Below are 99,319 nucleotides of genomic sequence, written 5' to 3' on the forward strand. Positions count from 1 at the left end.
GCCCTGTACACGGACGGGCTGGTGGAGGATCCGGCGGTGCCGATCGACCAGGGGCTTGAGCGGCTGCGGACCGTGCTCGGACGCCCCGGAGGGGAGGGGCTGGAGGGGCTCGCGGACCGGGTGCTGCGGGAGGTCGGCTCCACGCACCGGGTGGACGACGTCGCGCTGCTGCTCACCGAGTTCCGCGGGGTCGCCGAACGGTGAGGCGCGGGCGGCGACTTTCGTCGGGAGGCGGCGCTACGAAGGGTGACGGCGGCGGGCCCCTCGGTCCGGTTAGCCTCGGACGGGTGAACGCGATTGCACGGGCCTGCACGAAGGCGGTACGGACGGCGCTGCCCGGTCCCTGGGGTCCCTGGGCGGTGGTGCGCGAGGTGCTGTCCGTCCTGCTGCTGGGCGGGTTCGCCGTCCTGCTGGAGGTCGTCGGCAGCACCGGCTTCGCGGTGCCGGTCGGGATCGGGACCGTTCTGCTGTTCCTGTTGCGGCGGGCCTTCCCGGCGAGCGTCCTGCTGGTGACGGCGGCCGTGGCCGGCTGGGCCCCCGGACCGCTCCCGCTGCTCGTCGTGGCGGGCTGGGCGGCCGGCGCTCGGGTGCGCCGGGTCGGCGTGCTGGTCGCGACCTTCGTCGCGAGCTGGGTGCTGTTCACCGTGACCGGCGTGCTGAAGGACGCCGGCTCGATGTCGCCGAAGGCGATCATCGCGATCTCGCTGGGCGGCTTCCTGATCACGGCGGTGCTGCCCGCCCTGTGGGGGCGCTACCGGGCGCAGCGCCGCGCGCTCCTGGACGCGCTGCGGGAGCGCAACGACCAGCTGGTGCGCGAGCGCGTCATGGTGGTGCACCAGGCGCGGCTGCGCGAGCGGCACCGGATCGCCCAGGACATGCACGACAGCCTCGGCCACCAGCTCGCGCTGATCTCGGTGCACTCCGGCGCGCTGGAGGTGGACCGCACGCTCACCGACCGGCAGCGCGAGGCGGTCGGCGTGCTGCGGCAGGCGGCGGTGGCCGCGATGCGGGAGCTGCGCGAGGTGGTGGGCGTGCTGCACGACGAGTCGACGGCGGTGCCGCCGGCGCCGACGTCGGCGGGTGCGTCCGGCGGCCGGGGCGGGGTGGACGGGATCGAGGGTCTCGTCGAGTCCTCGCGCGCCGCCGGGGCGGAGGTGTCCTTCCGCAAGGAGGGGGAGCGGCGTGCGCTGCCCGCCGCCGTCGACCACGCGGCGTACCGGATCGTGCAGGAGGCGCTCACCAACGCGCACAAACACGCCCCCGGTGCGCCGATCGCGGTCGCGCTCCGGTACGAGCCGGACGCGCTCGTGGTCGAGGTCACCAATCCGCGTGCGCCGGAGCTCGTGGGCGCGCGTGCCGGGGTCGGGCAGGCGGTCAGCGGCGGGCAGGGCCTGACCGGCCTGCGGGAGCGCGCCCGGCTGGTCGGCGGCATGGTGCACGCGGGGGCGACGCCCGACCAGGGCTTCCGGCTGGCGGGGATGCTCCCGTACGAAGGGGCCGCGGACGGCGGGGGCGACGGCGGCGAGGCCGGCCCCGGGATCGAGGACTGGGTGCTGGAGGGCCTGCCCGCCGTCGAGGACGGCGGCCGGCGGCGCAGTCCGGCGCTGGGGTGCGCGGTGGGGGTGGTGGGCGTCGGGCTCACCGTGCTGGGACTGCTCGTGTGGGGCCTGTGGGCCTTCGTCCAGGCCAGCGACAGCGCGACCGTGAAGAAGGACGCCTATGACGGGGTCCGGGTCGGGCAGTCGGAGTCGGACGTGCTCGGCCGGCTGCCGCGCGGGGCCTCCTGGCTGACCGACGGCTTCGACAAGGGCGGGCCGCCGGTGCCGGAGGGCGCGCACTGCGTGTACTTCCAGGCCGAGGACTCGAAGGAGAAGTTCGGCGAGGACAACGCGGTGCGCTTCTGCTTCAAGGACGGCGTCCTGGTGGACAAGGAGCACTACCGGGTCAAGGAGTGACCGGGCCGGTCGAGGTCCGGCCGCGTCCGGATGTGAGGATGGTGGCGTCGCCCATCCAGCACCGTTCGAGGAGATGTCCAGCGTGATCCGAGTCCTCGTCGCCGACGACGAGCCGCTCATCCGGGCCGGGATCAGGATGATCCTCGCCTCCGCCGACGACATCGAGGTGGTCGCGGAGGCCGCCGACGGACGGCGCGCGCTGGAGCTCGCGCGGGCGCACCGGGTGGACGTCGTGCTGCTGGACATCCAGATGCCGGTGATGGACGGGCTGACGGCACTCGGGGAGCTCTCGAAGGCCGCACCCGGCGCGCGGGCCTTGATCCTCACCACCTTCGGCGAGCGCGAGAACGTCCTGCGCGCCGTGACCGAGGGGGGCGCGGGCTTCCTCCTCAAGGACACGGCACCGGCCGAGCTGATCCAGGCGGTGCGCGCGGCGGCCAGCGGCAACGCCTTCCTGTCACCCGCCGCGACCAGGCACATCGTCGATTCGCTGGCCTCCGGGCGCAGCGGCTCGGCGGCCGCCCGCAGCGCGGAGGCGCGGCGCCGGCTGGAGGTGCTCACCGGCCGTGAGCTGGAGGTTCTCGCGCTGCTCGGCGAGGGGCTGTCCAATGCGGACGCCGGCGCGCGGATCCACATGAGCGAGGCGACGGTGAAGACCTACGTGAGTCGGATCCTGGCCAAGTTGGGCTGCGAGAACCGGGTCCAGGCGGCGCTGCTGGCACGGGACGCGGAGCTGGACGGGCGCGGCTGAGCGTGTTCCCGTGACGACGGAGCGTGGCGGGTGTGACGCAGGTCACTCAACTGACGCGCGGAGGCGGGAACTTCGGTTATTTCGATGACGGTCCGTCAGTGATCCGTGACGGTCCGTCGATAGTGCGCGTGGTCTGATGAATGGACAGGTGTGACCGAGCGCACGGGAATTGAACATCTGATCTTGAAAATCCGATCAAATGCGGTCCAACTGGACGTCGCTTCTTGATCGATACCGCCGGTAACAGTCAACTGACCTGCGTACCCGAAGAATTGCTTGCCGTGCCGACCAAACCGCCCCTAGCTTCATTGGCGGCGCAACGAGCGCTACCCGGGTTCACCCCGACGCACGGCCCGCCGACTGACCCCCGGCGCGAGGGCCGTACCGCCGACGCGACCGGCCGTACCCAGGCCGTCGGCGAGCGGAGGTGCCGGGACGGCACGGCACGTCCGACACGTGCCCCGCCGTCCATCGAGTGAGGCGAACGGATTCGACCGGCCCCGTCCAGGGCCTGGTTCCGTCTGCCTGCCCGGGGCTTGTCGAGAGGATCTCCATGAATCCCCGTCACGAGACCGCCACTGCCACCGACTCCACGACCTCCACCCCCGCCTCCGCCAAGCGCAACCGCCTGCGGATCGGGATCGTCGCGGGTGCCGCCGTCGCGGCCCTGCCGGTTGCCGGCCTCGTCACGGCCACCTCGGCCTCCGCCGCGCCCACCTCGGCCTGGGACGCCGTCGCCCAGTGCGAGAGCGGCGGCAACTGGAGCATCAGCACCGGAAACGGGTTCTACGGCGGGCTGCAGTTCGCCTCCGGCACCTGGGCCGCGTACGGCGGGACCGCGTACGCCTCCCAGGCCAACCACGCGACCAAGGCGCAGCAGATCGCGGTCGCCGAGAAGGTCCTCGCCTCCCAGGGCCCGGGCGCGTGGCCCGTGTGCTCGCACAAGGCGGGCCTGAGCAAGGGCGGAGCCCCGGCGGAGGTCGCGGATTCCGTGAACGACGCCCCGGCCAAGCCCGCACAGCCGGCGGCCAAGCCGGCCGCGAAGCCGTCGAAGCCGGCGGCGAAGCAGGGCGCCAGGCAGGGCGCCAAGCAGGACACCGGGCAGGACGCCGGGCAGGAAATCAACCAGGCGGCCAAGCCCGCGACCAGGTCGACGCCGCGGACGCAGCCGCAGCAGGCACCGGCCCAGCCGGCCAAGCCCGCTCCGTCGACCCCGAAGAGCAGCGCGAACGGCGGCTACACCGTGCAGAGCGGTGACACGCTGAGCGAGATCGCGGTCAGGTTCGGCACCGACACCGACACGCTGTACGGCAAGAACCTCCGCACCATCGGCGACGACCCGGACCTGATCTTCCCGGGGCAGGACCTGACCGTCTGACGCATCGTCGCCACCGTTCGACCGCACACCGAGCGGCCATCCCGAGACCCGGGGATGGCCGCTCCGCGCGTTGTGGGGGCGGGGCCGGGGTCCCGGCTCCTCGGCAGGGCCGCGCGGCGCCCCAGGGGGCCCTGTGCGGCCCTTCGGCGTGTCGGGCCCGTGCCGGCGGTCCGCGGGCGGGGCATCGTGCCTGGTCGGACCGCGTGTCGATAGGGTCGCCCGATGGTGCGACTGATACCCGACGGCGAGCTCGTGGGCTCGTCCGTGGTGGCCAACAACACGATGAACCGCGAGCGCGGCCTCAGCGGGGTGAACAGCTATGCGCGGGAGCTGGGGTTCGACCCGGCCGAGTGGCTGCTCGGGCGCGGCGGGGCCGCGCCGGCCTGGCTGGATCTGTGCAGCGGCGAGGGGCGCGCGATGGTCGAGGCGGCGCGTCGGCTTCCGGCGGGGGCGGTTCTGACGGGCGTGGATCTCGTCGGTCCGCTCGCGCCGCCACCTGATGCCGATTCACTACCGGGACTGCGGTTGGTCAGGGCGGCGCTCGCGGACTGGACCCCACGCCGGTCGTACGACCTGATCACGTGTGTCCACGGCCTGCACTATCTGGGCGACCGGCTGGGCGTCATCGCCAGGGCCGCCGCGTGGCTCGCGCCGGACGGGCGGTTCGCCGCGCACTTCGACCCGGAGTCGGTGCGGTGGGCGGATGGGGCGAGCGCCGGCCGGGCGGTGGTCGCGGCGTTGCGCGAGGCCGGGTTCGAGTACCGGGCGCGGCGGCACCTGCTGGTACTGGAGGGCGGGCGGAGCGTTCACCTGCCGTTCGCGTACGCCGGGGCGGACGCGGATGCCGGGCCGAACTACACGGGGCAGCCGGCGGTGGCGTCGCACTACCGCGCACACTGTTGAACCTTCAACGCAACGTCCGAATACCGCCGGAGGTTTGCGCCGCCGCCGTCGAGGATCGAGTCGTGCCCGACAACGGGCTTTCAGTACTCGCGACTTGGGAGACGACGATGAACGGTGCGATGGGGCTCGACGGCAAGGTGGCCCTGGTGACCGGCGGGAGCCGGGGGATCGGGGAGGCGATCGCGCTGCGGCTGGCCGAGGACGGCGCGGATGTCGTCCTCACCTACCAGGGGAGCGCCGAGCGGGCCGAGGCCGTCGCGGCGAAGATCACCGCGGCTGGGCGGCGCGGCTGGGCGGTCCGGGCGGACTGCGCCGACCCGCAGGAGGTCCGGGCCGTGGTGGCCGCGGCCGTCGAGCGGTTCGGGCGGCTCGACGTCCTGGTGAACAACGCCGGCGTCGGGGCCATGGGGCCGATCGGCGACATGACGGCGGCGGACGTCGACCGCGTGCTGGAGGTGAACGTCCGGGCGCCGTACCTGTTCGCCCAGGCGGCCGCGCCGCTGCTGTCCGAGGGCGGGCGGATCGTCACGATCGGCAGCTGCATCGCCAAGCGGGTCGCCTTCGGCGGCGCCGTGCTGTACGCGACCAGCAAGGCCGCGACGATCGGGCTGACCAAGGCGCTGGCCCGCGAGCTGGGGCCGCGCGGGATCACGGTGAACGTGGTCCACCCCGGGCCGATCGACACCGACATGAACCCGGCGGACGGCGAGTCGGCCGCGTTCCAGGCCGGGCTGACCTCGCTCGGGCGCTACGGCACGGGGGCGGACGTCGCGGCGGCCGTCGCGTACCTGGTGGGCGAGGACGGCCGGTACGTCACGGGCGCCGAGCTCGCGGTGGACGGCGGCTTCGCGGCCTGACGGACGCGCCGGGCTCCCCGGCCCCGGCTCCGGCCCCGGCTCCGGCCCCGGCGTGGCGCCGGAGCCGGGGGCCGGGCGATGGTTCGTGGTCGCGGTTAGCATCACGGGGACCGATCACCTGCCGTCCCAGGAGGGCCGTGCCATGACCGCGACCGACGACCCGATCGACCTGCTCGCCCGGGCGCTCGCCCAGACCGCCGGCCTGATCGACGGCACCGGCGTCGAGCTGGCCGGCCACCCGACGCCCTGCCGCTCGTGGGACGTCGGCACGCTGATCAGTCATCTCCTGTTCGACCTGCGGCAGTTCACCGTCCAGGCGCGCGGCGGCCGGCCGGACTGGTCGCAGTCCTTCGAGCGGGTGGAGGCGGACTGGCTGCACGCCTTCGAGGCCGGCGCCGAGGAGCTGGTCGACGCCTGGCGGGAGGCCGGGGAGCTCACCGGCACGCTGGAGGTGCCCGGGGTGGGGTCGTTCCCGGCCCGCTTCCCGGTGGACCAGGAGGTCGCGGAACTGGCCGTCCATGCCTGGGATTTGGCCAAATCCACCGGGCAGTCCACGGACGGGCTGGACCACGAGGTGGCACTCGCCGCGCTCGCGTGGGCGCGCGGAGCGCTCAAGCCGGGGTACCGGGGCGCGGACGAGGCCTCCTTCGCGTTCGGCCCCGAGGTCGCCGTGCCGGAGGACGCGCCGCCGTACGACCGGCTGGCGGGGTTCTTCGGGCGCGACCCCAAGGCGGTCGTCCCGGGGGCGTGAACCGGCGGGGCGGGGGCGTGCGGAGCGCGCGCAGGCAACGGAGTGCGCCGCGCGCCCCGTTGCACGTGCGCGGCCCGCCTTTCTAACGTCCGGTCATGACCATTTCCACGGAGCCCATCGGCAGCATCCCGCGCTCGTCCGCGCTGCTCGCCGCCATCGCCGAGCACGCCGAAGGGCGGCTCTCCGACGCCGACTTGAAGAAGCTGCAGGACGAGGCCACCGCCGAGACCCTCGCCCGGCTGGAGGAACTCGGCTGCCCCGTCCTGGTGGACGGCGAGCAGGCCAAGCCGAGCTTCGCGACGTACCCCCTGACGGGTCTGAAAACCCTCGACGGGGGCGGCGCCGTCATCCCGTTCGCCGACGGGCACACCCGGCAGCTGCCGAGCCTGACCGCCGGGCCGTTCCGGTACCAGGTGCGCGCCGACACCTACCTGCGGGACGCGCTGCGCCACACGTCGAAGCCCGTCAAGCAGGCCGTCATCGCGCCGTCCGCGCTCAGCCTCCTCTATCCGGCCGGCGGCATCGACGGGTATGCGCGGGAGGTGTTCCTGGAGGACCTGGTCGACGAGGCCGAGGCGGACATCCGGGGCTGCCTGGACGCGGGCGCCCACACCGTCCAACTCGACTTCACCGAGGGGAGGTTGTCGCTCAAGCTGGACCCGTCCGGCGGCCTCCTGGACGACTTCGTGGCCCTCAACAACCGGGTGCTCGAACGCTTCTCCGCGGAGGAGCGGGCGCGCATCGGTGTGCACACCTGCCCGGGTGGGGACCTCGACTCCACCCACAGCCTGGACGTCGACTACGCCGGGCTGCTGCCGAAGCTCTTCCAGCTGAAGGCCGGCAAGTTCTACGTGCAGCTGGCGAGCGAGGCCGACCCTGACCGCGTCCTGGCCGTCATCGCGGACCACCTCCCCTCGGACGCCAAGGTGTTCATCGGGGTGACCGACCCGATCGACCCCCGGGTGGAGACCGCGGAGGAGGTGCGCGACCGCGTGCTGGCGGCGGCCCGGCACATCCCGGTCGACCGGCTGGGCACCACCGACGACTGCGGGTTCTCGCCGTTCGCCGACGACACCTCCACCTCGCGCGAGACCGCGTTCGCCAAGATCGCGGCGCGGGTGCAGGGCACGGCGCTGGCGGCGAAGGAGCTCGGCGTGTGAGCCGGGTGTGAATCGGCCCCGGCGGGATTCGGCCTCCGCCGGGGCCGTCCGCTCCGCCTACGACGCCGGCCGGGTGGCGGCCGCGGCCTGCTTGATCGCCTCGCGGATGCGGGGGTAGGTGCCGCAGCGGCAGATGTTCTGGATCTGGTCGATGTCGGCGTCCGTCGGGGCGGGGGTGCGGCGCAGCAGGGCGGCGGCGGTCATGATCTGGCCGGGCTGGCAGAAGCCGCACTGGGCGACGTCGCAGGCGAGCCAGGCCTCCTGGACGGGGTGCAGGGTGTCGCCGTCGGCGAGGCCCTCGATCGTGGTGACGGCGCGGCCCGCGCAGTCCTTGACCGCCATCGTGCAGGGCTGGAACTCCCGGCCGTCCAGGTGGCTGGTGCAGGCGCGGCAGACGCCCACGCCGCAGCCGTACTTGGGGCCGGTGACGCCGAGCTTGTCGCGCAGCACCCAGAGCAGCGGCATGTCGTCCGGCGCGTCGACGGTGACCGGCTGTCCGTTGAGGACGAAGGTGTGGCTGGGCATGGGGAGGCGGGGTCCTTCGGCGGGAACGTGGGTGGGAGGGTCAGAAGTTGATCGGGAACGAGCGCGGGCTCGTGCCGGTCGCTCGGGCGTAGGCGTTGGCCACCGCGGCGGAGGCGGCGGGGACGCCCAACTCGCCCGCGCCGCCGGGCGGTCCGCTCGGCGGCATGAGGTGGATCTCGACGGCGGGCGGGGAGTGCCGCTGCCGCGCGTAGTGGAAGTCGCCGTAACTTCCCTCGCGGAAGGCGCCGTTGTCGAGGTGGTTGCCGGCCTGGAGGATCACCGAGATGCCGTCCATCAGCGCGCCGGTCAACTGGGCTTCCAGGCCGCGGGGGTTGACCACCTGGCCGACGTCGGCGGCGATCACGGCCTTGGTGACGCGCGGGTTCTTCGGGTCGGTGGCGTCGATTTCGACGAGGTAGGCGGCGCGCCCGCCGTTCTCGTCGTGGTAGCCGACGCCCTGGGCCTGGCCGGGCGGCATCGGGCGGCCCCAGTTCCCGGCCGTGGCCGCGGCGTCCAGGACGGCCCGGCCGGCGGCGTCGCGCAGCCGGGCGCGGCGGAAGGCGACCTCGTCCTGGCCCATCCGGCGGGCGAGTTCGTCCATCATGATCTCGTCGGCGACCCGGACGGTGCCGGAGTAGACCGAGCGCCAGCTGCCGGTGTGCACGTCCAGGGGTACTTCGGTGAGCAGCTGGGTCGGGAGTCCGACGTTGTAGGGGTTCTTTTCGGCGAGGAGGAAGAAGGCCTGGTTGAGGCTGATCCCGGCGAGCGAGAGGTTGAACCCGGCGGCGGTCAGGGCCTCGCCGAGGCCGTGCCGCATGTCGGTCTTGACGGTGGCGGCGCGGTGTTCGTAGCTGAGCACCTGGCCGAGGGCGTGGGTGGCCCGGACGCGGTGGTGGCTCGCGGGGCGCATGCGGCCGTGGCGCATGTCGTCGTTGCGCGTCCACATGAGCTTGACCGGGCGGCCGGCCGCCCTGGAGATCTGCGCGGCCTCCAGCGCGGCGTCGAAGAACAGCCGCCGCCCGAACGAGCCGCCGCCGCGCACCACGTGGACCGTCACGGCGTCCTGGGGGAGGCCGAGTTCGGCGGCGATGGTCTGCTGGGCGACGATCGGGGTCTGCGCGGCGAACCAGAGTTCGGCCCGGCCCGGCCGCACGTCCGCGATCGCCGTCAGGACCTCCATCGGGGCGTGGTTGACGAAGGCGAAGTCGAACTCGCCGTCCACGTGGGCGGTGAGCAGCGGCGGGACGAGGAACGGCGCGTGGGCGGCGCGGAGCCGGTCGCGGACGTCGGCGTCGGACAGGCCGGCGGCCGGGCCCGGGTGCCAGGTGGTGACGAGCGCGTCGCGGGCCTTCAGCGCCTGGTCGAAGGTCTCGGCGAGGACGGCGACGCCGCTCGGGATCCGTACGACGCCGAGCACGCCGGGCATGGCGCGGGCGGCGGTGGCGTCCAGGGAGTCGAGCGTGCCGTTGACGGTGGTCGGGCGGGCGACGACGGTCGGCACGGCGCCCGGGACGGCCAGGTCCCCGGTGTACTTGGCGCGGCCGGTGACGATGTCGCGGGCGTCGATGCGGCCGGTGGGCCTGCCGACGAGGCGCAGCCGGTCCGCCGTCTTGGGGGCCGAGGACACGGCCGGGACGGTGATCGCCGCGGCGTCGGCGGCGAGTTCGCCGTAGCCGGCGCGGCGGCCGTCCGGGGCGAGGACGGCGGAGTCGGCGGTGCGCAGGGTGCCGGCGGGGAGGTTCCAGCGGCGCGCGGCGGCGGTCACCAGGCGGGCGCGCGCGGCGGCAGCGGCGGCGCGCACCGGGTCGTACAGCGAGCGTACCGAGTTGGAGGCGCCGGTGAGCTGGTTGAACAGCAGCTCGGGGCGGCCGTCGGAGAGCGGCACGTCGACGTCGGCGAGGCGGGCGTCGAGTTCGTCGGCGACGAGCATCGCGACGGCGGTGGTGAGGCCCTGGCCGACTTCCAGGCGGGGCAGGTGCAGGACGGCGCGCCCGGCGGCGGTGAGCTCCAGGACGAGCAGGTGGGAGGTCGGCAGGCCGGCCAGGATGAGGGCGTCGCCGAGGTCCAGGACGTCCGGGATGCCCGGCAGGCCGATCAACTGCGGCGGTGCGGAGCTGGTTTGAGCATTCGCGGCGGCGTTGACGGCGGCGCGCGCGGTGGCCGGGGCGGCGGCGTCCAGGCCGAGCCGGGCGGCGACGGTGAGGGTGGGCGCGGCGAGGAGGTAGGTGAGGAAGCGGCGGCGACCGGGTTCGGCGTCGGGTGCGTCGGCCGCGTCGGGCGCGCCGGAGGCGCCGCCCGAGGGGGCGGTGGAGGTGGTGATGGGAGGAGCCCTTCGAGCCGGTGACGGCGCCGGTACGGTCGGTGCCGGGTCGCGAACGCCGTTGAGCATAGGAGGGCGTTACTGACGGGTCAACACCGGCAAATTTGTTCCGGCGGGCGGGTCGCTTGCGGGCGAACGGATGACGCCGTCGCACGGTGGTTCAGCCGTCGCGTGCCGGTGCGGGTACCGATGGACAAGTGGCCCAGGAAAGAGCTTGATCATTGGCTCTTCCGGATGGGCCACTGGCTCCCTAGGCTGGCGTGCGAACCGTTGTGAACCGTTGCGAACGGGCGGCCCGCGCGCCGTCCACCGACCTGTCAGGAGCGAAGTGCCGACTCGTCTCGTCCCGCCCGCCGGGCCCCAGCGGACGCTCGCCGCCGCCCAGTTGGCGAGCGCCGTCGGGGACGGTGCCTACTACACCTGCTCCGCGCTCTACTTCACGCACGTCGTCGGGATGTCCGCGGCCCGCCTCGGTATCGGCCTCGCCGTCGCGTGGGCGCTCGGCTCGCTCGCGGGCGTGCCGCTGGGCCAGCTCGCCGACCAGCGGGGCCCGCGCCGCACGGCGGTGGGGCTCGCGCTGGCGACGGCGGCGGTCGTCGCGCTGTTCCTGGTGATCCGCTCCTACCCGCTGTTCCTGGCCGCCATCTGCCTCTACGCGACCACCCAGTCCGGGCTCACCGCCGCGCGCCAGGCGCTCGTCGGCGGGCTGGTGTCGCCCGCGGAGCGCACCGGCCTGCTGGCCCACCTGCAGTCGACGCTCAACGGCGGACTGGCGGTCGGCGCCGCGATCGGCGGCATCGCGCTGACCGTCGGCACCCGCGAGGCGTACCTCGGGGCGTTCGTCGTGACCTCGCTCGGGTTCGTCGTCGGCGGGCTGGTCCTGCTGCGGCTGCCCGAAGTCCCTTCGACGGCGGGCCAGTCGAGGCCGGGGCCGCGCTTCGAGGTGCTGACGGACCGCCGGTACGCCGTCGTCGCGCTCGTCAACACCGTTCTGCTGCTGCGGATGCCGTTGCTGAGCCTCGTGATCCCGCTCTGGCTCGCGCAGCGGGCGTCGGGCCTCGGCTGGCTCGGGTCGGTGCTGTTCGTCCTCAACACCGTGGGTGTGATGGCGTTCCAGGTGCGGGTGGCGCGCGACGTCAGCGACCCCGCGTCGGGTTCGCGCGCGGTGCGCTCGGCCGGTGTGCTGCTGCTCGGCTCGTGCGCGGTGTTCGGCCTCTCGGCGCTGGACGTGCCCGAGTGGGCGTTCGCGGCGCTGCTGCTGGGCGGCTCGGTCTTCCTGCTGGTGGGGGAGATGCGGCAGTCGGCCGGGTCGTGGCAGATCAGCTTCGACCTCGCGCCCGCCGACCGGATCGGGCAGTACCAGGGCTTCTTCGGGACGGGCGTCGCCGTCGCGCGCACCCTCGGGCCGCTCGTCCTCACGACGCTGCTGCTCGACGGCGGACTGCCCGGCTGGCTCGTGCTCGGCGCGGTGTTCCTGGCGGCCGGCTACGCGATGGGCCCGGCCGTCCGGTGGGCCGAGCGCGACCGGCGTCACCCGTCGTCGGGCTCCTCGGCGCCGCTCACCGCCGCGTCCGACGCGCTGACGTCCGCGGCCCCGACGCCGGCCACCGCCGCCGAGGCGCCGTAGAGGTCGTCGTCGCCGCCGTAGGGCTGCTCCTCGCCCTTCCGGCGGGGCCCGCGCTCGTCGCGGCCGTCGAAGAGGTCGTCCGGCTCCCCGGTGTCCAGGCGGGCCAGGGGTCCCGCCGCATCGTCGTCCCGCCGGTCGCCGTGGGCCCGCCGGCCGTCGTGGGGCTGCCTGTCACCGGCCATCGCGTGCTCCCAAGGCCGCCGTTGCTCCGGATACGTCCGATCGTACTCCGGCACCGTACGGCCGGACCGGCGCCGGAAAACGGTGGCCCCGGCTCGCCGCCCGCTGGCATGCTGGCCGCGTGGACACCCCGGACAGACCGCAGATCTTCGTCGACTTCGCCCCTGAGCTGCACCTCTTCGTCGCCGGCCGGCGCCGCGAGGGCCGGTCCGAGCTGCGCACCGACGGCACCTCGACGCTCGGCCACGTCGTCGAGTCCCTCGGGGTGCCGCTCACCGAGGTCGGGGCCCTGCTCGTCGACGGCCGCCCGGTGCCCGACTCGCACGTCCCGGCCGACGCCGAACACGTCGAGGTGCGCGGGGTGGCCCGCCCGCAGCCCGCCCCGGGCCCGCTGCGCTTCCTGCTCGACGTCCACCTCGGCACCCTCGCCCGCCGCCTGCGCCTGCTCGGCGTCGACGCCGCCTACGAGAACCCGGACATCGGCGACGCCGCCCTCGCCGCCCGCTCCGCCGCCGAGCGGCGCGTCATGCTCTCGCGCGACCGCGGCCTGCTGCGCCGCCGCGAACTCTGGGCCGGCGCCTACGTCTACAGCCACCGCCCGGCCGAGCAGCTGCGCGACGTCCTCTCCCGCTTCGCCCCGCCGCTGGCTCCCTGGAGCCGCTGCACGACGTGCAACGGGACGCTGCGCACGGTGGAGAAGACGACGGTGCGCGAGCAGCTGCACGACGGCACCGAGCGCTCGTACGACGCGTTCGCGCAGTGCGCGGACTGCGGCCAGGCGTACTGGCGCGGCGCACACCACGCGCGGCTGGACGCGATCGTGGCGGACGCGGTCCGCGAGTTCGGCGGGACGGCCGTCACGGCGGGTGACTGAGCGCACTGGGTGGCGCAGGGGGTGACCCGGACGCCGGGTTCAGGGTAAAGCCAGGGACCGGTCCTCTGGCGGGCGTTCCGCAGCGCGTGATCCCATCGGCGGTGGGGGCGAGCCAGCGGTGTTCCGTCGTGGAAGACGTGCCAGAGAGGCCGGGTCCGATTCACATGCATTCGTTGAACGTGCAGCCGTTCGGGACGACAGATGTAGGCGAGGCGCCCGTCGTGGTGGCGCCGGACGGTGCGGCGGTGTTCCCGCTGCTCGACCTGGCCGGGCAGGGGAGCCTCGCGGTCTTCGAGCTCGCACCCGGGGACGTGACGCGCGCGGTGTCGCACGCCACCGTGCAGGAACTGTGGTTCGTCACCGAGGGCCGCGGCCGGCTGTGGCGCCGGCAGGGGGACCGCGAGGAGAGCGTCCCGCTCGCCCCCGGGACGGCCGCCTCGATACCGCTGGGCACCGCGTTCCAGTTCCGGGCGGACGACGACGCCGAAGGGCCGCTGCGCATCGCGGCCGTCACGATGCCGCCGTGGCCGGGGACGGACTCCGAGGCCCGCCCGGAGAAGGGTCCGTGGGAGGCGACGGTCCGATGAGCCGTGGAGGGGGGAGGCTCCGCCGCGCCTCGGCGGCGGCGGTCGCGGCACTGACCGTCCTCGGGCTGTCGACGGTCCCGGCCGCTGCCGCACCGCCGGCCGAACCGCACCTGCGGTCGCTGTACGTGCCCATGCCCGACGGCGTGCGGCTGGCCGTCGACGTCCACCTGCCCGCCGGCACCACCGCGGGCGCGAACCTGCCGACGGTCCTGGTCACCCAGCGCTACTGGCGGGCCCGCGTCCAGCAGGGCGTCCCCGACCAGGGCGAGAGCGGCGACGCGGCGGGGTGGAACGCCCGCGGCTACGCCTACGTCGTCGCCGACCTGCGCGGCACCGGCGCGTCCTTCGGCACGCTGGACGCCGAGATCGGCGAGAAGGCCGTCGCCGACAGCGGCTCCCTGAGCGACTGGATCGCCGCGCAGCCCTGGTCCGACGGCCGGGTCGGCACCACCGGCGTCTCCTACGGCGGCGACACGGCGATGCTCGCCACCGCGCTCGGCGACCACCACATCACCGCCGCCGCGCCGGTCTCCTACGACTTCGACCCGTACGAGGACCTGGTGCGCCCCGGCGGGGTGCTCATCGAACCGCGGATCGCGCCCTACGCGATGCTCCTGCGGATCCTCGACCGGTCGGCCGGCACCACCTGCGACACCAGCGCCGAGACCCGGGCGGTGTGCGACGCCACCGGCCTCACCGGCGCGATCCCGCGGCCGGTGGACGGTCCGGACGGCACCGCGCTGCTGGCCGCCGCCCGGGCCGAGCACGCGGGCAACGCCAACCTCGTCGAGATGGCCCACCAGGGCGCCTACCGCGACTACCAGGACGGCCCGAAGAGCTGGACGGTCGGCAGCGTCGGCGAGAAGACCGACGCCGTCGAGGCGGGCGGTGTGCCCGTCCTGACGGACGCCGGCTGGCTCGACGCGGGCACCGCCAACGGCGTGCTGTCCCAGTTCACCACCCTGTCGAACACCCAGGACGCGTGGATCGGCCCGTGGAGCCACGGCATGGCGTGGATCGCGGACCCGTTCCGGACCCCGCGCCACCTGACGGACGCCGAGCGCGCCCAACTCGACGACCGGACCGTCGCGTTCTTCGACCGGTACGTCAAGAACGGCGAACAGCCGGATGGCAAGCGGGAGTTGCACTACTACACCATGAACGAGGGGGTCTGGCGCACGACCGACCGCTTCCCGCTGCCCGGCACCCGCGACCGCCGCCTCTACCTCGACGGCGGAAACGCGCTCTCCTGGCAGCGCCCGGAGGAGGACGGCGGCGGCGACGGCAAGGGCAGTGGCGGTACGGGCGGGGGCAGTGACACGCTCCGCCTCGACCCGACCGCCGGGACCGGCCCGTTCGACCGCTGGAACACCAACCTCACCGGGAACAAGGTCAGTTACCCCGACCGCGCCGCCGTGGACACCCGTCTCCTCAGCTACACCGGCCCGGCCCTCGGCCGCGACACCCGGGTGACCGGCCTCGGCCGCGTGGTCCTCGACGTCACCGGGCTGGAGGGATCGGCGAACGGCGCCCTGCACGTGTACCTGGAGGACGTCACCCCGGACGGCCGCGTCACGTACCTGACGGAAGGCCAACTCGCCCTGGCCGACCGCGCAGTGGCCGACCGGGACGACAACCCCGACTGGCGGAGCCTGCGCACGCCCCGCACGTACGCCGCCGCCGACGCGACCCCGTTCCCGCAGGGCCGCCCCGAGCGGGTGACGGTGGACCTGCTCCCCACCTCGGTGCTGTTCAAGGCGGGCGACCGGATCCGCGTCACGGTCGCCGCGGCGAACCCGGACTCGTTCCAGCTGCTCCCCGCCGACGGCCGCGCCGCGTACGCGATCGGCCACGGCGGAGCCCGTCCGTCCTACCTCGAACTCCCCGTCGTGGACTGACGGGCAGGCGCTCGTCCTCCGCCCGTCACTGCGGCGGGTGGAGGGCGAGCGTCCAGGTGTGCGTGAGGTACTTGTTCGGCCGCTCGGGGTTGCGTTCGCGGACGACGGCCGTGAGGCGGTCGGCGGCCGTCCGCTCCAGCGTGGCGACGAACCGCTCGCCTTCGCCGTCGGGCACGGCCAGGAGTTCGGCGAGCACGGTGTCCGTCAGGCCGGCACGGCCCGCCGGGTCAGCAGCCAGTGGCCGATGGCGCCGGTGGAGAGCAGGCCGGCGAGCAGGACGACGAGCGGGAGCGCCGCCCCGGACGACCACGTGACGTCCCCCGCGCGCCCGGCCAGCAGGACGGCCGACGCCAGTGCCACCCCGGGGACGGAGAGCAGGGCGGGCCGCAGCCGGGCGAGGTCGTCCTCGGCGAGGGCGCCGAGCACGCCCACCCCGAGCGCGAGGCACCACACCCCGAGGCCCTGCGCGTCGGCCCGGCCGACCGCCCACGGCACGAGCCCGCCCCAGAAGCGGGGAGCGAGCACCAGGCCGGTACCGAGGCCGAGCCACCCGGAGCCGAGCACCGCGAGCAGCGGCTTCGACCACGCGGGCAGCGGGGCGGTCCGGGCCGGGGGCGCGGTGACCGGCCGCCGGTACTGCACGACGAGGCAGAGCACCGACGCGGCGGCCAGCGCGCCGAGCACGGCCACCCAGCCCAGGCTGAACATCACCAGGACGATCAACCCGCCGGTGGCGACGTGCAGTTCGCGCCCGTCGGCGACGCTGACGGCGAACAGGCCGACGAGCACGACGGCGGTCGGCAGGACGAGCGTGCGCACCTCCTCCCACACCCGCGCGCGGCCGACCACGAGCAGCCCGGGGGAGACGCCGACCATGGCCGCGCCGATCAGCCCGGGGCTGAGCGCCTCCGGCGAGTGCCACGCGCCGAAGGCGTGCCCGGTCAGGCCCGCGACGGCCATCAGTGCGCCGGTCAGGATGCTGACGACCGCGACGACGGCGGACAGCGTCGTGATGGCGGGCGACAGCTCCCGGCCACCGAGGTCCGGGTCCTGGGTGCTCATGTGTACGGTCCTCCTGCGGAGTTGGTCGTCGGCCCGGGCAGAGGTTGCTACAGCGGGAGGGCCGACGTCGGCCGCGCGACCGGCGCCTTGCTCTGACGCTTCGTCACCTCACGGGCGTACAGCACCCGCAGGCTCACCACCGCGGTGGCCGCGAAGGCGAGCATCCCGCAGCCGATGCCGACACCGGCCATGAGCGCGGTCCGCCCGTCCAGGCGCATCCCGTGCTCGAAGAGCGGTGCCGCGACGGCGGAGAACGCGGGCGCCAGGCACAGGAACGCCAGGTGCAGCCGCCACTCCTCGCGCGCCCAGCCCGTCGTCCGCCGCTGCCGCACCATGATGAAGACGTACGTCAGCAGGAGCGGGATCAGGTAGGCGAGCAGGAGCCGCCGGCCCTCCGGGCCCCAGGCCGCGAACGACCGGACCAGCCACACCACCCCGGCGGCGCCCACGAGTTGGGCGGCGGCCAGGACGGCGGGCGGGCACCACGTGCCGGTCATGCCGCGCACGGTGGTCCGCCGGTCGAGGGCCCGGGAGGCGGCCAGGGCGCCGAACGTCACGATCGACCCGAGGTGCATGATCGCCACCCGGTTGAGCTCGGCGACCGGCCGGCTCCCGAGGACGAGCGGCAGCGCGCCCCACTCCAGGCGCAGCAGCGGCGCCGTCATCAGGTAGCCGTAGCAGAGCAGCAGCCAGCGCTGGTGCAGGTCGGGGAAGCCGGTGAGGGCGGCGCCGATGCCGAGCGTCGTGCTCAGCACCGTGCCGACCAGGATGGTGGCGAGGACGACCCAGAACGCGGCCCCGCTGAACGCCTGGGCCGGCGGGGTGCGGGCCAGGTAGACGGCGGCGCCGGCCATCGACGCGTACACCGTGACGGCGAAGACGACGCCGACGGTGCGGTGCAGCCGGATCCGCCGCCGGACGGCCGACCAGAGCTGGAGCGGGCCGAGCAGCATCAGGACGCCGCCGAGGACCGTGTGCACCAGCAGCGGCACGAAGCTGCGCCGGTACGGTTCGAGGCGGTCGGCGAGCGCCTCGGCCACGTAGGCGGGCGAGACCCCGGAGTGGGCGAGCACCCACCGGCCGGGCGCGAACGCGCCGGGGTGCTCGTAGGGCCAGACGTCGGTCATGGCGATGGGCGCGTAGACGACGCAGAGCCCGGCGACCGCGAGGGCGGCCACCCGGCCCCAGCGGACCTGCCGCGGTCCTTCCGTCCGTCCGCTCCGGTCGTCCGTCGTGCCGTTCAGCCGCCGCATCGCGACCCTCCCGCCTGTGCGGTTTCCCACGGTCCTGATCAGATGGTCCAGAAAGGACTATGGGGACCGTAGGGCCGTCCGACGGTGCGGTCAATGGGTGCGGCGCGGATTGCTACCGTCAGGTAGGCGTCGGGTGGGCGCCGCGCGGGCGTCAGGAGTCGTCGCGGGACTGCACCCACTGCCAGAAGTCCACCATCATCCGCTCGTACCGGATGCCGAACTCCAGCGCCTCGCGCTCCCCCCGGCTCAGCAGCTCGCCGACCTCCTCCGCCAGGTGCTCGTACTCGCCGAGCGTGCGGCCGTGCTCCAGCACCTGCCCCGGCGCGAGGATCCGCGGGCTGCCGCCGAACCACAGCTTGAGGATGTTCCGCTCCCGCGCCTCCACCGGCTCGAAGCCCGGATCGGCCAGCCACTCGGCCAGCGCGGCCCTCCCCCCGTCGGTGAGCCGCATCAGCCGTCGGCCCCGCCCGCCCTCCTGCCGCACCTCGGACAGCAGCCCGCCCTGCAGCAGGCGGTCGCACTGCGCGTACACCTGCGCGTGCGGCACCGACCAGAACGGCGCGACCGTCCGGGCCGCCTCCACCTTGACGTCGTACGGGCTGGCCTCGCCCAGCTTGTCGATGATGCCGAGCACGAGGAACGAGGGGGTGGTCAACCGGGTTTCGGGCATGCGGTGACGGTACCGCGCGCACCCCGCGCCCCAACACGCGTCGCGGGGGGTGGGCAGCGCGGGCCCCCGCGGCGGACAATCGCCACAGGACCGGCGAGGAGGCCGCAGTGGAGGCGCAGGTGGAGTTCGAGGACCGGGGCGGGCCCGGGTCGACGTTCTTCGAGGTCATGATCGAGATCCCGCAGGGATCCCGCAACAAGTACGTGATGGACTTCGCCGCGGGCCGCATCCGCCTCGACCGGACGCTCTTCACCGCCACCCGCTACCCGGCGGACTACGGCTACGTCGAGGGCACCCTCGGCGGCGACGGCGAACCGCTGGACGCCCTCGTGCTCGGCGGCGAGCCGGCCGTGCCGGGCTGCGTGCAGACCTGCCGGGCCGTCGGCATGTGGGTCATGCGCGACGAACGCGGGCCGGACCAGAAGGTGTTGTGCGTGCCGGCCCGGGACCCGCGCTACGAGGGCCTGCGCGACATCGGAGACCTGCCGCGCTTCGACCTGCTGGAGATCACCCACTTCTTCCAGGTCTACAAGGACCTGGAGCGCGGCAAGTCCGTCGAGGGCTCGCACTGGGCGGGCCGCGCCGACGCCTACCGCGAGATCGCGGGTTCCCGGGCCCGGGCGGTGGGGACGCGCTTCGCCGGCCCGGCCTGCGCGGCCCGGGGCAGCGGAAACGGGGTCCGCCGCCGGTCGTAAGGTGATCATGTGACGTCATCCGACCTGACCGTGAAGGCCCTGATCGCCGACCCCTACGCGGGCTACGCCGCCCTGCGCGCCGCCGCCCCCGTCCACCGGGTCGTCGGACCGGACGGACTGCCCGTGTGGCTGGTGACCCGCTACGCGGACGTCCGCCAGGCCCTCGCCGACCCGCGGCTGTCCCTCGACAAGGCCCATGCGGCGCCCGGCAACTACCGCGGCTTCAGGCTGCCGCCGGCCCTCGATGCCAACCTGCTCACCATGGACCCGCCCGACCACACCCGCATCCGCCGGCTGGTCACCAAGGCGTTCACCCCGGGCCGGACCGCCGCCCTGCGCGGCCCGATCGAGCGGGTCGCCGAGCAGCTGCTCGACGCGATGGCCCCGCTCGGCCGCGCCGACCTGCTCGCCGCCTACGCCGCGCCGCTGCCCATCACGGTCATCTGCGACCTGCTCGGCGTCCCCGAGGACGACCGGCACGACTTCCGCGCCTGGACCGACGCCCTCATCACCCCCGACCCCGAGCGCCCGCAGGACGCCAAGGCCGCCGTCGGCGCGATGCTCGCCTTCTTCACCGGCCTCATCGGGCGCAAGCGCACCGCCCCCGGCGACGACCTCCTCTCCGACCTCATCGCGGTCCGCGACGCCGAGGACCGGCTCAGCGAGGACGAACTCACCTCGCTCGCCTTCCTGATCCTCTTCGCCGGCTACGAGAACACCGTCCACCTCATCGCCAACGCCGTCCTCGCCCTGCTCACCCACCCCGAGCAGCTCGCCGCCCTGCGGGCCGAACCGGCCCTGGTCGAGGGCGCGTTCGACGAGTTCGCCCGCTTCGACGGCCCGGCCCCGCTGTCCATCCGACGCTTCCCGCGCGAGGACGTCACCATCGGCGGCGTCACCGTCCCGGCCGGCGAGACCGTCCTGCTCGCCATAGCGTCCGCCAACCGCGACCCCGACCAGTTCGCGGACCCGGACCGGCTCGACCTGCGCCGCCGCGAGAGCGGCCACCTCTCCCTCGGCCACGGCATCCACTACTGCCTCGGCGCGCCGCTCGCCCGCATGGAGACCGAGATCGCGCTCGGCGCGCTGCTGCGCCGCTTCCCCGACCTGGCCCTCGACGTGCCCGTCGAGCAGCTGCGCCACCGGCCCGCGCTGCGCGCCCGCGGCCTGCTGGAGCTGCCCGTCCGGTACTGACCTGTCGGCGGGAACCGGCACGGGCTCTACAGCGTTGTCGAGGTCGGCAGTGCAAAAAGCAAGGGTGTGGAGGAGAGGAAGCGCCATGGGTGTGGCCCTGACGAAGGGCGGCAACGTCTCGCTGGGCAAGCAGGCCCCCGGGCTCGGGGCCGTGCGGGTGGGCCTCGGCTGGACGGCGGGCCCCGGATACGACCTGGACGCCAGCGCGCTGCTGTGCGGGCGCTCCGGGCAGGTCGTCTCGGACGGGCACTTCGTCTTCTTCAACAACCTGCGCAGCCCGGACGGCTCGGTCCGCCACCACGGCAGTGACCTGGGTGCCGGCGGGGACCGCGAGCGGATCGACGTCTCGCTCACCGACGTGTCCGCCGACGTCGAGCGGATCGTCTTCGCCGTCGCCATCTACGACGCGGCGCAGCGCCGGCAGTCCTTCGGTCAGGTGAGCGGCGCGTACATCCGGATCACCGACGCCGACGGGGCCACCGAGGTGGTGCGCTACGACGTCGCCGCCGAGGCGGGCAGCGAGACGGCGATGGTGTTCGGCGAGCTCTACCGCAACGGCGCGGACTGGAAGTTCCGGGCCGTGGGGCAGGGCTACGCGACCGGGCTGGCGGGCATCGCGACCGACTTCGGCGTCGCGCTGCTCCAGCCGGCCGCCCCGGCGGCGCCTGCGGCCCCGCCGGCCGTCCCCTCTGTCCCTCAGGCAGCAACGGTCCAGCAAGCAACAGGGAGTTCCGCAGTGACGTGCTTCTTCGACCCCTCGCACGGCGTCGGCTCGACCGCGGTGCAGTGGTCGCCGCAGTGGGGCGTGCCGCGCCCGATCCAGGCGTGCGCCGCCTGTGCTCAGCGCGTGCAGACCACCCCGCCGCCGTTCTACACCCCGCAGCAGGGGTACCCGCAGCCGGTCCAGCAGGGGTACCCCCAGGGCTACCAGCAGGGGTACCCGCAGGTCCCCGGCCAGGGCCACCCGGAGCAGCAGGGCGGCCGCCGCTTCGGCACCGGCGCCCTGCTGGGTGCCGGTGCCGCGGGCCTGGTCGGCGGCGCGCTGCTCAACGAGGCGCTGAGCGACGACGAGCCCCAGGTCGTCGTCAACAACTACTACGAGGGCGACGACGACAGCTTCTTCTAGGCCGTCCCGCGGCGGGTGGCGGTCCTGGTCAGTCGACGACGACCGCCATCCGGCCGTAGGTCGCGTAGCCGTTCTCGAAGTCCGTCTCCGAGACGGTCGTCCGGCCGCGCGCGGGGTCGTTGACCGACACCGTGCCGTCGCCGAACCCCGTGACGACGACGGCGTGTTCGGCCGGTCCCGCGTAGAGGACCTTGACGCCGTCGTACGCCGTGTAGGTGGTCGACCTGAGGTGGCGCCACAGGTAGTCCACCCACACGATCGCCGGGCGGCCGGCGGCCAGGCTGTCCTTCAGGGTCTGGACCGAGATGCCCGAGCCCGAATGGGCCACGGAGAGCCCGAAGGCGCGGGCGGCCTTCGCCACCGGCGGGGCGTACACGCCGAAGCCGGTGCCGTCCACCTCCGAGCCGTCCGGGTCGCCGACGAAGGCCTCGTACGGGTCACCGGAGAGTGGGCCGGAGTGCCCGAACTCGGGGTGGTCCCAGTCGACGCCGATCCGGTCCAGGACGTCCTGGTCGCTCGCCGTCACGCCGCGCGAGGCCAGGACCATGCGCAGGGCCGCCGCCTCGCAGTCGTTGGCGAGTGCCTGGTGGTAGTACGGCACCGACGCCGCCTCGATGCCGCCGACGCCCCCGCCGCCGACGCCCCCGCCGACGCCGCCGCCGGCCGTCGCGGTCCCGGTGCCGGCCGCCAGGGTCGCGCCGACGAGGGCGGCGACGCAGGCCGCGCGTGCTTTCGCAATGATCGTCATGGCCATGACGCTACGAAGGACGGCTACGGAGCGCAGCCGGTGCGCCCCGAACCGGTGACGCGGCGTCCGTTCGGTCGTACCGTGGCCGGATGAACACGAACGCGTCCTCGCGGTACGACGCCGTGATCGTCGGCGGCGGGCACAACGGACTGGTGGCGGCGACGTACCTCGCGCGGGCCGGGCGGCGGGTGCTGGTGCTCGAACGGCTGCCGCGGGTGGGCGGGGCGGCGGTGTCGGCCGAGGCCTTCCCGGGGATCGACGCGCGGCTGTCGCGCTACTCGTACCTCGTGAGCCTGCTCCCGCGCGCGATCGTGCGCGAGCTCGGCCTGCGGCTGGAGCTGCGGCGCCGCCGGATCTCCTCGTACACGCCGGTGGTGCGGGACGGGAAGCCGACCGGCCTGCTCGTCGACGCGGCCGACCCGGACCGCACGCGCGAGTCCTTCCGGGCGCTGACCGGCGGCGAGCGCGAGTGGGAGGCCTGGCGCCGCTTCTACGGCACGACCGGGCGGATCGCCGAGCGCGTCTTCCCCACGCTCACCGAACCACTTCCCTCGCGCGCCGAGCTGCGTCGCCGGATCGGGGACGACGCCGCCTGGGAGGCGCTGTTCGAGCGGCCGCTGGGCGAGGCGATCGAGCGGACCTTCGCCGACGACCTCGTGCGCGGCGTCGTGCTGACGGACGCCCTGATCGGCACGTTCACCCACGCCCACGACCGCTCGCTGCGGCAGAACCGCTGCTTCCTCTACCACGTCATCGGCAACGGAACGGGCGACTGGGACGTCCCGGTCGGCGGCATGGGCGCGGTCACCGGCGCACTCACGGAGGCGGCGCTGGCGGCGGGTGCCGAGCTGCGCACCGGATGCGAGGTCACGGCGATCGCGACGGACGGCCACGGCGATGCCGAGGTGACCTACCGTCATAAAGACCGCGAAGCCGTAGTGGTGGGTGCCAAGGTACTGGTGAACGCGGCGCCGGCGACCCTGGCGCGGCTTCTCGGTGGCGAGCCTTCGGCTGAACTTCCGCCGGAAGGCGCGCAGTTGAAGGTCAACATGGTGTTGCGCCGACTTCCCGCCCTCCGCGACTCCGCCGTCGACCCGCGGGACGCCTTCTCCGGGACGTTCCACATCGCCGAAGGCTACCGGCAGTTGGAGGCGGCGTACGGCGAGGCGGCGTCGGGCCGGCTGCCCTCGGCGCCGCCGTCCGAGATCTACTGCCACACGCTCACCGACAGCTCGATCCTCGGCCCTGGCGCGATCGGGCAGGGCCTCCACACCCTGACCCTCTTCGGGCTCCACACGCCCGCACGGCTGTTCGCGGACCCGTCGACGTACGAGGACGTCAAGGCCCGTGCGCTGGCGGCGAGTCTGGCGCAGCTGGACGAGGTGCTCGCCGAGCCGATCGCCGACTGCCTGGCGACGGATGCCGACGGGCGGCCCTGCGTGGAGGCGAAGACGCCGCTGGACCTGGAGCGCGAGCTCGGCCTGCCGGGCGGTCACATCTTCCACCGCGACCTGTCCTTCCCGTACGCGGAAGGGGATCCGGCCGGCGCCGCCGAACGCTGGGGCGTGGCGACGGCCCACCCGAACGTGCTGCTGTGCGGCGCGGGGGCGGTACGCGGTGGGGGAGTCAGCGGCATCTCCGGCCACAACGCGGCGATGGCGGTCCTGGAGGAAGCGGCCCGGTGACCCTGGTGTTCCTGGCCCCTTCGGCCGCACAACGCCCCTGCGCTGTGCGGCCGTTCGCGGTTCAGCGGCAGTACGCCCCGGCCCGGGCCGCCGCCTCGGCGGCTGCTGCGGCGCGGTCGGCGGCGGCCTCGTCCAGCGGGTCGGCCGTCGTGAGCATCCGGTAGTAGAGCGGGGCCGAGACGGCCCGCACGACCTCCGCCGGGTCGGTGCCGGCGGGCAGTTCGCCGCGCTCGACGGCCTCGGTGACGCACGGCGCCCACTCGGCGACCCGCACCTCGTAGAAGCGCCGGAGCGCCTCCGCCGCGCCCGCGTCGCCGTTCGCCGCGACGATCACCGCGCGGAACAGCGCGCCCTGGCGCGGGTCGGCGAGGGTGCGCTGGACCAGCCGGGCGTTGGCGCGCAGGTCCTCGGCGAGCGAGCCGCTGCGGGTGCGCGGCAGCGACTGCTCGGCCATGTCTGCGAGCAGGTCGGCGACCAGGGCGCTGGTGCCGCCCCAGCGCCGGTAGACGGTGGTGCGCCCGACCTCGGCGCGCTGGGCGATGTCGCCGAGGTCGAGGCCGGCGAAGCCGTGCTCGACGAGCGCGTCCTCCGCGGCGCGCAGGACGGCGGCGCGCACGCGCGCGGTGCGGCCGCCGGGGCGGACGGTGCCCGGGACGGGCTGGCTCTCGTCGACCATTAACGGGATTCCTGTTCCATTAGCTCGTCGGACTCTGCTACGGTCGAGGCATCTTAACGGAACGAACGTCCCGTTAGTCGCCTCCTGGGGGAGCAATCACCATGGAATACCGTCAGCTCGGCGCGTCCGGCCTCAAGGTCCCCGCGCTCAGCCTCGGCACCGGCACCTTCGGCGGGCGGGGCCCGCTCTTCGGCGCCTGGGGCACCACCGGCGACCAGGAGGCCCGCCGCCTCCTCGACATCGCCATCGACGCCGGCGTGACGATGTTCGACACCGCCGACGTCTACTCCGACGGCGCCTCCGAGGAGGTGCTCGGCAAGGCCGTCCACGGCCGCCGCGACCGGGTCCTCATCTCCACCAAGGCCGGCCTGCCCACCGGTGAGGGCCCCAACGACGCCGGCACCTCCCGGGCCCGCCTCACCAAGGCCGTCGACGACGCCCTGCGCCGCCTCGGCACCGACTACATCGACCTCTTCCAGCTCCACGCCTTCGACGCCGCGACCCCCGTCGAGGAGGTCCTGGCCACCTTCGACGACCTCGTCCGCGCCGGCAAGGTCCGCTACACCGGCGTGTCCAACTTCTCCGGCTGGCAGCTCATGAAGTCCCTCGCCGCCGCCGACCGCCAAGGCCGCCCCCGCTACGCCGCCCACCAGGTCTACTACTCGCTCGTCGGCCGCGACTACGAGTGGGAGCTGATGCCGCTGGCCGCCGACCAGGGCGTCGGCGCCCTCGTCTGGAGCCCGCTCGGCTGGGGCCGCCTCACCGGCAGGATCCGCCGCGGCACGCCCGTCCCGGCCGGCAGCCGTCTCCACGACACCGCCGACTACGGCCCCCCGGTCGAGGACGACCACCTCCACCGCGTCGTCGACGCCCTCGACGAGATCGCCGAGGAGACCGGCCGCACCGTCCCCCAGGTGGCGATCAACTGGCTCCTGCGCCGCCCGACCGTCTCCTCCGTCATCATCGGCGCCCGCAACGAGGACCAGCTCCGCCAGAACCTCGGCGCCGTCGGCTGGTCCCTCACCCCCGACCAGATCACCCGCCTCGACGCCGCCAGCCACCGCACCGCCCCCTACCCCTACTTCCCCTACCGCCGCCAGGAGGCCTTCGCCCGCCTCAACCCGCCCATGACCGGCTGACGGACAGTGCGGAGCGATCCCGTCTCCGCCGGTCGTGACGGTCCTCCGAACCAGGGCGGACCCGCCCCTCGCCGGATAATGGGCTTGCCGTACCGGTGCCCGGTGCGGCAAGGTCCGCACCATGCTTGAACTGCGAATCCTCTCCTCCGACGACTGGCCCGTCTTCCGCGAGCTGCGCCTCGCCGCGCTCGCCGAGGCGCCGTACGCCTTCGGCTCCACCCTGGCCGACTGGCAGGGCCCCGGCGACCACGAGGACCGCTGGCGCTCGCGCCTGGAGATCCCCGGCGCGCTCGACCTGGTCGCCGTCCTGGACGGCACGCCCGTCGCCATGGCCAGCGGCGTCCCCGCCGACGAGGACCCGACGGCCGCCGAGCTCATCTCGATGTGGGTCGCCCCGCAGGCCCGCGGCCGGGGCGCCGGCGACCTCCTGATCACCGAGATCGCCAAGTGGGCCGCCGCCCAGGGCTGCTCCACCCTGAAGCTCGCCGTCACGCCCCACAACGACGCCGCGATCGCCCTCTACCGCCGCCACGCCTTCGCCGACACCGACGAGCTCGGCGACCTCCTCGACGACGGCACCGGCCGCGAACTCGTCCTGGCCAAGCCGCTGGTGTAGGGGCCTCGCCGCCTACTCCGCCGGCACCGTCGCCGGGGCCTTCGGGCGGGCGTGGGTCGGGAGGCCGTTGGTGAGGTCCTCGACGAGGAGGCGCCAGGCGATGGCGTCGGCGGCGGTGCGCAGTCGGGGGCTGCGGGGGCGGCCGGCGTCGGCGTCGAGGCGGGCGTTGAGCCAGTCGGACCAGGCGCGGGCCAGGGCGGTGATCTGCCGGCGGCCGGCCTCGGTGGGGATCAGCTGGTCGCCGTCGCGGGTGAGGTAGCCCTCGTCGGTCATGCGGTCGAAGACCGGTTCCAGGACCTCGGGCGGGACGCGCTTGCGCGCGGCGATGAGGTCGAGGGAGGCCCGGCCGACGGCCTTGGTGTGGCCGGCGACCTCCATGAGGGCCCACGCGCCGGCGAGGTCGACGCGGGTGTCGGCGGTGGAGACGATCGAGCGGACGGCGTCGAGGTCGACCCCGCGCACGATCTTGCAGACCGAGTACTCCAGGTGCGGGTCGGCGTCGCTGGTGGTCGGCTGGGCGAAGGCCTCGCCGAGGTCGGTGGAGCCGGCCCGCGCGGTGTCGCGCAGTTTGACCTGCTTGAGGAACAGCGCGACGACGAAGCCGACCACCGCGACCGGGATGGTCCACAGGTAGACGGTGTGCAGGGCGTCGGAGTACGCCTGGACGATCGGCGCGGCCTGGTCGGCGGGCAGCGCGTGCAGGCCCTGCGGGCTCTCGGCGGCCTTGCCGAGCACGGCCGGGCTCGCGCCGGTGAGGCGGGCGGAGGAGGCGATGCCGTCGGCGAGTTCGGTCTTCAGGCTGTTGGCGTAGATGGTGCCGAAGACGGCGGTGCCGAAGGAGCTGCCGATGGTGCGGAAGAACGTGACGCCGGAGGTGGCGGTGCCGAGGTCCGCGTAGTCGACGGTGTTCTGCACCGCGATGGTGAGCACCTGCATGCTCAGCCCGATGCCGACGCCGAGGACGAACATGTACAGCGAGGCGAGTGCGGTGCCCGTCCCGGGTTTGAGCAGCGAGAGCAGGTAGAGGCCGAGGGCCATCACGAGGGTGCCGGCGATGGGGAACAGCCGGTACTGGCCGGTCTTGCTGACGACGTTGCCGCTGGCGATGGAGGCGAGCAGCAGGCCGATGACCATCGGGAGCATGCGGACGCCGGAGACGGTGGCGGAGTCGCCGTCCACGTACTGGAGGAAGGTCGGCAGGAAGGTCAGCGCGCCGAGCATGGCGAAGCCGACGATGAAGCTGAGCACCGAGCAGACCGCGAACACCGGGTTGCGGAACAGCCGCATGGGCAGCATGGGTTGGGCCGCGCGCGTCTCGACCACGCAGAACAGGCCGAGCGCCACGGCGCCGCCCGCGAACAGGCCGATGATCGTCGCCGAGCCCCACGCGTACTGGTTGCCGCCCCAACTGGTGGCCAGGATCAGGGCGCCGGCCCCGACCGCGACCAGCGCGATCCCCAGGTAGTCGATGACCGGCCGGACGGCGGCCCGCACCGAGGGGATCGTCCGGGCCGCCGCGACGACCACGAGGACGGCGATCGGCACGTTGACGTAGAACGCCCAGCGCCAGGACAGGTGGTCGGTGAACAGCCCGCCGAGCAGCGGGCCGATGACCGTCGCCACGCCGAACACCGCGCCGATCGCGCCCTGGTACTTGCCGCGCTCCCGCAGCGGGATGACGTCGGCGATCAGCGCCATCGCGGTGACCATCAGGCCGCCCGCGCCGATGCCCTGGAGGGCGCGCCAGGCGATCAGCAGCGTCATGTTCGTCGCCAGGCCGCAGAAGAACGAGCCGGTGATGAAGACGATCGCGGACACCTGGAAGAGCAGCTTGCGCCCGTACAGGTCGCCGAACTTGCCGGCCAGCACGGTGGCGACCGTCTCGGCGAGCAGGTAGGAGGTGACCACCCAGGACATGTGGGCGGCGCCGCCCAGGTCCGCGACGATGGTGGGCAGCGCGGTGCCGACGATCGTCTGGTCGAGGGCGGCCAGCAGCATGCCGAGCACGATCGTGGCGAAGACGACGTTCCGCTGCCGGACGTCCAGCACGGGCGGGGCGGACGGCGTGGTCTCGGTGTCGACGGTCATGCGCCCAGCCTCGCCGCGCCCGCGGGCCCGCCGCGCGGCGGTTCGGCCGTCCGGGTGAGCCGGGTGGCCCCCGCGGTCGGGCGGGGTGAGGATGAGGCCCCCAGGGCGATGCCGGGCGTCCGACGATGCCGGGCGTCCGGAGGTCCGGAGAAGGCTCCCCATGAACCCCGATCCCCCCAACAGCACCGCGCGCCCGCCGTCCCGGGGCGCCTCCGCCGTCGGCGGGCGGGCCGGGGCGCGGCGCTGGCGGGCGCTCGCGGTGTGCCTGGTGGCCGGGTTCATGACGCTGCTGGACGTCAGCATCGTGAACGTCGCCCTGCCGACCGTCCGCACCGGGCTGCACATGTCGGAGAGCGGCCTGCAGTGGGTGCTGAGCGGCTACGCGCTGGCCTTCGGGCTCGTGCTGGTCCCGGCCGGGCGGCTCGGGGACGCGCGCAGCCGGCGGGCGGTGTTCCTGACCGGGCTGGCGCTGTTCACGCTGGCCAGCGCGCTCGCGGGGGCGGCGCAGGACCAGACGTGGCTGGTGCTGGCCCGGCTGTTCCAGGGCGCGGCGGGCGGGGTGCTGGTGCCGCAGGTGTCCGGGTTCATCCAGACGCTGTTCCAGGGGGCCGAGCGGGGGCGGGCGTTCGGTGCGCTGGGGTCGACGATCGGGGTGTCGACGGCGGTCGGCCCGCTGCTGGGCGGGCTGCTGATCCACCTGTTCGGGCCGCAGGACGGCTGGCGGTGGGTGTTCCTGGTCAACCTGCCGATCGGGATCGCGGCGCTGCCGGTCGCCTACCACCTGCTGCCGCCGCCCCCGCCGGCGGGTGAGCGGGCGGGGCACCGGGACTTCGACCCGGTCGGGGTGGTGCTGCTCGGCGGCGGGACGGTGGCGCTGCTGCTGCCGTTCGTCCAGGAGCAGCAGTGGCACAGCCCGGCGCGGTGGCTGCTGCTGCCGGTGGCGGTGCTGCTGCTGGGGGCGTTCGTCGGGTGGGAGCGGCACTACGCGCGGCGGCGGGAGCCGCTCGTGAACATGGAGCTGTTCGCGGTGCGCCCGTACGCGGCGGGGGTGGCGCTGTCGCTGGTGTACTTCGCGGGGTTCACGGCGATCTTCTTCATCTTCACGCTGTACCTCCAGGCGGGGCTGCACTACTCGGCGCTGGCGGCGGGTCTGTCGATCACGCCGTTCGCGGTGGGTTCGGCCGTCTCGGCCGCGCTCGGCGGGCGGGTGGTGACCCGGCTGGGGCGGCGGCTGGTGGTGTTCGGGCTGGTGCTGGTGCTCGTCGGGCTCGGGGCGTCGATCCTGGCGGTCCGGCTGGGGCCCGGGACGTGGGCGGGCTGGGCGACGGCGCTGCCGCTCCTGGTGGCGGGGACGGGCAGCGGGCTGGTGATCTCGCCGAACCAGACGCTGACGCTCTCGCAGGTCCCGCTCGCCCGGGCCGGCAGTGCGGGCGGGGTGCTGCAGACCGCGCAGCGCGTCGGTTCGGCGGTGGGGATCGCGATCGTCGGCTCGGTCTTCTTCGCCCACGCCCGCGGGAGGAACCCGGACTGGGCGGTCGCCTTCGAGCTGGGGGCGACGGTCGCGGCGGGCCTGGTCCTGGCGGCGCTGGTGGTCGCGGCGGCGGACCTGGCGGCCGGGCGCACCAGGTGACGCGGGGCCCGCACCCCCGTGGCGGGCCCCGCTCGTCGTTCGGTGCGCTCGTCGTTCGCCCGCCATTCGGCGCGCCCGTCAGTGGTCCCGGCGCCGGATCGTGAGCGCGGCGATCGCGACCGCCGCGACGGACCACACCGCGAACGTGATCCAGCCGCTCGCGACCGTGGCCGGGTACGGCGACACCCGCTGGTTCGTCAGGTCCACCTGGGCCAACCGGCGCCACGCGGTGAACGGCAGGGCGTGCGCGACGTCGGCGGACCAGTGGTAGGTGTCGGTGAAGAACGACGGCACGAAGAACAGCACCAGGATCGTGCTCACGACGCTCGCCGCCGTGTGCCGGATCAGCACGCCCAGGCACAGTCCGACGAGCGCGCAGACCGGCGCGAACAGCGCGGCCGCCGCGACGAACCGGAACGCGCCCGGGTCGGTGATCGGCAGCCCGATGCCCCGGCCGCCGATGATCGCCTGTGCCACGCCGAAGGCGGTGCCCGAGACCGCGGCGCCCCAGCCGAGCATCACGCCCGTCAGCACGGCCGCCTTGGCGAGCAGCAGCGCCCGCCGGTCGGGGACGGCCGCGAGACTCGCCCGGATGAGGCCGCTGGCGTACTCGCAGACGACGACGAACGCGCCGAGCCCGCCTCCCACCAGCATGACGACGTCGGCGCCGACGGCGCTGAACGCCGAGTCGAGCGCGGCCTGGTGGTAGCCGGCCGTCGGGCCGGGCTCGAAGTGGTCGTACGTGTAGGTGGCGTTCTTGACGGCGGCGAGGACGACCACGGCGGCGCCGAGCAGCAGGACCCACGGGGTCGAGCGCAGCGACCAGAACTTGATCCACTCGGCGGCGAGGAGGTCGCGGAAGCGGGCGCGGCCCGGCGCGGTGGTGGTGGCGGTCATGGCGAGGGTGCTCAACGGGACTCTCCGGCGAGGTATTCGACGCTGTCGGCGGTCAGTTCCATGAACGCCTCCTCCAGGGAGGCGCCGCGGGTGGTGAGGGCGTGCAGCAAGAGGCGGTTTTCCAGGGCGAGTTCGCCGATCCGCGGGGCGGAGAGGCCGGTGACGGCGAGGGCGCCCTCCGGGGCCGGCCGGACGGTGGCGCCGGCGGCCGTCAACACCCCGGCCAGCCGGGTGGGTTCGGCCGCGACGACGGTCACGCTCGACCGGCCGGCCCTCGCGGAGAACTCCGTCAGGCCCTCGTCGGCGATCAGCCGGCCCCGGCCGATCACGACCAGCCGGTCGGCGGTGTGCTCCATCTCGCTCATCAGGTGGCTGGAGACGAAGACCGTCCGCCCCTCGGCCGCCAGGCGGCGGAACAGCCCGCGCACCCACAGGACGCCCTCCGGGTCGAGGCCGTTGAGCGGCTCGTCGAAGAGGAGCACCGGCGGGTCGCCGAGCAGGGCACCCGCGATGCCGAGCCGCTGGCGCATGCCGAGCGAGTACCCGCCGATCCGGCGGCGCGCGGCACCCGCCAGGCCGACCTCGGCGAGCAGCTCGTCGACCCGCCCGAGCGGGATCGCGTTGCTGCGCGCCAGCGCCCGCAGGTGGGCGCGGCCGGTGCGGCCGCCGTGGACGTCGGCGGCGTCGAGCAGTGCGCCGACGTGGCGCAGGCCGCGCTTGAGGTCGCGGAAGGAGCGTCCGTCGACGGTCGCGGTGCCGGAGGTCGGCTCGTTCAGGCCGAGGACCATCCGCAGGGTGGTGGACTTCCCGGCGCCGTTGGGGCCGAGGAAGCCGGTGACGTGGCCGGGGCGGACGGTGAAGGTGAGGCCGTCCACGGCGGTCCGGCGGCCGTAGCGCTTGGTCAGCTCGGTGACTTCGATCATGGGCAATACGGTGCCGGAGCGGACCGGACCGCCGCATCGGACCGGCGCTGACACCGTGCGGCCCCGGCCGTCATCCCCGGTCGTACAACCACGGTTTGATGACCCGCCGACGATCCGTCGATACGATCACCACCATGATCACGACGCCGACCCCGCCGCTGTTCCGGCGCGTCCCGCCCGAGGCCTGGGTGGGACTCGCCTGGTGCGCGGCCGCCGCCTACCCCGCCGTCGTGCTCGGCGGCACCGCCCGGCAGCACAGCGGCGCCGCCGCGCACGGCGGCCTGGCGTTCACCCTGCTCGACACCGCCGTCGCCTTCGCCGGCGCCGCCCTCGTGCGCCGTCTGCCGGTGCTCTCCGTGGCACTGCTGCTGATCGCCACCTGGACGGAGACGGACGGCTGGGCCGCCAACACCCAGGTGCCCCCGGCCTCGCTGCTCGCCGTCGACGCCGCCCTCTGCCTGATCACCGCCACCGCGCCGCGCCGCTCCTCCCGGAGCGCGTTCGCCCTGGTCATGACGTTCCTCGTGCTGCACATGGGGCTCGTGCACGGCAACACCGTCGGCATCTTCACCGGCACCCACATCGGATCCGCCGACGGAGCCGCGCTGCTCGCCCTCGTCGCCTGGCTGGCCGGGCGCTCGGTGCGGCAGAACCGCGAGCACGCCGAGGCGCTGAGCACCCGGGCGGCCGCGGCGGCCGTCACCGACGAACGCCTGCGGATCGCCCGCGAGATGCACGACACCGTCGCCCACAGCATCGGCATCATCGCCCTCCAGGCCGGCGCCGCCCGCCGGGTCATCGACACCCGGCCGGAGCGGGCCAAGGAGGCGCTCGGCGCGATCGAGACCGCCGGACGGGAGACGCTCGCCGGGCTGCGCCGGATGCTCGTCGCGCTGCGCCAGGCCGAGGGGGAGGCCTCGGCCACTGTGCCGCAGGGCCTGGCCGACCTCGACCGGCTGGCCGCCGCGACCACCGCCGCGGGTGTCGCGGTGGAGGTCCGGCGGCTCGGTGAACAGGCCGGGCTCCCGGACGAGTTGGACCTCGCGGTGTTCCGTGTCATCCAGGAGTCCGTCACCAACGTGGTGCGCCACGCGGGCGCGAGCGCCTGCCGGGTGTCCGTCGACCGCACGAAGGAGGGCGAGGTGTCCGTCGAGATCACCGACCGGGGCCGGGGCCACGGCACCGCCCCGGGCAGCGGCTTCGGCCTGGCCGGGCTGCGCGAGCGGGTCGCGCTGCTGGACGGCGAGTTCAGCGCCGGGCCGCGCCCCGGGGGCGGGTTCCGGGTCGCGGCCCGGCTGCCCCTGCGGGCGGAGGCGGGCCGGTGAGCGGGTCGGTGAGCGGGACCGCGAGCGGGCCGGTGGAACAGCGGGTGGTCCGCGTCGTGCTGGCCGACGACCAGCCGCTGGTGCGCGCCGCGCTGGAGATGGTGATCGCGGAGACGGACGACGTCGAGGTGGTCGGCGAGGCCGGCACCGGCGCCGACGCCGTCCGGCTGGCCGCCGAACTGCGGCCGGACGTCGTCGTGATGGACATCCGGATGCCCGGCACGGACGGCATCGAGGCCACCCGCCTGGTCACCGCCGCCGGCGGGCCGACCCGGGTCGTCGTACTCACCACGTTCGACGACGACGACCACGTGTACGCGGCGCTGCGGGCCGGGGCGTCCGGGTTCCTGGTCAAGGACATGGCGCTGGACGACATCCTCGCCGCCGTGCGGGTGGTCGCGGCGGGGGAGGCGCTCATCGCGCCGAGCGTCACCCGCCGCCTGATCTCCACCTTCGCGGGGCAGGCCCCGGCACCGGCCTCCGCGTCGGCGTCGGAGCACCCGCGCCTCGCCGCGATCACCGGGCGCGAGCGCGAGATCCTCACCCTCGTCGGGCGGGGCCTGTCCAACGGCGAGATCGCGACCGAGCTCGTGCTCAGCATCGCCACCGTCAAGACGTACATGACCCGGCTGCTCGCCAAGCTCGACGCCCGCGACCGCGTGCAGCTGGTGATCCTCGCCTACGAGGCGGGCCTGGTCTCCGCGACGGGGTCGTGAGGCCGCGCGCTCGGCGCTCGACCGCCACACCCGCGTCCATCGCGATGTCCCGGTCGCGGCCGGGTACGAGCGCGTTCTTCGTGGTGCGTCCGTCCGTGTCGCGTCCAGCGGGCCGCCGCGCGGGGCCGGCCCCGCGCGGCGGTCACGCGAACCGGTGCGTCGGTTACTGGGGCGCCGGGTCCGCGGTCGGTGCGACGGTGGCGCGCGAGCCGGACGGGCCCGCCGCGGCGGCGAGTTCGACCGCGGCGCCCGTCCAGGCCGCGCCGAAGGCCCAGGTGGCGAGCCATTCGCACAGGTAGACCGGGCGGATCGGCCAGTCCGTGCCGAGGTGGGTGAGCGCGGCGACGGCGGCCAGCAGGAGCAGCGCGGGGATCAGCACGCCGGCCGCCAGGTAGCCGCGGGCGACCCACGGCTTGCGCTCGTACCGCGGGTCGCGGAAGGAGTAGACGGAGAACAGCGCCAGGACGATGTACAGCAGCGCGGCGAGGACGAGGTGGACGGCCCCGATCGTGGCCTGGAACGCCGTCGGGTTCGGTGGCGAGGTCGGGCAGAGCGCGACACCGAGCGCGCACGCCCCGGCCGCCGTGCTCCAGCGGTCGTCCCGGCGGTCGAAGCGGTAGCAGACGAGGAACACCCCGAGGGCGCACAGGCTCCCGACGAAGACGTTCCGCGTGCTGGAGTAGTAGGCGCCGCTCATCGACGCGGGCCAGTAGCCGTTCGTGCTCAGGCCCCTGAGCTCGGCGAACAGCCAGTTGCCCAGCGGCAGGGCGATCGGCAGGAGGATGCCGATCAGCCCGACGCCGAGGCGCAGGAAGGTGACGGTCCGTTCGTCCTGGGAGCCGGACGGGTCGGTCGGGTCGGACGGATCGGGTGAGGGAGTTCTGACGGCACGCCAGTGGGGGATCATGGACGCCTCCTTGAGGCTCGGCGCTGCCTCTGTTGTACCCGCGCCGCCGCACGACCCCACACCACCGGAACGAGTGGTTTCCGCCGCGTGCGGCCCCGGCCCTACCCCCGGTAGCCGGTGCCCGGTCGGCGGGGCTCGAACTCGGCGCAGTGGAAGGTCTCCTGGGCGAAGCCGGTGCGGCGGTCCCAGAGGCGGAAGATGTCGGCCTTGCCGGTGACGCCGCGGTAGGCGTCCTTGGCGCCGCGGAAGCAGGCCATCGAGCCGATGAAGCCGGAACCGGCCGGGGAGTAGTCGGAGAACGCGCACGCGATGCAGGCCGCGAGGGCGGTGCCGGGCGGGAGCCGGCGCTGGAGGTCGAGGAGCGCGTCCTCCATGTCCTCCCAGGGCCCGCCGGAGGCGACGGTGCCGGCGTCGTCGGGCAGGTCGAGTTCGAGGGTCACGTGCAGGGCGTCGAGACTGCCGTCGGGGTTGGCGTCGCCGAGGACGAGCCGGGCGTGCAGGAGGCCGGGTCGCGGGTCCGGGCCGGGACCGGTGACCTGGAGCGGGGTGCGCCACTCGATCGTGCAGGAGCAGAGTTCGTCGAGCCGGGTCAGGTCGGGCGGCAGGGCGTCCTCGTCGAGCCGGCCGACGAGTTCGAGGGAGTCGAGGCTGTCGCCCTCGTACCGGTTGCCCCGCAGGAGCAGGGAGAAGGTCTGCCCGTCGTTGACCAGGACGGTGTCGGCACGGCCCCAGCGGTCGGTGACGACGGCGGGCAGGCGCAGCGGCGGCTCGTATCTCAACTCGCTCGGCATAGGGGAATTATGAGGCGCGGGGCGGGGCTCCAGCCATCGTTTCGAAGGACTTCGAAGGGCTGTGCAGGACTTCGGGGAACCACGACACGGCCTCCGCGCCCGGATCCTGGACGGAACGCCGCAGCCGGGACGGAACGCCGCAGCCCGGGACGGCACCCGTCCCGGGCTGCGGAAGGTGGCGGGGGAGCTCAGGCCGTCGTGGCCTTCGCCCGTTCGGCGAGGGAGTTGAGAAGCGCGGCGCCGCGTTCGGCGTCGTCGACGCTGACGGCGAACCGGTGGCCCTGGCGGCTCTCGACGACGAGGCAGTCGCCGCCGCGGAGCATCAGGGTGGTGCCGAGGCCGTTGACCCGGTAGCCCCAGCCGCCGGCCTGGGCGGCGGTGCGCCGCTCGGCGCGGGCCGCGCCGATGTCCGCGGGGGACCAGTGCCGCCGGGGCCAGCCGAACGGGCCGAAGCCGACGTCCAGGCCCTTCGTGGTGACCCGGGCCTGCACGGAGGAGCAGGCGAGGACGGTCAGCGCGAGGATCGCGAGCGTGGTGGTGAGCGGCCAGTGCCCGGGGGTCAGCCCGGTGGCGCCGGCCAGGGCGGTGCCGGCCGCGCCGAGGCCGAGGACGGCGGCGGCGAGCTGCATCCAGACGTTGGAGGTGCGGGACAGCCAGACCACCCGCTCCCCGGCCGGGAGCGTCATGACCGGGCCGCGCGGGCCGGTGGGGGCGGTGCCGGTGGCGGGCGTGCGGGTCGCGAGCCAGGTGACGAGGCCGGCGGCGCCCGTCGTCAGGACGATGAGGATCACCCAGGCGTCCATCGAGGCGGCGTCCTGCCAGCGTGCGCGGTCGAGGTTGGCGTGCACGATCGACGCCTGGGCGCCGCTCAGCAGCACCCCGCCGGCGGCCAGGATCGCCCCGGGCGCGCCCGGCGCCTGGCGGCCCCGGAAGCGGCGGACGACGGCGGCGAGGGCGACCAGGCCCAGCCAGATCACGGCGGGGAACAGCGCGGCGGCGGTGAGCGACATCGAGCCGTCCGGCCGACTGCCGCTCCAGTGGGTGGCCACCGGGTCCGGCAGCCGGTCGGCCGCCGCCAGCGGGAGTGCGACGAGCAGCCCGAGCACGCCGGCCGCGAAGGCCGCGGCCGCCCAGGGCCCTCCCCGGCGTGGCCCTCGCTCCGTCGCGGTGGGTACTACAGGCTCCGAGTCGTTCACGGCATCCCCCTGATCAGATCCACGAGATCGTTCCTGCTGTAGCCGGCCTGGGCCGCGTCCGCGATCAACTCGCGTACACGGTCGACCAGTTCGGCGCGCGATCCGGCGTCGGCGGCGATCGTGATGCCGCGGCCGCGGCGGAACTCCAGCACGCCCTCGTCGCGCAGGGCGCGCAGCCCGCGCAGGACGGTGTTGGTGTTGACACCGAGGGCCCGCGCGAGGTCCCGGGCGGGCGGCAGCTTGTCACCGGGGGCGCACTCGCCCTCGGCGACGGCCCGACGGATCGCGCCCGCCACCTGCTCGTGCAGGGGACGGGCGTCGCCGATGTCCAGCTTCAGCAACATGGTGCTACTGACGATAGCACCATGCGGTCTCAGTGCACCGCTTCGGAGGTCGTCTCCAGGACCGCCTCCCGCTTCGGCAGCGCCGGCGCCTTGCCGCGCGCCCCGCGCGAGAGCAGCACGTAGAGCGCGGCCGCGAGCGCGCCCGACAGCACGAAGCTCAGGTCGATCCCGCCGGTCAGCGGCAGCAGCGGCCCCTGGTAGGCCGGGGTGTCCACCGCGCACAGGCCGAGCGCGCTGCCCGCCGCCCAGGCCACCGTCGCCGGGACGTTCCAGCCGCCCCGGTACCAGTAGATGCCGCCGCGGGTGCGCTGGTTGAGCACCTGGAGCGAGTGCTGGTCGTAGTCGCCGCGGAAGCGCCGGTGCCCGATCAGCGTGATCACGGCCCAGGGCGCGCCGATCGCGGTCAGCACCAGCACGAAGGAGGTGACGGCGTCCTGCGCGTTCCACACGAAGTGCCCCAGGAAGACCAGCACGGTCGAGAGCGCCGCCACGACGTAGGTGGCCTGCAGCCGGGTGGCGCGCGGCAGGATCGCGTCCAGGTCCAGGCCCATGCTGTACAGCATCAGGCCGGTGTTGCCCGCGCTGCCCAGCAGCCCGTTGATCAGCAGCGGCAGCAGGAACCAGGCCGGGGCGCCGGCGATCAGCCCGTGCACGTAGTCGTTGCCCGCGCCGGTCGCGACGGCGGTGAAGGTGCCGAACACCTGGGGGATCAGCAGGCCCAGGAACAGGCCCAGGCACGTCGACCACAGCACCTTGCGCGGCGCGTGCCGGGCCGGGGAGACGTACCGGGTGTAGTCGCCCAGCAGGGTGATGAACGCGATCGGCCCGCTCAGCCCGGCCGCGACCACCGCCAGCAGCCAGGTCGGCCAGAATCCGCCCAGCAGGTAGGCGCCGTGCGCCGAGCCGTCGAAGTGCGGGGCGAACGCGAACAGCCCGGCCAGCAGCAGGGCGCCCATCGCCCACATCAGCACCCGCTCCAGCTTCAGCAGCAGCCGGTAGCCGAACACGGCCGCGGTCGCGCTCAGCACCGCCAGCACGCTGTACGTCGCCACGTACGCGACGCCGTCGGCGGGCAGCCCCAGCATCCGGTTGAGCGCCCCGACCACCACGTCGCCGCCCACCCACAGCGCGAGCGCCGTGTACCCGAGCGACAGCAGCAGGCCGACCACCGAACCGATCAGCCGCCCGCGCACGCCGAAGAACGCGCCCGAGCTGGTCGACAGGTTCGTCGCGGTGCGCAGCGACACCAGCGCGAGCGGCGCCGTCAGCACGATCCCCGCGACGGTGCCGAGCACCAGCGCGCTCAGGCTCGCCCAGAACGAGAGCCCGAACGAGACCGGCAGCCACCCGAACACGACGACGCCGAACGCGAGGTTCGAACCGACGAGGATGCTGACCACGTCCCGGGGAGTGCTGGTGCGGTCGGCGTCCGGGATGGTGTCCACCCCGTACTGCTCGATGTGGGTGCTCTGCGGCATGAGGGAAGCCTTCTGGTGCAGGAATCCGCCCGGAATCGGTCACTCCGGACGGCCTGCCAATCCTTCGCCACCCGTCGCCGCCGCAATAGGGGCGATCCGGACGAACCGCCGCCTCCGGATTCCGGACGCGCCTTGTTGCATGCCACAAAGCCGCAGGTCACGGGCGCCGTCCTGGGGCGAACCCGGCCACGGCCCCGGGCCCGGCGTATGGAACGCGCTCGGAAGGCCGCCCCGGGCGTCAAGGAAGCGCCAAGAAACGCCACCCGTGGTTCTTCCGGCGATTGGCTGGAGGCGAACGCGGCACCGCGGTGAACGGCGGCCCGCGAACGACGACCCGAGGACGACACCATGCACGGCAACCGGCGGTACGACGACTGCGGCACCACCCGGGTGGTGGTCGGGGTCAGCGGCTCACTGGGCAGCCTCGCGGCGCTGCACCGCGCCGCCGCCGAAGCCCGGCGCACCGGCGCCGCGCTGGTGCCGGTCCTCGCCTGGGAGCCCCCGGGCGGCGAGCTCGGCTACCGCCGCTCGCCCTGCCCGCCGCTGCTCACCGCCGCCCGCGACGCCGCCGACCAACGGCTGCGCGACGCGCTCGACGCGGCCTTCGCCGGCGCCGACCCGGGGGTGCCGGTGCACCCGGTGGTCGTCCGCGGCGAGACCGGGCCGGCGCTCGTCCACATCGCCGACCGCCCCGACGACCTCCTCGTCCTCGGGCACGGCGGCGGCCTGCTGCGCCGCGGCTTCCGGCGCTCCGTCGCGTCCCACTGCCTGCGCGAGGCCGCCTGCCCGGTGCTGACCGTCCCGGCCCCGCCGCTCCAGCGCGAGCTGGAGGCCCTGCACCGGCGCACCCGGTGGCACCTGCCGATCGGCCACGTGCCCGAACTCGTCGGCACGAAGGGGTAGTCGCCCGTGCGGATGTACTCGGCGCGCCCCGGCGGGCAGCGCTACCGCCCGGTCGTGGACCGGCTCGCGGTGGCGGTGTCCGGCACCGTCGCGCTCGTCGCCGGGGGCGTCCTCGCCCTCGGCCTCGGCACGCTCGGGGAACTGCACTCGGGCTGGTTCGCCCTGGCCGCGTACGCGGCGCTCAGCGGGCTGACGGGCGCGTTCTCCCGGCCGTCGGCGGCGCCGGTGATCGGGCTGTCGGCCTGGCTGTGCTGCAACGCGTTCGCCGAGCACCGGCACGCCGAGCTGGGCTGGTCCGGCCCGTGGCCGGAGGGCGGCCACTTCGCGCTGTTCACGGCCGCGGCGCTGCTGGTGGCGCTGCCGAGCGCCGTGCCGCGCCGGACGGTCCGGGTCGCGAGCGTGCGCCTCGGGCGGCGGCCGGGCCTCTGACCCGGCGTCCGGCCTGGGCCCCGGCCCCGGGCGTCCGACGCGGCCGCCAAGGCGGCGTAAAGATCGGCGGGCGGCGCGTCAGGGAGTCGTCAGGAACGGTCGGCCGGGCGCCCGGCGAACCTAGCGTGAGCTGCGCAGAAACGGTTCGGCGCCGGGCTTGCAAGGGCCCGTCGGCGAACCGCGCCGACCCCGGGTCCCGGCCGGTTCCTCCGGGACTTTCGGCAGCCGGTGGAAAACAGGTGAAGGGGGCGCGCGGCGATGCCTACAGGTACGTCGAGCGGTACGGTCGTCGTTCGGACAGCGGAATCGCCCGGGGAGGCGAGCCCCGCCACGGCCGGACCGCCCGCCGGGCCGCGCGCCCCCCGCCCGTGGAAGCCCCGGAGACCGGCGGCACGCCGGACCTGGACCACGCCCCGGCTGGTCCGCGTCCTCACCGGCACCTGCCTCGCCGCCCTCGCCCTCTCCGGCGTCGTCACCGCCACCGTCCTCGGCGGTGCCCACGACGGCACCGACGCCATCGGGCACAAGGCCGCCCCGCAGGTCGTCCGCTCCGCCGACCTCTACTTCGCGCTCAACGACATGGACGCGCAGGCCGCCAACCTCCTCCTCTACGGCGCCGACCCGGACTTCGCCAAGGCCCGCCGCGAGAGCCTCGACACCTACGACCAGGGTCGGAACCAGGCCGCCACCGACCTCCAGCAGGTCGCCGAGGCCACCGCCGACGACCCCGCCGGGCGCGCCGCCGTCCAGACCGTCATCGACGAACTCGGCCGCTACCAGGCCCTCGTGGCCCAGGCCCAGCTCCTCGACGACCAGGCCCACGCCGCTGCGGGACGCCCGCCCGCGGACGCCCTCGCCGCGTACCGCTCCGCGACCGACCTGCTGCGCCAGCGCCTCCTGCCCGCCGCCGACAGCGTCACCGCCGCCAACGCGGGCACCGTGGAACGCCGGTTCGCCGCCGAACGCGGCGACCTCGGCAGCGGCCGCTGGTGGATCGTCGCCGCCGGGGTGCTCGCCCTCGCGGCCCTCGCCGGGCTCCAGCGGCTGCTCGCCGTCCGGTACCGGCGCGTCCTCAACGCTCCGGTCGCCGCCGCGACCCTGCTCGCCCTCGGCGGGCTCGTGGGCGGCGTCGTCCTGGTGAACCGGGCCGCCGACCACCTCGTCGTCGCCAAGCACGACGCCTTCGACTCGGTCATCGCGCTCAGCCGCGCCCGGGCGACCGCCTACGACCTCAACGCCGACGAGAGCCGCTTCCTCAGCGACCCGAGCCGGGCGGCCGCCTACGAGCAGAGCTACTTCGACAAGACGCAGTCCTTCGCCCGCGTCGGCGGCACCACCCTGGCCGGCTACCCCGCCGCCCTCGCCCCGCTCGCGGACCACCACCGGGCCGACCACACGACGATCGGCTTCGGCGGCTTCCTCGGCGACGAACTGCACAACATCACCTTCGTCGGCGAACAGGACGCCGCCGAGCGGGTGCTGGCGGCCTTCCAGGACTACCAGCGCGACGACCACAAGATCCGCGACCTCAACGCGGCCGGGCGCCTCAAGGAGGCGATCGCCTTCGACACGGGCACCGCCGCCGGTGAGTCCAACGCCGACTTCGCCCGCCTGGCGGCCGCCGTCGACGACGTGCAGGCGATCAACCAGAAGGCCATGGACCGGGCCGTCGCGGCGACGGACGACGACCTGGACGCGGTGACGGCGGCCCTCGGCGCCGCCGTGCTCGCGGTGGCACTGGCCCTCGTCGTCGCGGGTGTCCGCCCGCGCCTGCGCGAGTACGCCTGAGCCCGGATAGGGCCCTCAGCTCCGCGGCGGGCGGGCGATGCGCAGCCCGGCCCGGCCCAACTGCGCGGTGATGTCCGCGAGGTACCGCTCGGCGTCGGCCACCGTCCCGATCCCGCCGGCCCGCCGCCGGATCCGGTCGTGCTCCTCCGGGTGCAGGCGCGCCTCCTGGATCGCGGCCGTCTCGACGAACCCGCGCAGCGTCGCCGTGACGGGCCGGCCGGGATCGGCGGGGGCGGCGGCCTCCGCCTTCCAGGTCACGCCCGACTCGGCCGGGTCGGGCAGGGTGCCGGGCGTGTCGCGCGGGGCGTCGGCGGAGAGCAGGTGGAGGAAGTCGTTGGCGCGCGCGTCGCGGTCGGTGAGCGGGGCCAGTCCGAACAGCCGTTCCACGGTGGCGAGGAGCGAGCCGTGGTCGTACTGCGTGTGGTCGATCAGGTTGCAGTTCCGTCCGGCCCGGTCGCCCGGCGCGGCGGCCGGGACCCACGGCGAGACGACGACGGCGGGCACCCGGACGCCGAGCCGGTCGAAGCGGAAGCCGTGGGCGCTGTGCTCCGGGTCGGTCCGGTCGCCCGGCGGGACGGCGGCGGGCGGCGGCACGTGGTCGTAGAAGCCGCCGTGCTCGTCGTAGGTGATGACGAGCACGCTGGACTCCCAGAGCGGCGAGCGCCGGAGCGCCTCGTAGACGTTCTTGATCAGGGCCTCGCCGTCGGTCACGTCGTCGAGCGGGTGCTGGCTGTTGCCGCAGCGGAAGTCGCCGCCGTGGGTGAGGACGTGCCCGTAGTCCGGCTCGATGAAGGTGTAGGCGGCCGGGTACGCGGGGTCCTGGAGGTGCTCGGCCAGGTCGTCGAGGTGGTGGTAGTGCTCGACGGTCGTCGCCAGGTCCATCCCGGCCAGCGCGCTGACCTGGGGCAGGGCGTCGCCGGCGTAGACGCGCCACGGCAGGCCCTTGTCGTCCAGGGCCTCGTAGAGCGTCCCGTGCTCGAAGGTGTAGCCGCTCAGGCGCGACCGGACGGTGTCGACCGGGTCGGGGCTGTGGTCGAGGCCGGCCGAGCTCGCCGCGTGCAGGAAGAAGCGGTTGGGCCAGGTCGGCCCGGGCAGGGCGGAGAACCAGCGGTCGCAGACGGCGAACTCGCGGGCCAGGGTGCTGAGGACGGGGAGCTGCTCGGCGGTGAAGCAGGCCATGACGGCGCCGGGGTCGGCGAGGCCCTCCGCGTCCTTCTTCACCGTCGCCTCGTTGGCGTAGTTGTCGACGAAGCCGCCCAGGGTGATCGGCGGGTAGGTGCCGTCGTAGGCGCACCGGTCGTCGTGCGGGCTGCCGGTGATGGGGGTCGAGGCGAGCTGGAGCCGGACGTCGCAGAACTCGTGCGGCGGGTCGACGGGCAGCGCGAAGGGCGCGCCGATCCGCACGGGGTACGCGGTGCCCGCGTGGTGGTTGCTCGCGCCGGTGTCGGGGCCGTCGACGGTGGCCGGCGCGCCCGTCACCGCGTCCGTGCCGACGCCGTGATGGAGGACGCCGTCGGTCACCGTGCCCGTCGACACCCCCAGCATGTGGTCGAAGGAGCGGTTCTCCAGGACGAGGACGAAGACGTGCCGGATCCGGCCCTGCGGGGCCGGCGCCCGGCCGGCCCGCAGCCCGGCGAGCCAGGCCCGCCACTCCTCGCGCTCGTGGGTGATCGCCTGCCGGATGCGTTCGATGGGCTCCATGGGGTCACCCCAGCACCGGTGGTGACGGACCGTCAAAGACCCACGCCGGTCCGTCCGGGCGGTCGGCCGGATGCGCTGATGGATGTCAGTCGTCCGCGTGGAGCTCGGTGGGCGTGGCGATGACGTCCACGAGGGCGTCGCCGCGCAGGACGGTGAGGGGCAGGGGGTGGCCGATGGCGTCGGCGAGCATGAGGCGCTGGAGGGACTGGGCGGTGCTCATCGGCTCGCCGGCCGCGGTGAGGAGGAGGTCGCCCTGGCGGAGGCCCGCCCGGGCGGCGGGGGCGTGCGGGACGACCTCGACGATCCGCAGGCCCGCCTGTTGCCCGGTGCGCCGGCGCAGCGCGGGCGGCAGGGGTGCGGGGACGCCCGCGAGGCCGAGGTAGGCGCGGCGGATGCGGCCCTCGGCGAGGAGGGCGGCGATGATCTGCCGGCTGGTCGCGTTGATGGGGACGGCGAGACCGAGGCCGTTGCCGGCGACTGCCGTGGTGATGCCGACCACCTCGCCGTCCGCCGTGGTGAGCGCGCCGCCGGAGTTGCCGGGGTTGAGGGCGGCGTCGGTCTGGATGACGTCGTCGATGACCCGCACGGCGCTGCCCGCCCGCGCGGGCAGCGAGCGGCCGAGGGCGCTGACGACGCCCGCCGTGACGGTGCCCGCCAGCCCGAGCGGATTGCCGACGGCGACGACCAACTGGCCGACGCGCAGTGCCGTGGCCTCGCCGAGCCGCACCGGCGGCGGGGTGGCGCCGTCGGCGCGCAGGACGGCGAGGTCGGAGAGCGGGTCGGTGCCGATGGTGTGGAACGGCGCGCTGGTGCCGTCGCCGAAGGCGAGCGTGCCGGCGTCGGCGTGGCCGACGACGTGGGCGTTGGTCAGGAGGAAGCCGTCCTCGGTGAAGACCACGGCGGAGCCGAGCGCGGTGGAGAACCAGCCGCCCCGGCCGCGCCGGGGCACCTGGAGGGCGGCGACCCGTGGGGTCACGGCCTCGGCGACGGAGGTCACGATCCGCGAGTAGGCGTCGAGGGCCGCCGCACCCTCGTCGGTGGCGCGGCCCGGCCCGGAGATGTCGGTCACCTGGCACCCCTTCGTGAGAGAGGGTTCTCCCCGGTGCCAACAACGCGGAGCCGCCCGGACTTCCGCGACGGCTGCGAGGGCCCGTTCCCGCTGCGGCTATTCCAGCGAGCCGCTCAGCAGCGCCGCCGCCGAGCAGGTCGCGGGCGCCGGGCCGCTCGCCGGCAGGCCCACCTGGCGGCAGGTGACGGTGACGGTGAGCTTCTGCTTCTCGCCGACGAGGATCGGCGAGCCCCAGTGGAAGTCCTGTTCGCGGAAGTTCTCCAGGGCGGGCGCGAGCAGGGGCGCGTCGCCGACGGCGATGGTGATGGTGCCGGCGTCGCCCTGCGGGTTCTCCAGGACGAGGTCGGTCAGCCGCAGCGTCTTGCCGTCCGGCACCTGGTAGGTCTCGGTCCGGGTGGCGCCGGCCGGGGCGGTGGCCTTGAGCCGCTGGGAGAAGAGCGCCGCCCCCGGCGCCGGCACCAGGCCGGTGCCGGGCGTCACGGCCGGCCGCGGGGAGGCCGTCCCCGCCCCCGAGGCCGCCTGCTGCGCGGCCTGCTGGGCGGCCGCGGCGGCGCCCTGGGCGTCGGCGGCCTTCTGCTTGGCGTCCGCCGCCTGCGACTGGGCGGCCGTGACCGGGCCGGCCACGGCGTTCTTCGCGGTCGAGCGCACGGCCGGCCGGAGCAGCCCGAACCAGGCCGCGGCGAGTGCCCCGGCGAGTGCCACCACCGCGATCGCCGCCTTCAACAGGCCCTTGGGCAGCACCGGTCGCTGGAGGTGGGTGCCGTCCAGCGCGATCGGCTCGCCCTCGCCCGGGGTCACCACGATCTGGAACGCGTGCGGCACGGCGGTGCCGCGCCACAGCCGCCGCGCGGGCCGCACGTCGGCCCGGACGAACACCGCCCGCCCCGGCTCGACCGTCGTCGCGGCGGCCGGGAGCGCGAAGCGCAGCAGCCCGCCCCGGTCGCTGCCGGCCAGCGTCACCGAGACCGGCAGGTTGCCCCGGTTGTCCACCGCCACCTGGTGCCGGCCGCGTCCGCGCCCCTGCGACATGCGGGGCGTCAACTCCGCCGTCAGCCCGGCGAACGGCAGCACCTCGACCACGCCCTCGGGCACCGTTGCCTGCTCCGGCCGCTCCTGCGGCACCACCCGCACGCCGAACGGGACCGGCCCGGCCGGCGTCGTGCTCTCCCGCGGCGGGCGGAAGCGCAGCACGACCCGCCCGGCCGTCCCGGGGTAGAGCGAGAGCGACTCCGGCTCCACGGCCGTCCAGGCCCCGGCCGGGCCGAGCACCTCGAAGCGGTACGCCTCGACGAGCTCGCCGCCGTTGCGCACCTCCAGCGAGGCCTGCGCCTCCTCGCCGGGCAGCACCTGGACGGCGGACGGGTCGAGGTGGGCCGATGTGGTCGTCATGCGCCGAGCGTAGGAAGCCGTCCGGCGGCGGGCAGGTGCCCGGCGGCCAGCCTTCGGGGCAGTTCCGCTGCCCGTTAAGTCGTTGTGGAGTGCCTGATGATTTGCCGGGTGTTGACTCGTCGGGACGGGAAGCGCCCGGCGGTCCGCCGACCGCCGGGCCGGGGGCGCCCGCGGGTACGGCCGGGCGCGCGAGGGCGGAGGACGCGATGCGCTATCACGGCAACACCGGCGGCGACCGGATCCCGGTCCGGATCACCGCCGAGGACCCGGTCTCACGGGCCGGGCTGGCGGGCCAGCTGCGCACCTGCCCGGAGGTCCGCCTGCTGGACGGCGCCGGGCCGGACGGGCCCGACGAGCCGGGCGGGGAGGACGGGCGGACCGTCGTGGTCGTCGCGGTGGACAAGGTGGGGGAGGAGGCGCTGCGCACGCTCCGCCAGCTGCGCCGCACGGCGGCCGGGCGGATCGTCCTGGTCGGCACCGAACTGGACGACGCCGGGCTGGTCGCGGCCGTGGAGTGCGGCGTGGTCGGGGTGGTCCGGCGGCGGGAGGCGACGGCCGAACGGCTGGTGCAGGTGATCACCGCGGCGGCGCGCGGCGAGGGCAGCGTCCCGGCGGACCTCCTCGGCCGTCTGCTGGAGCAGGTGGGCCGCCTGCAGCGCCAGGTGCTCGACCCGCGCGGCCTGGCCTTCACCGGGCTGGCGCCGCGCGAGGTGGAGGTGCTGCGGCTGGTCGCGGCCGGCCGGGACACGGCGGAGATCGCCGAGGAACTCTCCTTCTCGGAGCGGACGGTGAAGAACGTCCTGCACGAGGTGACCACCCGGCTCCAGCTGCGCAACCGCTCGCACGCCGTGGCGTACGCGCTGCGCGAGGGGCTGATCTGAGCCGCGTGCGCGAGGGCCGGACAGCGTCGCGTGCGCGCTGCGCGAGGGCTGATCCGAGCCGCGTGCCCGAGGGCCGGACCGTGTCGCGTGCGCGCTGCGCGAGGGCTGATCCGAGCCGCGTGCCCGAGGGCCGGACCGCGTCGCGTGCGCGCTGCGCGAGGGCTGATCCGACGGCGCCCGTGGCCCGATCGGGCAGGCACCGCTACCCGGACCGCTGCCCCGGCCGCTGCTGCCGGTCGGGGTGGCGGCGGCCAGGGTTGCGGTGAGGAGGAGCATCCGGATGCCGTCGGCCCGCCCCCGGCGTGCGCGGGGGAACCGTCCGGGGGGACACGGTGCGACGACGCGTTACGACCCAGGGCCCGCTGCGGCGGTCGTTCCTGGCGCTGCTCTCGACGGCGCTGGTGGCGGCCCTGCTGGTGGCCGTCTCGGCGGCGGTCCGCCCGGGGCGCCCGGAGCCGATGGCGCCCGCCGCGGCCGAACCGGCGCCCGGGCGGATCGCCTACACCTCCGAGGACCAGGAGCACCGCGCCCTGGCCCTGGCCGACGGCGGCCGGCTGACCGCGCTGCTCGGCGCCGCCCAGGCGGGCGACGACTGCCAGCCGTCCGCCCGCGGCGACACGGTGGTGTGGGTGAGCGACCGCAGCGGCACCGGTGAGAGCCTGCTGTGGCGCCAGGGCGCCGGGCCGGTCAAGGTGCTGCTGGAGCGGCCGGGTTGGCGGCTCAAGCACCCGGTGCTCTCCCCGGACGGCGCCTGGGTGGCCTTCACCTCCTGGCAGCCGGGCGCGTCGGACCCGAGCCGCGACTGGTGCCGGCAGACCTCCCTCGCCGATCCGGACACTCCGGGGGCCGACGGCGCCGACCGCACGGCCTCGATCTGGGTGGCCAGGACCGACGGCGGCGAGCTGCGCCGCGTGGTGGTCGGCGGCGGCTGGGCGAGCTGGTCGCCGGACGGCGGCGCGCTCGCGTTCGAGCGCGGCGGGAAGCTCTTCCGGGTCCCGGTCGCGCCCGGCGGTACGGCGGTGCCCGTCGACACCGGCCCGGACCCGGCGCACCGGCCCGCCTGGGAGCCGTCGGCCGGGGCCGGGCACGACCGGATCGCCTTCGTCACCGTCCAGGGCGGCTACCAGGAGCTGGCGCTGGTCCCGGCGCGGGGCGGGGCCGTGCGGCCGGTCGCCCGGGGGTCCCGGAGCCAGTGGGTGAACAGCGACGTCGCGTGGTCGCCGGACGGCGGCGCGCTGGCCTTCCTCTCCGACGGCGTCTTCCGCGTCGACCCGGCGGGCACCTGCCCGGCCTGCCCCGGCACGGCCGTGCTGGACGGCGTCAACAACACCGTGGAGTCGGCCGGGTGGTACACCCCGGCGGGCGGGACGCCGACGGTCCTCGTCACGCGGCTCACCGAGTACGTGCCGCGGATCGAGGGCGTCCACCCGGCGCCGCCGCTGGACCGGCTGGACCTCAGGCCCCAGGCGGTGGACGGCACGGAGAGCACCGCCGACCCCGCCTGGTCGCCGGACGGCCGACGGCTCGCCTTCACCCGGACGGAGTACGCCCAGGGCAGCCCGGCGCCCACCGCGGGCCGGCCGCCGACCCGGGTCATGGTCGGCGACGCGACGGACCCCTCCCGCGCCACCGCGCTCGCCGGACAGGGGATCGACCCGGCCATGGACCAGATCGAGCCGGCCTGGTCGCCCGACGGCAAGCGGCTCGCCTTCGTCCAGACCACCCGGAGCTGCACCGACTGCGTCCAGGGCACGGCCGACCGGATCCTCGTGGCCGACGTCTCCGGCGGCGTCGACAAGGCGAAGGTGCTCCTCACCGTCCCCGCGCGCACCCGGAGCGGCTACAACTGCACCTCCACCGACTCCGACCCCGCGTGGTCGCCGGACGGCAGCCGGCTCGCGTTCTCGCGGGCCGGCACGTGCACGCCGATCATCCACCTGGCGGACCTGCGCGAGGCCCCGGCGCTCGCCGCCGTCAGCGGCGTGCGGCACCTCTGGTCGGTCGAGGCCGGCGCCGGGGGAGACCAGCGGGACCTCACGGCCGCCCAGTGCGGCGACCCCGACTGCCCCGTCCTCGACGAGCGCCCCGCGTACGCGCCCGACGGCGGCGGGCTCGCCTTCGCCCGGAAGCTGCTGGCCGCCACGCCCGACCCGAACTCCCCGCCGCCCTCGTGCACGTCCGGCTTCTGCCCGCCGCCGAACGGCCCGCCGCGCGCGACCAGCCCGCTGCGCGTCCTGCTGGAGCTCGGCCCCGACGGCGCGAGCTGCCACGGCGTCATCCCGCCCGCCCCGACCTGCCGCACCCTCGGCCCGGTCAACGGCTCGCCGCCGCAGCCGGTGGCCTTCTACCAGCCCGCCGACCCCGCCTGGTCGCCCGACGGCAGGCAGCTCGCCTTCGACACCGGGATCCGCAACGGCGAAACGCTGTCCGGGCGGATCGCGGTGGCCGACGCGGCGACCGGGACCGGGCAGGTCCTTCCCGCCCGCTACCTCGCCGATCACCGGCGCCCGTCCTGGCAGCCCACCGCCGACCTCGCCGTCGCCCTGACGGCCGCGCAGCCGCAGGTCTCCCTGGGCGGCACGACCGAACTGACCCTCACCGTCACCAACCTCGGCCCCGCCCCGGCCAAGGGCGTCACCGCCGGACCCGCCCTGCCCGCCGGGCTCCAGGCGGTCGGCGTCCCCGTCTCCTCGCAGGGCACCTGCCCGGCCTCGACGCCGTACCACTGCGCGCTCGGCGGCCTGGCGAAGGGGGCGAGCGCCACCGTCCGGCTCACCGTCAAGGGCGTGGCGACCGGCGCCCAGCGGGCCACCGCCCAGGCGGGCGGCGACGTGCTCGACCCGAGGACCGAGAACGACCAGGCGGAGACCGTGGTCACCGTCCTCGCCCCCGGTCTCGCCGTCACGGCCACGGCGACGCCCGGGTCCGTCCGGCCCGGCGAACCGGTGACGGTCGCCTTCACCGTGCGCAACCAGGGCGACGGGACGGCCTCCGGCGTGACGCTGACGCCCGTGGTGCCGGCCGGGCTGCGCGTCGTGTCCGCGACGCCCGCGTGCCCGTCCACCGGCTGCGTCCTCGGCGATCTCGGGCCGGGCGCGCAGACGGTGGTGGAGGTCGTGGTGACGGGTGACGCGGCGTTCGGCGGGCAGGTCACGGGGACGGTGACCAGCTCGAACGGGGAGCCGGTGACGGCGGGGGCGGGCGTCGTGATCACCGATCCCGGGACGGCGACGCCCACGGTCACGGCCACGATCACTCCTCCGCCGCCGACCGGCACGCCGAGCGCCACACCGCCCGACACGCGCTCGCCCGAGCTCGTCGTCACCGCCGCCGCCGACCCCGCGCTGATCCGCGTCGGGCAGCGGGCCACCGTCACCCTGACCGTCCGCAACGGCGGTGCGGTCCCGGCGGGCGGCGTCGTACTGACACCCGCCGTGCCGCCCGGGCTGCACGTCGAGCAGGGCTGTCCGCCCGCCGGCTGCGCGCTCGGCACGCTGGCGCCCGGGGGCGAGGCGAGCGTGGCCGTCGTGGTCACCGGCACCGCCGCCGGGAGCGCCACGGTGACCGGCACCGCGACCGCCCAGGGCCGGAGCGCCGGCGCCACGGCCACCCTGACCGTCGTCGACCCCGCCGTCACGCTCGACCCGAAGGTCGGCCCGCCCGGGCTCGTCACCCTCGCCCACGGCACCGGCTTCCCGCCCGGCGCCGCCGTCCGCCTGCGCTGGAGCGCGGGCGTGACCGCGGCCGCCGCCCCGGTGACCGCGGCCCCGGACGGCACCTTCACCGCGCCCGTCCTCGCACTCGCCCAGGACACCCTCGGCCCGCGCGAGCTGATCGCCACGCTGCCCGACCTGCCCGCCCTCGGCGAGGTGCGCACCGGGTTCGTGGTCGTGCCCGGCGTCCTCCAGCCCCAGCAGTACCAGGAGCGGCGGTGACACGGTGATCCACGAGGTCGACGAATCGCTGCGCACCCTCGTCCGGACCGAGGCCCTGGACGGCACGGACGTCGAGCTGGTCTTCGACGCGCCCACCCGCGACTGGGCGGCCCGGCGCAACACCCCCACCGTCAACCTCTACCTGTACGACATCAGGGAGGACCTGCGGCGCGGCTCCCGCGGGCGGCAGAACGTCTACGACGAGCAGGGCACGGTCGTCGCGCGGACCCTGCCGCCCCGCTACTTCAAGCTCTCGTACCTGATCAGCGCCTGGACCCAACGGCCGGAGGACGAACACCGGTTGCTGTCCGCGCTGCTCGCCTGCTTCCTGCGGCACACCGCCCTGCCGGCCGACGCCCTCGGCCCCGCGCTCGCCGCCACCGGGCTGCCCGTCCCCGTCGGCATCGCGCTGCCGCCACCCGAGGACCGGGCCTTCGCGGACGTCTGGACGGCGCTCGGCGGGGAGCTCAAACCCTCGCTCGACGTCGTGGTGAGCGCGCCCTTCGCCGTGGCCCCGGTCTACCGGGCCGGACCGCCCGTCCAGGAGGGCCTGGTGCTGCGCAGCGGCGAACTCGCGCCCCCCGCCGGGGAATCGGCCACCGTGCACGCCGCGCCGCGCCGACGGAGGGTGCGATGACCGACCCCGGCCTCGCCCACCTGCTGGAGCGGCTCGCCCTGGTCGAGGAGCGGGTGCGCCGGGCCGTCACCGCCCGCCGCGCCACCGACCCCGAACCGGACGACCCGTTCCGCGGCCTCTACCTCTCCGACGAGACGGTGCGCCGGCTCCTCGACGAACCGTCGGCCGTCCCCGCCCCCGACGCGGTGGACGCCGAACGGCTGGCGGCCGTCGAGGAGCGGGCGGACGCCGCCGAGCGGGCCGGAGGAACCCTCCGACTCCGTTTGCTGGCCGTGGAGTTCGACCTGAATCCGCTCGACACCGAACTCCTCCTCGTCGCCCTCGCACCCGACCTGGACAGCCGCTTCGAACAGCTCTACGGCTACCTCAACGACGACGTCACCCGCCGCCGGCCCACCGCCGGGCTCGCCCTGGCGCTGTGCGGCGCCCCGGCCGCCTCGGCCGCCGCCCGCCGACGGCTGGACCCGACCGCGCCCCTGGTGGCCCGCGGAGTCCTGCTCGTCGAGGAGACCGAACGCCCCTTCCTCAGCCGGTCGTTGCGCGTGCCCGACCGCGTCGCGGCGCACCTGCTCGGGGACGACACCCCCGACCACCGGCTCGCCGACCTCCTCACGCCACTGGAACCCGGGCAACCGGGCACCCCGGCCGCCCCGCTCGGCGCCGCGCTGGCCGGCGGCCTCGCCCTCGCCTACCTGCGCGAACCGCCCGGCGGCTCGGCCCGCACCCTCGCCGCCGACGCGCTGCGCATCGCCGGGCGCCGGGCACTCGCCCTCGACCTCGGGCAGCTCGCCCGCGACCCGGCCGCGCCCGGGGCCGTCGTCGCGGCCGGCCGGGAGGCGGGCCTGACCGGCGCCGGGCTCGTCGCCGGTCCCGTGGAGGCACTCGCCGCCGAACGTCCCGCACTGCTCCGGGCGTTGGCCGCGCTGCCGTGCCAGGTGCTGCTCACCGGGCGCGTCTCCTGGGAGCCCGAGTGGTCGTCGGCCGTGCCGCTCCTGGTGGACGTGGCCCGCACCGGCGCCGCCACCCGGGCCGCACTGTGGCGGGCGGCGCTGGGCGGGGCACCCGTCGACCACGACGCCGCCGCCGCCTTCGTCCTCACCCCCGACCAGGTGGAGCGCGCCGTCCGGACCGCGCACCAGCAGGCCGTCCTCGCCGGGGGCCCGCTCACCGAGGACCACCTCCTGCACGGCGCCCGCGCGCAGAACAGTGCCGGGCTGGAGCGCCTCGCCCGGCGGATCCGGCCCACGGTCGGCTGGGCCGACCTCGTCCTGCCCCCGCCCGTCCTGGCCCGGCTGCACGAACTCGCCGCCCGCGCCCGGCACCGCGACCGCGTGCTCGGCGACTGGGCGATGCGGCCCGGCGGCGGGCGCGGGCGCGGCGTCATGGCGCTGTTCGCGGGCGACTCGGGCACCGGGAAGACGATGTCGGCCGAGGTGATCGCCGGCGACCTCGGCCTCGACCTCTACACCGTCGACCTCGCGACGGTGGTCGACAAGTACGTCGGCGAGACCGAGAAGAACCTCGAACGCATCTTCACCGAGGCCGCCGGGGTCAACGCCGTGCTGCTCTTCGACGAGGCCGACGCGATCTTCGGCAAGCGCTCCGAGGTCAAGGACGCCCACGACCGCTACGCCAACGTCGAGAGCGCCTACCTGCTCCAGCGGATGGAGTCCTTCGACGGCCTGGCCGTCCTCGCGACCAACCTGCGCGCCAACCTCGACGACGCCTTCACCCGCCGGCTCGACCTGGTCGTCGACTTCCCCCGGCCCGAGGCCGGCCAGCGGACGGCGCTCTGGGCACGCTGCCTCGGGCCCGCGCTGCCGCGCGCCGACGACCTCGACCTCGAATTCTGCGGCAGAGCCTTCGAGTTGGCCGGCGGTGACATCCGCTCCGCCGCCGTCACCGCCGCGTACCTGGCCGCCGAGGCCGGCCGCCCGGTTGCCATGGCGGACCTGATCGCGGCGGTGGCGCGGGAGTACCGGAAGCTGGGGCGGCTGTGCCTGGAGAGCGAGTTCGGGCCGTACCACGCGCTCACCCGGCTCGCTGCGTAGTGCCCGTTCGGGCAGCGCGGGGTGTCCGGTCGGCACGTCGGGTGCTCCTGGCGGTCGGTGCGGGCCGGGGGCAACTCTGGTGATGACGACCGTGGTTGGGGAGTGATGGGATGCGCGATCACGAACTCGGGGCCGATCAGCTCGCCGACGCCGGGCCCCGGACCGAACGGGCGCCGCACGACCACGCCGGGCTGCTGCTCCGGGCGGCCGCGGGCGGGCGCGCGGGCCTGCTGGGAGCGGGCGGTCTGCTCGGGCTGCAGCGTGCGGTGGGCAATGCCGCCGTCGGCGCGGCGCTGGAGGAGGAGCGTGCGCCGGTCTCTCCCGTGCACGACGTCGTCGCGTCCGGCGGCAACGCCCTTGACGGGGACGTGCGTTCGGATATGGAGGCCCGCCTCGGCCACGACTTCGGCGACGTCCGCGTGCACACCGACAGTGCCGCCCACGACTCCGCCAAGGCCGTCAACGCCCATGCCTACACCGTCGGTTCGCACATCGTGTTCCAGCGCGACGCCTACGACCCCGGCTCCCACCAGGGCCGGACGACGCTCGCCCACGAGCTCACCCACGTCGTGCAGCAACGCTCCGGTCCGGTCGACGGCACCCCGGCGGCGGGCGGCATCGCGGTGAGCGACCCGGGCGACCGCTTCGAGCGGGAGGCGGCGGCGACGGCCGAACGGGTGATGGCGGTGCCGGCGGTCCAGCGGGACGTGGAAGAGGAAGAGCCCTCGGTGCAGGGCCTGTTCGTGCAGCGGACGGAGGCGCCCGAGGAGGACGAAGCAGCCGCGTCCCAGGACAGTTGAGAGGCTGCCGCACGTGAAGGCCGTCCCGGAGCGCTCCGACGACCAGGCGGTGGCCCCTGCACGCGCGCCGGCCACCCAGCACGGGGACGGCCCGCCGCCCGCACGGGGGAGGCTCGACCCGCACGCGCTGCGGCGCCTCCAGGCGGGGGCGGGCAATGCAGCGGTGTCCCGGCTGGTCGCGCAGCGGGCGGCGCAGCCCGTCCAGCGCCTCGCCTCCGGCCTCCCGGAGGCACCCGCGAAGACCCAGCCGCAGGACGATCCCCGCTTCCGCGCCGCCGCCGGCGAGATCCGCGCCAAGGGCCGGGCCCTCGCCGGACATCCCCCGCCCGCTGCCGAGGCGCGTGCGGCACAGGACGCCGCCGTCGCCCCGGCCGACGACCGGGAGGCGCAGGCCAAGGCGGCGCAGGTCGGCCGGATGGACGCCGCGAAGCCCGGCGCGTTCGACAAGGCCGCCTTCGTGGCCGCCGTGGAGCGGGCGGTGGCCGCCCAGGCGCCGAAGAACCTCGACGAGGCCGAATCCTTCGCCTCCTCCGGCCGGGCCGACGGGATCAGGAGCCAGGTGCTCGGTCAGGTCACCGCCGGCCGGCAGGCCTCGGCCCGGGACGTCGCCGAGCGGGCGGCCGAGCCTCCGGACCCGTCCCGCGTGGTCGACCGGCCGGTCACCGCCCTGCCCGAGCGCCCCGCCGCCGTCGCCCCGTCGGCCCCCGACCCCGCTGCGATGGCCGTCGCCCCGGCCCCGCCCCCGCAGACCGACCTCTCCGCCACCCCGCAGCGCACCGACGCCACCATGGCCGAGTCCGGCCTCACGCCCGCCCAACTCGCCGCCTCCAACGAGCCGCAGTTCGAATCCGCCCTCGCCGCCAAGCAGGCCGCCGACCACCACGCCGCCACCGCCCCTGCCGCCCTCCGCGCTGCCGAGCAGCAGAAGGTGGCGGCCGAGCGTTCCGCCGCGTCGGCGCTGGGGGCGGCGGGGATGCAGGGAATGGCGGCGGCCCGGACCACGACCGGCGCGCACGTGACGGCCGGCCAGGCCGCCGCCAAGGCCCGCGACGAGGAGGCGCGGGCGAAGGTCTCCGCCGAGCTGAAGGCCGTCTACGACGGGACGAAGTCCGATGTCGACAAGCTGCTCGCCGACCTCGACGGTCAGGTGGGCGCCGCCTTCGACCAGGGCGAGGCCCAGGCCAAGGCGGCCTTCACCGCCGACCACCAGGCCCGGATGCAGCGGTACAAGGACGAGCGGTACGCCGGGGTCTCGGGCGCGGCGCGGTGGGTCGCCGACAAGTTCACCGGCCTTCCGGCGGAGGCGGGCCAGATCTTCCAACTCTCGCGCGCCCTCTACGAGTCCAGGATGCGTGCGGTCATCTCGGACGTCGCCGATCTGATTGGCCGTCAACTCACCGCCGCCAAGGCGAGGATCGCGCGCGGACGGGAGGCGACCGCCGGGATTGTCGCCCGGCAGCCGCGCGAACTCCAGCGCTTCGCCGCCGACGCGGCCCGGGAGTTCGGCGGGCGGTTCGCGGAGCTGGATTCGGCCGTCGACGACAAGTCCAAGGCCCTGGTGGACGACCTCGCCCAGCGCTACACCGCCGCGCGCAGCGCCGTCGACGACGAGATCAAGGCCCTCCAGGCCGAGAACAAGGGCCTGCTGGACGCCGCGATGGACGCCCTCGCCGAGACCGCCGCGACCGTCAAGCAGCTCGCCGACCTGCTCGCGGGCGTCGCCTCGCGAGCGGCCGGCGCGGTGCAGCGGATCATCGCGAAGCCGATCGAGTTCCTCGGCCACCTCGTCGACGCCGTCAAGTCCGGCGTCCTCGGCTTCGCCGCCCGGGCCGGCGAGCACCTGAAGCAGGGCCTGAAGGACTGGCTGCTGGGCCGGTTGGCGGCCGGTGGCATCGAACTCCCGGAGACTCTGGACGCCAAGGGCATCCTCAAGCTCGTCCTGTCGGTCCTCGGCCTGACCTGGGCCAACATCCGGGCCCGCGTGGTGCGGCAGATCCCGGAACCGGCGATGCGGGCGCTGGAGGGCTCCTTCGAGATGGTCCGGGTCCTGATGGCGGAGGGCGTCGGCGGCCTGTGGCGCTGGATCCTCGGGAAGCTCGGCGACCTCAAGGACACGGTGATCGGCGCGATCAAGGACTTCGTCCTGGAGAAGATCGTCACCGCCGGCGTCACGTGGATCGTCTCCCTGCTCAACCCGGCCTCCGCCTTCGTCCGGGCGTGCAAGGCGATCTACGACGTCATCATGTTCTTCGTCCACCAGGCCGCCCGGCTCAAGGACTTCGTCGACACCGTCCTGGACTCGATCGAGGGCATCGCGGCGGGCGCCGGAGGCGGCATCCCCGCGAAGATCGAAGCGGCCCTGGCGAAGGCGCTGCCCCTGGTCCTGGACTTCCTCGCGAGCCTGCTGGGCCTCGGCGGCATCTCGGAGAAGATCCGGGGCATCCTGGAGAAGGTCCAGGCCCCGGTGACGAAGGCCGTCGACTGGGTGATCGGCAAGATCGTCGCGGCGGGGAAGAGCCTCCTGGGCAGGGCGAGGAGCAAGGCTCAGGGGGAGGACACCCCCGAGGGGAAGCAGCGTCGGCTGGATCGCGGGGTGGATGCGGCCGCGCGGCTGCTCGGACGGGTCTCCGGAAGTCCAGTAGGCATCAAGGCGATTCCGGTGCTGTTCGCCGGGATCAAGTCGAGATACGGGATGACCGAACTCGTTCCAGCGGTTCGGAACGGCGCGTGGTCGGTGCGCGGGGCGGTGAACCCGACCAAGTCGGTCGACACCTCGTCGGCCGCGCGGATGGCCCTCGACGTGAGTGACATCGAATTCGGCCAGAGCACGCCGACCGTGGCACAGGTGTGGATGTGCGGAGAGTTCGTCGGGACGTTCAGATCCGGTGGCGGCCTGCACGCCGAACAGCGCGCCATCGCGGCGATCCGTGCGAAGGGCTGGACGGGAATTCGCGAATGGCCCGTCGGCAGGGTGATCAGGATGGACATCAGCCGGTCCCCGTGCGGTCCTGGAGTGCCGGATCTCGCCGACAACCGGAATCACGACTGTGCACACGCCCTTCAGACGGCCGCCCGGGAGCAGAACGCCCGCCTGACGCTGCGGCTGGCGAGCCTCTACGAAGGGCGTGACCATCAGGCAGGGCAATCCGTGGCGAACATCCAGATGCTGCTCGAAGAAGGCCATCGGGTGGAGCCGTGGAACATCCTGGAAGAAATCAACAAGGGTAGGCACGGCAAGCTCACGATGGAATCCCTGACCCCCGAAGTCCGGGTCAGGTTGGCGCGGAAGGCCGAGATCGTCAACGAGGCGATCGATGCCGTCGGCGGAAGTGCGCGTGCTTGAGGACCGATCCATGTGCTGATTGCCCGATCGGGCACGGGGGGAGACCCGATAGGCCGTACCGGCGGTCATGACCTTGGTCGCCCCGGGACACCAGGCTGGGCGTGGCCGGTTGGGTCCGAAGGGGGCTGAGGGATGCCGTCGTATTTGTCGCCGGGCGTCTACGTCGAAGAGGTCGAGGCGGGTTCGCGTCCGATCGAGGGGGTCGGGACGGCGGTCGCGGCGTTCGTGGGCCTGGCGCCGTGCGGGCCGCCGAACACGCCCACGCTGGTGACCAACTGGAGCCAGTACACCCGGGAGTTCGGGGAGTTCGCCGACGGCTGCTACCTCGCGCACGCGGTCTACGCGTACTTCCTCAACGGTGGCGGCGTCTGCTACGTCGTCCGGGTCGGCGGCGGGAACGCGGCTGCGCCGCCGTCCCCGGGGCCGGTCAAGCGCCGGGGAGGCAAGGCCACGCTCGGCGGGTTCCAGGTCGCCGCGTTGCCGGGTGCGGGCGAGGGGTTGTCGGTCGAGGTCGCGGACGCCGCCGGAGAGTCGCCGGGCGAGGACGCGTTCACGCTGCGGGTCAAGCGCGGCGAGCAGGTCGAGGAGAGCTTCGACGTGTCCGCGAAGCGGGGCCAGCGCACCTACGTGGTGGCGGTGGTCCGGGAGCGTTCGCGGCTGATCGCCGTGGAGGAGGCCGGCGCCCAGGCCGCGGCCCGTCCGGCGAACCAGGAAGTGGCCGTCCCGGCGCCCCCCGCGCAGCCGCAGCCCGTCGGGAGCGCCCCGACGCCCGCCGAGTACGTCGGCAGCGCCGACGACCGCACGGGCCTCGGCGGCCTGGAGGCGGTCGACGAGATCACGATGGTCGCCGTCCCCGACCTGATGAGCGCCTACGAGCAGGGCACGCTGGACGGCGACCAGGTCAAGGCGGTGCAGCACGCCCTGATCGCGCACTGCGAGCTGATGGGCAACCGCGTCGCGATCCTCGACCCCCTGCCCGACCTGACCCCGCAGCAGGTCAAGGAGTGGCGGACGGTCGGCGCCGGCTACGACTCCAAGCACGCTGCCCTGTACTACCCGTGGCTGAAGGTCGCGGACCCGTCCGACGGCCGGCTGCGGTTCGTGCCGCCGAGCGGCGCGATGGCGGGCGTGTGGGCGCGCAACGACGAGAGCCGGGGCGTGCACAAGGCACCCGCGAACGAGGTGGTGCGCGGCGCCGTCGACCTCGCCGTCAACCTGACCAAGGGCGAGCACGACCTGCTCAACCCGATCGGCGTCAACTGCATCCGGGCCTTCCCGGGCCGGGGCATCCGGGTCTGGGGTGCGCGCACCCTCTCCTCCGACCCGAGCTGGCGCTACCTGAACGTGCGCCGGCTCTTCAACTACCTGGAGGAGTCGATCCTGATCGGCACCCAGTGGGTGGTGTTCGAGCCGAACGACGACGCGCTGTGGGCGCGCATCCGGCGGACGATCTCCGCGTTCCTGGTGAACGAGTGGCGCAAGGGCGCACTGTTCGGCCTCACGCCCGAGGAGGCGTTCTACGTGAAGTGCGACCGGGAGACCAACCCGGCCGAGGGCATCGACGCCGGGCAGGTGATCTGCGAGATCGGCGTCGCGCCGGTGAAGCCCGCCGAATTCGTGGTCTTCCGGCTCTCCCAGTTCTCCGGCGGGACGAGCCTCGTCAACGAGTGAGTACCCGTCGGCGGGTGAGTACTCGTCGATCAGTGAGCAGGGAAAGGCGGTTGGCGCGCGATGGCACTTCCCGACCAGGACAGTTCGGTCGGCCACTCCTTCGGTCTGGAGTTCGACGGCGTGGTGATCAAACAGATCAGCGAGGTGACGGGCCTGAAGATGGAACAGGACGTCATCGAGCTGAAGGCGAACACCGCGGACGGCAAGTACGTGGTCAAGAAGCTCCCCGGCCGGCCGAAGGCGGGCGAGGTCACGCTGACCCGTGGCCTGACCGGCGACAGCAGCTTCGAGAAGTGGATCAAGGACTCCCGCTTCGGCAAGATGGCGCAGGTCAGGAAGGGCGGCGCGATCATCGTCTTCGACTACGAGGGCAACGCGATCAAGCGCTACAACCTCGTCAACGCCTGGCCGAAGAGCCTGGAGATCGGCTCGCTCAAGGCCGGCGACACCAGCGTGCTCACGGAGAAGATCGTCATCACGTACGAATCCATGGACGTGGCTTGAGGCGGCCCTGATGCGACGACAGATGGCCGCCCCGCCCGGGGCGGAACGGGTGGCCGAGCCGGTCGCGTCCGTCGGCGGGCAGCGGGAGCCGATGCGGACCGAGTTCGCGTTCGAGCTGCCGCGCGGGTACCTGGACGACTCCGGACAGGTGCACCGCTCCGGCGTCATGCGGCTCGCGACGGCCCGGGACGAACTGGTGCCGCTGCGGGACGACCGGGTGCGGGAGAACCCCGCGTACCTCTCCGTGGTGCTCCTCGGGCGGGTGGTCACCCGGATCGGGGGCGTCACGGACGTGCACGCGGGCGTGATCGAGGACCTGTTCGCCTCCGACCTGGCGTTCCTCCAGGACTTCTACCGCCGGATCAACGCCGAGGGACACACCCGCGCGCAGGTCACCTGCCCGTCCTGCTCCTGCGACTTCGCGGTCGACCTCGCCGGCGGCCGCCTGGGGGAATCATGACGTACGCGACCGAGCGGTTGTACGAGGAGGTCGCGTACGTCGCCTACCACTTCCACTGGCCGCTGGACTCGATCCTGGACCTGGAACACCCTGAACGGCTGCGCTTCGTCGCACAGATCGGCCGGCTCAACGCCCTGGCCGCGCAGGGACGGTGAGGCGGCGGTGTGGGGGTGGCTGAGGAGGGGGCGGTCCGTCGGCCCTGGGCCGGTGCCGCAGTCGGTTCCGCAATCGGCGGCGCAGGCGGCGGCACGGGGCCCGAGGGGCGACTGGCGCGAGGTGCCGGTGCAGCGGCTCACCTTCGGTGCGCCGGAACTCGTCACGGACCCGGCGGGCTTCCGGGACGGGTTGACGAGCCGGCAGGACCCGTCCTTCCTCGGGCCGCTCGGCCACCTCGTCCACCCGGCGGCGCCGGGCGGGACGGGGGACGGGCTGGTGCGGCCGGCGGGCGGTGTGGCGGGGGCGGCGGGGGCGGACCCGTCGGCGGTGTCGGCCGGGGTGGTCGTGGAGCCGGTGGTTGCGGGGCCGTCGGGCCTGGAGTCGCCGCTCGTGGAGCCGGTGGTTGTGGGGCGGTCGGTCGTGCCGTCATCGGGCGTTGAGCCGTCGATCGTGGAGCCGGTGGTCGTGCCGTCGGCGCCGGGTGCGGCCATGACGGTGGTCGCGCGGTCGGTCGAGCAACTGCCGGTGCGGAAACTGGCGACCGCCGGAGTGCCGGAGCGGCCCCTCGTCGGCGAATCGGCGCCTGAGGCGGCAGTGACGGCAGCGATGGCAGCAACGGAGGCGCCGGCGGTTCCGGCGGTGCCGGTGCAGCGAGTCGAGGAACCGCAGCGGAGGGAGGGCGGACCGTCGACGATGCCGCCTCCCGCCGTGCAGCGGTCGGCGCAGGCGGGACAGCGGGCGGCGGATGCGGTACCCCCGCCGAGCCGCCGCTTGGGCCTCGGCGCACCGCTCGCGTCTCGTCCCGCCGTGCAGCGGGCGGCGGAGGCGGGCGGCTCCGGAACCCTTCCGCCGGTTCGGGTGACTCCGAGTGGCAACCCGGGACTGCCGCACGTCTCACGGCGGTCGGGCGGGCTCGGTGCGCCGTTGCCGGGTCCGTCGCCGACCGTGCAGCGGGCGGCAGGAGAGGCGCAGCCGGTCGGGGCGCAATGGGAAGACGCCCCGCCGCCGATGGTTGCGGCGGCCGGACCTCCCGGGACCAAGGCGTCGGTACGGCCGGACGACGGGCCTGCGCCCGAGCCGGAGTCCCTGCCCATGGCACCGTTGGTGGGCGAGGTGCCGGTCGTAGCGGCGAACCCGCCGGTTCAGCCGGAGCATTGGTCGGGCGACGTCGCAGTGCCGTCGGCGAGCGGAGCAACGCCGCCGGCGGCAGGGATGGTTGGTGGTTCGGGGGCCCGGAATGAGTCGGGTGCGCCGGTCCAGCGTTCGGCCGGATCGGAGGACGCGGGGTTCGTGGCGCCGCTGGTCGGTGGCTCAACGCCGGCGGTGATCAGTGGAGTTGGTGAGCCGACGTCGGGTGCGGCGGCCGGTCCGGAAGGTGCGGGGTCCGTTGCGCCGCTACTCGGTGGCTCAACGCCGTTGGGAGTCAGCGGAGTTGGCGGTCCGACGTCGAGTGTGCCGGTGCAGCGCTCGGGCGGGCCGGAAGGCGCGGGGCTCGTGGCGCCGACGGTCGGCGACGCGGTGCCGACGAGTGGCGGGGGTGCGTCCGTAGCGCTGCCGAGGGCCGCCGATGTCGCCGCCGGTGGAGCGCACGGATCTCTGCAACTGACCGTGACGCCCGTGAGGTTGCAGCGGATTCCGCCCCCGGAGGGTGAGTCCGCCAGTGTCGCCGACCCGGCCGTGATCACCGCGAGCGCACCGAGCGTCGGGCTCGTCGGTGAACGTGGGCTGCAGCTTCGTTCGGCTCCCGCGCCGCAGGCGACTCCTCCCGGCGCTGTGACGGCCGAGCCGAGTGCCGTCCCGGTCGTCTGGGCACCGGCCGCCCGCGTCGAGCCGGCCGGCGCCGTTCGCCGAGCGGACCCGTCGACGCCCGTCCAGCGCCGTACGTCCCCACTGCTGCCGTTGCAGGGTCTCGGCGAGGACTACCAGGCCTCGCCGCCGGCCGTGCCGCCGCCACAGGTCAGGACTCCCGCCGACCCGGGAACGGTCGCCGTGGCCGCGGGCATCGCCCAGCGGATGCCCGACGGGTCCGTGGTCTTCGCGCCGCCGGCCCCGCAACCGGCCGAGCCGCCGTCACCCGAACCGCCGCCCCCGCCCGTCCAGCGCGCGGAAGCCCGCACCACGGCCGCACCCACGGCCGCACCCACGGCCGCACCCACAGCTCCACCCCCCGCCTCACCCGAAAGCACCGACGAGCTCGTCCGCCGTCTGATCGACCCCCTGGGTCGCCTGCTCCGGGCCGAGCTCCGGCAGGACCGCGAGCGCGCCGGCCTCCGCTTCGACACCCACCCCTACCACTGAGAGGAGCCCCGCGATGGCCGATGACGACCCGGCGGTGAGCGTGTGCTTCATCGTCGAGATCGACGACTTCAAGCTCGGGACGTTCAACTCCTGCGAGGGGCTGGGCTGCGAGGTGGTGATGGAGCAGCGCGAGGAGGGCGGCAACAACGGGTACGTGTGGCAACTCCCGTCCCGCATCAAGTACTCGAACATCAAGCTGACTCGTCCCGTCACCAAGGACACCGAGAAGGTGACCCGCTGGATCGCGGGCATGGTGTCCGGGGTGACGCGCAAGACCGGCCACATCAGTGCGATGACGGCGGACGGCCGGGTGGTCGCCCGGTGGAGCCTGCTGGACGTGGTGCCGGTGCGCTGGCAGGGGCCGTCGCTGAGCCCGGAGACGCCCAAGGTGGCGACCGAGACGCTGGAGATCGCGCACCACGGCTTCCTCGACCCGGACCGGGCCTGAGGCCACGTCCGACGGCCTGAAAGGAGAGCAGCATGCCGTCCTCACCCGTGGTCTTCTCCGCCGGCGCGACCGGCGGCGGTCCGGCCGGTGCCCGGCCGAAGCTGGAGCGGGCGTACCTGGAGCTGCGCCATCCGCCCGCCGACGGCGGCACGACGACGCCCGGACCCCGGATCGACAAGATCGACTTCCAGTTCAACCCCCGGGAGCTCGCTCTCGCCAAGTCCGCGAAGTGGGAGCGCAAGACGTCGAAGGGCGCCCGGAAGGCGGGGCCGGTCGAGTTCAAGGGGGCCGAGCCCAGCAAGCTGTCGCTGGAGATGTTCTTCGACACCACCGATCACCCCTCCGACCGGGTGGTCAAAGCGGTGGAGCAGCTGTTCGCGTGCTGCGTGCCGACGGCCCAGAGCCACGGCAAGCAGCAGGGCGTGCCGCCGTGGGTGATCTTCCACTGGGGCGGGCTGACCGGCTTCCTCGCGTACGTGAGCCAGGTGCAGGCCAAGTACACGCTGTTCACGGCCGGCGGTCTGCCGGTGCGCGCCGTGTGCCAGGTGACCTTGGAGGAGATCAGCGGCGAGCTCCCCGGCCAGAACCCGTCCTCGGGCGCACTCGCCGCCCGCCGTGTGCACCGCGTCGTGGCGGGGGACACCCTGGCCCTGCTGGCGTGGCGCGAGTACGGCGATCCGGCGGCCTGGCGGGCGATCGCCGAGGCGAACGGCATCGACGATCCGACGCGGCTGAACCCCGGCACCGAACTGCTGCTGCCCGGCGCGGAGGAGATCGCGGACGGGAACGGCCCGATGAACCGCGGGAGGCGCTGACCATGGCCGGTGAGGCCTTCGTGAACACGCTCGCCGTCGAGGTCGGCGGGCAGCCGCTCGCCGCTGCCGTCGCCGAGCTCCTCGTCTCCGCCCACGTGGACGGCAGCCGCCACCTGCCGGACCTCTTCGTGCTGCGCTTCCGCGACCCGCACCACCTGGTCCTGGCCAAGGCGGGCCTGACGATCGGCGTGCAGGTGAAGCTGTTCGCGCGGGTCGCCGACGACCCGCAGCGCGAGCTGCTGGTGTCCGGGGAGGTCACCGCGCTGGAGGTGGACGCGGACGCGACGGGCACGTTCACCGTCGTCCGCGGGCTGGACCACTCGCACCGGCTGCTGCGCGGGCGCCGGGTGGTCGGCTACCGGCAGATGACGGCCTCCGACGTCGCGACGGCCGTCGCGCGCCGGGCCGGGCTGCGGCTCGGCACGGTCGACGCGACGACGACCGTCCACCCGCACCTGGCCCAGGCCGGCCTCACCGACTGGGAGTTCCTGGGCCGCCTGGCCGTCCGGTCGGGCCGGGAGGTGGCCGTGGTGGACGGCCGGTTCCACTTCCGCCGTCCGACCCCGGCCGCCGGTGCGCCGGGCACGTCGACGTCCGTCCGGGCCAGCCCGTTCGTCCTGGAACTGGGCCGCAACCTGCTGCGCTGCCACGCGGTCGTCACGTCCGCCGACCAGGTGCGGGAGGTGGAGGCGCGCGGCTGGGACGTGCAGGCCAAGCGCGCGGTGGTCGCGCACGCGCCGGCCGGCGCCAGTGACCTGCTCGCGCTCGGACTGACGCCGGCCCGGGCCGCCGAGCCCTTCGGGGACGCGGCGTTCCTGGCCGTCGACGTCCCGTTCGGGGCGCAGGCCGAGGCGGACCGGGCGGCGCGCTCGCTGGCCGCCGACCTGGCGGCGTCGTTCGCGGAGCTGTCGGCGGTGGCGATGGGCATCCCGCGGCTGCGGGCGGGCAGTGCGGTGACGCTGACGAACGTCGGGACGCCGTTCGAGGGCAAGTACACCGTCACCGCGGTCCGGCACGTGTTCGATCCGGGGGTCGGCTACCAGACGTGGATCACCGTGAGCGGCCGCACCGACCGCTCGCTCCTCGGTCTGACGGCGGGCGGGGGCCGGCCCCGGGACCGGGTGGCGGGGCTGGTCAACGCGACGGTGACGGACACCAGGGACCCGGAGCACCAGGGCCGGGTGCGGCTGGCGTTCCCGTGGCTCTCGGACGACTACGTCAGCGACTGGGCCCGGACGGCGCAGTCCGGCGGCAAGGGCGGGGGCGGGGTGTTCGGCCCGGAGGTGGGGGACGAGGTGCTGGTCGGCTTCGAGCAGGGCCTGGTGGACCGGCCGTACGTGATCGGCGGGCTGTACAACGGCGAGGACCGGCCGTCCCGGCACGACGTGGAGGCGGTGGACGGGACGAGCGGCGCCGTCAACCGTCGCTCGCTGGTGTCGCGCAGCGGCAACCGGCTGGAGCTGCTGGACGCCGCCGCCGGTCCGAAGGGCGTCCGGCTGTCCACCGGGGACGGCAAGGTGACGCTGCACCTGGACGGGAAGGCGACGTCCGTGGTCGTGCACAGCGACGGCACGGTGGAGATCGAGGCCAAGGAGAAGGTGACCGTCAAGGCCGCGCAGGGCGTCAGCGTCGACGCCGGGCAGGGGAAGCTCGAACTCGCCGGGGACTCCGTACGGGTGACGGCCCGCTCGGGGGTCCAACTGGACGGCGGCGCGGGCGCGGTGAAGCTGCAGACGCAGGGGCAGGTCGACGTCAGGGGCGCGACCGTCGGCGTGTCCGGGACGGCGAGCACCGAGATCAAGGGCGGCGCGACCTGCTCGATCAGTGCCGCCCTCATCAAGATCAACTGACTTCCGATGACCGACCTCCAATGACTGACCTCCGATGACTGACCTCCGATGACTGACCTCCGATGACTGACCTCCGGTGAACGAGGACGAGCGAAGGAGCACCACCGATGCCACCTGCCGCCAGGGTCGGGGACCCGACCGGGCACCCCGGCGTGCTCGCCCCGCCCGGGATCCCCACCGTTCTCATCGGCGGGCAGCCCGCGGCCGTCGTCGGCACGCCGCACGTGTGCTCCTTCCCGCCGCCCGCCGTCCACCCGCCGAGCGCCGTCGCCCCGCCGTGCTGCCCCACCGTCCTGATCGGCGGCCTGCCCGCGGCCCGCGCGGGCGACCTCGCGGCCTGCGGCGCGCCGATCGTCGGTGGCTGCCCGACCGTGCTGATCGGCGGGTGAGGGTGATGGGACGTCGGTTCATCGGTGCGGGATGGGCCTTCCCGGTCCGCACCGACCCGACCGGGTCGATCGCGCTGGTCGCCCAGGAGCGCGAGGTCGAGGAGAGCATCCGTCTGATCCTCTCCACCGCGCCGGGCGAGCGGCCGATGCGCCCGCTGTTCGGCTGCGCCATCCACGACCACGTCTTCGCGCCCGCCGACAGCGCCACCGCAGGTCTGATCGCCTACGAGGTGCGGCTGTCGCTGGAGCGGTGGGAGCCGCGGATCGACCTCGTGGACGTGGTCGTCGGCTTCGACGCGGTCGACTCCGGCACGCTCTGGATCGACGTCCGCTACGCGCTGCGCGGCACCAACGACCCGCGCAACCTCGTCTTCCCGTTCTACGTCATCCCCGCGCACGGCCCTGATGGCCCCGACGGCGCCGACGGCGCCGACGGCGCCGACGTTCCCGACCGCCCCGACCACCCGGGGAGCCCCTGATGCCCCTGCCGCAGCCCAACCTGGACGACCGCCGCTTCCAGGACCTCGTCGACGAGGCCAAGCGGCTCGTCCAGCAGCGCTGCCCGGAGTGGAGCGACCACAACGTCTCCGACCCGGGCGTGACGCTGATCGAGACCTTTGCCCACATGGTCGACCAGCTGATCTACCGGCTCAACCGGGTGCCCGACAAGAACCACCTGGCCTTCCTCGACCTGATCGGGGTCCGCCTGCTCCCGCCGGCCGCCGCCCGGACGGAGGTCACCTTCTGGCTCTCCGCGCCGCAGGAGCGGACCGTCCCGGTGCGGGCCGGAGCGGAGGTGGCCACCGTGCGGACCGCGACCGAGGCGGCCGTGGTCTTTTCCACCGCCCGCGAACTCGCCATCCTCCCCTGCACGTTGACGCACCTCGCGACCGCCTCCCAGGGCGCCCCGGTGGACCGCGACGCCGACCTCGCCGACGGCCGCGGCGTCGCGTGCTTCGCCGCCGTCCCGGTGCCCGGCGACGTCCTGCTCTTCGGCCTCTCGCAGGCCGTGCCGCACTGCCTCGTGGCGCTGCGCCTGGAGTTCCCGGTCAGCGGGCACGGCATCAACCCCGACCACCCGCCGCTCGCCTGGGAGGCCTGGACCGGCGACGGCTGGGCGGGCTGCGCCGTCCAGCGGGACACCACCGGCGGCTTCAACCGGCCCGGCGACGTCATCCTCCGGCTGCCGCCCGACCACGCCGCCTCGGTGGAGGCCCGCCACCGGGCCGGCTGGCTGCGCTGCCGGATCACCGCGCCGGTCCCCGGCCGTCCGTCCTACTCCGCGACGCCGGTGCTGATCTCCGCCGAGGCGTTCACGGTCGGCGGCACCACGACCGCCGTCCACGCGGAGCGCGTCGAGGGCGAGGCCCTCGGCCGCTCCGACGGGCTGCCGGGCCAGACCTTCATCCTCGCCCGCCCGCCCGTGGTCGCCGGCGGCGAGCCGGTCACCGTCGAGACCACCGGCACCGACGGGACGCAGGAGTGGCAGGAGGTGGAGGACTTCGCCCGCTCGACCTCCGAGGACCGCCACTTCCGGCTCGACCGCAGCACCGGCGAGATCGCCTTCGGCCCGGCCGTGCGCGAACCCGACGGCACGCTCCGCCGGTACGGCGCGGTGCCGCCCGAGGGCACGGCGGTCCGGGTCCGCGCGTACGCCACCGGCGGCGGGCGCCGCGGCAACGTCGCCCGCGGCGCGCTGGCCGTGCTGCGCACCTCCGTCCCGTACGTGGCCCGGGTGGAGAACGCGCGGGCGGCGGAGGGCGGCGTCGACGGCGAGGACGTCGCGGGTGCCCGGCTGCGCGGCCCGATCGTGCTGCGCACGCGCCGCCGGGCCGTCACCGCCGAGGACTACGAGGAGCTGGCGCGCGAGGCCGCGCCCGCCGTCGGCCGGGTGCGCTGCGTCGCCACCGAGACCGGGCCGGACGCCGGCGGGGTGCGGGTGCTGCTCGTGCCGAACGCCGAGGACGACGGCGAGGGCCGCCTGGCCTTCGCCCAACTCGCCTGCTCGCAGGAGTTGTTGGAGCAGGTCACCGGCTACCTGGACGAACGCAGGCTGCTCGGCGCGCGGCTGCTGGTGGAGCCGCCGCACTACCAGGGCGTCACGGTCGTCGCCGCGCTGAGGGCCAGGCCGCGCAGCACGCCGGGCGCCGTGCAGCGGGCCGCGCTGGCCGCGCTCCACCGCCACCTCCACCCGCTCACCGGCGGGCCGGACGGCACCGGCTGGCCGTTCGGCCGCCCGCTGCACGCCGGCGAGGTCTTCGCCGTGCTGCAGCGGGTGCCAGGCGTCGAACTGGTCGAGAGCGTCCGGTTGTTCCCGGCCGACCCGGAACACGGCCACCGCGGCGAGGCCACCGACCGGATCCACCTCGCCCCGCACGCCCTGGTGTTCTCGTACGAGCACCAGGTCCGCGTCGCGGCGGAATGAGGACGGATGCCGACCCGGTCGCACGGACGCGGTCCCGTCCCGGACCTGCCCAGCCGCCACCCGCTCGGGGCGCAGCTTCCCGGCGTCTACGCCGACGACGGGGACGGCGCGGGGGAGAACCTGTTCCTCCAGCGCTTCACGGGCGCGCTGGACGAGGTGCTCGCGCCGGTGCTGTGCACGCTGGACAACCTGGCCGCGTACTTCGACCCCCGGCTCGCGCCGCCGGACTTCCTCGCCTACCTGGCGCAATGGGTCGGCGCGCCGACCGGGCCGGACCTCCCGCCGGAGCGGCGGCGCGCCGCCGTCGTCCACGCGGCGGCGCTGCACGCGGTGCGCGGGACGCGGGCGGGGCTGGCCGCACAGCTGCGGCTGGTGTTCGGGGTGGAGCCGGAGATCGACGAGAGCGGCGGGGCCCGGTGGTCGGCCCGGCCGGACGCGGCGCTGCCGGGGGAGGCCGCGCCCCGGCTGGTGGTGCGGCTGCGGGTGCCGGACCCGGCGGTCGTGGACCTGCGGGCGGTGCGGGAGCTGGTGGCCGCCAACCGGCCGGCGCACGTGCCGTTCACGGTCGAGGTGGTGGCGGCGCGGCCCGGGAGGGCCGAGGAGGAGGACGGGCACCATGACGACGTGTGAGCACTGCGGTCAGCCCTGCGCGCGGGGCGAGGACTTCTGCGGCGCGTGCGGGGCGTACCTGTCGTGGGAGGAGGAGCCACGGGAGACGGCCTCTGCGCCTGCTCCTTCGCCTCCCGCGTCCGGGCCCGCGCCGGCCGTCCTGCCCCGCCCGTCCGGGCCTGCCCCTGTCGTCCCGCCCCGCCCGTCCGGGCCTCCGTCCGCACCGCCGGGGCCTCCGTCCGCACCGCCGGGGGTTCCGGCCGCTCGACCGGAACCCGCCGCCGGGGCCGAGGCGCCGGTACCGGCATCGACACCGGCGAAACCTCGCCCGAAGCCCCGCCCGAAAGCCCACCCGAGACCCGAGCCGAAAGCCCGGCCGCACGCCGTCCAGCCGAAGGCCGTCCAGCCGGGCGAGGAGTCCGCGCCCCCGCCGCCGCGCCCGCCCCGGCCGGCGGCCGACCGGGAGCCGATCGCCCCCGGCGACCTGATCTGCGGCCAGTGCGGCACCGGCAACGTGCCCACCCGGCGCTACTGCCGCCGCTGCGGCGACCCGCTCGAAGACGCCCGGGTCGCGCCGAAGCCGCCGTGGTGGCGGCGGCCGTTCGTCCGCCGGCCGAGGCCGGGCCCGGTCGCGGGGGACCGTCCGCGCGTGCGCCGGCTGCGCCGCCCGCGGTTCGTCGTGCCGCTGGTGCTGGTGGCGCTGCTCGCCGCCGGGGGCTACGCGTACCGGGGCGAGCTGGCCGCCGGCGTCGAGGTGGTCCGCGACCGGCTCGCCACGCCGCAGCAGGTCCACCCCACCGCGGTCCGGGCCTCCAGCGAGGACCCGGCCCACCCGGCGGCGCTCGCCGTCGACGGGACCACCGACCGCTACTGGGCGCCCGCCCGCCCCGGGGACGGCCGCGGCGAGTACCTGGAGATGGACTTCGCGTCGCCGTTCCGGCTGCTCGACCTCGTGGTCTACCCCGGCACCTCGACCACCGCCGAGCAGTTCCTCACCCAGGCCCGCCCGCGCGAACTCACCGTCACCCTGACCGGCTCGGACGGCAGGGCGACGACCCGGACGGTCCATCCGGCCGACGCGCCGGGCGAGCAGCGCTTCCACCTCGCCGTCGGCGACGTGGTGCGGATCCGCCTGACGGTCGACGCCGCCTACGGCACGGGACCGGACCGCAGGGTGGCCGTCGCCGAGTTGGAGTTCTTCGAACGCCCATGAGGGTTACGGAAATTGACTGTGCATCAGATCACTTCCACCGGGGCGGCCGGGAGCCCGAGCGAGAGCAGCATCCGCGCGTGCCCCTTCCGGCTGCGCTCGGCCGCCGCCGTCTCCCCGCTCCGCTCGTGGGCGACGATCAGCGTCTGCCAGGCGTCGTCCCGGAACGGGTCGATCTGCACGCTGCGCGCCGCCGCCCGGGCGCCCGCGACCGGCCGCCCGCGGGCGAGTTCGAGCTTGGCGAGGACCAGCGCGGCCTCGGCGGCGGCGTGCCGGTAGTGCTCCCTGCGCTCCACGACCCACTCCGCCGGACCGTCCTCGGGCAGCAGCTCCCCGGCGTACGCGTCCAGCGCGGCGCGGAGGGCCCGGGCCGCCGCCTCCGGCCGGGCGGCCGCCTCGGCGTCCCGGCCCTCCGCGAGCGAGGTCTCGAACCGCCGCAGGTCGTAGCTGCCCTCCGGGGGGATGCGCAGCAGGTAGGCCTCGCCGGAGCGGACCAGCAGCCGCGATCCGCCGCGGGTGACGCCGGGCTCCAGGAAGGTCCGCAGTGCGGAGACGGCGACGTGCAGGCAGCGCGCGGCGGTGGCGGGCGGGCGCTCGGGCCACAGTGCCTCGACCAGCAGCTCCCGGTGGACGGGCTGGCCGGCGTGGATCGCCAGCAGTCGCAGCAGCGCCCGGGCCCGGGGGCGGATCGCCGTCCAGGTCAAGTCCCTTTCCCCCAGTGTGAGTTCGAAACCGCCGAAGCAGCGCAGCGACAGCGTGGCCGATTCGACGGCGGGCGCGGGTGCGGCTGTCGACGCGACGCCGCGGGACGGCGGGCGCTCCCGCCCGCCGCCGGTGGTCCCGGTCGGCCGGCGACGCAGCAGGTGGCCGCGGAGCAGCGGGCCCCAGTGGAAGGTGCCGTCGGCCGGGTCGCGCCTGAGCAGGCCGCGCTCGTCGGCCAGGACGCCCAGCAGCCAGGCGCTCTCCGTGCCGCCGACGAGCGCGTCGCAGCGCGCCGCGTCGAGCCGCGACAGCGGGCTGACCTGCTCCAGGAAGCGCACGAGCCGCTCCGGGAGCGGCCGGATCACCTCGCGCTCCAGGTAGGCGTGAGTGAGGGAGCCGACGACGGCCGCGACGGCCTCCGGCGGGTGCAGGAGCGCGGGGCCGGCCAGCCGCAGCGCGGCGGGCCAGCCCTGGGTGAGCCCGTCCACCTGCGCCGTCTGCCGGGCGGAGGGTCGGCCGCCGTGCGCGTCGTGCAGCAGCCGGCGGACCTCGTCGGAGCGCAGCCGCAGGTCGGCGGGGCCGAGGACGGTGCTCGTGGCGAGCTCCCAGCGGGTCAGGTTGAACTGGGGCAGCCGCTGGCCGGCCAGCAGGAGACGGAGGTTGGGCGGGGCGAGCAGCGCGATCTCCTCCAGCGCGGCCTCGGCCTCGGTCCCGTGGATCAGGTGCAGGTCGTCGACGGCGAGCAGCACCGGGCCCGGCCGCCGCTCCACGCGGCGCAGCACGCTCTCGACGGTGAGCGGTCCGGCGCCGCCGCCGAGCGCGTGGCGGACGGCGGAGAGGAGGGCCCCGGCCTCGCTCGTGCCGCGCCAGGGGCGCCAGCGCACGATCGTGCCCGCGAACCGTTCGAGGTGCTGCGCGAGCAGTGTCGTCTTTCCGTAGCCGGCGGGTGCGACCAGGAGCGTCAGGGCACCGGGCGAGGCGCGGGCCAGCCGGTCGAGGAGGTGGTCGCGGATCACCCAGGAGGTCCGTGCCGGATCACCTGGGGCGGAGTGGATGTGGTGGGCGCGATCGTGCATCGAGGGTCAGCTCCCCCCGCACTGGTAGAGCTCCATGATGATCACTCAGTGTGATCGTTGGTAGACTACTGGAACGGGGCCGCCCTGTCGCCGGATATGCCGGGCCGCGAATATGCCGATCGCGGGCCGGGGCCGGGGCCGGGGCCTGTGGCGATCCGGCGCGCTACGGGTGTGCGCCGGCCGGGGGCTGGGCCGCCGGGCGGTCGACGACCAGTTCCATGTGCATGGAGTCGGTGGACTCCCCGCCCCAGGCCAGGCCGCCGTCGAAGCCGTGCCGCGCAAGCTGCACCAGGAACTCGGCGTCGAAGTGCTCCGAACCGGCCGTCCGCTCCCGGGGGTTGTAGAAACCGCGTTCGACCAGCTGCGCCATCGAGGGGGAGGCGACGGCGGCGGCCGTGGTCGGCCGGGTGCCCTTCTTGCCCGCCTTCTTCTGCCCGAACAGGTAGGCGGGAGTCGCGAGTTTGGCGCGCAGGGAGGTGAGCGTCGCGGCCTGCTCGCGGGCGCCGAGCAGCGGGGCGAGCGCGGTGCGGCGGTCCTCGGCCGCGTTGACGACGGCGGTCAGCCGGTCCGCGTAGCCGCCGGAGGCCGTCAGGTCGAGCTTCTGCTCCCACTGTGCGAGCCGGCGGCCGGCCGGGCTCGTCTCGGCCGGCTCGGCGGAGTGCCGGACCGCCCGCTGGTCGCGGACGGCGGCGGCCTTCACCGCGTCGAGGTTGGCGAGTTGGGTGGTGAGCCGCTGGCGGCTCGGCAGGTCGGCCGCGTCGAGACCGGCCGCGGCGGCGGCCCGGGCGATCCGTTGCTCCTCGGCGGTGATCGCCGCCGTCCAGGGTGCGATGAGGGCGGGCACCTGGGCGAGGAGGGCGGCGCGGTCGGCGTCGGTGGCGGCCTCGAAGTAGCGGGTGCGCAGGTCGAGGAAGGCGTCGCGGTTGTCGCCGAGGGAGGCCTGGAAGGCCGCCGAGGTCTGCGCGAGGCGCCCGGACTCGGCGCGCAGCCGGTCGAAGTGCGCCTGGGCGGCGGGGGAGGGCGCGGCGTCGGGGTCCCCGGCGGTCGCGTCGCCGGTCGCGCGGATCAACGCCCTGCGCTGCCCGTACTCGCCCAGGTCGGCGTGGCTCTCCGCGCCGGTGACGGACCGGACCAGCTCCGCGGTCTCGGCCTTGCCGATCTGCGGCATGTTCGTGGCGTCGTAGTCGATGGCGTACCCGAGGGTGTGCATGGACGCCGGGGTGAACTTGGTGTTCGCGTCGAAGGACTTGCGGAAGGCGAAGGCGGTGCTGGACGACGGCATCGGGCCCTCCAGCGCCGTCGCCACCCCCTCCAGCCGGGCCTTGGCGTCGCGGTGCAGCCAGGGCCGGCCGGGCACCGCGGACTGCTCGATCGCGGAGTAGTGGGCGACGAGCGCGGCCACCGTGCCGAACCAGCCGAGGCCGGCCCGCAGGAAGTGCCCCTTCTGCGTGTCGGTGGTGAGCGGGACCCCGCCGCCCCCGCTCAGGACGTGCGCGGGGAGCGCGTTGACGGCCGCGAGCGCCTCCGGATCGCTCACGGGAGCCGTGTCCGCGCCGTCGACGCGCTGGACGACGCCGTCGACGCGCTGGACGACGGCCGTGGGCGCGGATCGCACCGACCGGACGAGCGCGGTGGTGGCCGCGTTCCCCGCCGCCCGTTGCAGGGACAGCAGGGCGGCGGCGGGAGTGTGTGCCACCGGGCTCGTGCCGGGCGCCATCCCCGGGCCTGCCCCCGACGCTCCGCCCCGCCGTGCCCCCGCCCGTACGCTCACCCGTCCACGGTAAGCGCCGCCCCACTCGGGACCGCTGCCCGAACGGGCAGACCTTCGTGCCTGGTCGGCGGCTTCCCCGGTCCGCGCCGGGATTTCTTGACGCGTTCCCTACGTCGAATTCGGCAAAGTGAAGGCAAATTCGACGTATGGTCGCGGCCAAGGAATGGGGAGGGCCGGCATGGAGACGACACTGGAACCGGACCGGCGGGCGCTGGACGTCCTGGACACCGCGCGGCAGGTCAGCGGCGGGCGGCTGGGCACCGAACACCTGCTCGCCGCCGCGGCCGACGCCGGCGGCGGCGCCGCCCGAGCCCTCACCGCCGCCGGAGCGCCCGCGCCCGCCCTGCACGCCGCCCTGCGCGACCGCCACGTGGAGTGGACGGCCGACGACGGCGGGCTCGCGGACGCCGAGCGCCGGATCTCCGCCGCCGCCGCCCACGCCCTCGGCACGGCGATGGACCACGCCCGCGACGAACACGCCCCGAGGTTCACCGCCGAACACGTCCTGCGCGCCGTCCTCGCGGACCCCGGCAACCGCGCCGCCGAACTGCTCGCCCGCTGCGGCGTCGCCTCCGCCGCCGTCCTCGCGCACCTCGACGCCCCGGCGGCCCGCGGCGGCCTCCACCCCCTGCTGCGCCCCACCCGGGACGCCGTCCTCGCCCACCGCGCGGGCCGGCAGCCGCGCTGGAAACGGATGCTGACGCGCCCGGCCGCCGCCGGAGCCGCCCTCGCCGCCGTCCGGCGGGAGACCGACGCCCAGGCCGAGCGCCTCGGCCGGCGCTCGCCCGGCACCGAACACGTCCTGCTCGCCGTCCTCGCCCTGCACGAGGTCGCCCGCCACCAGCGGCAGTCCCCCGGCGGCGACCCGGACAGCGGCCCGGCGGACGGCTCGGCGGGCGGCTCGGCGGACGGTGAGGACTCCGCACTCGCCGCCCGGCTCGGCCTCGACCACGCCCGCGCGCACGCCGCCCTCGCCGACGGCGGGCTGCCGCTGCCCGCCGACCCGCGCTCCGTCGAGGCCTACCTGGCCGGCGCCCGCGACACCGACGCCCTGCTCCGGACGCTGCTGCGCGAGGACACCCGGGCCCGCCGCCTCGCCGAGACCCTGGGGGCCGACCTCACGGGCCCCGAGGGCCTCCTGGAACAATGATCACGAACCACGGAAGGGGCCGGGACATGCAGGTGACCATCGGCGAAGAACTGATGCTGCTCTCGCTGGACGACGAGTCCGGCGTCGCGAAGGAGGCGGCGAGCGCGGGCTGGGCCGTCGCGGGCGGCATCCTCGCGGACCTCGTGCTGGCCGGGCGCGTCACCGTCGACGACGGCCGGCTCGCCGTCGCCGACCGCACCCCCACCGGCGACCCGCTCCTGGACGGCCGCCTCGACCGGCTCGCCGAGTGGGCCGAGCGCAAGGGCGCGGGTCGGGGGGCGGGGAAGGCGTCCGGCTGGCTCACCACGGACCGCCCCACCGCCGTCCGCGACGCCGTCCAGCGCCTGTGCGAGCGCGGCCTGGTCACCGAGGAGCGCCACCGCGCCCTTGGCATCTTCCCGGTCCGCCGCTACCCCGAGGCCGACCCGACCGTCGAGCGCGAACTGCGCGAGCGCCTCGCCGCCGCCGTCCTGCGCGGCGAGGACCCGGACGCCCGCACCGCCACGCTGATCGCCCTGATCCACGCGACCCGCCTGCACCGCCTGGCCTTCCCCGACCTGCCCCGCAAGGAGGTCGAGCCGCGGTTCGCGGCCATCGCGGCCGGCGAGTGGGCGAGCGGACCGGTCGGCGAGGCGATCCGGAACATGCAGGCCGCGATCGCGGCGATCACCGCCGTCACCGCCGCCACGGCCGCGACGACGGCGGTCATCACGTGACGGCGCGCTGCCCCGGACCCGACGGGCCCGGGGCAGCGCCGGGGCGCGTCTTTCGGATCAGCGGGTGGTGTAGCCGCCGTTGGCGAAGAGGGTCTGGCCGGTGATCCACCAGCCGTCGGTGGCGAGGAACGTGACGATCGGGACGATGTCCTCGATCTTCGTCAGGTCGTTGCCCATCGCCTGCGACTTGTGGAACGCCACGCGCTCCGGGGTCTCCTGGCCGTAGAAGAACGGGGTGTCCATCGGGCCCGGGGCGACGTTGTTCACCGAGATCCCGCGCGCGGCGAACTCCTTGGCCGCGGCCCGCGTGTAGTGCTCGACCGGGGCCTTGGCGCCCGCGTAGGTGGAGTAGCCGTCGGTGAACGCGGCGAGCAGCGACGTCAGGATCGTGACGACCTTGCCGCCGTCGTTCAGCTGCCGGCCCGCCTCGCGGATGAAGAAGTACGCGGCCTTGGCGTTCACGGCGTGCATCACGTCGTACTCGGCCTCGGTGGTCTCCACGATCGGCTTGCGCAGCACCATGCCGGCCGTGTTGACGGCGACGTCGACGCCGCCGAAGGTCTCCTTCGCGACGGCGAAGACGCGCTCCACCTCGGCGGGCTTCGTCAGGTCGCCCTGCACGGCCACCGCCTCGCCGCCGGCCGCCTTGACCGCGGCGACCGTCGCCTCGGCCTCCGCCGCGGTCCCGTCCGAGTGGTAGTGCACGACGACCTTCGCGCCGTCGGCGCCCGCGGTGCGGCTGATCAGTCCGCCGAGGTTCTTCGCACCGGCGCCGACCAGGACGACCTTGCCGGCCAGGGAGTGGTTGCTGCTCATGATCTACGGCTCCTCGCCAGATGGGGGATGTGTTCGCCGCACCACTGTCCGCCGCGAGGCCCCTCCGGGGCTTGAACGATCCGGCGCCCCCTGGAACGAACCGCTCACGATCTCGCGCGGCACCCGGATCCGCCGCCGCCCGCGGTCGTCATCCGTCCCCCGGACGGACCAGAATCGACGGTATGACCACCCACGCGACGTTCCTGTCCGCCATCAAGCCGCACCTGCTCCGGCTCTCCGGCAGCGGCCAGGACCTCGACGAGGCCGTGGTCGAGCGCGGCCTCGAACGGGCCGCCACCGGGGACTCCCCGATGGAGGACGGGCCCACCCGGCACGTCCTCGCCGTGCACGCGGGCACCTCGGCCGACCTCGCCTGGTCCGCCGACGGCCGGCCCCGGCGCGAGCGCTTCCACCGCGGCCAGGCGCTGATCAACCCGGCCGGCTGGGCCTCCCGCCCGCGCTGGGGGCAGGACGCCGAACTCATGATCGTCGCCCTCGAACCGGCCTGGCTGGAGAAGCTCGCCACCGAGAGCGACCTGCCGGGGCCGCTGGAACTCGCCCCGCGCTTCCACCTGACCGACCCGTTCCTCGCCATGCTCGTCGAGCGCCTGGTCGCCGAGTACGAGGGCCCCCGCCCCGCCGACCCGCTCTACGCGCAGTCCCTGCTCCAGGCCCTCGCCGCCCACCTCATCCGCACGGCCGCCACCCGCGGCCCCGGCCTGCCCGAACGGGACGGCGGCCTCACCCCGAAGCGGCTCGACCGGGTCGTCGACCACATGAACGGCTACCTCGACGGCCGGCTCTCCCTCACCGACCTCGCCGCCGTGGCCGGCGTCAGCCCGTCCCACTTCACCCGGGCGTTCCGCGCCTCGACCGGCCAGTCGCCGCACCAGTACCTCGTCCGCCTGCGCCTCGAACACGCCCGCCGGGCCCTGCTCACCACCGACACCCCCATCGCCGCGATCGCCCAGCTCTGCGGCTTCGCCGACCAGAGTCACCTCACCCGCACGATGCGCCTCCACACGGGCACCACCCCGTCGGCGCTGCGGGCGAGCCGGGACTAGGGCGGCTGAACTCGGCCTCCCCCCCACCGCCGTTCGCCCGTGTCATAGTGGCTTCCGTACGCTCCCCGGCGCACACAGGGTTCGATGAGCACCTCTCATGTGACGGAGGGTCAACAGTGTCGCAAGAAGCTCTGGGCTCGGGGTTGAGCCGGAGGCGTCTGCTCCGCCTGGGGGCAACGGCCGTGGCCGTGGCCGGAGTCGGCGGATCGGTGGTGCCGGTCGCGGTCGGTGCCGAGCGGCTGCCGAATCTCGCGGGCGTCGCCGACGGGAGCACGTTCATGGCGTGGAAGGGCGTCGACGGGGACCAGCGGATCTGGTGGAACCAGCTTGTGAACGGCACCGGTTGGACCGGGCCGCAGCCGGTCGACGGCGCCGCCACCAGTGCCGGGGTCGCCCTGGCCGGGCCGTGGGGCGGGCCGTTGTTCATGGCCTGGAAGGGTGTCCTCGGCGACGAGCGGATCTGGTGGAACTCGTTCGACGGGGGCGCCTGGTCCGCGCCCCAGCAGGTGCCGGGCGCCGCGAGCAGCGTCGGCCCGGCGCTGACCGACTACGCCGGGGTCTTCATGGCGTGGAAGGGCGTCACGGGGGACCAGTAGATCTGGTGGAACAGCTACTACGGCGGGTGGACGGCACCGCAGGCGGTCCCCGGGGCGTCCAGTGGCTTCGGGCCTGCTCTGGCGGTCGACCGGAGCGGTGGGCCGTACGGCGTGCCGTGCATGGCGTGGAAGGGCGTCGACGGCGACCAGCGCATCTGGTGGAGCAGCTACCGGGGCGGTTCGACGGGCAGCAACTCCTGGACCGGGCCGCAGCCGGTCGACGGCGCCGCCACCAGCGCCGGGGTCGCCCTGGCCGGGCAGCCGGGCGGCGGACTGCTCATGGCGTGGAAGGGGGTGGACGGCGACCAGCGCATCTGGTGGAGCCGGCTCTACCCGTCCTCGACGGTCTGGACCCCGCCCCAGCCGGTGCCCGGGGCGCGCAGCGGCGTCGGGCCCGCCCTCGCCGTCTACGGCGGCTCCACCGTCATGACGTGGAAGGGGGCGGACGGCGACCAGCGCATCTGGTGGAACCGGTTCGACCCGGGCGGCAGCGTCTGGTCCGATCCCCAGCCGATCTTCGGGGCGAGCACGGGCTTCCGCCCGGCCCTCGCCACCGTCGGGGCCTGAGGCGGTCCGGTCCGCCTAGAGCGCCACGACCGCCAGGACGAGCGCGATCAGGACCATCGACAGCCCCAGCGCGATGAACCCGTACTCCAGCGGCCGCCGTTCGCGCCCCTCGACGAGCACCTGGCGCGGGTCGGCCGGGTCGTAGCGCAGCGGCACGTGGCCGCCGTCCGGCAGGGGGTGACGCCGGGTGGACGGGACGGGGGAGAAGACCTCGACCACCCGGCCGTCCTCGGTCTCGAACTGCAGCAGCGGACGCGGCGGCGAGACCCGGTCGTCGGGCGTCGGCACGCGCTCGCGCACCAGCGCCCGCACCGGCACCCCGACCCGCCGCAGCCGCCGCACGTCCCGCAACCCGACCACCCCGGCCAGGTACGCGACCACGCCCCCCAGCCCGCCGAACACCACCACGGCGAACCCGGCCGTCCCACCCACCACGCCTCCCTGCCCGCGCCGCCGTCCCAGGACCTCCAGTATCACGGACGGGCAGTTCGTCAGCCGTCGGCCGAGCGGTGGTCACGTCCTGAAATGGACACGTGGCCCGTCCCCCGGGACTACCCTGGCGTGGTGGAATCCGACCGCAGCAACGGCGAGTTCGACTGGCGTCCGCGTCCTGATCGGGTCCGGGCCGTCGCGGCGCGTCCGCGCTGGTTCGTCCGCCGGATGCGCGTGGCGGCGGGCCTCGGCGTGCTGGCCTTCCTGCTCGTGGCCGGCGGTGTCCTGGCCTTCTTCCAGGCCATCCACTTCCCGTGCCTGTGCGGCGAGGGCCAACCCGTCGACCGCACCGCGGAGATCACGGCACTCGTCAGCGCGCTGGCGGGACTGCTGTCGGCCATCGCCGCCGTGCTCACCGCGGTCGTGTCCCTGGTCGCACTGCGGCGGGACCGGACCGAACCGGCCCCGCCACCGACGACGCCCGACCCCACCGGTCCGGCAGGCGATCCGCCCGCCCCCGCAGGCCCCCCTGCGAGCACCCCGAACGAGTCCGGCACCCACCCGTGGGTCCCGCCCTCGTCGCCGCACTGACACCGGTTCGGGCCCCGGCGATCGTGTCGGTTCGAGCTCTCCGAGCTCGGGCGGCCCCATGTGCCCGCCCAGAAGCGGTCGCGCCCCTCCCGGGCCCCTACACCTCGCCGAGGGGGACCGCCGGGTCGGCGAGGCGGGCCGGGTCCACCACCCGCCGGGAGCGGACGAGTTCGCGGATCGGGTCGGTGACGTCCCAGACGTTGACGTTCATGCCGGCGAGGACCCGGCCGTCGGCGAGCCAGAAGGCGATGAACTCGCGGGTGGCCGGGTCACCGCGGAAGACCACGCGGTCGTAGCCGCCCGGGTCGACGTAGCCGACGTACTCCATGCCGAGGTCGTACTGGTCAGTTGAGTGTACGCCTAAGCACGCCACTTGACCTGCCCGTTTGTTCGATATGGGAGACTCGGCCAATGCACCGCACAGTCCCGATGCCCGCCATGGAAGAGGTCGACCTCTACCTGCGCAAGTCCAAGAAGATCCGCACGGAGGACCCGCGCGATCTTCTGTCCGTGCAGACCCAGGAGGAACTGGGCCGGGCATGGGCGGCCAAGAACGGGAAGCGGGTCCGGGAAGTCTGGGTGGACAACCTGTCGGCATGGTCGGACGTGAAGCGGCCCGAGTTCGACAAGGCCGTCTCCGCGGTGCTGGCCGGAGACGTGCCGATCCTGTGGTGCGCGTTCCTTGACCGCTTCACCCGCAAGGGGGCGGACGAGATCGTGCCCATCCTGGGCAAGACCAGGGTCATCTTCGACTACGAAGGCCTGGACAGCTCGATCGAGCGCGATCGGCGGTGGATCATCGACCGGGCCGAGCAGGCGCGCGAGTTCTCGCAGCGTCTGAGCTTCAACCTGACCGCTACCAAGGCCACGCAACGAAATGCGGGGAAGTGGCTCGGCAGGCTGCCCTACGGCTTTGAGCTGGACGGGCCGGACACCCGGAAGCTCAAGAACAGCGCGGACATGTGGCGCTACGTGGAGCACGTCTTCGAGTCCGTCGCCCTGGGCGTGCCCGCCCGCATGCTGGGGCGCGCACTCAACTCCGGGCGGTCTCCGATCCCGTCGCCTGGCGGCGGGGAGTGGCAGGCGTCGACCATCTCGAAGATGATCTGGCACCCGGTGTACGAGGGGTGGCAAGTGAGCGTGGCGCAGGGGGCCGTCACGGGCGAGGACGCCGTCTACCGCCACCCCGTCACCGGCGAGCGCATCAGTGTGCTTGCTGAGGGTGCCAAGCCGATACCGCCGGAGATCGTCCGGAAGGCACGAGCGGCTCTGCGAGGGCACCTGAGGTACGAGGAGCAGCCGAGCAGCAAGAAGTACCATCTCCTGACCGACCTCACCCGGTGCCGGGGCTGCAGGGGTGCCGCCAGCGGTGGGCGGAGTCACGTGTGCGCGAGGCATGGGGCGGGGAAGTTCTGCCCGGACCCGGTGAGTGTCACGCGGACGACGCTGGAGAAACACGTGACGTCGGCGTGGTTCGACCGCATGAACGCCGGAGACGAGACCGACCCTCTTCTGTGGATTGCCGCGGAGCGTTACGCCGGTCTCCAGAATCCCGAGACGGCAGAAGAACTGGCCGACGCCCTGGCTGCGCAGAAGGCTGCCGAGCAGCGAGTCCAGCGCATCGCGGAGCAGCAGGCGGCGGGCATGTACGACCCGCCGTTCGATGTCCATCTGCCCCGTATCCAGGCGGAGGCGCGCGCAGCCCTGCAGACGGCCTTGGACCGGGTGGCCGCGCTGGCTCCGAAGAAGCTCGACATCGGGTGGCTACTGGAACATGAGCAGATCAGCGAGGCGTGGGAGAACGCGGATTACGCACTACGGCGGGACCTGCTCCGGTTGGTCATACGGCGCCTGGTCGTCACCAGGGGCACCCGGGGAGATAACCGGTTCGACCCGGCCCGCGTGGAAATCCACTGGCTTGATCAGCCGGACCCGTGGGCACTCGCGGAGCCTTCGTCGTCCGCAGCCTGGTAGGGCACCCCCTAGCATGCACAAGGCGCACGTCCAACGGATCATGATCCGCCGGGCGTGCGTCGTTCGCCGGCACTCCAATGGCTGAACGAGCCAGTCCCCGCGGCGCTGCAGGGCGAAACTCTGGATCGAGCCGCAGCCCGGTGTCTCAAGCGATAGAGGGGCGACGCAATTGATTCGGGCGAGGCGGGTTGGCGACCTCCTCGCTGTCGGACCTCACGGCCGTCAGGAAGGCAGAGCCTCGCTACCAGAGAAGCGCGGCCTCGCCAAGTTGCTGTTTGCCTGGACCATCCGGGAATCCTGCTCCACGGATTCTCGGAGGTCTCGTTGTTCCTCAAAGTGCCGGCCCTCGCTTCCCCTGGCCTTGGCAGCGGTTCTAGCGGAAGTCGACGTTCGAGTCACGTCGTGGGGCGGTTCCACGCGAGCGGACCAGCCGGTGAACCAGCGGCAGTGGAGCACGGCTGGCGAGTCTCCATGTCGTCATGGGAAGAGGCGGCGGCGTTGGCAGATTTGTTCGGCGGCGATTTGAGGACGGGGCGATCCGGGACTGAGTTGATCACCCGCCGGGATCGCTTCGCGATCGTGCTCGACGGGCCGTGTTCCGTGGACTTGAGGATGGTCACAAGGGGGCGGCGAGGAGAGCACGTCTGTGACGGAGTCCGGTACCTGGAGCCGGCCACGATCGCGGGCGAAGCCTGTGGCTGCCCTCCTACCTGGAGTCAGCGTCGTGCAGCATCCGGGGCCGGCCACGGGCCGAAGCCGGAGATCACCGCGCGGTTCCGCCTGGTCGGGGCGCCAGAGGCCGGGCTATTCGGCGTGGTCTCGTCCTCCTGGGTGCTGACGGAGGACGTCGAGGCAGTGCTTGAGTGCCTGGACGGAAGGAACGGACCGGCGACCGCCGATCTGAGCATCGATCGACGGTCGTTCATCACGTCGGCCGGTGTTGAAGTCGTGAGCCGACGTCCGAGGCTTCGCCTGCTGAGCTCCGTTCCCTGATCTTCCCCGCCATGACCCTCAACTTCCCCTCTGGTCACAACTCCACGCTACGAGCGGAATGTCACGAGACTGGTCTTGACCGTCGTGAGCTAGGCGATGCGTCGAAGGTCATCGAATCGGCGCTCGGCTACCTCCTCGGCGCCGAGCAGACGAACGTCGTGCCCGGTGCCGAGTAGGAGGACGGCGCGGCACCTGACGCTGTCCGCAACGCCGCCGATGTGCAGCAGCGCCTCAGGGCGTGGGCCGAGCGGGAGCTGCTGTCGTTCCGGATGCAGCAGGCCGAGCGGTCGGCGATCCGCTGCGGGGATGCCGTGTACACGCTGGCGTGGGAGCCGTCCAAGGGCGGCCCGGTGCTCCGCACGATCGACGCCGGGTTCTACTAACCGGAGTTGACGGACGAGGAGGTCGACGCCGCCGATTTCCCGTCGCGTGTGCACCTGGCGTGGGAGCTTCCGGAGGACGAGCGCCGCGGGTTGAAGGCCCGCCTTCGCCGGATCACGTACGAGCTGGGGCCGATCGGCGCGGCGAGCGGACCGGGCTGGTCGAAGGACGGATTCCCGGTGCGGGAGCCGGTCACGGGATCGGACGGGGACCCGGTGCTGATCGGCGGGGACACCGTCGACCCGGTGGCCGGGACGATGGTGCGCACCTACCCGTGGGCCCCGGGCCGGCCGTCTGCCGTCACCTGCTACCTCACCGACGCCGAATGGCTGCTCGACGACCTCATGGCGCAGCACGACATCCACAACCTGCCGATGAACAAGGCCCGTTACCGGGTCCGCTCGGACGGCCAGGTCCTCCAGGCCCTCGACCTGATGATCGACTTCCTGCCGGTCATCCACTTGACCAACACCATCCCGGACTCGGGGGAGCACTGGGGCCAGCCGCTGATCGCGAAGGTGATGCAGGTCCTGGACGAGCTCTCGGCGACCGACTCCGACTCGGCCGCCGCCAGCGACACCACCGGCTCGCCGATCATCGGCCTGTCTGGCATCCGCCTGCCCAAGGACTGCACGACGGGGGCCACGCTGCCGCTCCCGGTACGCGGCGGCACCGTCTGGTCGCTGGCCGAGGGCGGCTCCATGCACACCCTCGACACCTCCGCCCAGCTCGCCGAACTCCGCGCCCGCACCGACCACCTCCTGGACCGGCTGGCCGGCAACAGCAGGCTCACGTCCTCCGGGCTGGGCACCATCAGCCCCGCCGCAGTCCCCTCCGGCTACGCCCTCCAGCTGGCGCTGGGCCCGCTGGACTCGCTGGTCGCCTCCATGCGCCTGGCCCGTACCCACAAGTACGCGCTCATGCTGCGCATGGTCCAGCGCCTCTACCAGGCCGGGCGCGCCGAGGGCTGGCCCGAAGGCGAGACGCTGCCGGTCCGTCTCTCCTGGGGCCCCCACACCCCGACCGACCGCGCCGGCGTGCTCAACGAAGTCGTGCAGGGCTACACCGCGGGGGTGCTGTCGCTGGAGACCGGCGTGAGGATGCTCGCGGCCGCCGGGTACCCGATCGACGACGCCGTCCAGGAGATCGAACGGATCACCGCCCGCACCGTGGAGGCGCAGCCGGCCCCTGCTGCGACTGCCTGATCCGTCGCGTCCAGTCCGGGTTCCACCGGTGGAACCCACGCTCGCCAGGACATGGGTTTCGCCGGTGGAACCCAGCACGTTCCACCGGTGGAACCCTGTCCTTCCTTTGTTCTTCCTGGCTACTTCCTTCACCCCCCTACCCCCACGGCTACGCCGCAGGGGAGCCCCCGCTCGACCAGTTCCACCCGCGCGGACAGCCGGACGACCGGCAGCATGAAGTCATGGGACGCATCCGTCCTCGGCCGCATCGTGCTCGTGCCGGGACCCCTTCGTCAGCCTGGCGATGGTGATGGGCATACTGATCGCCTGTGCACGCCGTTCAGCTGAAGGATTCTCATGTTCTCCCATCGCCTTGCCCGCATTGCTGTGCTCTGCGCGCTGCTGGCCGCAGGCGTCACTGCGTGCGCTTCGCAGAACGCGGTCGAAAAGGCTGACGCTCCCGCCCAACTAGGCTCGACCGGCCCCGGCGGCCTGGACGTTGACACGTTGAGCGCCGACCAGATCGTGGACCAGGCCAAGGCCGTGATGGCCTCGGTCACCTCGGTGCACGTCGTCGGCGACGTCGTCACCGACGGTGACAGGATCACCGCTGATCTCTCCGCTGACAGCAGCAAGAACTGCACAGGAACGGTCAGCATGGGTTCGATCGGCACCGTGCAGGTGATCCACACCGGCGCCGGTACCTGGATGAAGCCGGACGACACTTACTGGGCGAGCATCGCCGGCAAGGAGGGTGGCGGTCCGCAGTCCGGTGCGAAGATCGCCGAGCTGTTCAAGGGTCGTTACCTGGTCATTGGCCAGGGCAACGCGGACCTGAAGCAGCTGACCGCGATGTGCGACCTGGTTGGCGCCATTGCCGGCGACAAATCCAAGAGCATAGGCGCGACCAAGGGGGGAAGCGTCACTGTGAACGGCGTCAAGACACTGAGCATCACGCTGCCCGACGACAGCGCCCCCACCAACCTCTACATCGCCACCGAGGGCAAGCCCTACCTGATCCGCATGGAGTCCGGCGGCAAAGAGGCCAGCCATTACAACTTTAGCGACTTCGACAAGCCGCTGCCCGTCCAGGCCCCGCCAGTCGACCAGGTGATCGACTTCAGCGTGTTCGCACAGGAGGTGAAGTCCGCATCGGCCTGACGGGTCGCCGCGTGCTGTTCCACGACCGGGGCGCTCGGCCTGCCAGGGACCCCAGCCGGGTGGGCGCTCCGAGGGTAGTGGTGCCGACGGGATAGGCGACGGGCGAGAGGCGTGGACATTTGTTCGCAGCCCCTTCTATCCTCCGGTCACTCTCTGCGGTGAACGCCATCGCAGGCATGTGCGACTGGAGTTCGTTCGTGGAATCTGCGACCCCCGACAACAGGTTCAATCCGGCTCATCAAGGTGCCCTCGGCCAGGGGGTGGTGGCTGATCCTCGACCGCTGGCGCTGACTGCGCAGGCGGTGCTTGTGCTGTTTGCCGTTGCGCAGGTCATGTCGGACCTGACCACCGGAACAGGTGCAAGGATGTTTCCTGACGCCATCTTGTTCGAGATGCCGCTGTTCCTGGGCACGACCGTGGTGTTTCTCTGCTGGCTCAGACGGTGTCGGCTCAATGCCGAGGTGTTTGCTCCGGGTGCGCACAAGTACTCGGAGGGCGGAGCTGTCGGTGTGTGGCTGATCCCTGTCTTCAACGCCTGGGCTTCACGCCGTGTCATGCTCGACATCTGGCGCGCGAACGGACCGGCCGGCGCCGCTTGGACGGTCAACGCCTGGTGGGCGACGTGGATCGTGAAGATGGTCGGGATCTCGGTCTACGTCGTGGCCGTCCCACAGGGCAACCTGCACAACCCTGTCGTCATGTTCATCAACGTCGCTGCCGCCGTCCTCACCATCGCCATGGTCGAACAGATCTCTGCCGCGCAACGTGCCAAGATCAAGGCATAGTTGCCGGAGCCTGACAGCCGCGCCGGCCGGACCGTTCTGCTCACCAGAACGGCCGCGGCGGCTCCATCGGACCAGGTCCGATGGAGCCGCCGCGTTCAACCGGCTCATTTTGTAAGGGGGCCACGAAGGCGGGGCTCCCTGACTGAGTTACCTCAGCTGCTTCGTGGAGCCGGTGCCCACTTCTGGGCTGGGGTGGCGTTGCAGTCGAACAGCTGGAGTCGGGTGCCGTTGGTGGTGTTGGCGTAGGGGAGGTCGACGCAGCGGCCGGAGGCGGGGTTGTAGAGAGTGCCGTCAGGCCTGGGCAGGAAGATCTGGTTCGGCCAGGTGTTGCCGCAGGTCCAGAGTTCGAGCGGGGTGCCGTTGGCGGTGCCACCCCCGGTTGCGTCGAGGCAGCCGCCGAGGATGCGCAGGGTGCCGTCGGGCTTGAAGCTCCACTGGGCGTTGCTGGTGTTGCAGTCCCAGATCTGAACAGCCGCGCCGGGCGTGGAGCTGGCGCCGTTGACGTCCATGCACTTGCCGGTCTGGGCGGCCAGGGTGACGGAGGTGCTGTCGGCGAAGGTGTTCGAGACGGTGGTGGGGCCGACAGTCCAGGTGAAGTACGGGGCCGTAGTAGTGAAGTGGCCGGTCCAGATCTGGATGATGCCGCTCGGCGTGATGCCCCAGAGGGTGGGGGAACCGCTGTTGGTGAGGTCTCCGTCGGAACCCATGGTGGGCCAGCCGGTGCTGACCAGGCCGCCGGGGCCGCTGATCGTGGTGTATGGGTCCATGCCGGTGATGGTCGGGTAGGGCGTAAGCGTGCCGAAGCCGTCGTCGACGTTGATGGTGCCGACGGTGAAGGTGTACGCGCGCAGTTCGCCGGTGCTCTGGTTGCGCGCCCACAGACCGGGGTGGCCCTGATTCTTCCAGTCACCGGGGGAGATCAGGTCCCAGCCCTTCCAGCCCTTCTTGTCGAGCTTGGTGGGAGAGCCGAAAGTGGCCGGGCCTACGGTGGGGTAAAACCAGAGCGCGGCGTCCGTGCCATCTGCGCTGCTTTCGACGGTGAAGAGGCCGGTGCGGTTCAGGAACTTCTTGTTCGCGTCGAGGTTCGTGGTGGTCGGGTCGCCGCTGGCGGCGATCTGGAGGACCTTCGACCAGTTGGCGGCGTAGTCCGTGCAGTCGGTCAGGGTCGTCGCGGCACAGGCAGGCCTCAACAGAGTCTGCGCGGTGCCGAGGACGCCGGCGACGCCGCTGTTGCCGGGGTTGGCGGAATACCAGAGGTCCGTGTCGTTGTCCCGGTGGGCGATGACATCGTCGACGTTCAGTCCGCCGCGCAGGCTTCCGCGGTGGGTGACGTGGTAGGCCGCCCAGGAGTCGCTGTGGGGCGAGAGCGTCTTCGGGGCGAGCAGTGTGGACTTGGGTGCGGTGGTGGAGGCGCCGATGTTGTAGGCGCGCAGGTCGCCGTTGGGGTCGGCGGTGACGATGTCGGGCAGGGCGTCGCCGGTGACGTCGCCGAAGACCGGGGCCGGGCTGTTGGGGTTCCACGGGGCGTAGAAGGCGTACTGCGCGACTGGGGAGAGGTTGCCGGCGTTGTCTGCGGCTTGGATGTAGAGGACGTTGGTGCCCCAGCGTCCGGCGGTCACCGGGATCTGGCCGGTCGGCATCGAGCTTCCGCACTGCCAGCTGGCGCCGGAGAGCTGGGGGTCGAAGCTCCAGCGCAGGCAGGTCACGCCGGAGGAGTAGCCGCCACTGGGGGCTGGGTCCGTTGCAGTGAAGGGGACGCCACCGCTCTGACCGGCGTAGATCTGGGGAGTCTGGCCGTTTCCGCTGGGCGGAAACTGCTTGGTGGTGTCGCTGACGGTGCTGGGGAAGGTGATGGTCGGCGGAGTGAGGTCGACCTTGAAGTAGCAGGTCGGGGTGGCAGCGGACCAAGGGACGCCGTCGAGCTTGTCGGTGGCCATGATGCTGTAGCCGTACGCGTGGCCGTCCTGGATCACTCGGCCAGGGACCGCGTAGGTGGTGGTGCCGCCGCTGTTGACGAGGTTGCTGTAGTCACTGGCGACGTCGGCAACGCCGCCGGGGAGGTTGTAGTCCCAGATGTGGTCCCAGGAGTAGAGCTGACTCTGGGCGTTGCTGGTGACGGTGGCGTTGAGGAAGACCTTGTTGTCCTGGTTGGTGCCGGCGCCGAGCCAGGCCCAGTGGTTGGCGTTGCCGTCGCCGCAGGACTGGTTGGCTCCGCCGGGGACCACGGTCGTCGGCGCAGGCCACACCGCCGGGTTGGTGGGGGTGTTGGGGATGCGGTCGTACTCGACGTATAGCGACGGCTGGTAGGTGAATCGCTTGAAGGCGTACTGGTTGCTCTCGTCGCCGTACAGGCCGAACGTCAGCTGTCCGCTGTTGGTGTTCTGCTGGAGTGCCGCGGTGACGGTGAAGGCGAACGGCACGTTGTTGTAGCAGCCGTCGTGGCCGGAACCGCCGACCGGCACCGGGCCGAACGAACCGCTCGTGGCCGAGGGCTGGTTGGACCAGGTCGTGCCGTTGGCGATCGCGCCGGTGACGTACAGGTTGAGGTTGTACTGGGCGTTACAGTCGAAGTTGGCGGAGACGTACTCCTGCAGGTTCATCGTCGCGTAGTGGATGACCGTCCCACTGAGGGCGCTGGTGTCGAACTGGTAGAAGCTGCGTTCGACGTCGGCGGGGATGCAGCTGCCGCCGTTGGGGTAGGTGCCGCAGACGCCGACGCCTGGGTGGTCGCTGTCGTTGCTGCCCTGGCGAAGCCAGTTGTTGGAGCCGTCGTGCTGCGACTGGACCCAGGTCCAGGCGTTGGCGGACGTGCTCCAGGGCAGGAAGGCGGGGTCGATGTAGTAGGGCGCGGTGCCGTGGGCCAGGAGGTCCTGGTCGGGCGTCAGGTCTATGCCGGTGGCGCCGGCCGTGACCGGCATGTCGGAGACCTTGGAGCCAGCACCGGGTCCCGCGTCGCTGCCGGCCGGCGCCGCCTTGGCCGCGTCCGTCGGAGTGTCGGCGGGTGCCGGGGCATCCGCTGCGGGGGCGGCCATGAACATCGTGGAGGCCTTCACAGCGGGGGCCGCAGAAGGGGTAGGCGCCGCGGGTGTGGTGGTGCTGTCCCACATCTGCGGGGTGCGCGCGGTCCAGCGGGGCTTGCCGTCTGCCGCGGTGGCGGTGAGGTTGCCCTTGGCGTCGCTGGTGACGCTGACGCCGTCGGCGGTGGTGCCGAAGTGCAGGTTCTTCAGGACTGGATTATTGGCGGCGGCCTGGGTCTTGACGACGAGAACAGTCGAGAGTCCGCCGAGCTTGGTGGCGGTGACCTTCAGGTCGATGTCAGGGGCAACGGACGGATAGACCACGCTGTCGCCGCTGACGGTGGGCGCGGTGAGGGCGAACGGGGCGGTCAGGGCGAGCTTCTTGCCGTCCGCGCTGGTCATGGTGGCCAGCGGCCCGCTTCCGCCCTTGGACAGCGTCAGCTGGCCCGCCGCGGACTTGGGGGAGAACGTGCCGTCCTGGTTCGCCGCAAGAGTGGCGTCCAACCCCTGCCAGACACCGTTGCGCTTGACACGCTGCTGGTCCGGGTGGCTCGTGAGCGCCAAGTGCCCCGCAGGAGTGGCGACGGTCTCGCTGAACTCGGTGGTGAGCGAGTCGATCGGGACGTTCTTGCCGGTGGCCTTGGCCTGGGCGATCGCCGTCTCGGTGGCGTTGGCGGGCGGGCGCTCCTGCGTCATCTTCGCGGTCGCGGCATCGATCGCGGCCTGGGACGGCACCTGCGAGGTGTCCGCCATGGCGGCCGGGGCCTGGGGACCGGCGAGGGCGGCTGTGAGCGCCAGGACCGCTCCTGCGGCCAACGCACCGTGCAGTGCGCCGCGGTGACGACGTTTTCTGTTCAAAGCGGGAATCTCCCCCAAAAGAGGCAAGACCTGAACGGACGCAGGTCAGCAGCACCGTGAGGGGTGGTCGGGCGCGGCGGCAAGTCCGTCCCGGCGGCGGTGTCCGAAATAGCACAGAAGGGATCGATTTACGGCTCTGGTGATATTTCTCACTAGCCTCAAGGGCTTGACGCTTTGTCGATAATGATCGATAAAATCCGCCATTTCTGATCTATTTCAAGCCCTCTCCTATCGGAGGGTGGATGTGGGGGAACAAAAGGTGCTATTTGCACGCCCATTGGCTCTTGAGAACAGAAGGGGCGCGCGAGGGCGGATAAGGCGGCGCCTCGCAGCCGTCACCACGGCCGCCATCCTCGGGTCCCTCCTTGCCCCCGTGCCGTTCGCGGTAGCGGCGGACGGGCCGGACTACTCGCGCAAGTGGTCCCCGCCGAACACGGCCCTGCCGAAGACCGCTTCGATCGCCGGCCGGAATGTCACACCGGTCGCGGCCCCGAAGCCGGAGCACCCAGTGCCGCCGGCCTGGACGCCGCCAAAGGGCCCGCAGGCGCTCCCTGGTGGCCATGCCTCGGTGACGCTCGGAACCGCGCCAGAGGCCAAGGCTCTTGGAACGGGTGAGTCCCCGCAGGCCGGTGCCGAGGCGAAGGCTTCCGGACTTCCCGTCACGGTCGCGCCGCTGGCGGGCTCGTCGGCTGCGGGCCAGACGATCCAGGTCGACGTGGCAGACGCCAACTCGACTGCGGCCGCGGGCATTCCGGGTGTGGCGGTGACGCTCACGCGCCCCGGTGCGGGCGATGACGCGCCCGTGCGTCTGGGTGTCGACGCGTCGAGCCTGGACACGGCGTTCGGCGCGAACTGGGCCGCCCGGGCCCACCTGGTGGTTCTGCCGGAGTGTGCGACGACGACGCCGAAGTCCCCGGACTGCCAGAAGCAGACGCCCCTGGACTCGCACTACGACCCGTCTACGAAGAAGCTCGTCGCCGACCTCCCGCTGACCGGAACGGGAACCGCCAAGTCCGCGACCATCAAGGCCTCGGCCACTGCGGCCGACGGCGCAATCCGGGCCGTGTACGCGGGCAACACCACGACGTCGACGACGGTCGGCGTGGTGTCGGGCGCCTCCAGCGGCGCGGGCACTTACGCGGCGACGCCGCTCGCACCCTCGCAGGCCTGGACCGGCGGCGGGTCATCAGGTGCGTTCACCTACAGCTACCCCATCCAGGCGCCGTCGGCGCTGGCCGGCACCTCGCCGACGGTCTCTCTGTCGTACGACTCGTCGTCGGTGGACGGCAAGACGTCGTCGACGAACTCGCAGGCGTCCTGGATCGGTGACGGCTGGGACCTCGGTGCCGGCTTTGTCGAGCGGTCGTACAAGGCCTGCTCGCAGGACGGCATCGCGGGCTCCGGCGACCAGTGCTGGGGCGGGGCCAACATGACCCTGTCCCTGGGCGGCCACTCCGGCCAGCTCGTTCCGGACGACGCGTCCTGCCAGTCCGGCGCTCCTGCCGCGATGGAGCAGGCGGCCTGCACCTGGCGGCTCAAGGACGACGACGGCACGAAGATCCAGTTCCTGACCGGCGCGACCAACGGCACCTGGAACGGTTCCTACATCAAGGTCACCGACACCAGTGGCACGGTGTACTACTTCGGCCTCAACCACGTCCCGGACGCGAACGGCAACCCGACCACACTCGGCGCGGACAGCGGCTCGGCCTGGACCGTCCCGGTCTACTCGCCCAACAGCGGGGACCCGTGCTACGACCCGGCCAAGGGCCAGGGCTCGTGGTGCCAGACAGCTTGGCGCTGGAACCTCGACTTCGTCGTCGACCCGCACAGCAACCTGGTCACCTACACCTACACGCCCGAGACGAACTACTACTCCCTCGGAGGCGGCCAGAACAACGGGAACGGCACCAGCACCGCCTACACGCGCGCGGGCACACTCTCCTCGATTGGCTACGGCCAGCGTCTGTCGGACCAGCTGAACAACAACGGCTCCTACAACCCCGCCGCGAAGATCGTCTTCAACACCTTGGAGCGGTGCGTCACCTCCACCGCGGCCTGCGACCCGTCGCAGCGCATCGCGGCCAACGCGGCAAACTGGCCGGACGTCCCGCTCGACCAGCAGTGCGACGCCACCAGCGCGTGCAGCAACTACGGGCCGACGTTCTGGTCCACCAAGTGGCTGTCATCGATCGCCACCCAGGTGAAGGTGAACGGCGCCTACCAGACAGTGGACTCGTACGCGCTGAACCACGTGTTCATCAACGTGCAGAACCCGACCGAAAACACCCAGGTCCCCTGGCTGGCCTCGGTCCAGCGCACCGGCCAGGACACCCAGGCCTCCGGAACGCAGGTCACGCTGCCGCCGGTGTCCTTCACCTCGATGCTGCTGCCCAACCGGGTGGACGGCACGAACCTGGTGCCCGCGCCGCCGGCCTACAACCGGCCGCGCATCCAGATGATCACCACCGAGACCGGCGGGACCATCGGTGTCACCTACGCCAACGCCGCCTGCTCGCGCGTGAACAACGTAATGCCGGCCTCAGCCGACAGCGACACGCTCTCCTGCTACAACGTCAAGTGGAGCCCGCCCGGTTCAGCCGCTGGAGCGGCCCCCGTGGACGACTGGTTCCAGAAGTACCCGGTCGCCACCGTCACTACGACCCCGGGCACCCCGGGCTCGACACCGATGGTGACCAGCTACAGCTACGGCAACGCCGCCTGGCACCGCAACGACTCGGCGACGACCCAGGACCAGAACCGCACCTGGGACCAGTTCCGCGGCTACGCAAGCGTCACCACCGTCACCGGAAGCGGCAACGACGGCTCCAAGTCCCAGCAGTCGATCACGTACTACCAAGGCATGGACGGAGACATCCTCGCCAACGGTAGCGCCCGCAGCGTCTCGGTCGCGGGCCCGATGAGTGGGCAGGTCACCGACTCCGACTGGCTCTCTGGCGAGACCGTGGAGTCCGACACCTACACGCAGGCCGGCGGAACCATCGTCGGCTACTCCGTCAACACCTCGAGTGGCCCGGTCACCACGGCGACGCACGGCCAGGGCAGCCTGCCGGCTCTCATCGCGCGCTACAAGGCCACCAGCTCGGCCATGACGTCACGGTCGTTGAAGAGCGACGGCAGCTGGATCACGTCCGCCAAGAGCACCACGACCGACTCGGCGCACGGCAACCGGCTCCTGACCTCGCTCGACACCGCCGACGGCCTGCCGGACATCTGCACCCGCACCAACTACGCGGTCGGCTCCGACCCCCAGGTTCTGGCAGTCCCGTCGGAGCAGATCGGGGTCTTTGGCTTCGGTTCCTGCACCGCGACGCCGACAGCCGCCAACACCGTCTCCTGGACCAGGACTGCCTACGACGGCCAGCCTGTCGGGCAACTCGGAGCCACTCACGACTCGACGAGCACGCTGACGCTCGATCACTACGACGCGAGCGGAACGCCGCAGTTCACCGCGGTGAACAAGGCATACGACGGCTACGGGCGCCCGGTCAGCGTGACCGACCCGAACGCCACCGACAGTGCGCACCCGGGCGGTGCCACCACCACTACCGCATACACCGCGTCCACTGCCGGTGAGCTGCCGGGCACCGTCAGCGTCACCACCCCGGCCCCGGCCGGCGCCAGTGACGCCGCCACCGGCCGTACCACCACGACTATTCTGGACACGGCCCGAGGACTCACCACCAAGACCACAGACCCCAACGGGCGGACGACCACCAAGGCCTACGACGCCCTCGGGCGCGTCACCAGCGTCTGGAACCCCGGACGCGCCACCACGGCCACCGCCAACGCCACGTACGCCTACTCGATCCCGGGTGTCGTCAACGGCAACGCGGTGCCGCCCACGGTGACCAGTTCCACGCTGATGTCTGATGGGCAGACGTACGCTGTCAGCATCCAGATCATGGACGGCACGGGCAGGGTCGTCCAGACCCAGTCCACACCGGCACTCTCGGCCTACAAGGCCGGCCGGCTGATCACCGACACCGCCTACGACTCGCACGGGCGGGTCAGCAGTTCCAACAGCCCCTGGTACAACAGCGACTCGGTACCCAGCACGACGCGGTTCCAGACCACGTCGAACAAGGTCCCAAGCGAGACCGACACCGCCTACGACGGCCTCGGCCGCCCCGTAACGCAGCAGATGCTCGCTTATGGCGTGACCCAGAACACAACCACCACGGCCTACCCGGGTGCGGACCGGACGGACACCACTCCGCCCGCCGGCGCGACGCCCACATCCGTCGTCAAGGACGCGCGCGGACGCACCGCCCAGCTGTGGCAGTACAAATCGGCGACCGCCACCGGGAACTCGGCAGACGCGGACGTCACCTCGTACTCCTACACGTCGGCCGGCCAGCTCGCCTCGCACAAGGACGCGGCCGGGAACACCTGGACCCGCGGCTATGACCTGCGCGGCCGTGAGGTGACCGCCACCGACCCGGACACCGGAACCACAACCAAAACCTACGACACCGACGGCCGGCTCGCCTCCACCACGGACGCACGCGGCCAGGCCCTTGCCTACACCTACGACCTGCTCGGACGCACCACCGGCTCCTACACCGGGACGGTCACACCGGCCAACCAGCTGACCGGGTTCACCTACGACACGCTCCTCCCCGGCCAGCCCGCCGTATCGACCCGATATGTGGGTGGCGCCTCCGGCAGCGCCTACACCAGTGCGATCCTGTCGTACGACACCGCCTACCACCCGACCAAGACCACCACGACGATCCCCGGCACCGAGATCGGCCAGGGCACCACGCCGTTCACTTACACCTACCAGGCGAGATTCGACCCCATCACCGGCGCCGTCACCGCCGACAACCGCTCGGCCGTCGGCGACATCGCCGCCGAGACGATCAACTACAGCTACGACCAGTACGGCCCGCTGGGCAGCTTCGGTGCCTTCGGCGGCGCGACCTATGACGTGTCCTCGAACTGGGACGCCTACGGCCGCCCCATCCGTGCCACGGTGAACCCGTGGGGCGCCCAGATCGTCGTCACCAACACCTACGACGAATCCACCGGCCGCCCGCTGCAGCAGTTCGTCGACAAGCAGACCGCCGCCACCGGCGCGGTTCAGCAGGTCACCTACGCCTACAACGCAGCCGGGCGGATGACGGCCGTCCGCAACATCCCGGACAACACCCCGTCGGCGACGGACCTCCAGTGCTTCGGCTATGACTACCTCGGGCGCCTGGCCAACGCGTGGACCGACACCGGCACGCTCACTCAGGCTCCGCAGCCCACGGTGGGAGGCATCGGCTCCTGCGCGAACTCCTCGCCCACCAGCGGCGCCCAGGCTCCGCTGAGGACGACGGTCGGCGGACCCGCCGCGTACTGGCAGAGCTACGGCTACGACCTGACCGGAAACCGCACCCAGCTCGTCCAGCACGATCCGTCCGGTGACACCACCAAGGACACCACCACCAACCAGACCTTCCCAGCCACTGGCACCGTCAACACCCCGACCACCGCGCCCAACACCGGTGGCGGAACCGGCGGTCCGCACGCCCTGACCACCACCAGCACCACCTCGCCGGCGGGCACCAGCGCCTCCAGCGCCCAGTACGACGCGGCGGGCAACACCACCGCTGTCACCGACACCTCCGGCACCGCCACCCTGACGTGGAATGGCGAGGACAAGCTCGCCTCCTACAGCAAGACCGGCACCGCCGGACCGACCACCTACCTGTACGACGCCGCCGGCAACCAGCTCATCCGCCGCGACCCCGGTAAGACCACCATCAACCTCGGCGGCGACGAACTCGTCTACAACGGCAGCACCGTCACCGGCGTCCGCTACTACCAGATCCCCGGAGGCGTCACTCTGGTCCGCCAGGGCGGCACCAGTACCTACCAGATCGCCGACCCGCACGGCACCGGAAACCTGGCCTTCGACGGCACCACCCTCGCTGAATCCCGCCGCCCCTCCGACCCGTTTGGCAACCCCCGCGGTACCCAGCCCACCACCTGGGCTGGCGACCACGGCTTCATCGGCGGGACCAAGGACGACGCGACGGGGCTGACCAACCTCGGCGCCCGCGAATACCAGCCGACCACCGGCCGCTTCCTCAACCCCGACCCACTCATCGACACGGCCACCCCGCAGCAGTGGAACGCCTACGCCTACAGCAGCAACAACCCCGTCAACCTCAGTGACCCCAGCGGTCTCAAGGCCGAGGAATGCGGCACTCTCTACCAGTGCCACGGCATCGACGGCGGCACCATCACGATCCACAACACGGCGGAGACCAGCGACTCCGTCCCGGACTCCGCGAAGGAACGTCTCTACGAAAGCGAGCCCGGCTTCAGGCCCATCAAGCCCATAGGTCCGCCCCCGAAGCCCAAGAGCCCAGAAGGTAACAACCGGGATTTTTTGGGTGGCGTTGGAGCGATGCTGACGTCGATTGATGACGCTTACGAGAAGCTGCTCTATCTGGGCACCAAGGAAAAGCCCAAGAAGTTCCCACTGCAGACCTACATGGACTGGGCCGTAAGCAAGGGAGTCGACCCCGAAAGTGCGAACTTTGCATCTGGGACCTTCCTCTTCGCTGCGATAGGCGACGCCTACGTCGCTAAGCCAGAAGCCGTCGGCTTGGACCCGTGCAACAGCTTCCCTCCAGCCACCCAGGTCCTCATGGGCGATGGAAGCGCCAAACCGATTGGCGAGATCAAAGCCGGCGACACAGTCACCGCGACCGACCCGCAAACCGGCCAAACCGCAAGCAAGCCCGTCACGTACAAGATCGTCACGCCTGATGACACCAGCTTCACCGACCTCACCCTGGCTGCATCCGGCCACGCAGGCGAGCCAGGTCAGACCACAACCCTGACCTCGACCTCGCACCATCCCTACTGGGATGACACCACCCAGCGTTGGACTGAGGCCGCAGACCTTGGCGTCGGCCACCGGCTAAGTACCGCAGACCACGGTTTCGTCGTTGTTGCCGCCAAGCACACCTATGCCTCTCAGCCCCAGCCCGCAGACAACCTCACCGTTGCTGACGTTCATACGTACTATGTCCTGGCTGGGACGACGCCGGTCCTGGTTCATAACGCACCCGGGGTTTCCACAGGGCCATGCCAGTTGCCGTTGTTTGTACTGACGGATGGTCAGCTTTCGTCGGCCGCTGACAGGGCCGCGAGCCGTGGCGGCCAAACCGCTAGGCAAGGTGTCCCGAGGGATATTCGTGATCAGATGCTGGCGGCCGAATTGGCTCGAACCACAGACCCGGAGACTGGAAAGGGAGGCTACTATCAATGTTGGCGGTGCGGGCATACCAGCACTAACCCTGCGGATATGCAGATTGGGCACGTAAATCTCGCGCGTGCAAATGGCGGAAATCTTGATCCGCGCAACCTCTGTATCGAAGGCGCGGCATGTAACAGCAGTGCGCAAAACAGGGGTTTCGTGACGCCAGGGAAGTCGTGTGCTGAACGCGGCGGATGTGGTGCGGGATTCGGGCGATTCGAGTAGGAGTGAATTCTTGTCGGCTAAGCTTGATAAGCTCATCCTCCAGCTTTGCGATAGCAGTTCTGCTCGACGCCGCTCTGCAGCCAAACAGATTGGCAAGCTAGGAGATCCTGCGGCGGGTCGCGGCCTGCTGGAGGCGCTTAAGGTCGAGGTTGTCGATGCGCGAACCTGGGAGACTCAATATGACATGATCATCGCGCTTGGCTCTTGCAGGCAAAGTGCTGCTGTTTCATTCCTGAAGCATCTCGTCGATGTGGGATTCAAATTTGATTCCCTGTATGGCGCGGTGGGTGACTCCATCATCCGAATCGCGCTCGCTGATGATCGCTTCAAGGAAGAGTTGCGCTGGTGCCTCAGGGTGGCTCAGCCGGACTTGATCGATGGCGCGATGAAGGCAATGTGGGACGAGGAGGTCAGCCTGGATTCCGACCTCTCAAGCCAGATGGTGGAGTACTTGCTAAGCCAGGATCCGTATGCTGGCGTGCGCTATTGGGCCGCGCTTGCGGCGAGGCGCTGGAAGGGTGAGGCGTCCCTGCGTTTCTTGGAGGATTGCGCTGTCGGCCCAAGGGGTGACGTAGCGGGCGCTGCCCGAGAGTCGCTCAACTTGCGCTGAACTTTCGGCGCGCACTGCTGGTGATTCCCATGTCGGGTCGGCTGGGGCATAGTTTCCTGATGCTTCAGCCGACCCGACGAAGGGGCCGCGACGGGAAGAGGTTATGGCATCATGATGCGTATGCCGCAAGCTCAGCCCCACCACAATCAAGATCACGTCACACTATTGGCTGATCTGACCGCAACGGGACCTGTCTTCGAAGTCCTTCCGGCCGTTCCGCGGGGAGTCGATCTCTTCGAGCTCACTGGTAGTCCCGGATTGACCTTGGGATGCGCGGCAGGCGACATCATTCGCCGCGCTCCCGATGGTCGCTTTTCCGTTGAACGTCGAGGGCCAAATTACTGCATCCAGGTATATCGCGGCGGCCCTTTCTCGGAAATTTCACTCGAAAAGCTCTCGGAGATCACGAGCCCCATGGACGGGGTGGTCGAGTCGCCACCTGACCGGAGATTCGCCGTGGTCACAGTACCCTGCGTGTCGGCGAACAAAGAGCTGGAGGAGTTGCTCGACTCCTGGGCAAATGCCGAGGGAGGGGTTCATTGGTGGTTTGGGAATCGAGATTAACCCAGTCGGCTTGCTTGGTGCTAGGCAAGAAGGCGTTTTGAATTTGTCTCGATAGGCCAATATCCGCCAAGCGCAGACTGACACTCAATGGGCCCCCCTGCGCTGGGCGGGGGGGCTG

Annotated in this window: 83 protein-coding genes and 1 pseudogene; 58 read left to right on the plus strand and 26 right to left on the minus strand. The window is 73.4% G+C overall.

The features are described from left to right. From ACFVU9_RS15385 to ACFVU9_RS15420, 8 genes are all read left to right on the plus strand, one after another. Window positions 1–204: SpoIIE family protein phosphatase (locus tag ACFVU9_RS15385; RefSeq protein ID WP_387593630.1), on the plus strand; the 204-nt coding region annotated here is incomplete at its 5' end. Between the two features lie 83 nt (window positions 205–287). Next, complete coding sequence (locus ACFVU9_RS15390; RefSeq protein ID WP_387593632.1) at window positions 288–1,955, plus strand: sensor histidine kinase; 1,668 nt, start codon at window positions 288–290, stop codon at window positions 1,953–1,955. A gap of 82 nt (window positions 1,956–2,037) precedes the next feature. Then, on the plus strand, window positions 2,038–2,706 hold the full coding sequence (locus ACFVU9_RS15395; protein WP_359971371.1) for a response regulator transcription factor: 669 nt from the start codon (window positions 2,038–2,040) through the stop codon (window positions 2,704–2,706). 553 nt (window positions 2,707–3,259) lie between these two features. Then, window positions 3,260–4,084, plus strand: coding sequence for a transglycosylase family protein (locus ACFVU9_RS15400; RefSeq protein ID WP_387593635.1), 825 nt, complete (start codon window positions 3,260–3,262; stop codon window positions 4,082–4,084). Between the two features lie 222 nt (window positions 4,085–4,306). Then, on the plus strand, window positions 4,307–4,987 hold the full coding sequence (locus ACFVU9_RS15405) for a class I SAM-dependent methyltransferase (RefSeq protein WP_380442458.1): 681 nt from the start codon (window positions 4,307–4,309) through the stop codon (window positions 4,985–4,987). A gap of 107 nt (window positions 4,988–5,094) precedes the next feature. Further along, window positions 5,095–5,844, plus strand: a complete 750-nt coding sequence (locus ACFVU9_RS15410; RefSeq protein ID WP_380442456.1) for an SDR family NAD(P)-dependent oxidoreductase — start codon at window positions 5,095–5,097, stop codon at window positions 5,842–5,844. Between the two features lie 142 nt (window positions 5,845–5,986). Continuing rightward, window positions 5,987–6,595 carry a TIGR03086 family metal-binding protein gene (locus tag ACFVU9_RS15415; protein WP_380442717.1) on the plus strand — a complete coding sequence of 203 codons (609 nt, stop codon included), beginning with the start codon at window positions 5,987–5,989 and terminating at the stop codon, window positions 6,593–6,595. A 95-nt stretch (window positions 6,596–6,690) separates the two neighbouring features. Beyond that, complete coding sequence (locus tag ACFVU9_RS15420) at window positions 6,691–7,755, plus strand: cobalamin-independent methionine synthase II family protein (protein WP_387593638.1); 1,065 nt, start codon at window positions 6,691–6,693, stop codon at window positions 7,753–7,755. Between the two features lie 57 nt (window positions 7,756–7,812). On the opposite strand, the gene ACFVU9_RS15425 is transcribed toward ACFVU9_RS15420, so the two are convergent. Together ACFVU9_RS15425 and ACFVU9_RS15430 are read right to left on the minus strand one after the other, a co-directional pair. Then, window positions 7,813–8,280: a (2Fe-2S)-binding protein gene (locus tag ACFVU9_RS15425; RefSeq protein WP_380442713.1), complete on the minus strand. Its 468-nt coding sequence runs from the start codon at window positions 8,278–8,280 to the stop codon at window positions 7,813–7,815. A gap of 40 nt (window positions 8,281–8,320) precedes the next feature. Beyond that, entirely contained in the window at window positions 8,321–10,669 is a 2,349-nt protein-coding gene (locus tag ACFVU9_RS15430) for a molybdopterin cofactor-binding domain-containing protein (protein WP_387593640.1), read from the minus strand. A 259-nt stretch (window positions 10,670–10,928) separates the two neighbouring features. Between ACFVU9_RS15430 and ACFVU9_RS15435 the strand changes: the two genes are divergently transcribed. Beyond that, entirely contained in the window at window positions 10,929–12,227 is a 1,299-nt protein-coding gene (locus ACFVU9_RS15435) for an MFS transporter (RefSeq protein ID WP_380495272.1), read from the plus strand. Here the strand turns inward: ACFVU9_RS15435 and ACFVU9_RS15440 are convergent. Next, window positions 12,131–12,409: a hypothetical protein gene (locus tag ACFVU9_RS15440; protein WP_380442706.1), complete on the minus strand. Its 279-nt coding sequence runs from the start codon at window positions 12,407–12,409 to the stop codon at window positions 12,131–12,133. The two genes, ACFVU9_RS15435 and ACFVU9_RS15440, sit on opposite strands and share 97 nt — an antisense overlap. Before the next feature lie 119 nt (window positions 12,410–12,528). Between ACFVU9_RS15440 and ACFVU9_RS15445 the strand changes: the two genes are divergently transcribed. The 3 genes from ACFVU9_RS15445 to ACFVU9_RS15455 all read left to right on the plus strand — a co-directional run bounded on the left by ACFVU9_RS15445 (window position 12,529) and on the right by ACFVU9_RS15455 (window position 15,766). Continuing rightward, entirely contained in the window at window positions 12,529–13,281 is a 753-nt protein-coding gene (locus ACFVU9_RS15445; protein WP_380495274.1) for a Mut7-C RNAse domain-containing protein, read from the plus strand. A gap of 179 nt (window positions 13,282–13,460) precedes the next feature. Next, window positions 13,461–13,868 (plus strand): cupin domain-containing protein, encoded by a 408-nt coding sequence (locus ACFVU9_RS15450; RefSeq protein ID WP_387593728.1) that lies wholly within the window; start codon window positions 13,461–13,463, stop codon window positions 13,866–13,868. Next, window positions 13,865–15,766, plus strand: coding sequence for a CocE/NonD family hydrolase (locus tag ACFVU9_RS15455; RefSeq protein WP_387593643.1), 1,902 nt, complete (start codon window positions 13,865–13,867; stop codon window positions 15,764–15,766). The genes ACFVU9_RS15450 and ACFVU9_RS15455 overlap by 4 nt, the downstream gene beginning before the upstream one ends. Before the next feature lie 25 nt (window positions 15,767–15,791). Here ACFVU9_RS15455 and ACFVU9_RS15460 read toward each other — a convergent pair whose 3' ends face one another. The 4 genes from ACFVU9_RS15460 to ACFVU9_RS15475 form a co-directional block, all read right to left on the minus strand. After that, window positions 15,792–15,962, minus strand: coding sequence for a hypothetical protein (locus tag ACFVU9_RS15460; RefSeq protein WP_387593645.1), 171 nt, complete (start codon window positions 15,960–15,962; stop codon window positions 15,792–15,794). Between the two features lie 8 nt (window positions 15,963–15,970). Beyond that, the gene (locus ACFVU9_RS15465) at window positions 15,971–16,828 is read right to left on the minus strand and encodes a hypothetical protein (protein ID WP_387593647.1); all 858 of its coding nucleotides are present in this window, start codon (window positions 16,826–16,828) and stop codon (window positions 15,971–15,973) included. A 47-nt stretch (window positions 16,829–16,875) separates the two neighbouring features. Next, entirely contained in the window at window positions 16,876–18,111 is a 1,236-nt protein-coding gene (locus ACFVU9_RS15470; RefSeq protein ID WP_387593649.1) for a DUF2306 domain-containing protein, read from the minus strand. 121 nt (window positions 18,112–18,232) lie between these two features. Further along, a complete protein-coding gene (locus tag ACFVU9_RS15475; protein WP_380442694.1) occupies window positions 18,233–18,751 on the minus strand; it encodes a PadR family transcriptional regulator in 519 nt (172 codons plus the stop codon). A 167-nt stretch (window positions 18,752–18,918) separates the two neighbouring features. Between ACFVU9_RS15475 and ACFVU9_RS15480 the strand changes: the two genes are divergently transcribed. From ACFVU9_RS15480 to ACFVU9_RS15490, 3 genes are all read left to right on the plus strand, one after another. Then, a complete protein-coding gene (locus tag ACFVU9_RS15480) occupies window positions 18,919–19,446 on the plus strand; it encodes an inorganic diphosphatase (protein WP_387593729.1) in 528 nt (175 codons plus the stop codon). A 9-nt stretch (window positions 19,447–19,455) separates the two neighbouring features. Then, window positions 19,456–20,640 carry a cytochrome P450 gene (locus tag ACFVU9_RS15485; protein WP_380508114.1) on the plus strand — a complete coding sequence of 395 codons (1,185 nt, stop codon included), beginning with the start codon at window positions 19,456–19,458 and terminating at the stop codon, window positions 20,638–20,640. 85 nt (window positions 20,641–20,725) lie between these two features. Beyond that, a complete protein-coding gene (locus ACFVU9_RS15490) occupies window positions 20,726–21,766 on the plus strand; it encodes a TerD family protein (RefSeq protein ID WP_380495289.1) in 1,041 nt (346 codons plus the stop codon). 28 nt (window positions 21,767–21,794) lie between these two features. Here the strand turns inward: ACFVU9_RS15490 and ACFVU9_RS15495 are convergent, their stop codons facing one another. Continuing rightward, window positions 21,795–22,514 (minus strand): C39 family peptidase, encoded by a 720-nt coding sequence (locus ACFVU9_RS15495; RefSeq protein WP_380442688.1) that lies wholly within the window; start codon window positions 22,512–22,514, stop codon window positions 21,795–21,797. Window positions 22,515–22,603: 89 nt separating this feature from the next. Here ACFVU9_RS15495 and ACFVU9_RS15500 point away from each other — a divergent pair, with 89 nt between their 5' ends. Beyond that, window positions 22,604–24,199, plus strand: coding sequence for a phytoene desaturase family protein (locus ACFVU9_RS15500; RefSeq protein ID WP_387593652.1), 1,596 nt, complete (start codon window positions 22,604–22,606; stop codon window positions 24,197–24,199). Between the two features lie 61 nt (window positions 24,200–24,260). On the opposite strand, the gene ACFVU9_RS15505 is transcribed toward ACFVU9_RS15500, so the two are convergent. Then, window positions 24,261–24,875: a TetR/AcrR family transcriptional regulator gene (locus ACFVU9_RS15505; protein WP_380442685.1), complete on the minus strand. Its 615-nt coding sequence runs from the start codon at window positions 24,873–24,875 to the stop codon at window positions 24,261–24,263. Window positions 24,876–24,976: 101 nt separating this feature from the next. Between ACFVU9_RS15505 and ACFVU9_RS15510 the strand changes: the two genes are divergently transcribed. Both ACFVU9_RS15510 and ACFVU9_RS15515 read left to right on the plus strand, forming a co-directional pair. Beyond that, window positions 24,977–26,014, plus strand: coding sequence for an aldo/keto reductase (locus tag ACFVU9_RS15510; RefSeq protein WP_387593654.1), 1,038 nt, complete (start codon window positions 24,977–24,979; stop codon window positions 26,012–26,014). A 121-nt stretch (window positions 26,015–26,135) separates the two neighbouring features. Beyond that, a complete protein-coding gene (locus tag ACFVU9_RS15515; protein WP_380442681.1) occupies window positions 26,136–26,630 on the plus strand; it encodes a GNAT family N-acetyltransferase in 495 nt (164 codons plus the stop codon). A gap of 12 nt (window positions 26,631–26,642) precedes the next feature. Here the strand turns inward: ACFVU9_RS15515 and ACFVU9_RS15520 are convergent, their stop codons facing one another. Further along, complete coding sequence (locus ACFVU9_RS15520) at window positions 26,643–28,718, minus strand: MDR family MFS transporter (RefSeq protein WP_380442679.1); 2,076 nt, start codon at window positions 28,716–28,718, stop codon at window positions 26,643–26,645. Between the two features lie 160 nt (window positions 28,719–28,878). Between ACFVU9_RS15520 and ACFVU9_RS15525 the strand changes: the two genes are divergently transcribed. Beyond that, a complete protein-coding gene (locus tag ACFVU9_RS15525; protein WP_380442677.1) occupies window positions 28,879–30,348 on the plus strand; it encodes an MFS transporter in 1,470 nt (489 codons plus the stop codon). 78 nt (window positions 30,349–30,426) lie between these two features. On the opposite strand, the gene ACFVU9_RS15530 is transcribed toward ACFVU9_RS15525, so the two are convergent. Together ACFVU9_RS15530 and ACFVU9_RS15535 are read right to left on the minus strand one after the other, a co-directional pair. Further along, the gene (locus tag ACFVU9_RS15530; RefSeq protein ID WP_380508132.1) at window positions 30,427–31,260 is read right to left on the minus strand and encodes an ABC transporter permease; all 834 of its coding nucleotides are present in this window, start codon (window positions 31,258–31,260) and stop codon (window positions 30,427–30,429) included. Then, the gene (locus ACFVU9_RS15535) at window positions 31,257–32,168 is read right to left on the minus strand and encodes an ATP-binding cassette domain-containing protein (RefSeq protein ID WP_380442673.1); all 912 of its coding nucleotides are present in this window, start codon (window positions 32,166–32,168) and stop codon (window positions 31,257–31,259) included. Before ACFVU9_RS15535 ends, ACFVU9_RS15530 begins: the two co-directional genes overlap by 4 nt. A gap of 134 nt (window positions 32,169–32,302) precedes the next feature. On the opposite strand from ACFVU9_RS15535, the gene ACFVU9_RS15540 reads away from it, so the two are divergent. Then, on the plus strand, window positions 32,303–33,493 hold the full coding sequence (locus ACFVU9_RS15540) for a sensor histidine kinase (protein WP_387593658.1): 1,191 nt from the start codon (window positions 32,303–32,305) through the stop codon (window positions 33,491–33,493). Window positions 33,494–33,501: 8 nt separating this feature from the next. Continuing rightward, window positions 33,502–34,209 carry a response regulator gene (locus ACFVU9_RS15545; RefSeq protein WP_387593660.1) on the plus strand — a complete coding sequence of 236 codons (708 nt, stop codon included), beginning with the start codon at window positions 33,502–33,504 and terminating at the stop codon, window positions 34,207–34,209. A gap of 163 nt (window positions 34,210–34,372) precedes the next feature. Here ACFVU9_RS15545 and ACFVU9_RS15550 read toward each other — a convergent pair whose 3' ends face one another. The 5 genes from ACFVU9_RS15550 to ACFVU9_RS15570 form a co-directional block, all read right to left on the minus strand. After that, window positions 34,373–35,116 (minus strand): hypothetical protein, encoded by a 744-nt coding sequence (locus ACFVU9_RS15550; protein ID WP_380508143.1) that lies wholly within the window; start codon window positions 35,114–35,116, stop codon window positions 34,373–34,375. Between the two features lie 101 nt (window positions 35,117–35,217). Beyond that, window positions 35,218–35,907, minus strand: coding sequence for a DUF6304 family protein (locus tag ACFVU9_RS15555; protein ID WP_380442665.1), 690 nt, complete (start codon window positions 35,905–35,907; stop codon window positions 35,218–35,220). Between the two features lie 188 nt (window positions 35,908–36,095). Then, window positions 36,096–37,103 carry a DUF1648 domain-containing protein gene (locus tag ACFVU9_RS15560; protein WP_387593662.1) on the minus strand — a complete coding sequence of 336 codons (1,008 nt, stop codon included), beginning with the start codon at window positions 37,101–37,103 and terminating at the stop codon, window positions 36,096–36,098. Beyond that, entirely contained in the window at window positions 37,100–37,447 is a 348-nt protein-coding gene (locus ACFVU9_RS15565) for a GntR family transcriptional regulator (RefSeq protein ID WP_380442661.1), read from the minus strand. Before ACFVU9_RS15565 ends, ACFVU9_RS15560 begins: the two co-directional genes overlap by 4 nt. A 29-nt stretch (window positions 37,448–37,476) precedes the next feature. After that, the gene (locus ACFVU9_RS15570) at window positions 37,477–38,925 is read right to left on the minus strand and encodes a purine-cytosine permease family protein (RefSeq protein WP_387593664.1); all 1,449 of its coding nucleotides are present in this window, start codon (window positions 38,923–38,925) and stop codon (window positions 37,477–37,479) included. A 348-nt stretch (window positions 38,926–39,273) separates the two neighbouring features. On the opposite strand from ACFVU9_RS15570, the gene ACFVU9_RS15575 reads away from it, so the two are divergent. The 3 genes from ACFVU9_RS15575 (at window position 39,274) to ACFVU9_RS15585 (ending at window position 42,045) form a co-directional block, all read left to right on the plus strand. After that, window positions 39,274–39,828 (plus strand): universal stress protein, encoded by a 555-nt coding sequence (locus tag ACFVU9_RS15575; protein ID WP_380442657.1) that lies wholly within the window; start codon window positions 39,274–39,276, stop codon window positions 39,826–39,828. A gap of 6 nt (window positions 39,829–39,834) precedes the next feature. After that, window positions 39,835–40,257, plus strand: coding sequence for a hypothetical protein (locus ACFVU9_RS15580; RefSeq protein WP_380442655.1), 423 nt, complete (start codon window positions 39,835–39,837; stop codon window positions 40,255–40,257). A gap of 258 nt (window positions 40,258–40,515) precedes the next feature. After that, the gene (locus ACFVU9_RS15585) at window positions 40,516–42,045 is read left to right on the plus strand and encodes a hypothetical protein (RefSeq protein WP_387593666.1); all 1,530 of its coding nucleotides are present in this window, start codon (window positions 40,516–40,518) and stop codon (window positions 42,043–42,045) included. Window positions 42,046–42,060: 15 nt separating this feature from the next. On the opposite strand, the gene ACFVU9_RS15590 is transcribed toward ACFVU9_RS15585, so the two are convergent. The 3 genes from ACFVU9_RS15590 to ACFVU9_RS15600 all read right to left on the minus strand — a co-directional run bounded on the left by ACFVU9_RS15590 (window position 42,061) and on the right by ACFVU9_RS15600 (window position 46,204). Then, window positions 42,061–43,746 (minus strand): alkaline phosphatase family protein, encoded by a 1,686-nt coding sequence (locus ACFVU9_RS15590; RefSeq protein ID WP_387593668.1) that lies wholly within the window; start codon window positions 43,744–43,746, stop codon window positions 42,061–42,063. Window positions 43,747–43,831: 85 nt separating this feature from the next. After that, window positions 43,832–44,815 carry a S1C family serine protease gene (locus ACFVU9_RS15595; RefSeq protein WP_380507389.1) on the minus strand — a complete coding sequence of 328 codons (984 nt, stop codon included), beginning with the start codon at window positions 44,813–44,815 and terminating at the stop codon, window positions 43,832–43,834. Between the two features lie 96 nt (window positions 44,816–44,911). Then, window positions 44,912–46,204, minus strand: coding sequence for a hypothetical protein (locus ACFVU9_RS15600; protein WP_387593670.1), 1,293 nt, complete (start codon window positions 46,202–46,204; stop codon window positions 44,912–44,914). 206 nt (window positions 46,205–46,410) lie between these two features. On the opposite strand from ACFVU9_RS15600, the gene ACFVU9_RS15605 reads away from it, so the two are divergent. From ACFVU9_RS15605 to ACFVU9_RS15695, 19 genes are all read left to right on the plus strand, one after another. Then, the gene (locus tag ACFVU9_RS15605) at window positions 46,411–47,085 is read left to right on the plus strand and encodes a response regulator transcription factor (protein WP_380442645.1); all 675 of its coding nucleotides are present in this window, start codon (window positions 46,411–46,413) and stop codon (window positions 47,083–47,085) included. 332 nt (window positions 47,086–47,417) lie between these two features. Beyond that, window positions 47,418–51,020 (plus strand): hypothetical protein, encoded by a 3,603-nt coding sequence (locus tag ACFVU9_RS15610; protein ID WP_387593671.1) that lies wholly within the window; start codon window positions 47,418–47,420, stop codon window positions 51,018–51,020. Between the two features lie 4 nt (window positions 51,021–51,024). Then, entirely contained in the window at window positions 51,025–51,657 is a 633-nt protein-coding gene (locus ACFVU9_RS15615; protein WP_380442641.1) for a DUF4255 domain-containing protein, read from the plus strand. After that, the gene (locus ACFVU9_RS15620; protein WP_387593673.1) at window positions 51,654–53,708 is read left to right on the plus strand and encodes an ATP-binding protein; all 2,055 of its coding nucleotides are present in this window, start codon (window positions 51,654–51,656) and stop codon (window positions 53,706–53,708) included. Before ACFVU9_RS15615 ends, ACFVU9_RS15620 begins: the two co-directional genes overlap by 4 nt. A gap of 110 nt (window positions 53,709–53,818) precedes the next feature. Then, entirely contained in the window at window positions 53,819–54,508 is a 690-nt protein-coding gene (locus tag ACFVU9_RS15625) for a DUF4157 domain-containing protein (RefSeq protein WP_387593675.1), read from the plus strand. 13 nt (window positions 54,509–54,521) lie between these two features. After that, window positions 54,522–57,851: a hypothetical protein gene (locus ACFVU9_RS15630; RefSeq protein WP_387593677.1), complete on the plus strand. Its 3,330-nt coding sequence runs from the start codon at window positions 54,522–54,524 to the stop codon at window positions 57,849–57,851. 132 nt (window positions 57,852–57,983) lie between these two features. Beyond that, window positions 57,984–59,522, plus strand: a complete 1,539-nt coding sequence (locus tag ACFVU9_RS15635) for a phage tail sheath family protein (RefSeq protein WP_387593679.1) — start codon at window positions 57,984–57,986, stop codon at window positions 59,520–59,522. Between the two features lie 60 nt (window positions 59,523–59,582). Continuing rightward, entirely contained in the window at window positions 59,583–60,026 is a 444-nt protein-coding gene (locus ACFVU9_RS15640; RefSeq protein WP_380442630.1) for a phage tail protein, read from the plus strand. Between the two features lie 10 nt (window positions 60,027–60,036). Continuing rightward, the gene (locus ACFVU9_RS15645) at window positions 60,037–60,486 is read left to right on the plus strand and encodes a hypothetical protein (RefSeq protein ID WP_380507366.1); all 450 of its coding nucleotides are present in this window, start codon (window positions 60,037–60,039) and stop codon (window positions 60,484–60,486) included. Then, window positions 60,483–60,641: a DUF6760 family protein gene (locus ACFVU9_RS15650; RefSeq protein ID WP_380442626.1), complete on the plus strand. Its 159-nt coding sequence runs from the start codon at window positions 60,483–60,485 to the stop codon at window positions 60,639–60,641. The genes ACFVU9_RS15645 and ACFVU9_RS15650 overlap by 4 nt, the downstream gene beginning before the upstream one ends. A 127-nt stretch (window positions 60,642–60,768) precedes the next feature. Continuing rightward, window positions 60,769–62,940 (plus strand): hypothetical protein, encoded by a 2,172-nt coding sequence (locus ACFVU9_RS15655; RefSeq protein ID WP_387593681.1) that lies wholly within the window; start codon window positions 60,769–60,771, stop codon window positions 62,938–62,940. A gap of 13 nt (window positions 62,941–62,953) precedes the next feature. Beyond that, the gene (locus ACFVU9_RS15660) at window positions 62,954–63,388 is read left to right on the plus strand and encodes a phage tail protein (RefSeq protein ID WP_380442621.1); all 435 of its coding nucleotides are present in this window, start codon (window positions 62,954–62,956) and stop codon (window positions 63,386–63,388) included. A 32-nt stretch (window positions 63,389–63,420) separates the two neighbouring features. After that, window positions 63,421–64,203 carry a LysM peptidoglycan-binding domain-containing protein gene (locus tag ACFVU9_RS15665; protein WP_387593683.1) on the plus strand — a complete coding sequence of 261 codons (783 nt, stop codon included), beginning with the start codon at window positions 63,421–63,423 and terminating at the stop codon, window positions 64,201–64,203. Window positions 64,204–64,205: 2 nt separating this feature from the next. After that, window positions 64,206–66,053: a VgrG-related protein gene (locus ACFVU9_RS15670; protein WP_387593685.1), complete on the plus strand. Its 1,848-nt coding sequence runs from the start codon at window positions 64,206–64,208 to the stop codon at window positions 66,051–66,053. Between the two features lie 107 nt (window positions 66,054–66,160). Beyond that, window positions 66,161–66,442 carry a PAAR domain-containing protein gene (locus ACFVU9_RS15675; RefSeq protein ID WP_380442607.1) on the plus strand — a complete coding sequence of 94 codons (282 nt, stop codon included), beginning with the start codon at window positions 66,161–66,163 and terminating at the stop codon, window positions 66,440–66,442. A 5-nt stretch (window positions 66,443–66,447) separates the two neighbouring features. Continuing rightward, the gene (locus ACFVU9_RS15680; RefSeq protein ID WP_387593687.1) at window positions 66,448–66,921 is read left to right on the plus strand and encodes a GPW/gp25 family protein; all 474 of its coding nucleotides are present in this window, start codon (window positions 66,448–66,450) and stop codon (window positions 66,919–66,921) included. Beyond that, a complete protein-coding gene (locus tag ACFVU9_RS15685; protein ID WP_387593689.1) occupies window positions 66,921–68,867 on the plus strand; it encodes a putative baseplate assembly protein in 1,947 nt (648 codons plus the stop codon). The genes ACFVU9_RS15680 and ACFVU9_RS15685 overlap by 1 nt, the downstream gene beginning before the upstream one ends. Window positions 68,868–68,873: 6 nt before the next feature. Continuing rightward, a complete protein-coding gene (locus ACFVU9_RS15690) occupies window positions 68,874–69,497 on the plus strand; it encodes a phage tail protein (RefSeq protein ID WP_380442598.1) in 624 nt (207 codons plus the stop codon). A gap of 493 nt (window positions 69,498–69,990) precedes the next feature. Continuing rightward, window positions 69,991–70,689 carry a discoidin domain-containing protein gene (locus tag ACFVU9_RS15695; protein WP_387593691.1) on the plus strand — a complete coding sequence of 233 codons (699 nt, stop codon included), beginning with the start codon at window positions 69,991–69,993 and terminating at the stop codon, window positions 70,687–70,689. A gap of 23 nt (window positions 70,690–70,712) precedes the next feature. Here ACFVU9_RS15695 and ACFVU9_RS15700 read toward each other — a convergent pair whose 3' ends face one another. Continuing rightward, window positions 70,713–72,464, minus strand: a complete 1,752-nt coding sequence (locus tag ACFVU9_RS15700) for a BTAD domain-containing putative transcriptional regulator (RefSeq protein WP_387593693.1) — start codon at window positions 72,462–72,464, stop codon at window positions 70,713–70,715. Between the two features lie 163 nt (window positions 72,465–72,627). Then, window positions 72,628–74,160, minus strand: coding sequence for a hypothetical protein (locus tag ACFVU9_RS15705; protein ID WP_387593695.1), 1,533 nt, complete (start codon window positions 74,158–74,160; stop codon window positions 72,628–72,630). 253 nt (window positions 74,161–74,413) lie between these two features. On the opposite strand from ACFVU9_RS15705, the gene ACFVU9_RS15710 reads away from it, so the two are divergent. Together ACFVU9_RS15710 and ACFVU9_RS15715 are read left to right on the plus strand one after the other, a co-directional pair. Continuing rightward, window positions 74,414–75,385, plus strand: a complete 972-nt coding sequence (locus tag ACFVU9_RS15710) for a Clp protease N-terminal domain-containing protein (protein WP_387593697.1) — start codon at window positions 74,414–74,416, stop codon at window positions 75,383–75,385. A 26-nt stretch (window positions 75,386–75,411) separates the two neighbouring features. Further along, window positions 75,412–76,101, plus strand: coding sequence for a GPP34 family phosphoprotein (locus ACFVU9_RS15715; RefSeq protein WP_387593699.1), 690 nt, complete (start codon window positions 75,412–75,414; stop codon window positions 76,099–76,101). 57 nt (window positions 76,102–76,158) lie between these two features. Here the strand turns inward: ACFVU9_RS15715 and ACFVU9_RS15720 are convergent, their stop codons facing one another. Next, window positions 76,159–76,917: an SDR family oxidoreductase gene (locus tag ACFVU9_RS15720; RefSeq protein ID WP_387593701.1), complete on the minus strand. Its 759-nt coding sequence runs from the start codon at window positions 76,915–76,917 to the stop codon at window positions 76,159–76,161. A gap of 182 nt (window positions 76,918–77,099) precedes the next feature. Between ACFVU9_RS15720 and ACFVU9_RS15725 the strand changes: the two genes are divergently transcribed. The 3 genes from ACFVU9_RS15725 (at window position 77,100) to ACFVU9_RS15735 (ending at window position 79,144) form a co-directional block, all read left to right on the plus strand. Beyond that, a complete protein-coding gene (locus ACFVU9_RS15725; protein WP_387593703.1) occupies window positions 77,100–77,981 on the plus strand; it encodes a helix-turn-helix domain-containing protein in 882 nt (293 codons plus the stop codon). A gap of 182 nt (window positions 77,982–78,163) precedes the next feature. Next, window positions 78,164–78,577, plus strand: coding sequence for a hypothetical protein (locus ACFVU9_RS15730; protein WP_387593705.1), 414 nt, complete (start codon window positions 78,164–78,166; stop codon window positions 78,575–78,577). Window positions 78,578–78,697: 120 nt separating this feature from the next. Beyond that, window positions 78,698–79,144, plus strand: a complete 447-nt coding sequence (locus ACFVU9_RS15735; RefSeq protein WP_387593707.1) for a hypothetical protein — start codon at window positions 78,698–78,700, stop codon at window positions 79,142–79,144. A gap of 15 nt (window positions 79,145–79,159) precedes the next feature. Here the strand turns inward: ACFVU9_RS15735 and ACFVU9_RS15740 are convergent, their stop codons facing one another. Beyond that, window positions 79,160–79,576, minus strand: a complete 417-nt coding sequence (locus ACFVU9_RS15740; protein ID WP_387593709.1) for a DUF3592 domain-containing protein — start codon at window positions 79,574–79,576, stop codon at window positions 79,160–79,162. A gap of 132 nt (window positions 79,577–79,708) precedes the next feature. On the opposite strand from ACFVU9_RS15740, the gene ACFVU9_RS15745 reads away from it, so the two are divergent. Next, window positions 79,709–80,167, plus strand: a complete 459-nt coding sequence (locus ACFVU9_RS15745; RefSeq protein WP_380495380.1) for a hypothetical protein — start codon at window positions 79,709–79,711, stop codon at window positions 80,165–80,167. Between the two features lie 97 nt (window positions 80,168–80,264). Here the strand turns inward: ACFVU9_RS15745 and ACFVU9_RS15750 are convergent. After that, window positions 80,265–80,516 (minus strand): annotated as a pseudogene (locus ACFVU9_RS15750) (oxidoreductase C-terminal domain-containing protein); the annotation flags it as partial. Window positions 80,517–80,605: 89 nt separating this feature from the next. Between ACFVU9_RS15750 and ACFVU9_RS15755 the strand changes: the two are divergent. The 6 genes from ACFVU9_RS15755 to ACFVU9_RS15780 all read left to right on the plus strand — a co-directional run bounded on the left by ACFVU9_RS15755 (window position 80,606) and on the right by ACFVU9_RS15780 (window position 86,645). Next, window positions 80,606–82,141 carry a recombinase family protein gene (locus ACFVU9_RS15755; RefSeq protein ID WP_387593711.1) on the plus strand — a complete coding sequence of 512 codons (1,536 nt, stop codon included), beginning with the start codon at window positions 80,606–80,608 and terminating at the stop codon, window positions 82,139–82,141. 1,004 nt (window positions 82,142–83,145) lie between these two features. Continuing rightward, window positions 83,146–83,310: a hypothetical protein gene (locus ACFVU9_RS15760; protein ID WP_387593713.1), complete on the plus strand. Its 165-nt coding sequence runs from the start codon at window positions 83,146–83,148 to the stop codon at window positions 83,308–83,310. A gap of 42 nt (window positions 83,311–83,352) precedes the next feature. Then, window positions 83,353–83,517 (plus strand): hypothetical protein, encoded by a 165-nt coding sequence (locus ACFVU9_RS15765; RefSeq protein ID WP_387593715.1) that lies wholly within the window; start codon window positions 83,353–83,355, stop codon window positions 83,515–83,517. Window positions 83,518–83,523: 6 nt separating this feature from the next. Beyond that, on the plus strand, window positions 83,524–84,720 hold the full coding sequence (locus ACFVU9_RS15770; protein WP_387593717.1) for a hypothetical protein: 1,197 nt from the start codon (window positions 83,524–83,526) through the stop codon (window positions 84,718–84,720). Window positions 84,721–85,056: 336 nt separating this feature from the next. Beyond that, on the plus strand, window positions 85,057–85,860 hold the full coding sequence (locus tag ACFVU9_RS15775) for a hypothetical protein (protein WP_387593718.1): 804 nt from the start codon (window positions 85,057–85,059) through the stop codon (window positions 85,858–85,860). A 158-nt stretch (window positions 85,861–86,018) separates the two neighbouring features. Further along, a complete protein-coding gene (locus ACFVU9_RS15780; RefSeq protein WP_387593720.1) occupies window positions 86,019–86,645 on the plus strand; it encodes a DUF4328 domain-containing protein in 627 nt (208 codons plus the stop codon). 152 nt (window positions 86,646–86,797) lie between these two features. Here the strand turns inward: ACFVU9_RS15780 and ACFVU9_RS15785 are convergent, their stop codons facing one another. Beyond that, a complete protein-coding gene (locus ACFVU9_RS15785) occupies window positions 86,798–90,478 on the minus strand; it encodes a ricin-type beta-trefoil lectin domain protein (protein WP_387593722.1) in 3,681 nt (1,226 codons plus the stop codon). Between the two features lie 415 nt (window positions 90,479–90,893). On the opposite strand from ACFVU9_RS15785, the gene ACFVU9_RS15790 reads away from it, so the two are divergent. The 3 genes from ACFVU9_RS15790 to ACFVU9_RS15800 all read left to right on the plus strand — a co-directional run bounded on the left by ACFVU9_RS15790 (window position 90,894) and on the right by ACFVU9_RS15800 (window position 99,201). Further along, the gene (locus tag ACFVU9_RS15790) at window positions 90,894–98,027 is read left to right on the plus strand and encodes a polymorphic toxin-type HINT domain-containing protein (protein ID WP_387593724.1); all 7,134 of its coding nucleotides are present in this window, start codon (window positions 90,894–90,896) and stop codon (window positions 98,025–98,027) included. Then, window positions 97,981–98,637 (plus strand): HEAT repeat domain-containing protein, encoded by a 657-nt coding sequence (locus ACFVU9_RS15795; protein ID WP_387593726.1) that lies wholly within the window; start codon window positions 97,981–97,983, stop codon window positions 98,635–98,637. The genes ACFVU9_RS15790 and ACFVU9_RS15795 overlap by 47 nt, the downstream gene beginning before the upstream one ends. A 120-nt stretch (window positions 98,638–98,757) precedes the next feature. Beyond that, the gene (locus ACFVU9_RS15800; protein ID WP_387593731.1) at window positions 98,758–99,201 is read left to right on the plus strand and encodes a DUF4265 domain-containing protein; all 444 of its coding nucleotides are present in this window, start codon (window positions 98,758–98,760) and stop codon (window positions 99,199–99,201) included. The last annotated feature ends 118 nt before the right edge of the window (window positions 99,202–99,319 follow it).

Origin of the sequence: Kitasatospora sp. NPDC057936 (assembly GCF_042887525.1) — a bacterium.
Classification (GTDB): domain Bacteria; phylum Actinomycetota; class Actinomycetes; order Streptomycetales; family Streptomycetaceae; genus Kitasatospora.

Coding starts and splice junctions, on each gene's coding strand:
- ACFVU9_RS15400 (WP_387593635.1), top strand. CDS start 3,260: ATGAATCCCCGTCACGAGACCGCCACTGCCACCGACTCCACGACCTCC.
- ACFVU9_RS15405 (WP_380442458.1), top strand. CDS start 4,307: ATGGTGCGACTGATACCCGACGGCGAGCTCGTGGGCTCGTCCGTGGTG.
- ACFVU9_RS15410 (WP_380442456.1), top strand. CDS start 5,095: ATGAACGGTGCGATGGGGCTCGACGGCAAGGTGGCCCTGGTGACCGGC.
- ACFVU9_RS15415 (WP_380442717.1), top strand. CDS start 5,987: ATGACCGCGACCGACGACCCGATCGACCTGCTCGCCCGGGCGCTCGCC.
- ACFVU9_RS15420 (WP_387593638.1), top strand. CDS start 6,691: ATGACCATTTCCACGGAGCCCATCGGCAGCATCCCGCGCTCGTCCGCG.
- ACFVU9_RS15425 (WP_380442713.1), bottom strand. CDS start 8,280: ATGCCCAGCCACACCTTCGTCCTCAACGGACAGCCGGTCACCGTCGAC.
- ACFVU9_RS15430 (WP_387593640.1), bottom strand. CDS start 10,669: ATGCTCAACGGCGTTCGCGACCCGGCACCGACCGTACCGGCGCCGTCA.
- ACFVU9_RS15440 (WP_380442706.1), bottom strand. CDS start 12,409: ATGGCCGGTGACAGGCAGCCCCACGACGGCCGGCGGGCCCACGGCGAC.
- ACFVU9_RS15455 (WP_387593643.1), top strand. CDS start 13,865: ATGAGCCGTGGAGGGGGGAGGCTCCGCCGCGCCTCGGCGGCGGCGGTC.
- ACFVU9_RS15465 (WP_387593647.1), bottom strand. CDS start 16,828: ATGAGCACCCAGGACCCGGACCTCGGTGGCCGGGAGCTGTCGCCCGCC.
- ACFVU9_RS15475 (WP_380442694.1), bottom strand. CDS start 18,751: ATGCCCGAAACCCGGTTGACCACCCCCTCGTTCCTCGTGCTCGGCATC.
- ACFVU9_RS15480 (WP_387593729.1), top strand. CDS start 18,919: ATGATCGAGATCCCGCAGGGATCCCGCAACAAGTACGTGATGGACTTC.
- ACFVU9_RS15490 (WP_380495289.1), top strand. CDS start 20,726: ATGGGTGTGGCCCTGACGAAGGGCGGCAACGTCTCGCTGGGCAAGCAG.
- ACFVU9_RS15495 (WP_380442688.1), bottom strand. CDS start 22,514: ATGACGATCATTGCGAAAGCACGCGCGGCCTGCGTCGCCGCCCTCGTC.
- ACFVU9_RS15500 (WP_387593652.1), top strand. CDS start 22,604: ATGAACACGAACGCGTCCTCGCGGTACGACGCCGTGATCGTCGGCGGC.
- ACFVU9_RS15505 (WP_380442685.1), bottom strand. CDS start 24,875: ATGGTCGACGAGAGCCAGCCCGTCCCGGGCACCGTCCGCCCCGGCGGC.
- ACFVU9_RS15510 (WP_387593654.1), top strand. CDS start 24,977: ATGGAATACCGTCAGCTCGGCGCGTCCGGCCTCAAGGTCCCCGCGCTC.
- ACFVU9_RS15515 (WP_380442681.1), top strand. CDS start 26,136: ATGCTTGAACTGCGAATCCTCTCCTCCGACGACTGGCCCGTCTTCCGC.
- ACFVU9_RS15520 (WP_380442679.1), bottom strand. CDS start 28,718: ATGACCGTCGACACCGAGACCACGCCGTCCGCCCCGCCCGTGCTGGAC.
- ACFVU9_RS15525 (WP_380442677.1), top strand. CDS start 28,879: ATGAACCCCGATCCCCCCAACAGCACCGCGCGCCCGCCGTCCCGGGGC.
- ACFVU9_RS15535 (WP_380442673.1), bottom strand. CDS start 32,168: ATGATCGAAGTCACCGAGCTGACCAAGCGCTACGGCCGCCGGACCGCC.
- ACFVU9_RS15540 (WP_387593658.1), top strand. CDS start 32,303: ATGATCACGACGCCGACCCCGCCGCTGTTCCGGCGCGTCCCGCCCGAG.
- ACFVU9_RS15550 (WP_380508143.1), bottom strand. CDS start 35,116: ATGATCCCCCACTGGCGTGCCGTCAGAACTCCCTCACCCGATCCGTCC.
- ACFVU9_RS15555 (WP_380442665.1), bottom strand. CDS start 35,907: ATGCCGAGCGAGTTGAGATACGAGCCGCCGCTGCGCCTGCCCGCCGTC.
- ACFVU9_RS15565 (WP_380442661.1), bottom strand. CDS start 37,447: ATGTTGCTGAAGCTGGACATCGGCGACGCCCGTCCCCTGCACGAGCAG.
- ACFVU9_RS15570 (WP_387593664.1), bottom strand. CDS start 38,925: ATGCCGCAGAGCACCCACATCGAGCAGTACGGGGTGGACACCATCCCG.
- ACFVU9_RS15575 (WP_380442657.1), top strand. CDS start 39,274: ATGCACGGCAACCGGCGGTACGACGACTGCGGCACCACCCGGGTGGTG.
- ACFVU9_RS15585 (WP_387593666.1), top strand. CDS start 40,516: ATGCCTACAGGTACGTCGAGCGGTACGGTCGTCGTTCGGACAGCGGAA.
- ACFVU9_RS15590 (WP_387593668.1), bottom strand. CDS start 43,746: ATGGAGCCCATCGAACGCATCCGGCAGGCGATCACCCACGAGCGCGAG.
- ACFVU9_RS15600 (WP_387593670.1), bottom strand. CDS start 46,204: ATGACGACCACATCGGCCCACCTCGACCCGTCCGCCGTCCAGGTGCTG.
- ACFVU9_RS15605 (WP_380442645.1), top strand. CDS start 46,411: ATGCGCTATCACGGCAACACCGGCGGCGACCGGATCCCGGTCCGGATC.
- ACFVU9_RS15620 (WP_387593673.1), top strand. CDS start 51,654: ATGACCGACCCCGGCCTCGCCCACCTGCTGGAGCGGCTCGCCCTGGTC.
- ACFVU9_RS15625 (WP_387593675.1), top strand. CDS start 53,819: ATGCGCGATCACGAACTCGGGGCCGATCAGCTCGCCGACGCCGGGCCC.
- ACFVU9_RS15635 (WP_387593679.1), top strand. CDS start 57,984: ATGCCGTCGTATTTGTCGCCGGGCGTCTACGTCGAAGAGGTCGAGGCG.
- ACFVU9_RS15640 (WP_380442630.1), top strand. CDS start 59,583: ATGGCACTTCCCGACCAGGACAGTTCGGTCGGCCACTCCTTCGGTCTG.
- ACFVU9_RS15645 (WP_380507366.1), top strand. CDS start 60,037: ATGCGACGACAGATGGCCGCCCCGCCCGGGGCGGAACGGGTGGCCGAG.
- ACFVU9_RS15650 (WP_380442626.1), top strand. CDS start 60,483: ATGACGTACGCGACCGAGCGGTTGTACGAGGAGGTCGCGTACGTCGCC.
- ACFVU9_RS15660 (WP_380442621.1), top strand. CDS start 62,954: ATGGCCGATGACGACCCGGCGGTGAGCGTGTGCTTCATCGTCGAGATC.
- ACFVU9_RS15665 (WP_387593683.1), top strand. CDS start 63,421: ATGCCGTCCTCACCCGTGGTCTTCTCCGCCGGCGCGACCGGCGGCGGT.
- ACFVU9_RS15670 (WP_387593685.1), top strand. CDS start 64,206: ATGGCCGGTGAGGCCTTCGTGAACACGCTCGCCGTCGAGGTCGGCGGG.
- ACFVU9_RS15675 (WP_380442607.1), top strand. CDS start 66,161: ATGCCACCTGCCGCCAGGGTCGGGGACCCGACCGGGCACCCCGGCGTG.
- ACFVU9_RS15680 (WP_387593687.1), top strand. CDS start 66,448: ATGGGACGTCGGTTCATCGGTGCGGGATGGGCCTTCCCGGTCCGCACC.
- ACFVU9_RS15685 (WP_387593689.1), top strand. CDS start 66,921: ATGCCCCTGCCGCAGCCCAACCTGGACGACCGCCGCTTCCAGGACCTC.
- ACFVU9_RS15690 (WP_380442598.1), top strand. CDS start 68,874: ATGCCGACCCGGTCGCACGGACGCGGTCCCGTCCCGGACCTGCCCAGC.
- ACFVU9_RS15700 (WP_387593693.1), bottom strand. CDS start 72,464: ATGCACGATCGCGCCCACCACATCCACTCCGCCCCAGGTGATCCGGCA.
- ACFVU9_RS15710 (WP_387593697.1), top strand. CDS start 74,414: ATGGAGACGACACTGGAACCGGACCGGCGGGCGCTGGACGTCCTGGAC.
- ACFVU9_RS15715 (WP_387593699.1), top strand. CDS start 75,412: ATGCAGGTGACCATCGGCGAAGAACTGATGCTGCTCTCGCTGGACGAC.
- ACFVU9_RS15720 (WP_387593701.1), bottom strand. CDS start 76,917: ATGAGCAGCAACCACTCCCTGGCCGGCAAGGTCGTCCTGGTCGGCGCC.
- ACFVU9_RS15725 (WP_387593703.1), top strand. CDS start 77,100: ATGACCACCCACGCGACGTTCCTGTCCGCCATCAAGCCGCACCTGCTC.
- ACFVU9_RS15735 (WP_387593707.1), top strand. CDS start 78,698: ATGGCGTGGAAGGGCGTCGACGGCGACCAGCGCATCTGGTGGAGCAGC.
- ACFVU9_RS15755 (WP_387593711.1), top strand. CDS start 80,606: ATGGAAGAGGTCGACCTCTACCTGCGCAAGTCCAAGAAGATCCGCACG.
- ACFVU9_RS15760 (WP_387593713.1), top strand. CDS start 83,146: ATGACCCTCAACTTCCCCTCTGGTCACAACTCCACGCTACGAGCGGAA.
- ACFVU9_RS15775 (WP_387593718.1), top strand. CDS start 85,057: ATGTTCTCCCATCGCCTTGCCCGCATTGCTGTGCTCTGCGCGCTGCTG.
- ACFVU9_RS15800 (WP_387593731.1), top strand. CDS start 98,758: ATGCCGCAAGCTCAGCCCCACCACAATCAAGATCACGTCACACTATTG.